Genomic DNA, 110,229 nt, shown 5'->3' on the forward strand with positions numbered 1-110,229 from the left:
GCGTCGATCATGATCGTCTTGTGCTCAGTCCCCTCGGCAGCCAGGCCTGTCAGGATGCGGGCGAAGATGCCGTTATCGCTCCAACGCTTCCAGCGGTTGTAGAGCGTCTTCGCCGGGCCATATTCCCTCGGCGCATCGCACCATCGCAAGCCATTGCGATTGATGAAAATTATTCCACTCAGAACGCGCCGATCATCAACACGAGGCTTCCCGTGCGACTTCGGGAAGAAGGGCTTCAGACGCTCCATCTGCGCCTCGCTCAGCCAAAAAAGGTTGCTCATCATTCAGGTCTCCTTGCGAGCCCTGAATCACGGCAGATGACCAAAATCAATGGGTCTGGAGCCTAAGACGAGCAGCTTCAGCTGTCCATTTTGAGTGCAGAAATAAACGCCTCCTGCGGGATATCCACCTTCCCGAACTGGCGCATCTTCTTCTTGCCCGCCTTCTGCTTGTCGAGCAACTTGCGCTTCCGGGTCGCATCGCCGCCGTAACACTTCGCGGTCACGTCCTTGCGCAGCGCCGAGAGGGTCTCTCGTGCGATGACCTTGCCCCCGATGGCCGCCTGGATCGGGATCTTGAACATGTGGCGGGGGATCAGGTCCTTGAGCTTTTCACACATGGCCCGCCCGCGCGCCTCGGCCCGGTCGCGATGCACCATGGTCGACAGCGCGTCCACCGGCTCGTCATTCACCAGGATCGACATTTTCACCAGGCTGTCCTCGCGATAGCCGGTCAGCTGGTAGTCGAAGCTGGCATAGCCCTTGGTCACCGATTTGAGCCGGTCGTAGAAGTCGAACACGACCTCGTTCAGCGGCAGGTCATAGACCACCATGGCGCGGGACCCCGCATAGCTCAGATCCTGTTGGATGCCGCGCCGGTCCTGGCAGAGTTTCAGCACATCGCCCAGGTATTCATCGGGCACCAGGATGGTGGCCTTGATCCGCGGCTCCTCGATATGGTCGACCTTGCTGAGGTCGGGCATGTCGGCGGGGTTGTGCAGCTCGCGCATCTCGCCGTCTTTCATGAAGACGTGATAGACCACGCTGGGGGCGGTGGTGATCAGCTCGATATCGTATTCGCGTTCCAGCCGGTCGCGGATGACCTCGAGATGCAACAGGCCAAGGAAGCCGCAGCGGAAGCCAAAGCCAAGCGCGGCCGAGGTTTCCATTTCGTAAGAGAAGGAGGCGTCGTTCAGCGCCAGTTTCTCGATCGCGTCGCGCAGGTCCTCGAACTCGGCGCTGTCGACCGGGAAGAGGCCGCAGAACACCACCGGCTGGGCGGGCTTGAAGCCCGGCAGCGCGACCTCGGTGCCGTTGCGGTCATTGGTGATGGTGTCGCCGACGCGGGTGTCGCGCACCTGCTTGATGGACGCGGTGAGAAAGCCGATCTCGCCCGGGCCGAGGCTGTCGATCATCTGCATGGCGGGGCGGAACACGCCGATGCGGTCGACATGGTGCAGGGTGCCGTTCGACATGAACTTGACCCGCATGCCCTTTTTCAGCACGCCGTCCATGATGCGGACCAGCACGATGACGCCCAGATAGCTGTCATACCAGCTGTCCACCAGCATCGCCTTCAATGGCGCGTCGCGGGTGCCCTTGGGCGCGGGCAGGTGATGCACGATGGCCTCGAGCGTTTCGTGGATGCCGACGCCGGTCTTGGCACTGACCCGGATTGCGCCGGATGCGTCGATGCCGATCACGTCCTCGATCTGCTCGGCCACCCGGTCGCATTCGCTGGCGGGCAGGTCGATCTTGTTGAGGATCGGCACGATCTCGTGGTCGGCGTCGATGGCCTGATAGACATTGGCCAGCGTCTGCGCCTCGACCCCCTGGGTGCTGTCCACAACCAAGAGCGAGCCCTCGACCGCGCGCATCGAGCGGCTGACCTCATAGGCAAAGTCGACATGGCCGGGCGTGTCGATCAGGTTCAGCACATAGGTCTCGCCATTGTCGGCGGTATAGTCGATGCGGACGGTGTTGGCCTTGATGGTGATGCCCCGCTCGCGCTCGATATCCATCGCGTCGAGCAGCTGCTCCTTCATGTCACGATCCTGCACCGTCCCGGTCTCTTGGATGAGCCGGTCGGCAAGGGTGGATTTGCCATGGTCGATATGGGCGACGATGGAGAAATTGCGGATGTGGGCGAGGTCTGTCATGGATTGGGCATATGATGAGGAATCTTGGTTTGGTCAAGGTGGATCGAACGACCACAACCGCCGCATTTTGGCAGAAACGTCCAAGGGCAATCGCACCGCGACACCCAACGGCCACGGTAACGACCGGAATGAACCACTAAAGCAGCTCCCAAATCCGATGGGCTCTGAGAATTAACAGGGCTTGGATATTGGCGCAGGAACTCTCTGGGCGCGAGTCAACGCCTGTTTGAAGGCAGCGCGTGCATCTCGCCGATCACATTCCCGCCACCCTCACATTCCATTTACCGCAGCCGATTGATCCCTGCCGACTCTTTTGCCATAGTGTCGCCCGACAGGCGGGGCGGCAGACCCCGTGGCAGAGCAAGAGGCCAGGACGTGAAACGGATTTTGACGGGGGCGCTGGGTGCTGCCCTTTTGGTAACCATGATGCCGGTGCAGGCCATTGCCGCGCCGGGTGTGATCAATCAGGCCTGCCGGCAGAGCGGCCGCGACGCTGCCACCATCGAGCGCTGTGGCTGTATCCAGGAAGCGGCCAACAAGGCGCTGAACCGCAGCGAGCGGCGCAAGGTCGCCAAATGGTTCAGCGACCCGCATCAGGCCCAGGTGGTGCGGATGTCGGACAAGAGCAGCGACGAGGCGCTGTGGAAGCGCTACAAGGCCTTTGGCGAGCTGGCGCAGGCGATCTGCCAGTAACCTCCCGTAAATGGCGGTGGCGGGTCGAAGCCCGCCCCCTAAGCCCATTTAGCCCGCGTTCACCTGCCTGAGCGCGGGGCGCAGCTTTTCGAGCCGGATATCGGCGGTGCGGGCATGCCCCTCCATCCCTTCGGCGCGCGAGATGGTGGCGGTGGCGCGGGCCAGATCGGGCAGCGCCTGCGGCTCCACTTGTTGCCAGGTCACGGTTTTCAGGAATTTGTGTACGCTGAGCCCGCCGGTATAGCGCGCCGCGCCCGAAGTGGGCAGCACATGGTTGGGGCCGCTGGCCTTGTCGCCAAAGGCCACGGTGGTGAGTTCCCCCAGGAACAGCGAACCATAGGCCATGAGGCGTCCGCGCCACCAGTCCAGATCGGCGGCCTGCACATGCAGGTGCTCGGGCGCATAACGGTCGGCGGTGGCGGCCATCTCCTCACGATCCTCACACAGAATCACCTCGCCCAAGGCATCCCAGGCCGCCTGCGCGCTGGAGCGGTTGGGTTCGGGCAGATCGGCGATGCAGGCGGGGATATGGGCCAGAACCGCCTCGGCCAGCACCCGGTCGTCGGTGACCAGCCAGACCGGCGAGTTGTAGCCATGCTCGGCCTGTCCGACCAGGTCCCAGGCGACGGTGATCGGATCGGCGGTGGCGTCGGCGATCACCAGGCTGTCGGTGGGGCCAGCGAACATGTCGATGCCCACGGGGCCGAACAGCTGGCGCTTGGCCTCGGCCACGAACTGGTTGCCCGGACCCACCAGGATATCGGCGGGCGGCGCGCCAAAGAGACCGAAGGCCAGCGCCGCCACCCCCTGCACCCCACCCAGCGCCAGGATGCGGTCGGCCCCCGCCAGCGACATGGCGTAGAGGATCGCCGGATGAACCCCGCGCCCCGGCTGCGGCGGCGAAACGGCGGTAATCTGCGGCACGCCAGCGGCGCGCGCCGTGGTGATCGTCATCAGCGCTGAGGCGATATGGGCATAGCGCCCACCCGGCACATAGGCCCCGGCCGCCGACAGCGGGATCTGTTTCTGCCCGGCGATCAGGCCCGGGCGCAGCTCGGTCTGGAAATCCAGCGCCGAGGCGCGCTGTGCCTCGGCAAAGCGGCGGATATTGTCATGGGCATAGCGGATCTGGGCCTTGAGGTCCTCGGGCACCTGTTCGCTGGCGCGCGCGACCTGATCGGGGCTCACCACGATCTCGCCGGTCCAGCCATCGAGCCGCGCGGCATAGTCGCGTGCGGCGGCCTCGCCCTCGGACCGAAGCCGCGCCAGCATCACCTGCACCACGTCCGCCGCATCGCCCTGTGGTGCGGGCGGCAGACCGGGGGCGGATTTCAAAACCGTGATCGTCATGGTGTGTTCCTGTTTTCCTCACTTGACCCAAGGTCAGGATAGTTTAAGAAAATGCAAAACTGATCGGAGCGATCGAAATGCTGATGAAAGGCGTGACCCTGCGCGGTCTGGAAGTGTTCGAGGCGCTGTCGCGCACCGGATCGGTGGCCCAGGCTTCGGCGCAGACGGGGTTGAGCCAACCCGCCGTCAGCCAGCAACTGCGCAACCTGGAGCAGGCGCTTGGCACCGATCTGGTCGACCATGGGCGCCGCCCGATGGTGCTGACACCCGCCGGACGCGCGTTCTTGCCCCGCGCGGAAACGGTACTGAGCGAGCTGCGTCTGGCGCAGAGCGAACTGACGGTGATGGACCTGACCCATCTGAGCACGCTCAGCATGGGTCTGATCGACGATTTCGACAACGACCTGACACCGCGGCTGGCGACCCTGCTGGCCGATAGTCTGACCAAGTGCCGGTTCAAGTTGATCACCGCACCCAGCCACGAGATAAGCGAAGCGATGAAGGCGCGACGGCTGCATATCGCGGTGGCCGCGACCTCGGGCGAGGTACATGACGGAATCGTCGAATACCCGCTGGTGCGCGATCCCTTCATCCTGGTGGCGCCGCGTGGCGTGGTGCCCAAGGGTGGCGACATGCTTGCATCCCTGCAGGGGTTGCCACTGCTGCGCTATGCGCGGGAACAGCTGATCGGACGCCAGATCGAGGCGCATCTGGCTCGTCAGAAACTCGACTTTGAAGAGCGTTTCGAGATCGGCTCGCACCTGGCGCTGATGGCGATGGTGGCGCGGCGGCTGGGCTGGGCGGTGACGACGCCGCTGGGCTTTATGCGGGCAGAGCGATTTCATGACGATGTCGAGGCCTTTGCCCTGCCCTTTGCCGCCTTCTCGCGCCGTATCTCGTTGTTTGCGGGCGCCGATTGGGCCGACCGCGTGCCGCGCGACGTGGCCGAGACCATGCGGCGGCTGGTGCAGAGCCAGATCATCGACCCCGCGGTGGCGCGGCTTCCGTGGCTGGGCGGCGAATTGCGCGTGATCGAAAGCTGAGCGCACCACCGTCCCGCTTGCGGGCGCTCTTGCAGAATGAGGGCGTGTCGGGACATCGGGCGCACCGGTTCGAAGAAGCAGGACGACGGGATCAAGCCCTGTCTTGCCCCCACCGGGCAAGAGGGCGCCGTCGAGTTTGCGCAAGATAAGCGGGCAGTTTCCGGTTTTCTAAAAGTGTGCTGGGACTTGCATCGTGAAGAGCCTCGGACGCTCGAACCGCGAAACGCCCCCCGAACGGGTGGCAGTTCCCAGGCTCAGGCGCTCAGCTTCCGCCGCAACGGCTTCTCAACCCGGCAGCAGCGCCCCCGCAACCAGTCGTTTGCGCAATCCGTGCGCCGCCATCTCGATCAGATCCAGCGCCCCGTCGAAGTCGCGGGTATAATAGGGGTCGGGAACATGGGTGGCGCCACTCTCGGGCGCATAGTCGGTGAACAGCCGTACCGGCGTTGCGCTGCCCGGCGGGCGTTGCGCCTCGATATCGGCCAGGTTCTGGGCATCCATCGCGAGGATCAGATCAAACAGATCGAAATCACCCGCCACGAACCGTCGCGCCCGCAGATCCGACAGATCGATCCCCCGTGCCGCAGCTGCCGCCCGCATCGGGCCATAGGGCGGTTCACCTACATGCCAGCCACCGGTTCCGGCACTGTCGGTCCCGGCTTCGGGCATCAGGGCGCGGAACACACCCTCGGCTGCGGGCGAGCGGCAGATATTGCCTAGACAGACAAAGAGGATACGGTGGGTCATGCGGGGCTCCTGTTTCCGCAGAACCTATAGGCGAGCGGAGTGATATGAGAAAGATCGTCATTCTGACAGGTGCCGGGATCTCGGCGGAAAGCGGGCTGGGAACCTTTCGCGACGCAGGCGGTATCTGGACGAAATATCCGTTGGAGGATGTGGCAACGCCCGAGGGCTTTGCCCGCGATCCGGTGCTGGTCCACGAATTCTACAATGCCCGCCGGGTTCAGGCGGCTGCCGCCCAGCCCAATGCCGCCCATCACGCACTGGCCCGGCTGCAACGCGACTGGCCCGGCGAAGTGGTAATCGTTACCCAGAACGTGGACGGGCTGCACGAGGCCGGCGGCGCCCGCGGCGTGATCCACATGCATGGCACGCTGGCAGGCGCGCTTTGCGCCGGGTGCGGCCACCGCTGGGTGGCACCCGAGACGATGGACACCACCACCCCCTGCCCCGCCTGCACCCGCCCATCGGCCCGGCCCGATGTGGTGTGGTTCGGCGAGATGCCCTATTTCATGGATACGATCTTTGACCACCTCGCCAGCGCTGACCTGTTTGCCGCCATCGGCACTTCGGGGCAGGTTTATCCGGCGGCAGGCTTCGTGCAGGAAGCCACGGCCAGTGGCGCCCGGACGATCGAGTTGAACCTCGAACCTTCGGCCGTCGCCTCGAACTTCGATGAGACGCGGTTCGGCCCGGCCAGTCGGGTCGTGCCCGACTGGGTGTCGGACATGCTGGGCCTGCGGGGATGAGCGATTTCCTGATCCTCTCCGATCGCAACCTCGGGGGGCTTGGCGTAACACCCGCCGAGGTTCAGATGGCACTTGAGGACGCGATCCGGGCACAGCTTCGCGGGGCAGTGCATGTGGCACCGAAATCGGCGCTGCTGCCCGGCGACGGGCGCTATGTGATGACGACGCTTGCGACCGGCGACGCCCCCTCCCTGACCGTGGTGAAATCGGTGATGGTCAGCCCCGACAACCCGGTACGCGGCTTGCCCGGGACCGAGGGCGTCTTGCTGGTTCAGGACAGTGAAACCGGCCAGTTGCTGGCCCTGATGCAGGCGGGCTGGATCACCCGGATGCGCACCGCCGGCCTCAGCGCGCTGGTGGCGCGGCGGCTGGCTGATCCGGCGGCACGCGTGGTGGCCTTTGTCGGCGCCGGCGCCCAGGCGCGCGCGCATCTCGCTGCGTTCTGCGATCTCTTTCCGTTGCAAAGGGCAGTCGTTTTCGGGCGCGGGGCCGAGAATATCGCCCGGCTGGGCGCGGCCGCCCGCGCGCGGGGGCTGGAGGTCGAGATCGCAGACACCCCGCACCACGCCATCGCCGACGCCGATCTGGTGGTTTCCTCGGTCACCCTTGATCACCAGATGATACCGTTCCTGGATGCCCGCTGGCTGAAGCCCGGCGCCTTTGCCAGCCTGACCGATACGGGCCTGCCCTGGCTGCCCGAGGGACTGGCCGCGCTCGACCCGCTCTATATCGACGACCGGGCGCAAGAGGCCGCCAATCCAAGGCCGATGATCGACCCCGCGCAGGTTCGCGGCGATCTGGCGGCTTTGCTCGGAGAAGACGGACACAAGACAAGCGTCAACCGGCACGATTCGACCCGCCGCGCCGGATTCCTGTTTCGGGGTCCGGCAATCGCCGATTTCGCCATCGCCGCCCTCGCGCTGCAGCGCGCGCAGGCGACGGGCGCTGGCCGCGCAACTGTTTGGCCAGACGCAACCAGGCCGGGCCAAAGCCCGGCCTGACGCTTGGATGAGGGCTGCCGCGCAGCCTGAAGACAGGCGTAGCCCCCTGGCCCTAGTTCGATTTCTTCTTCATGTGGCCATGACCGCCATCCTGACGCTCCAGGTCGACGGGGATCTCCACTTCGATCTCTCCCGCCTTTTCAAACACCAGCGTCACCGGCACCAAGGCTCCCTGCTCAAACGGCGCCTTGATCCCCATGAACATCACATGATCGCCTCCACGCGCAAGCGCGTGCATGCCACCGGCAGGGATATCGAAGCCCTCGGGAACGTGCATCATCTGCGCGACGCCCTGATCGTTGATCTTGTGGGTATGCAGTTCGACCTTGGCGGCCACGTCCGAACGGGCCTCAACCAGGCGATCATCTTCGGCGCCGGTATTACGGATCATCATGAAGGCAGCGCCGGCCTTGGCATTGGCACCCGACGCGCGCGCATAAGCGTCGTCGACCACGATGATCTCACCGGCCCAGGCTGCAGTTGCAAGGGTAAGGGTCGCGGCCGCAGCCAGCACCTTGTATTTCAACGACATGGTCTCTCTCCTTTGTCATGTCTTGATCTGTCTGAGTGAACGTTCTCAGATCAAGGCGGGCGGAGCTCGCGCCGGAACGGCAGAGAGAATACGGGCAATCAGGCTGGGTTGTGTCCGGTCCGGCACAGGCAGGGCCTGTTGCGGTGGGACGGGCGCGGCAGCGGCATCGGGCAACAGCGCCCCCAGCAGCATCAGCGCGAAGTCCGGACAGTAATGCGGCGGGGCAGTCGGCTGCCCTTTGGCATCCATGTAGAGAATGACGGGCCCGGTGCCGGTACAGATCTCCATCTGAGCGACGGCGGCGCTCATCCCGCGCGAATTGGCCAGCCCCTGACCGGTCAGCCCGACAAGCAGCGAGAGCGCAAGCGCAATGGATATCCGCACCGGGGCTGTCATTCTGTTAACCGATATCTGCTCCAGACTCCCGTTCCGCAAGGGCAAAAAACCTCCTGCGACAGCAGGACGCCGGTCTGTCAGGAGACCGATTTCCAAAGGAAATCGGGCCGGAAAACGTACCGTTTTCCGGTTTCGTCCCAAAAAGAGAAACCCCGTACGCGAAGCGCACGGGGTTCCCGAAATCAGCGGATCGGCAGGATCAGGCCGCGGCTTGCGCCTTGGCGATCTCTTTCTTGACCTTCAGAGCATTGTCGGACAGATCCTCGTCCTTGGCCTTGGCCAGAAACGCGTCCAGACCGCCCCGGTGATCGACCGAGCGCAGGGCCGACGCCGAGATACGCAGCTTGACACCACGGCCCAGGGTTTCGGACTGCAGGGTCACATCGTTCAGGTTGGGCAGAAAACGACGGCGGGTCTTGTTGTTTGCATGGCTGACATTGTTGCCAGTCATCGGGCCTTTTCCGGTCAGTTCGCAGCGGCGCGACATGGTCTCTTCCTTCGTATCTGGTGACGGGGGCGAACCATCCGTCTAATCACAAGGGGCGCAACCCGAAGTCGCGCCCGAAAACTGGTTGGATGCGTGTAGTGGGAATCGCGGCGAGGGTCAAGACGGCTGGATGGGATTCTTTGCGTTGTCTCGTGGCCCCCTGGCGGGTCGGCATGGTTGAGTACGACAAGAGGAAAGCCTCATTCCTCGTTCAGAAAGCCCAGCATCTGCTCGGCGGCGCTGGCGGGCGTCAACTGCCCCTGAGCGGCGGCAGTGGAAAGCCGGTCCATCTCGGCCCGTGCACGTGGCGTTTCCAGCCGGGCAAGCAGAGCATGACGCACCTCCTGTCCGAACCAGTAGCGCGCCTGTTCGGCCCGGTTGGCTGTCCAATGCCCGTTTTCCCTCCGCCAGTCCGACAACGCGCGCATCTCGGCCCATGCGGAATCCAGCCCCGCCTCCTCGACCGCCGAGACGGTCAGCGCCTTGGGAAAGCCCGGCGGGTCCTGCACGCGCTTGCGCAACAGGCGCAGCGCGCCGGCATAGTCGGCGCAGGTCCGGGTCGCGGTGGATTTCAGTTCGCCATCCGCCTTGTTGACCAGAATCAGATCGGCCATTTCCATGATGCCACGCTTGACGCCCTGCAACTCGTCACCACCGGCGGGCGCCAGCAGCAACAGGAACAGGTCCGACAATTCGGCCACCACCGTTTCGGACTGTCCGACACCGACCGTCTCGATCAGCACCACGTCAAACCCTGCTGCTTCGCACAGGCTGACCGCCTCACGTGTGCGGCGCGCGACACCGCCCAGATGGCTTTGACTGGGCGAGGGGCGGATAAAGGCATTGGGCTCGCGTGACAGGCGCTCCATCCGGGTCTTGTCACCCAGGATCGAGCCGCCGGAGCGGGCCGAACTGGGATCGACCGCCAGCACCGCGACGCGCAGCCCCTGCCCCACCAGCATCATGCCGAAGCTTTCGATGAAGGTGGACTTGCCGACGCCCGGCGTGCCCGAAAGCCCGATCCTGAGCGCCTGCCGCTCGGAGCGGGCCAGCCGATCGAGCAATACCGTTGCCTCGGCCCGGTGGTCGGCGCGGCGGCTTTCCACCAGCGTGATCGCCCGCGCCAGCGCCCGGCGGTCGCCCGAAAGTATCCTGTCACCAAGCTGTGTGATATCCATGCCGGTCCTCGCGAATTTTGCCCTGAATGGCGGAGCGGGACCCGGTTTGTCCAGAGCCGACCCACGGGATGCGCCGGATTGTCCCTGTGCCGCGTGCCCGAATACCTGCGCTGCCGGTGCAGCTTCTTTCTGGTCTCAAATACTCAATGTCGCCACCGCGCGTCACCCGGAGCCGCCGAATGGCTCTGGACCTGCCCCCTCCGCTCTGGCGATAAGGCGACATGACACGCCTGCCCATCGACGACGCCCTGCCCGACCTGATCGCTGCCCTGCAAAAGCAGGGCCGGGCGGTGTTGCAGGCCCCACCGGGCGCTGGCAAGACCACGCGGGTGCCGCTGGCCATGCTCGAGGCCGGGCTGACGCGCGGGCGGATCGTGATGCTGGAACCGCGCCGCCTAGCCGCACGGGCGGCAGCCGAGCGCATGGCCGAGACGCTGGGCGAAACCGTGGGGCAGACGGTGGGCTATCGCATCCGGGGCGAGGCCAAGGTCTCCAAGGCGACCCGGATCGAAGTTGTGACCGAAGGTATCCTGACCCGTATGTTGCAGTCCGAACCCGACCTCCCCGGAATCGGCGCGGTGATCTTCGATGAGTTTCACGAACGCTCGCTCAATGCCGATCTGGGGCTGGCGCTGTGTCTCGAAGTGGCCGCGGCGCTACGCGACGACCTGATCCTTCTCGCGATGTCGGCCACACTTGATGCCAGCCCGGTGGCCGCGCTGATGGACGCGCCGATGGTCACCTCCGAGGGTCGCGCCTATCCGGTCGAGATCCGCTGGCTCGACCGTCCGCTGGGGCCGAGGGCCCGACGGGTCGAGGCGCTGGCTGATCTCGTCGCGCGGGCCGAGGCCGAGACCCGGCATATGGGCGGCGGCCTTCTGGTCTTTCTGCCCGGCGAGGGCGAGATCCGACGGGCAGAGGCACTGCTATCCTCCCGCCTGCCCGACGGTTGCGCCCTGCGACCCCTGTTCGGTGCCATGCCCTTTGCCGCGCAGCGGGCGGCGCTGGCCCCTGCCGCTGAAGGGCGCAAGGTGGTGCTCGCGACCTCGATCGCCGAAACCTCGCTGACCATTCCCGATATCCGGGTAGTGGTGGACATGGGACAGGCGCGCCGGGCACGTTTCGATCCTGGCTCCGGCATGACGCGGCTGGTCACGGATCGGGTAACGCGAGCCGAGGCGACGCAACGGGCGGGGCGCGCAGGCCGCGTGGCCGAGGGCATCTGCTACCGGCTCTGGACCCGCGGCGAAGAAGGAGCATTGACCGCCTTTCCACCCGCCGAGATCGAAGCGGCGGACCTGACCGGGCTGGCACTGGAACTGGCGCTTTGGGGGGCCGAGCCCGAGGTACTTGGCTTCGTCACCCAACCGCCCGAAGGAGCGTTGACCGAAGCACGGGCGCTGCTCGCTTTCCTCGGCGCGCTCGATGCGCAGGGGAGGATCACCGATCACGGGCGGGCATTGGCTACGCTTCCCCTGCATCCACGGCTGGGGCACATGCTGGCGCTTGCCGGGCGTGACGCCGCCCCGCTGGCTGCGCTGATGGCCGAACGCGATCCGTTGCGCGGCGCGCCCGCCGATCTGGACCTTCGGGTCGCGGCCCTGCGCGATCCGTCCCGGTTCCGTCGCGAGCGTCCTTACGAGGTCAATATGGGCGTGCTCGACCGGATCAGGGCCGAGGCGCGGCGGCTGGAAAAACAGGCAAAGGCACCCGCAGGGGGCAGAAGCCCTGCCGCGATGGCCGCACTCGCCTACCCCGATCGGATCGGCCAGCGCCGCAAGGGAGAGGCACCCCGTTTCGTCCTGTCGGGCGGCAAGGGCGCCGCATTGGACCCCGGTGAGGGGCTGGCCAGCGCCCCCTATCTGGTGGCCATCGACACCGATGGCGACCCGCGCGAGGCCCGCATCCGGATGGCGGCGCGGATCGGCGAGGCCGAGTTGCGTGATCTTTTTGCCAACCAGATCACTCGGATCGACATCTGCGAATGGTCCCGCCGTGAACGCCGGGTGATTGCGCGGCAACAAGAGAGGTTGGGCGCGATTAGCCTGAGCGACCGGGTCTGGAAGGATGTGCCCGAGGATGCGGTCGCGCGGGCCATGCTTGACGGAGTGCGCGATCTGGGTCTGCGCCTCGACGGAGCCGCTGCGCGGCTGGCTCGGCGGGTCGAACTGCTGCGGACCGAAGGCGCCGATCTTCCGGATTTCTCCGAGGCCGGACTGACCGACACGGTCGACGACTGGCTGTTGCCGATGCTGTCAGGGGTACGAAGCGCCGAGGACTGGAAACGCTTCGACCTGCTGCCCGCGCTCAAAGCGCGCCTCGACTGGAGCCAGAGTCAGGAACTGGATACCCGCGCGCCTGGCGCCTTTGTCACCCCCCTGGGGCGCAGGGTGCCCATCGATTACGAGCACGAAGTCCCGGAGATCTCGGTGCGCCTGCAAGAAATGTTCGGCGTCGCGCAGCATCCGATGGTGGCGGGCGTACCGCTCAAGATCACACTGCTCTCGCCCGCCCAGCGCCCGATCCAGATCACCCGCGACCTGCCGGGTTTCTGGGACGGCTCCTATGCCGATGTGCGCAAGGACATGCGGGCGCAATACCCCAAGCACCCGTGGCCCGAAGACCCGCGCGCGGCCGATCCGACGCTGAGGGCCAAGCCGCGCAAAGGGTGAGGTGGAGCCAGAGATTTTTCGTCGAAAAATCTCAGTTGTCTCAGCCGTTTCGGATCATGTCGGCGGCTTTTTCGGCGATCATGATAACCGGGGAGGCGGTGTTGCCGCTGACGAGTTTGGGCATGATCGAGGCGTCGATCACCCGCAGGCCCGACAGCCCGTGCACACGCAGGTCGGGGGCGACCACCGCCATCGGGTCGTTGCCCATCTTGCAGGTGCCCACCGGGTGAAAGATCGTGGTGGCGATGTTACCGGCCTCACGCAGAAGGTCGGCATCGCTGGCGATCTGTGGGCCGGGAAGGAATTCCTCTGGAGCGTAGCGCGCGAGCGCCTTGGCCGTCATGATCCGGCGAGCCTGTTTGACGGCGGCGACCGCGACCTGCTGATCGCGCGGGGCGCTGAGGTAATTCAGCCGGATATGCGGCTGAGGGTCGGGTTCGGCGCTGGTGATGTGGCAATCGCCCACGCTTTCTGGTCGCAGGTTGCACACCGAAACCGTGATCGCCGGGAAGGCATGCAGCGGGTCACCCAGCCGGTCGGTGGAAAGCGGTTGCACGTGATACTCCAGGTCCGGCGTCTCCAGCGCGGGGTCGGATTTGGTGAACATGCCGAACTGGCTGGGCGCCATGCTGAGCGGGCCCGAGCGGGTCAGTGCATATTTCAGCGCGATGCCGATGCGACCGGTCAGCGAATTGGCCGTCTCGTTCAGGGTCGGCGTGTTCGAGACCTTGAACACGGTGCGGATCTGCAAGTGATCCTGCAGGTTCTCGCCCACGCCCGGCAGGTCGTGCACCGGGGCGATGCCCAGCGCCGAAAGGCGGTCGGGCTGGCCGATCCCGGAAAGCTCCATCAGCTTGGGCGAGTTGATGGCGCCAGCGGCCAGCAGCACCTCGGCCTGCGCCGTGACCCTGTGCTCTGCCCCCTTGTGGCGGAAGACAACGCCGGTGACGCGCTTGCCGTCGAGGATCAGCCGCTGCGTCTCTGCCCGGGTCAGGACGCGCAGGTTGGGGCGGTTCATTGCCGGGCGCAGGAATGCCTTGGTGGTGTTCCAGCGCACGCCGTTTCTCTGATTGACCTCGAAAAAGCCCGAGCCCTCGTTGGTGCCGCTGTTGAAATCCTCGGTCGGCTCGTATCCGAACTCGCGCGCGCCCTCCTGAAAGGCGCGCAGGATCTCCCAACTCAGGCGCTGGGTGGTGACCTTCCACTCGCCCCCGGCGCCATGCAGGTCGCTCTCGCCCTTGTGGTGATCCTCGGAGCGGCGGAAATAGGGCAGTACGTCGTCCCAGCCCCAGCCGGTATTTCCCATCTGCCGCCAGCCGTCATAGTCGGCCGCCTGCCCGCGCATGTAGATCATGCCGTTGATCGAGGTGCAGCCGCCGAGCACCTTGCCGCGCGGATAGACCAGGCTTCGGCCATTAAGGCCGGGTTCGGCGGCGGTCTTTATCATCCAGTCGACGCGCGGATTGCCGATGCAATAAAGGTAACCCACCGGGATATGGACCCAGTGATAATGGCCCTTTCCGCCCGCTTCGAGCAACAGCACCCGTATCTTTGGGTCGGTGCTGAGCCGGTTGGCCAGCACGCATCCGGCGGTGCCTCCACCCACGATGATATAGTCGTAATCGCCTGTCAGGTTTTCGCTCATGTCTCTCCCCTGCCCGCCAGCTTGCCGATTGGCGGCAGCGATGCAATCAAGATATGCAATCGGCCCGAGTTCTCGTGGAGAGAGATTTTCCAGACCAGCCCCGCACGAGAGCAGTTTCATCCTGCGGGCGCCCGAATACATGGCCCAGATATGCCAAAATCTCGGGCTTTGGGCACTGAAACTCCATGTTTTCAAAGTTCTTTGTTGATTTTTCGCAGAAAACACACAAATATCGGTCAGATTTCCACAAGCGCCGAAAACTCGCAGAACAGGTGCCGAGGGTGAGCAGATGAAGTCACGAGTCCACACCGCCTGGACCGAGTTGGTCCGTCCCATGTTTCTCCGTCCGAAACGGACGCAAGTCGCGGCATTGTGCCTGCGCCCCACCATTGGCGGGCCCGAGGTCTTGCTGATCACCAGTCTGGATACCGGACGCTGGATCGTGCCCAAGGGCTGGCCTATCGAAGGGCTCAGCGGTCCCGAAACCGCGCTTCAGGAAGCCTGGGAAGAGGCTGGCGTACGTCGCGCCCGGGTCGAGGACGAACCGATCGGGACCTTCGGTTATGGCAAGCGCCGCAAGAACGGCACCGTGGAACCGGTGGAAACCTATGTCTATCGGATGCTGGTAGACGAGCTTTCGGATATCTATCCCGAGGCCGGGCGCCGGCAATTGCGCTGGGTCGCACCTTCAGAGGCCGCCAACATGGTGCAGGAACCGCAATTGCAGGACCTGCTGCGGCAATTGTAACAGCGTTACGACAAATTTATGATGCACCTGTTGCGCCAAGGGGCTGCGCGGTCTAAGCCGCGCGCGACCCGCATGGAGCCGAACAGGATATCATGAGCGACCGCAAGACCAAGCCCCAGTGGGGTCGGCTGGATGCCGACCTGAACCGGATCAGCCGGATCGAGACCGCGACCGCTTATGCCGCGCGCCCCTTGGTGGGGACCGGCATCGCACTGGCCTTTATCGTCCTGGCGGCCTTGGCCGCGATGGTTGCACTGGGTGGTACACCGGGTGGGATCGTTGTGGTCGCCGCTGCGGCCTTCGGCGCCTATATGGCGATCAATATCGGCGCCAATGACGTGGCAAACAACATGGGCCCGGCGGTGGGCGCCAATGCCCTGTCCATGGGTGCGGCGATTGCCATCGCGGCGGTGGCGGAAAGCGCCGGCGCCCTGCTTGCGGGCGGCGATGTGGTCTCGACCATCTCCAAGGGGATCATCGACCCCAATTCGGTGGCCGATACCCAGGTCTTCATCTGGGCGATGATGGCGGCGCTGATCTCGTCTGCGCTGTGGGTCAACCTGGCGACCTGGGTGGGGGCTCCGGTCTCGACCACACATTCGGTCGTGGGTGGCGTGATGGGCGCGGGCATCGCCGCCGCCGGCCTGTCGGCGGTGGACTGGTCGACCATGAGCGCCATCGTGGCCAGTTGGGTGATCTCTCCGGTTCTGGGCGGGGTGATCGCGGCGCTGTTTCTGGCCCTGATCAAGCACCGCATTCAGTATCAGCCCGACAAGATTGCCGCCGCGCGCCGCTGGGTGCCGATCCTTGTGGCGGTGATGGCGGGCACATTTGCCACATATCTGTCGGTCAAGGGCATCAAGAAGATCGTCAAGATCGATTTGCAGACCGCCCTGATGATCGGGCTGGCAACCGCCCTGCTGGTCTGGGCGGTGACGATCCCCTGGATCAAGCGCAAGTCGGAAGGCATGGAAAACCGCACCAAATCCATCAAGGCGCTGTTCGGCCTGCCGCTGGTGCTGTCGGCGGCGCTGTTGAGCTTTGCCCATGGCGCCAATGACGTGGCCAATGCGGTGGGTCCGCTGGCGGCCATCGTGCATGTCAGCCAGGCGGGCAGTTTTGCCGCCAAGGTGGCCATTCCCTTCTGGGTCATGGTGATCGGTGCCTTTGGCATCTCGTTCGGCCTGTTCCTGTTCGGGCCCAAGCTGATCCGCATGGTGGGCAGCCAGATCACCAAGCTGAACCCGATGCGGGCCTATTGCGTGGCTCTGTCGGCGGCGATCACGGTGATCGTGGCCAGTTGGCTGGGCCTGCCGGTCAGTTCGACCCATATCGCCGTTGGCGGGGTGTTCGGCGTCGGATTCTACCGCGAATGGCATTCCGAGCGCCGGTTGCGTCAGAACCGCAACAACCGGCCCCCGGCCAAGCGCCTGCCACTGGAAGAGCGGCGCCGGCGCAAGCTGGTGCGGCGGTCGCATTTCATGACCATCGTGGCGGCCTGGGTGATCACGGTCCCGGCGGCGGCACTGATGTCGGGCGTGATCTTTGCGATCCTGAACAGCTTTGTCTGACCCTTTGCGTACGCGGTGAGGACAGGATTGCGAGGCCCTGCCTCGCGCTCCGAGGTATTTTTCAACAGAAGAACAGGCGGGAGCGTCAGTCCGGTGGGGCGATCTGAGCAACACTCAGACGGGGTGCGGTCGTGCCGCTGGCCGTCGCGGAGTCTATCAGGGCGGCGACGCGGGAACAGATCGGGGTAGCGACACCATGGGCGCGGCCCAGCCGGGTGATCTCTCCCTGAAGGCTGGCGATTTCGGTCGCGCGACCGGCATCCAGATCATAGGCCATCGAACTGCGGGCGCTGGGGTCGACCGTCAGCATGCGGGCGGCGATGCGGGTGAACAGCCCGTTCGGCAATCTCAGGATATGCGGAGAGACCCAGGCCGGCAGCGGCGTGGTCGCCGCAACCGGAATGCCGGCGGCGCGCAAAACGCCCAGTGCCTCGGCCATCTGATCGGCCATCAACCGGCGCCAGGCGCGATCCGAGAGTTGTTCGACCAGTGTCAGCCCGGACAGCGCGTTGAGCGCATTGTTGAGGTTGATCACCAGCTTGCCCCATTGCACCGCCTCAATCCGCAGACTCTCGCTGACCGGCAGGCCGGGTACCGAGAGTGCCGCGCCAAGCCCGTCCGGCCCCGCCGCGATCACGATATCGCCGGAGGACGCCCGGTGCCATGTCGCCTCGCCCATCGGCACCACGTTGAAGGGGACCATACCGGCACGAATGTCGCGCCCGGGCAGACGGGTGCGCAGCAGGCGGGCGTTTTCCAATCCGTTCTGCCAGGACAGGACCGGCGCGGAAACCGGGGCATGGGTGGCGATGGCGCTGGCCATGTCGGCGGTGGCCGGGGTCTTGACCGTGACGATCACCAGTTCCGCCTGCGCAAGGCAGGCGGGATCTGTGGCCAGCGTCAGCCGGTCGGCGCCCAGGCGCAGGTCGAGCCCGCCATAATCAGTCAGACGCAGGCCATGCGCTGCGATCCGCGCCAGCAAAGGCGCGCGACCCAGCAGGGTAACGTCATGCCCGCCGAGCGCCAGCAAGCCGCCGCAAAAACAGCCGATGCTGCCCGCGCCCGCTATGGTTATGTGCATGCCCCCGGGCCCCCTTTCCCCGGCGCTATCATTGGGTGAATCCGGCGCCAAGGCAACGGCGCTATTGCGCACGGCGCTGGCGGCGGTCTTTCAGGCGGGCGTGCGCTTCGGGTGTGCCGTCATGGAAAGTGCCGAACCAGAGGTCCCATGGCATTTCCAGATTGCCATAGTTCACCTCGAAGTAGCGGTGGTGCATCTGGTGGTGGAAGGTGCCCAGCGCCAAAGTCTTGCGATCGCGCACCAGCAGGCTTTCGAAACCGGTATGCGAACTGGCCGCCGTCAGGCCCTGATGGAACAGGTGGAACAGGATGTGCAGGGGGTGTGACGGCACGATCAGGTGGATCACGACGGAGGAGAAAAAGAAAAATGCCTCGACAGGGTGCATGGACAGACCGGACCACGGACCGACATTGACGTTGCGATGATGCAGGGCATGCGCCAGCCGATAGAGCGGCCCCCAATGCAACGCCCGATGAATCCAATAGAAATGAAACGAAATCCAGACCGGAGTCAGCAGCAGGATCAAGACGAAAAAGACAGGATGTTCGGACGGGATCAGCATCGGCAGCCAGCCGCGCGCCATGCCATGCAGGATTGCCACCTCCCAGAGCGTCCAGCAGCCGACACCGCTGGTCAGGCTCCAGAACATGTTGTCATGTATCTGGTTTGAGAAGCTGAACTGCCGCCCCTTGTCCGATAGCGGGCGCGGGTCGAATTTCAGGCGGTCGCCCTGCAGTTTGCGACGGAAGAAGAACAGGTGGAGCCCGCCCGCAACCAGCAGCATCAGCCCGATGTTGCGCAACCAGATGAGCGCAATCCAATCCGGCGACAGGGTGGCCATACGGTCAAGCGACGGCGTCAGCCAGGTCCAACTGATCACGGCCAGGGCCAGCACGATCACGTTCTCGGCGATGCCAAGCCACCGCGCGGCAACCCAGCGCACCATGCGGCGCGGGTCAGGTGGCCATGAAAAGAAAGGAGAAACCAGAATTGGTGTTTCCGGAATGTGCGCCCATCCGGGCAACTGCGGTTTGGTCATCGGAAGCTCCCCAAGGATGCAACAAACCGTGACAGCTTTGACTTCCCATGAAAAACAGAAAATATTGTAAAATAAGAACAGAAAATTTGATTTGGGGCCTGGATATGGATGAATTGCGCCTGTCGTTGCGCATGCTGCGGTCTTTCATGGTTGCGGTCGAAACCGGATCGATCACCGGCGCGGCAGAGGCCTTGAACCTGGCACCATCGGCAGTGGCCGCTGCGCTGGACCGGGTTGAGGCAGAGTTCGGCACAACGCTGGTCCGGCGTGCGCGGGCCCGGGGCATAGCGCCAACCCCGGCCGGTCAGGCACTGGCTGCGCGGGTGCGGGGGCTGATCGATAACTATGGCGACGTCATGCACGAAGGCTACGCGCTGGGTCATGCGCTGCAGGGCAAATTGCATATCGGCTATTACGCCCCCACCGCGCCCGCGTTTCTGCCAGCCATTCTGACCCCCCTGCTGGCAAGGCACCCGAAGATCACGCTGGATCTGCGCGAATGCGACAACATCACCGCGCAGACCGGTTTGCTGGAAGGCAGGCTGGATATCAGCATCTTTGCCGGGGACGAGTTGCTGGCCGGTGTGGAAACGCGTCCGCTGCTGGATTTGCCACCCTATGTGCTGCTGCCCGAAGGCCATGCCCTGACCGCAGACGCAGAGATCGATCCGCAAGCCTTGACGGGACAGCCGATGGTGGTGCTGGATCTGCCGCTTGCAGGCCCATATGTGCGTGGTTTGCTACGACGGGCCGGGATAGAGCCGCACATCGTAGCCACGGCCAGCACGCTGGAAATGGTGCGGGCGCTGGTCGGGGCCGGGTTGGGTATCGCCGTGCTGAACATGCGGCCCAAAACGATGCTGAGCTATGCAGGAGACTCGCTGGTTGCGCGACCTCTGGGTGGCGGACTGCCCTGTCTGCACCTGGTCTCGGGGCGGGCTGAAGGCCCCCCACGCAAGGTGGTTCAGGTGGTGGAGACGGCGCTGCACGACTGGTTCGCAGGGCCGGAGGCGCAGGCATTGGTGATGCCCGGCACGATGGCCGGGCAATCCCCGATCACTGCTCCAGGCACCAGCGCATGATCGCCTTTTGCGCGTGCAGGCGGTTCTCGGCCTCATCGAAGATGACCGAGTTCGGGCCATCCATCACCTCGGAGGTCGCCTCTTCCTCGCGGTGGGCGGGCAGGCAATGCATGAACAGCGCATCCGGCTTGGCATGGCGCATCAGCTCTGCATTGACCTGATAGGGCCGCAGCAGGTTGTGGCGGCGTTCCTTGGCCGATTGCGCGTCATGCATCGACACCCAGGTGTCTGCGACCACCAGGTCGGCCCCCTCGACCGCCTTGAACGGATCACGCTCGATCACGACCTTGGAGCCCTTCTGGCGGGCATAGCCCATATACTCTTCCTCGGGGTCGAACTGGGCCGGGCCGGTGAAGGTCAGGTCAAAGCCGAACTGTCCGGCAGCATGCAGGAAAGACGAGCAGACATTGTTGCCATCCCCGGTCCAGACCACCTTCTTGCCGGCGATCGGGCCGCGATGTTCTTCGAATGTCAGCACATCGGCCATGATCTGGCAGGGATGACTGCGGTCGGTCAGCCCGTTGATCACCGGCACGTCGGCATATTCGGCCATCTCGGTCAGCACGGTTTCGTCGAAGGTCCGGATCATGATCATGTCCACGTAACGCGACAGCACGCGGGCGGTGTCGGCGATGGTCTCGCCATGGCCAAGCTGCATGTCGTTGCCCGACAGCACCATGGTCTGACCACCCATCTGCCGTACGCCCACGTCAAAGGACACGCGCGTCCGGGTCGAGGGTTTTTCGAAGATCAGCGCCACCATCCGGTCCTTGAGCGGCTGCTCGTCATCGGGCGCGGCCTTGGGCCGGCCAAGGCGGGCCTGTTTCATGGCGCCCGCCTGGTCGATCATGGTCCGCAGGTCGGCGGCGTCGGTCTTGTGGATATCGAGAAAGTGATTCATGTCTTTAGGCTTTCTTCTGGCCGGGGCGGGGGCGCTGCCCCCTTCGCCTGACGGCGACTCCCCCGGAGTATTTTTGGCGAAATGAAGATCAGGCGGCTTCGACCTGGCTTGCGGCGGCATCCAGGCGGGTGAAGGCCTCGGCGATGTCGTCCTCGGTCAGGGTGAGCGGTGGCAGCAGGCGGATCACATTATCGGCGGCGGGGACGGTGATGACCAGGTTGTCATAACCCGCCTTGACCACGTCGAGATTGGACGCCTTGCATTTCAGCCCCAGCATCAGGCCGGACCCGCGCACCTCTTCGAACACCTCCGGGTGGGCGGCGACCAGCCCTTCGAGCCGCTGGCGCAGCAATGCGGCCTTGCGGTTGACCTCGGCCAGAAAGGCCGGATCGGCCACGTGATCCATCACCGCGCAGCCCACGGCGCAGCCCAGCGGATTGCCACCATAGGTGGAGCCATGGGTGCCCGCGGTCATACCGCTTGCGGCCTCTTCGGTGGCCAGCACCGCGCCCAGAGGGAAGCCCCCGCCGATGCCCTTGGCCACCATCATGATATCGGGCGTGATACCGGCCCATTCATGGGCAAAGAGCCGCCCCGTCCGGCCCACGCCGCACTGTACCTCGTCGAGGATCAGCAAGAGACCATGATCGTCGCAGATCTGGCGCAGCGCCTTCAACTCGGCATCGGGAACCGGACGAATACCCCCCTCGCCCTGCACCGGCTCGATCATGATCGCGGCGGTTTTTTCCGTGATCGCGTTGGTGACACCATCAAGATCGCCGAAGGTCAGGTGCACGAAACCGGGCAGAAGCGGGCCGAACCCTTTGACCATCTTTTCCGACCCCGCGGCGGCGATGCCTGCCGAGGAGCGGCCATGGAAGGAGCCGTCGAAGGTAATGATCTCGACCCGCTCGGGCTGGCCCTTGTCGTAAAAGTACTTGCGCGCCATCTTGACAGCCAGTTCGCAGGCCTCGGTGCCCGAATTGGTGAAGAACACCGTATCGGCAAATGTGTGCTCGACCAGCTTGTCGGCCAGCGCCTGCTGTTGCGGGATCTGGTAGAGGTTCGACACGTGCCACAGGTTCTGCGCCTGATCGGTCAATGCCTTGACCAGCGCGGGATGGGCATGGCCCAGCGCATTCACCGCGATGCCCGAGCCAAGATCGAGGAAGCGTCGGCCATCCGCCTCGGTCAGCCAGGCGCCTTCGCCCTTCACGAAGTGAAGCGGCGCGCGGTTATAGGTCGGCAGGACGGACGGAATCATGGGATCATCCTTGTCTGAGGGTTGTCCCCGATGCAGGGCATAGCGGGGCGTTCAGGTCAATGTCTGGAAAGCAGGGTGCGCGTAGCAAAACTGGCACGCATGGATCAAACGACCGCTCAGGCGGTAGCGCGTCGGCGTCGGAGAGACGGGATATGAGCGTGTTTGATCATGTCGCGTTTCATAACGGAGGAAACGCCCGAAGAAAACCCCTTTTGAAGGGGGAGATGCAACAAAATGGAAACCCCGTCTCCACCTGCACTCTCATCGAAATTAAGAATGCCTGCCCGGTGAAAAGGGCTTCGGGCAAGTCGCCCGCCGGTGGATGATGCAGGATCGCTGCGGCGGCATCTTGCCAATCTCAACGAGATAGCGCACCGCTTGGCCATGTTCGAACCCAAACCGCAGAATCCCGCCCTTGCCGCCGCGCTGATCTTCGCGGCCACGGGTTTCATCGCCGGCACGACGCTCTTGGCCAAGGCGTTGGGGACCAGCGCGCTGGGCCCTGCCCTGCCAGCGTTTCAGATCAGCCACGGGCGATTTCTATTTGCCTTCGCGGTGATCCTGTCGATCGTGGCCACGACCCGGCCCCGGTTGGGGCGCCCCCATTGGGGGCTGCACCTGGGCCGCACAAGCTTTGGCTGGGCGGGTGTGACCCTTATGTTCGCGGCTGTCGCCCATATCCCCATGGCTGACGCGACGGCGATCGCTTTCCTGAATCCGGTCTTCGCCATGTTGCTGGCGATCCCGCTGCTGGGCGAGCGGGTCGGGCCTTGGCGCTGGGGTGCGGCGGTCGTTGCCCTTCTGGGCGCGCTCATACTGCTGCGGCCAGCGACTGGCAGCTTCCAGCCCGCCGCCCTGTTGGCACTGGGTGCCGCGGTAGTGATGGGCATGGAGCTTATCTTCATCAAGAAGCTTTCGGGCCGCGAGCGTCCGATCCAGATCCTGCTTGTCAACAACGCGATGGGGCTGGTCATCGCCAGCGTCGCGGTCTGGCCGGTCTGGCAAACACCCTTGCCCGCGCAATGGGCGGCGCTGGCAGGGATCGGTCTGCTGATGGCCTGTGCGCAGATCTGTTTCGTCAACGGGATGGCCCGGGCCGATGCCTCGTTTGTCGCGCCTTTCAGCTATGCCACCCTTGTTTTTGCCACACTCTACGATCTGGCCGCATTTCAGGTCTGGCCCGACGCGGTGAGCCTTACCGGCGCTGCCATCATCCTCGCCGGAGCCCTGACCCTGGCCTGGCGCGAAGGTCGCGCTCGCAAGACCTGATCCGCCTTTCATTTCGCCAGAAATACTCCGGGGGAGGCGCCCTTCGGGTGCCGGGGGCAGAGCCCCCTGGCGTCGTAACACCTTCGCGATAATCTGTCGAACTTGCCTCGAGGCGACGGATGCGTCGCAAATCGCCAAGACCCGCCCCGCTTTCCCACCGATCCTGAGCCTACGCACTCTCCGGATGGTCCGCTATGCATGAACGCCGAATTCCTGAATGGGTCCGCCATTCCCCCGCTCCTTCGGTACGGGATTTCGGCTTGCTCGCCGGGCTCGAGGCGGTGGTTCGCGGCATTCTGATCTCGGTCTTTCCGCTGATCATGTACCGGGCGCTGGGTGACGCCGAACGCGTGTCGATGGCCTATTTCCTGATCGGTTTCCTCTCGCTGGGCGCGGGACTGATGGTGCCCAGCCTGATCCGGTATGTCCCACGACGTTGGGCCTATTCGGGAGGGGCGCTGTTGTTCGTGGCCGGGGCGATGCTGGCGGTGCAGGGAACGCCCCTGACCACGATCGCCGCGTTGGCCTGCAACACCGTCGCCGCGGTGGTTTGCTTCATCTGTTTCAACGCCTATGTACTCGATTACATCGAGCGGGTGGAGCTGGGCAGGTGCGAAACCAGCCGGATGTTCTACAGCGCGCTCGGCTGGACCGCCGGGCCGATGGCCGGGGTGTTGTTGATGGAGGTCTGGCCGCCAGCACCTTTCGTGATCAGCGGCGTCGCCGCGTTGGCGATGCTGGCGCTCTTCTGGGCGCTCAGGCTTGGCAATGGCAAGATGATCGCCCGCGCCCGCCGCCCGGCACGCAATCCGTTGGCCTTTCTGCCCCGCTTCTTTGCCCAGCCCCGGCTGGTCGCGGGCTATCTCTTTGCGATGATCCGATCCTGTGGCTGGTGGGTCTACGTGGTCTATCTGCCGATCTTCGCGATCGAGGCCGGGCTTGGAGACCAGCTGGGCGGCATCCTTCTGTCTATCACCAACGGTATGCTGTTCGCGGCACCGCTGATCCTGAGATGGGTGCAGGCGCGCTCATTGAAAAGCGCGGTACGGATCGGCTTCGCGGGGGCCGGGTTCTGTTTTGCGACCGCGGGTCTCCTGTCGGGCTGGGCGCCGGTCGCCGCCGGATTGCTGATGCTGGGATCGTTCTGGCTGATCGTGCTAGATATCTGCGCTGGCCTGCCCTTCCTGATGGCGGTGAAACCGTCAGAACGCACCGAGATGTCTGCGATCTATTCCAGTTACCGCGACGTATCGGGCATCCTGACACCGGGCGTGGCCTGGCTTGTGCTGCTGGCCGCGCCGGTGGCGGGCATCTTCGTTGCCGGCGGTGCGGGCCTGTTTGGCGCTTTCACCATCGCCGCCCGGATGCACCCGCGCCTGGGTCGCCCCCGGGTTCGCTTCGAACCCGGCTCGCTCGCCGATGCCTGAAGCGGGCGCCGTTTTCCGGCACGGAAAACGGGCCGGAATTCTTGCAGAATTCCGGCTGCCTCATGCCTTCAGCCGATACCCCCGATTGAGCAGGACCCAGGCCAGCAGACAGACCGCCAACGTGGCCCCCAGACAAACCGCCAGGCCCAACGCGGGCGAACTATCCGAGACACCGATCATCGCAAACCGCAGCCCATCGATCAGGTAGAAGACCGGATTGGCGTGGGTCAGCCCCCCCAAAAGCGGCGGCAAGGCCTCGACCGAATAGAAAGTGCCCGACAGAAACGCCAAAGGCGTCACGATGAAATTGGTGATCGCGGCCATCTGGTCGAACTTGTTGGCATAGATCCCCGCCACCAGCCCGAGCGCGCCCATGAACCCGGCCCCCAGCACCACAAATCCCAGCGCCAGCAGCGGGTGCACCGGCACGATCCCCAGCACCAGCACCAGCGCCACCCCGATCGCAAGCGCCACCAGCAACCCACGCACCACGGCGCCCGCCAGATAACCCAGGAGCAACTCCAGCGCCGACAGCGGCGGCATCAGCGTATCCACGATATTGCCCTGCACCTTGGAGATCACCACCGAGGAGGAGGTATTCGCAAACGCGTTCTGGATCACCGTCATCATCAGGATCCCCGGCGCCAGAAAGGTCAGGAACGGCACCCCCATCACCGCGCCCCGGCCAGCGCCAACCGCCAGCGAGAAGATCATCATGAACAGACCCGCCGTCACCAGCGGCGCCAGCAGGGTCTGGGTCCAGACCACGAGAAACCGCATCACCTCGCGCGCGGCAAGCGTATAAAGCCCCAGCCAGTTCACCTGTCCGAACCGCCGCACACCCAGTTCCATCGCCTTCTCTCCCACTTGCCGCCGCCCTGGCCTTTTCCCGATTCGAAATGCCTTGTAACCCGGCCCGCAGTGACTAGAATAGGGCGCTGAGACAATTTCCGAAGGCGGCCGCAGCTCTGGGGCCGCTTTCCCGCTTTTGAGAGGCAAACCATGTCCTGGACCGACGAGCGCGTCGAACTGCTCAAGAAAATGTGGGGCGAGGGCCAGTCGGCCAGCCAGATCGCCAAGGAACTGGGCGGCGTCACCCGCAACGCGGTCATCGGCAAGGTGCACCGTCTGGGCCTGTCCAATCGCAGCTCGGGCGCGGCACCAGCCTCGACCAAGGCCGAGGCAAAAGAAAAGCCCGCCGCCACACCCAGGCCAGAGGCCAAGCCCAAACCCGCGCCGCGCCCCGAACCGGTTCGCGCGGCCCCCGAGCCTGCACCGGCACCGCAACCGGCCGAGGCCAAGCCGATCCCGGCGCGCAAACAGATCATCCCGGCCGGTCAACCGCTGCCGCCACAGCCTTCGGCGAACGAAATCAGCCCCGAGGCACTGGCCAAGGTCAACGAGGTCGAGAAAAAGGCCAAGAAGCTGAGCCTGATGGAACTGACCGAGCGCACCTGCAAATGGCCCGTTGGCGACCCCGCGACCGAGGATTTCTGGTTCTGCGGCCTGCCGGTCCAGCAGGGTAAACCCTATTGCGAGGCGCATGTCGGCGTGGCGTTCCAGCCGATGAGTTCGCGCCGCGATCGTCGCCGCTGACACAGGCCCGCGCAGAAAAAAGTCCGGGACAGATGTCCCGGACCGTTACTCACTACCCAAAAACAGACGTGGTTCAGCTCAGTTCTTGACCGGTGCCGCCGATGTGAAATCGGGGATTACGTTGGTGGAAGCCGCTTTATCCTCGATCCCCGGCCAGTTCCCCTGGGCCTTGTTGATGTTTCCGGCAATGTCTTCCTCCCAGAAACCTACAACGTTCTTCGTGATGTTCAGGTAGAGCTTGTCATCGACGATGCGCCACAGGTTCGGGTTGCCCGGCACCTTTCCACCCTTGGATACACCATAGGCGCAATGGCCGTCATATTGCGGCGCGTAATAGGCCGGGTTGGCCAGAAACCTGTCGCGGTTCTCGGCGCTGGCAAAGGCCCAGGTCGAGCCGTTCCACTCGGCGGTGATGTCGGCGCGGCCCTTGATCGCCTCTGGCTGGGCCTGGCCGACCGGTGCCTGGGCCAACCCGCGATAGGCGACCGCATCATAGCCCGAAACCGCATAACCGGTACCGTCAAGATATTGCGGACCAGCCAGAACCGGCGCGGCCAGTGCGGTCATGGCTGCGGTGGCAAGGGCAAGAGCGAGACGTTTCATGAAGAGGTTCCTCCGTTTGATGTTGACCCGAGATTATCCTTGTTGCCCATCCTTGGCAGCGGACCTCGCGCGGCTGTGACCCCACATCGACGATTTGTGAGTGGGACCGGCCTATTGTTTCAGTTGCATTCCCTGCCCCGGCATTGGACTTTGCCCTTCCGGCCCCTAGCTCTCCCTAACCGGGTGCCGCCGCCCGTTGATGTAACATTCGAGACGAAAGCCATGACCGAACAGACACCCTATACCCCGCCCCGCGTCTGGACCTGGGACAAGGAAAACGGCGGCCAGTTCGCCAATATCAACCGTCCCATTGCGGGTGCCACCCATGACAAGGACCTGCCGGTGGGCAAGCACCCGTTCCAGCTCTATTCGCTGGGCACGCCCAATGGGGTCAAGGTGACGGTAATGTTCGAGGAACTGCTGGCCGCAGGCCACGCAGACGCCGAATACGATGCCTGGCTGATCAATATCAGTCAGGGTGATCAGTTCGGATCGGGCTTTGTCGATGTGAACCCCAACTCCAAGATCCCTGCCCTGCTCGACCGCTCCGGCCCGGAACCGGTCCGGGTGTTCGAAAGCGCCTCGATCCTGTTCCATCTGGCCGAGAAATTCGGCGCCTTCCTGCCCGCATCGGGCCCGGCCCGGACCGAGGTGATGAACTGGCTGTTCTGGCAGATGGGCAGCGCGCCCTATCTGGGCGGCGGCTTTGGCCATTTCTACGCCTATGCGCCCGAGAAGTTCGAATACCCGATCAACCGCTTCGCGATGGAGGTCAAGCGCCAGCTGGACGTGCTGGACCGCGAACTGGCGCATCGCCCCTTTATCGCGGGTGACGATTATTCCATCGCCGATATGGCGATCTGGCCGTGGTATGGGCAGCTGGTTCTGGGCCGGGCCTATGACGCCGCCGAATTCCTGGATGCCGAAAGCTATACCCATGTGATGCGCTGGGCGCGCGAGCTGGATGCCCGTCCGGGCGTCAGCCGTGGCCGCATGGTCAACCGTGTATCGGGGGAGCCGAAATACCAGCTGCGCGAGCGCCACGACGCCAGCGATTTCGACACCCGCACCCAGGACAAGCTGGAACCGGACGCCAGCTAATCGCACGCGACCGAAGATGCGTGGCATTTTCCTAAAATGCCGCGCAGAATCAGCGTTTTTCCCCTCGGCTGCTCGACCCTTTGAACGCCCGCCGTGTGTCAGATCACAAGACCGGACCGTGCCCCGTCACGGTCCGGTCTTTTCGTTTCGAAATCGGCGAAAATGCCAGACAGCCCGGCGTTGAGCGGCGGCGCGGATCCGGTCATCCCTGTGGCACGGCGCAACGATGCGTCGTTGGTCAAGAGTTTCAGGAGATACCATATGAACATGGCGATGACGCAGGACCTGCCCTGCATGCTGCTCGATGCGGGCGCGGATTTTTCCTATTCGGTCTTTGGCTGGACCGTGACGACCCCGCCCCCCAGCCCGAGCGGCGATGGCATCTTTGCCCAGAGCCCGACCACACCTGCGCTGCTCCAGAACGCCAGTTCGCGGCTGGTGCCGCCGCAATCCATCGCCTTCAACACCGCCAACCCCTCGCGTACCGCGCTGTTCAGCATGCCGCTCTACAACGGGTTCGCGCCCTCGACCGGGTTCTGGAACCTGCAATCGGGCGGCAGCGCCAATTTCGCGCTGCAACTGGCCCAGGCGACCAATGTCACCCTGACCGTCACCTGCGCCGGGGTGGCGAACCCGAACACCACCGGCAGCCAGAGCTATATCAGCGTCTCGGTCAACGGGCAGCAGGTGGCATCCAACCAGTTCGTCGCCAACCAGAACTGGCATGACGAGACCTTTGTGCTGGATGCCGCCAAGATGGTGCAGGGCGAAAACACCATCGTGATCTCGGACAGCGGCCAGCAGGGGCTGTGGATCACCGCCGTGGGCGTCAGCACCGCCGATGTGCCGATCAGCGCCAGCTATTTCTGGCAGCAGATCGGCGCCGGAGAGTTGAACCCCGGCAATACCTATAACCGCTCGATCGCGGTAACCTCGGGCAATACCAGCACCGATACCGAGACCGACAGCTTTGCCGAGACGCTGGGCCTGACCGTGGGCATCGGCGGCGGCGGCATCGACAAGGCGCTGTTCGGGATCAGCGCGCAGCTCTCGACCTCGTTCACCCATACATCGACCACGGCGCACAGTCTGGCGATCAGCCAGCAGACCACGTCAAGCTATGGCGTCAACATCACGCCGCCGGGGGCGGACAAGGTGACGTTCCAGATCTGGCAGCTCTGCCTGCAATACGAGGCCAACGGCACCCTGCTGACGCAGGCGCTGGGACCCAATGACGGTCCGATCGTGATCACGCAATACCCGGCCTGACCGCACCGCGCCGCCCTATTTCAAACGGGGCGGCGCATCCGGGTCCATGCCCGGCGCCGAAGGACCGCGCGGCGGCGCGGGCGGTGCGGGCAAGTCGAAGCGCAGCCCCACCCGGCCCAGGGTGGCTGCCATCGCATCCGAGGCCGCGAAGAACCCAACATCCATCGCGCCCGCTTCGACCCCGGAAAAGGTCAGCGCCTCGGACGCGGCCTTGGCCAGCGCGGGTTCCGCGCCCTCGCGTGCATCGACAAAGCCCAGAAGATGCCCGCGCCCGCCATCCTGATAAACGACACCGGCCAGATAGGCCCCCTGCGCCAGTCCGGCGGCGGTGACCAGCTTGGCATCGAGCGCAGACAGCAGCGCCTCGGGCAGGCCGCTCGGCGCGGTCACCTCGGTGATCCGCGCCTCGATCTGGTCGGGACCGTGGCCCAGCGTCTCGCTCAGCCAGCCCAGCGCCTCGGCCGGGATCAGCATGGCCGAGGGCGCCACATCGAGGTTCAAACCCAACCCGACCCCCTGCCCCGCCAGCATCGCCGCCAGCACCCGGCCCGACAGCGCCGCATAGGGGGCGGGACGGCCGGTAAAGGCGGCCAGCCGCTCCTCGCGGTCAAAGACCAGCACGAAGCGGCCATCGGCCAGGTCGAAGAGTTCGGGCGACAGGTTCTCGCCGCGCGCCTCTTCGGTCAGAAGCAGGAACAGTTCGGCATCGCCCAGCCGTTCAAAGAAACGCAGCCGCGCGGCATCATCGTCTGCGTCGGCCTCCATCGCGGCATGGGCGCGGTCAAGCGGGGTTTGCGCTCCGGTCTGGCTCATTCAGCACCTCTCTGACCCGCGCGCGCAGAACCGGAAGCAGCTCGGTCTCGAACCACGGGTTTTTCCTGAGCCATCCCGTATTGCGCCAGGACGGATGAGGCAAGGCAAAGACGCGCGGCGCATGGTCCCGCCAGGCGGCCACTGTCTCGGTCACCGGGCTGCGCGCGCCCAGGTGATACTTGTGCGCATGGCCGCCCACCAGCACGGTCAGCGGCATCTCTCCCAATTCAGCCATCACCCGACTGTGCCAGGTCTTTCCACAAACCGGCGGCGGCGGCAGGTCCGCGCCCTGACTGTTGTAGCCCGGGAAACAAAACGCCATCGGCACCACGGCGACCCGCGACAGGTCATAGAAGGTTTCCTCGCCGATCCCCAGCCAGTCGCGCAGCCGGTCGCCTGACGGGTCGGTGAAGGGCCGGCCCGAGGCATGCACCCGCGCGCCCGGCGCCTGCCCCGCGATCAGCAGGCGCGCGCCGGGCCGAAACCAGACGACCGGTCGCGGTTCATGTGCCGTATGCGTGGCGGCAAAACGGTCAGCGCACAAGCGGCAGGCGCGAATCCGCTCGGCCAGAGGCGCTGCGACGGGGTCGGTCATCAGGTCGGCTCCTGTCAGGTGACGGGTCAGAGGATAGCCGGTTCCGCCCGCCATTCCAGCCCCGCGCCGGGTCACGCCCACGTGATCGCCATCCCTGCTTGACAGGTTCCGGCCGCGATTGAGTTTTTGTTTCACATTTGGACATAATGTAGCCAAATTCCCCCTGTAGGCCGGTGGACAACTCCCGCCCCGACGGGGGATGAACGGGCATGGCCATGGGGTCATGCGACACAGACGACATTGGGCCGCAGCAGATAGCAAATGCTTGAATTCGAGAATGTCAGCAAATCCTTCTGGACGGGATCACAGCGCAAGGTGATCCTTGACCGTGTCTCGTTCCGGGTGGAACTGGGCAAGTCGATGGGTATTCTGGCACCGAACGGCACCGGCAAGACGACCCTGATCAACATGATGGCCGGTCTCGAAAAACCCGACGAGGGCGTGATCCGCCGCGGCTGTAACATCTCGTTCCCGCTGGGGTTCATGGGCGGTGTGGTGGGCCGCCTCTCGGCAATGGAAAACGCGCGCTATATCGCCCGGCTTTATGGCATGGATCCCGACTATATCGAGGCCTATTGCCGGTGGCTTTGCGGCCTCGGCGAGTATTTCGACCAGCCGCTGGGCACCTATTCGTCGGGCATGCGGGCGCGGTTCTCGTTTGCCTTGATGCTGGCGCTGGATTTCGACATGTATCTCATCGACGAAGGCATGCCCGCCTCGACCGATGTCGAGTTCAACAAGAAGGCCGGCGCCATTCTCGAAGAACGGCTGCGCACGACCACCATCGTCATCGTCTCGCACCAGCCCGGGACATTGGAAAAATTCGCCCGGCAGGCCGCTGTTCTGATGAATGGCCAACTGCATGTATTCGACTCCTTGGAAGAAGCGAAACAGCTCTATGACTACCAAACCCAAGGCTAAGAAATTCCGCATCCGTCGGACCGGCGCCCCCACGGGGACCGAAGGCTCGGCCTCGGTGTCACCCCGCCCCCAGCCGGTGGCCAATGTTTCGCCGTTGCGCCCGCAAGCTGCAACCGCGCACCCAGAGGCTGCGCCGCAGCCCGGCAATACGCCCGCCCGCCCGCAACGCCCCGCACCCGAAGCGGCGCCCGCTGCCCCTGCGGCGATGGAGGGACAGGTGTCCTCGGCCGCCGAAACCGGTGCCGAGGCCGAGATCGACGCCATCAAGCGCGAGGGCCTGACCGGACGGCAATTGCGGATGGCCCGACGGCTGGCCCAGAAACACAACCTGCCGGTGACCTCGGACTATGACGCGGTGCGCCAGCTGCGCGCCCGAGGCATCGACCCGCTGGAACGCGGCAACATGCTGGACCTGGTGGTTCAGCGTGGCGGAGACACTGCCGAGTTGGCCAATGTCGAAGACGCCGGCGCGCAACCGAAGGTTCAACTGCCGCAGACGGTGCAACCGCGCCAGATGCTGCCCTCGACCGAGTTGAGCCCGACTCAGCGCCGCGAGATGGAAATCGGCCGCATCCAGCAGGACATCATGCGCCGTCGCCGCCGCAAGATGATGCAGCTGCTGACCCGGCTGGCCTTCTTCGTGTTCCTGCCCACGCTGATCGCAGGCTATTACTTCTACGTGGTCGCCACGCCGATGTATGCTAGCAAGTCGGAATTCGTGATCCTTCAGGCCGACGGCTCGCTTGGCGGGGTCGGCGGTTTCTTTGCCGGTACGCAATTCGCCACCAGCCAGGATTCGATCTCGGTCCAGTCGTTCCTGGAGTCGAAAGAGGCGATGCTGCTGCTGGACCGCGACCAGAGCTTCAAGGCGCATTTCCAGAGGGAAGAGATCGACCCGATCCAGCGGCTGTCCCCCGACGCCACCAACGAAGAGGCCTACAAGGTCTATTCCCGGATCGTCACGATCGGATATGATCCGACCGAGGGCGTGATCCGGATGGAGGTTGCGGCCCCCGATCCGCAGGTCGCCACCGACTTCTCGAACAGCCTGCTGTCCTATGCTGAAAGCCGGGTGAACAACCTGTCCGGCCAGAAGCGCGAGGACCAGATGCGCGAGGCGCGCAAGAGCTTCGAAGATGCCCAGAAAGAGCGGCGCAAGGCGCAGGAGGCGCTGGTCGAGCTGCAACAGCAGGGCGCGCTGCTGGACCCCGAAAGCGTGATCGCCAGCCTGCGCGGCCGCATCGACCAGGTCGAGGTGCAGTTGCAGGAGAAGGAGCTGCAATTGGCCGCCCTGCTCGACAACGCGCGCCCCAGCAAGGCCAAGGTGGATGGTGCCCGCGCCGATATCGCGCGGCTCAACGATGTGCTGGACGATCTGAATGCCCGGATGCTGGACACGTCCAGTGGAGAAAACTCGCTGGCCCGTCTGAGCGTTCGCATCCAGATGGCCCAGGCCGATCTGGCCAGCCGGGACATGATGCTTCAGGGCGCCTTGCAACAGATGGAAACCACCCGGATGGAGGCCAACCGCCAGGTGCGCTATCTGACCGTTTCGGTCAACCCGGTCCCCAGCGACGAGCCGAGCTATCCGCGCAGCTTCGAAAATACGATTTTGGCATTCCTGCTGTTTGCTGGTATCTACCTGATGATCTCGCTCACCGCGTCGATCCTCAGAGAACAGGTATCCTCGTAAGCCCATGAAACATGTCCGAATCGCCGACCTGACGGTCGGCAACGACCTCCCGCTCACCATCATCGCGGGCCCCTGCCAGCTGGAAAGCGCCGATCATGCCCAGATGATCGCCGGCACGATGAAAGAGGCCTGCGACGCCGTCGGCGCGCAATATGTCTTCAAGGGGTCGTTCGACAAGGCCAACAGAACCTCGGTCAATGCCGCGCCCGCGCTCGGGCTCGACAAGGGGCTGGCGGTTCTGCAATCGGTCAAGGACACGATCGGCGTGCCGGTTCTGACCGATGTGCATGAAAAGGAGCAATGCGCCCCGGTTGCCGAGGTCTGCGATGTCTTGCAGATCCCCGCCTTTCTGTGCCGCCAGACCGCGCTGTTGAAAGCGGCCGGTGCGACCGGTGCGGTCGTCAATGTCAAGAAAGGCCAGTTCCTGGCCCCCTGGGACATGCCCAACGTGGCGGCCAAGATCGAGAGCACCGGCAACGGTAATATCCTGCTGACCGAGCGCGGGGTCAGCTTTGGCTACAACCGGCTTGTGGTCGACATGCAGGCGCTGCCGGAAATGGCGCGCACCGGTTATCCGGTGATCATGGACGCCACCCATACGGTGGCCCAGCCCGGCGGGCTGGGCGGGGCATCCGGCGGGCAGCGCGAATTCGCGCCGGTCATGGCGCGTGCCGCAGTGGCGGTGGGCGTGGCGGGCGTGTTCATGGAGACGCACCAGGACCCCGATAACGCCCCCTGTGACGGCCCCAACATGATCTATCTCGATCAGATGCCGGGCCTTATCGACATGCTGATGCGACTCGACACGCTCGCCAAGGCAAATCCGATCCAGATCTGAAAAAGGCTCGAGTGTTCGACATGACCAGACCCCTGCCCGAGGTGACCCCCAACACGTGGAGTTTTCTGCGCGACGCGATGATCCGGCCCACCGGGTTTCGCGAATACGACGCGCGCTGGAAATATCCCGAGGAAATCAATCTGCCCGGCATGACCGCCCTGGGTCTGGGCCTGGGCACCCAGATGCACCGCCGCGGCATCGCCCCGGTGATCGCGGTGGGCAACGACTATCGCGACTATTCTCTGTCCATCAAGAATGCGCTGATCCTGGGCCTGATGCAGGCCGGGCTCCAGGTCAAGGACATTGGCCCGGCCCTGTCACCGATGGCCTATTTTGCCCAGTTCCATCTGGATGTGCCCGCCGTCGCGATGGTGACCGCCAGCCACAACCCCAATGGCTGGACCGGGGTCAAGATGGGCTTTGACCGGCCGCTGACCCATGGCCCCGACGAGATGGCGGAACTGCGCGACATCGTGCTGAACGGCGAAGGCGTCGCGCGCCCGGGCGGGTCTTACGAATTCGTCGATGGAGTCAAAGAGGCCTATATCGACGATCTGGTCGGCGATTTCCGCATCTCGCGCCCGCTCAAGGTGGTCTGCGCCACGGGCAATGGCACCGCCTCGGCCTTTGCGCCAGAAATCTTTGCCCGCATGGGGGTCGAGATCGTGCCGAGCCACAACGAGCTCGACTATACCTTTCCCAACTACAACCCCAACCCCGAAGCCATGGAAATGCTGCATGACATGGCCGACACGGTCAAAGCCAGCGGCGCCGATTTTGCTCTGGGCTTTGACGGCGACGGCGACCGCTGCGGCGTGGTCGATGACGAGGGCGAGGAGATCTTTGCCGACAAGGTGGGCGTGATCATGGCGCGCGACCTGTCCAAGCTTTATCCGGGTTCGACCTTTGTGGCCGATGTGAAATCCACCGGCCTGTTTGCCGCCGACCCGGAGTTGCGCAAGCATGGCGCCAAGGCCGATTACTGGAAGACCGGCCACAGCCACATGAAGCGCCGGGTCAAGGAGATTGGCGCGCTGGCAGGGTTCGAGAAATCCGGCCATTACTTTCTGGCCGAACCTGTCGGGCGCGGCTATGACTGCGGCATGCGGGTGGCGGTCGAGATCTGCAAGCTGATGGATCGCAACCCCGAGATGTCGATGTCGGACCTGCGCAAGGCCCTGCCACGCACATGGTCGACGCCCACCATGTCGCCCTATGCCGCCGATACCGAGAAATACGCGATCCTGGAGCGGCTGGTGGGAAAGCTGGTGGCCAAGCATGCCGCCGGAGACAGCTTTGCCGGACGCGCCATCAAGGAGGTGGTCACCGTGAACGGCGCCCGGGTCATCCTTGACAACGGTTCGTGGGGGCTGGTCCGCGCGTCGTCGAACACGCCGAACCTGGTGGTGGTCTGTGAAAGCAGCGAAAGCGAAGCCGAGATGCGCGCCATCTTTGCCGAAATCGACGCGGTGATCCGCACCGAGCCGGCTGTGGGCGATTACGACCAGACCATCTGACCCAGGCAGAGGCGCTCCCTCCCCGTCGCGCCTCTCTGACGAGAGGCCCGAGGCGTTGGGCCGGGCCGCGCGTTCCGCGCGGGGTGTTTTGCGAGGCTCCGCCTCGCGCTCCGGAGTATTTGGAGCGGAATGAAGGAGCAGGAGCCTCTTCTTTCCTCTTGCCCCAAATATCCCGGGGGAGTCACCGAAGGTGACGGGGGCAGCGCCCCCCTAACTCTTTCCGCCAAAGTCAGTCGGCGCCGAGAAGCTTGAGCAGGCCCTTGGTGGCCTCTTGTTCCAGCCGGTCCTTGATCAACTCCTCAACATCTTGATCGGGTGTGATCTCGGTATCCAGCTCCTCTCCCAGTTTTCGGCGCAACTCGTCCTTGGCCTTGGTCTCGACCGCCTCCTTGTCGAGGCCGGTCGCCGCTTCGATCACCTGGCTCAGATCGGGGCGGATTGCCGGGTCGGCCCAGGGGCCGACGATGCGAACCGGCACAGCAATTCCCTGCCCCGCATTGGCCCGCAGCGCGACGGGTGTGAACAGGTAATCGATATCCCGCGCCCCCAGACCGACGCGCCCGGTGCCATTGGCCTTGAAATTGTCGAGCAGCATCAGCAGGTCCTCGTTGAAGAGGTTGCCCTTGTCCATCCGGTAGCTGGCGGTGAGGCTGTTGAACACGGTGGTGCCGCCACCCTTGGCCCCGCGCCCCATCAGGTTGTCGAGGTCGAAGCCCGAGATCACTCCGCGCCCCATCGCAAGCCGGCCCTCGCCCGAGAGCGAGCGCATGATCTGCGCCTCGCTCTGGCCAACCCCCAGGAATTTCAGCTCGCCCGAGGCCGCGCCCGACAGCCGCTCGATCCCGCCCAGCGTTGCCAGGGCCTCGCGCATTTCGACCCCTTCGGCCCGCAGATCGCCGCCAACCGACAAGCCGTTGCGATTGTTGGCCACCAGTTGACCGGTCAACTGTCCCGAAAACAGCGAGACCGGCGCCATCTCGACAACCGCACGGCTGTTGTCCAGCGACAGACCAAGCGCGCTTTGACCAAGCTCCAGTCCCGGCAAAGCGATAGAGCGCGCGGTCAGATGCAGGCTCCCGTTGGCCAGCGCCAGCGCCGATGCGTCGATGGCGGTCTCGGACCATCCCGAGCCCGCGTCGCCGCCGCCGGAACCTGTCCCGCTGGAAGCGGCACCTAGACCGGTCAGGTCCAGCGCATCCGCCGTCAGACGCGCAGTCACCTGCGGCGGGTCGGCCACTGTCACATCCGCCGCTCCGTTCAGCCGGTTGCCGTCGAGATCGGCCGCCAGATCGCGCAGAGCCAGTCGCCCGTCGGCAGTATAGGTAACCTGAGCCTTGAGATCGGCCCGCTGCCCCAGCCCGCGCGGCAGGCTGATACCGGACTGGCCAAAGGCCGCCAGCATCGCGGCACTGTCGCTGGTATCAAGCGTGGCGGTTCCGGCCAGCGCGCCATCGATACTGGCACGCCCGTCAAAGGTGATGCTGGTGCTGGGCGCCGCCATCGTCATCTGCATCGCGCTGACCTGCCCGTTCGAAAAGGCGCCCAGATCGGCCAGCGTCAGATCGACCGAGATCGGGCCTGCACCCGGCTCCAGCCGCGCCGCCATCTTGAGCGGTGCGTCGGTCGCGGGCCAACTGGCCGACAGATCGACACCACCGAAATCGAAGCTGGTCTTGCCCTCTTCGACATAGATCAGCCGGGCGTTCTTCAACTCCAGCCCGTCAAGCGTCACCAATTGCCCGCCCGCCCCGGATGTCGCAGGCGCCGCCGCGCCACCGGTCACACCCGAGGGCGAGAATTCCCAGTTCACCCGGCCCTTGGCGGTTTCCAGCCGCAGCACCGGATCCTGGGCCAGAATACGGGTGATCCGCACCTCGCCGCCCAACAGGGCGGGTGCCGCAACCCCGATGGCCAGCCCCTGTGCCTGCAACATCGGTGCGCTGCCCGCCCAATCGGCATTGGCCACCGTCACCGGCCCGGTCTCGACCCCGAGCACCGGCCAGAAGCTGAGCTTGACCTCGCCCGCGACAGTCACTTCGCGCCCGGTCTGTTTGCGGATCTGTTCGATGGCCAGTCGCGCCAGCCGGTCACCGGGCAACAGCAGCAGCGCCGCCACCAGAACCACCGCCGCCAGTACCAGAGTGATCCCGATTCGCACGATCCACCGCATTTGTGCGCTCCCTGCCTGTTTGCCTCTTGCGATATGGTCAGCCCACTCCGGTTGCGCAACATTTGCAAGGGGAAGCTTTCCCCTCTATATGCGCGCCATGAGCACGAACCCTCCGAACCTGCGCCCCGACCTGGCCCCCGCCGCCCGCCTGGGCACCGCCGCCACCCGCCCCGGCCAGCCGACCATCGGCATGGTCTCGCTGGGCTGTCCCAAGGCGCTGGTCGACAGCGAGCGCATCCTGACCCGGCTCAGGGCCGAGGGCTATGGCATCTCGCCCGACTATGCGGGCGCCGATGCGGTGATCGTCAACACCTGCGGGTTCCTTGACAGTGCCAAGGCCGAGAGCCTGGAGGCGATCGGAGAAGCACTCAAGGAAAACGGCAAGGTGATCGTGACGGGCTGCCTGGGCGCCGAGCCCGAATATATCCGCGAGCATCATCCGCGCATTCTGGCCGTCACCGGCCCGCATCAATACGAGCAGGTTCTCGATGCCGTGCATGGCGCGGTCCCGCCCGATCCGGACCCGTTTGTCGACCTGCTGCCCGCCTCGGGCGTCAAGCTGACACCGCGCCATTACAGCTATCTCAAGATTTCAGAGGGCTGTAACCACAAGTGCAAGTTCTGCATCATCCCCGACATGCGCGGCAAGCTGGCCAGCCGCCCGGCCCATGCGGTGCTGCGCGAGGCGGAAAAGCTTGTGGATAACGGTGTGAAGGAACTCCTGATCATCTCTCAAGATACAAGCGCTTACGGGCTGGACCGCAAGTATGACACCAACCTGTGGAAAAACCGCGAGGTCCGCAGCCATATCACCGATCTGGCGCGCGAGTTGGGGCAGCTCGACGCCTGGGTACGGCTGCACTACGTCTACCCCTATCCGCATGTGCGCGAGTTGATCCCGCTGATGGCAGATGCGGGGTGCAACCTATTGCCCTATCTCGATATTCCGTTCCAGCACGCACATCCCGACACGCTGAAACGTATGGCCCGCCCGGCGGCGGCGGCGCGCACCCTGGACGAGATCGCCGCCTGGCGCGCGATCTGTCCCGAGATCACCCTGCGCTCGACCTTCATCGTGGGCTACCCGGGCGAGACCGAGGCCGAGTTCCAGACCCTGCTCGACTGGCTGGACGAGGCGAAGCTGGATCGCGTGGGCTGTTTTCAATACGAAAACGTGGCGGGTGCCCGATCCAACGATCTGCCCGATCATGTTCCGGCAGAGGTCAAGCAAGAGCGCTGGGACCGGTTCATGGAAAAGGCACAGGCCATTTCCGAGGCGAAACTGGCCGCGCGGGTGGGACAGGTGATCGAGGTGATCGTCGACGAGGTCGACGACGAGGCCGCCACCTGCCGCACCAAATCGGACGCCCCCGAGATCGACGGCAACCTGTTCATCGACGAGGGATTCGAGGGCTTGCAGCCCGGTGATATCGTGACAGTCGAAGTGGACGAGGCCGGGGAATATGACTTGTGGGGACGTCTAAGATAGAAAAAGATTTTCAGTTTTTCCAAAAGGCCAACAACTACAGGCTGGCACTCGGAACGTTGCAATCGGACATTCCTGATTGGCGTTCAGAGTTGCCAGACTTGGCCTTTGCGAACGACTGCGTTCTTTCAGCAGTGATCTCAGTCTTCGAGCGGTCGCAATCTATCTGCCCTCTCAGTGTTGACGAGGATTCACTACGTCGCGCTGCTGTCTCAGCCGCCATGTTTCAAAATATCTCACTCGTAGAGACAGCGGTTTCGAAGGCGCAATACGTCGGCGCATCTGCCTTAGTCAGGCAGGAAATTGAAGGCGTTGAGGTCCTTCGCGGAATCCTTGCTGGAAAACAAAAAGATGGTGCTACACCACGCTTGAAGGCACTCAAGTTCCTTGGGAGAGTTTATAGCCAACTGACTGGCGTCAGTCACTTGTCTCTAAACGAAGGAATTACCTACCTAAACGGTGGAAGCCCGTTCTCTTACGACCCTCGTTATGACAAGACGTATGCGGAGCTGTTAATGAGTTGCCATGTGCTGGCGGTGCATGGGCTAGCCACGGTCACAGCTTTCGACATCAGAGGATTCGAAGAAGACCATCTGACGGTTTCTGAGGAAAATCACCTTACTCTTGCCCTAGCAGTGCTGGGAAAGAGTGGTTTCCTCCGGCTAAAAGATCCACAATCGAATTCCTAGCCATAGTTGCTTGCCTTCAAACAAGCGGGATGAAATCTACGCAAAGCTGACTGACCCAGGACGCATGATGGGTCCCCATTTATCCTCACCCTTTCCCTGCGTCCGATCCGCGCTATCGTGCAGTCGACAGACATCAGCCACTCAAAGGAACAGCCACATGTCCGACAGCCCCGATATCGCCCAGAAAGCCCCCTTTGCGGTCGAGGTGACCGAAGGCAAATCCTATTTCTGGTGCGCCTGCGGCAAATCGCAGAAACAGCCCTTTTGCGACGGCTCGCACAAGGGGACCGCGTTTTCGCCGGTGAAATACACCGCCGAGGCGGACAAGAAGGTGTTCTTTTGCGGCTGCAAGCATTCGGGCAAGCAGCCGCTCTGCGATGGCAGCCACAGCAAGCTGTGATCAGCGCAGGCTGTTCAGCATCTCGGCATTGGTGCAGAACTCGGGCGCGGCCTCGGCCCGGCCCTGCTGGCAGGCCAGCCAGAGCTGGCAGGGTTCCGTGCATTCCGCGGCACGGCATCGCGTGACGAGTTCGGCGTAATCTTCCTCGGTCAGGCGTTTCTCGGCCAGTGCCTCGGTAAAGGACACGCCGATGGTGCGGGCCACCGACCGGGTCAGCCAGAAATGCCGTTCGATATCGCCCAGGGGGATCTGAGCCATGGAAATCTCCTTGAACCTGTGCGGGCCGTCTAGGGGTGCAGACGGTCGAGCAATGCGCGGTTGCGGCAGTATTGCGGCGCCTGGAGCGCGGTGTCGCGGGTGCCGAGCCATTCGGAGCAGTGCGCGGGATTGCTGCATCCGGTGCAGGCCAGAACCGCATCGCTGATCTCGTCGATGCGCAACTGACCCTTCAGGGCCGATTCCTCCAGATCGTGGCCCAACGTGGTGGCCATGCGGTCGAACAGGTCGGCGTGTTTTTTCAGCGTGTCTCGGTCGGCCATGTTGTCCTCTGCTGTCGCGGCGGCGATAGCATCAGATTAGCGCAGAGCGCGCGCCCTGCCCTTGACGCAGGTCAAGCGCCCAGGCCGAGGTGATCGAGATAGGCGCGGGTGGCATCCCCCACCCGGCGGAACCGGTCGCCGCCCAGTTTTTTGCCGCCATACCAGCGGGTGACCACGATGACGTGATCGGCCAGTTCGGCGCGCTCCATCATCCGCAGAATCACCATGGCGGCGCCGGATTCGCCGTCATCGGCCTTGAGCGCGCCGCTGGGCAGCAGCGCCGCCCAGGTGTTGTGGGTCGCCTTGGCATAGGCGCGGTCCGCTTTCAGTTCGGCAAGAACCGCGTCCACCTCCTCCCGGCTGCGGGCGGGGGCGCCGCTGACCGCGTATTTCGACCCGCGATCTGTCAGCACCACGCCCAGCCGGGTCAGCCCGGTCACTGGGTCAGGCCCAGGCTGCTGGCGGTTCTCTGCACCGTCTGGATGCGGGCGGCATTGGGCGGGTGCGATCCCAGGAACCGGTCGCCCGGATCGGGAATGCGCGAGAAGAAATGCGCCCCCACCAGCGGGTTGTAACCGGCCTTGTGGGTGATCACCGTACCCAGCTCATCGGCCTCCAGCTCATATTCCTTGGAATAGGTGAGCGCACCCACGCTGGCGCCGATCTGTGTGGCGGCGTCGATGGTCGAGGACCCGCCTCCCGCCAGCCCCGCCAGACTGCCGAGGATAATGGCACCGGCGACGGCGCTGGCATTCTGACGCGCCAGATGGCCGCGAATGTGATGCGCCGCCTCATGCCCCATGACAAAGGCAAGCTCGTCGGCATTGCGCGCGGTGGCAATCATGGACCGGGTAAAGATGATCAGCGGCCGGCCGTTCTTGTCCACGGTCTGATAGGCATTGACCGGCGCCTTGGGGTTGGGGTCGACCTCGATCTTGAAATCGCAATTGGCGCCCTGGGTGCGCTGCTGGCATTCGCGCACCGCCACCGGGCGCACCCGTGCCGAGACGCTGGCAAAGGCCGATTGCGCTGCGCTTGCGCTCAACGGCGGGCTGTCCGGGACCGACGGCAGCGGTGTGACGGGTCCGGGATCGGACACCTCGCACGCAGACAACAAGCCAAGCGCAACCGTCAGAAACAGAAACCGCCGCATGGGAAACCTTTATCGTTTTTCGACATTCAGGTCAGAGTTTAGCCTGCGCGCCGGGCGGCTTCCAGCCCCAGCCGCGCGCGCGGGCTTGCATTGGCCGGACGCCGCCGTCACTGTGACGATATGTTTACCATCGAACATGAATTCGACTCGACCGTGATCACGCTTGTCGACGAGGGAGAGACCCCCTTGCAAGAGGATGTGGTCATCAATTCCTTTGCCGAATGCGTGACGGTCGAGCAATACGACCCGCGCACCGAAACCATGCAAAAGATCACCCTTTCGCCCGAACAGCTGCGCGATCTGGCGGCGGCGCTGGATCTGCCCGAGGGGGTGTATCAGCTGCGCGAGGTGCCGGGCTGACCCTCAGCCCCCCAGATAGACAAAGGTCTTGTCACGCGCGGTCTGGCCGCGTCTGAGGTCCAGTCGGCTGGGTGCCACGCCCATGGCGCGGGCCAAGAGTTTTCGTACTGCCTCATTGGCCTTGCCGTCCTCGGGCGGGGCGGTGACGGTGATCCGCAACACCTCTCCCGCCAGGGTCACGCTGTCGCGCGCGGCCTTTGGTGTGACACGCAGGAAAATCTCTTGCCCCGGCCGGGCCAGGTACGACAGATCGGGAAGGGTTTTGACCTTGGGCTTCGCCATGCCCCCGTTCTACAGGGTTCCGCGCAAAAGCCCAGCCTGGTGCTCAGTACCACTCTTCTCCGCGCGGCCCCAGGTAATAGGCGGTTGCCGCAGCACGCGCGTCGCTGTCGCGCTGCGCCGTGGGTGGTGGCAGGCTGCCGGGATACTGGGTCACCGGCTGCGGTTCAGTCGCAGCGCAAGCGCCCAGCGCCAGAAGCGCCACCAGCGGAATTGCATGCGGGATCATAAGGGGTTCTCCTTCGGGTGCCGCATGCTAACACGTCCGTGCGCTATCCCGGCGTGGCAAATGCCGGTCCTCACGCAGGATTTACCCTTGAAACTCGGCGCCCTCTCACCGAGATAGCGAAGAAGGATTTATGTGAAAAGGATTTACATATGCCGCCGCGCAACGATGCCGCCCTGGAGTTCCTGTTGACCCGCCGGTCGCGCCCCGCCAAGACGCTGAGTGCCCCGGCGCCCAGCCGCGAGGCGTTGCGACCGATCCTGACCGCAGCCGCGCGCAGTCCCGACCACGGCAAGCTGGAACCTTGGCGCTTTGTCGTGCTGGAACAGGGCGCGATGGCGCGGCTGGCCGATCTGGCCGAGGCGCGCGGGCGCGCCCTTGGCAAACCTGACGAGGATATCGCCAAGGGCCGGTCGCAGTTCGATCAGGGCATTCTGGCGGTGGCGGTGATCGAGGTGCAGAAGGACAGCCCCAAGATCCCCGCGATCGAACAGACCTATTCGGCTGGCGCGGTCTGCCTGGCGTTGCTGAACGCGGCGCTGGCGGCAGGCTGGGGCGCCAACTGGCTGAGCGGCTGGCCCTCGCATGACCGCGTATTCTGTGCCGAGGGGCTTGGGCTTGAAGCCCATGAACGGGTGGCCGGCCTGATCCATATCGCCACCGAATCCAGCGCCCCGCCCGACAGGCCCCGACCGGATCTGGAGGCCATCACCACCTGGGTCTCGGCATGATCATCGTCAACGCTTTCCTCGCCGCGCTGGGCCAGATCGGCGATCCGCGCTTTCGCAAGGTGCTGGGTCTGGGTGTGGGCCTGACGCTGGCGCTGCTGGTGGCGGTCTATGCGCTGTTCCTGTGGCTGATCCAATGGCTGGTCGGCCCCGAAGTCACCCTTCCGGTGCTGGGCGAGGTAACCTGGGTCGGGGGGTTGCTCAGCGTGTCGTCGCTGATCTTCATGCTGGTGTTGTCGGTGTTCCTGATGGTGCCGGTGGCCTCGGCCATCACCTCCATGTTCCTGGACGAGGTGGCGCAGGCGGTCGAGGACCGGCATTACCCGAACCTCCCCCCTGCAACCACGGTTCCGTTTGGAGAGGCGCTCAAGGACACGGTCAACTTTCTGGGTGTGCTGATCGCGGCCAACCTGGCGGCCTTTGTCCTCTATGCGATGTTCGCGCCTTTTGCGCTGTTCATCTTCTGGGGGCTGAACGGGTTCCTGCTGGGCCGCGAGTATTTCACCCTGGCCGCCATGCGCCGGGTCGGCCGGCCCGAGGCACGCCGCTTGCGCTCGAAACACCTGATGACGATCTGGCTTGCCGGTGCCCTGATGGCGATCCCGCTGTCGGTGCCGCTGGTGAACCTGCTGATCCCGATCCTGGGTGCGGCCACTTTCACCCATATCTTTCATGCGGTGAACGGCACGCGTTGAACGCTGTGGAGGGGCACCGGGATGCCCCGCCCTCACTCCAGCGGCGGCATCACCTTGAGCAGGTTGATGTCGTCGACGCTGATCCACCCGGACAGGATGATGCCCCCGATGATCGCCCAGAGCACCACAGTAAGACCGGTGGTGATCCAGGCTTTGGTTTTCAGATGGTGATGCTCGGGGGCGCCCGCATGGGTGCCGGGCACAATGTCACCCAGATCGCCCTGCGTGCGCACGCGGATCGGCAACACGATCAGGAAGGTCATGAACCAGATGACCGAGAACAGCACCAATGCGGATGTGATCGACATGTTCGCCCCCTTTGGGTTTCACCCTGATATGGGTCAGACCTGCTCCAGTTCCACCAGGCAGCCGTTGAAATCCTTCGGATGCAGGAACAGCACCGGCTTGCCATGGGCGCCGATCTTGGGTTCGCCCGTGCCCAGCACCCGGGCGCCGGTCGATTTCAGGTGGTCGCGCGCGGCGATGATATCCTCGACCTCGTAGCAGACATGGTGGATGCCGCCCGAGGGGTTTTTGTCCAGAAACCCCTGGATCGGGCTGTTCTCGCCCAGCGGATAGAGCAGTTCGATCTTGGTATTGGGCAATTCGATGAACACCACGGTCACACCATGGTCGGGTTCGTCCTGCGGCGCACCGACCTTGGCGCCCAGCGCGCTGCGGTATTGCGCGGACGCGGCCTCGAGATCCGGTACGGCAATGGCGACATGGTTCAAACGGCCGATCATGATCATCCTCCAATGGTTCATCGGGTTGGGCGTCTTATGCGGCCTGCCGCCGGTCGGGGCAAGTGCGCCAAATCGCCCATTAACGTCCTGTTAGCCAGCGTGACCTAGCGTTGAGGGGTCTGCTGAAGGAGCCAGCCATGGATGATTCTGATCCCTTTGCCGCCCCGCACCGGCTGCCGACGGTTACCCGCCCGCTGCTGGGGCTGACCATTCTCGTGGTCGAGGACAGCCGCTTCGCCTGCGAGGCGATGCGCCTGTTGTGCCTGCGCAGCGGCGCCCGTATCAGGCGCGCGGATTGCCTGAAATCGGCACGCAGGCATTTGCAGATCTACCGCCCCTCGGTGATCATCGTCGATATGGGGCTGCCCGACGGCTCGGGCGCCGACCTGATCGAGGAGATGGCTCATACCGCGCCCCGGATCGGAGTGATCCTGGGTACTTCGGGCGACGATGGCGCCGAAGAAATGGCGCTGGAGGCCGGCGCCGACGGGTTCCTGGCCAAACCGGTGACCTCGCTCGCGACCTTTCAGGCCGAAATCCTGTCGCGCCTGCCCGCCGACCGGCAACCGACCGGACCGCGCATCCTGCATGACGAACATGTTCACCCAGACCCCATCGCCTATCAGGATGACATGGCCCATGTGGCAGATGTGCTGAGCGAAAAGTCCGACCCCCAGACGCTGGACTATGTTGCGCAATTCCTACTGGGATTGGCGCGCAGCGCCGAGGATCACGCGCTGGCCTCGGCCGCGCAGGCGCTGGCCCGCACCCGCGCCTGCGGTGCCCCCGTTACCTCGGATACGGCGCGGATCGCGGGGCTGGTGCAGGAGCGTCTGAACCACAGAAAGGCGATCTGAGATGACCGGGGTGCTGCCCATCGCCATCGTGACCGCCGGTGTGCTGATCTATGCCCTGCGCTGGCGCCAGACGCCCGCGCTGCGGCGAAGGCGGGTGGAAACCCGCTGACCCGCCGACCATCCCGTATGCGCGGCACTGGCGCCCTCCGGAACGCAAGGCCATGTCTGCGCCCCCCCGGCCCGGCCTGTTTCGACACGCCCCCCGGGAACATAAACGTGTTTACCTTTCGTTCTCACCCACCTAGAGTGGACATCCCCGCAAAAGGGGCGTGACAATCGGGGGGGAAGACCGCAATATGTTGGACATGTCTCAATCAGCCTCTCAAGATCTGTCGGATTTCCTGGGTGACGACCGCTTCGCCACCGTGATGGCCGACCCGCCCTGGCGGTTCACCAACCGCACCGGCAAGGTTGCGCCCGAACACAAGCGGCTGGCACGCTATCCGACCATGACGCTGGAGGATATCTGCGCCCTGCCGGTGGCCGATTATCTCGAGGATCGGGCGCATTGCTATCTCTGGGTGCCCAACGCCCTGCTGCCCGAAGGCTTGCAGGTGCTCAGCGCCTGGGGGTTCGAATACAAGTCCAACATCGTCTGGCACAAGGTGCGCAAGGATGGCGGCTCGGACGGGCGCGGCGTGGGCTTTTACTTCCGCAACGTGACCGAGCTGCTGCTGTTCGGCACCAAGGGCAAGAATGCCCGCACGCTGGCGCCGGGCCGGAGGCAGGTCAACATGATGCAGACCCGCAAGCGCGAACATTCGCGCAAGCCCGACGAGCAATACGAACTGATCGAGGGCTGTTCCTGGGGTCCCTATCTGGAGATGTTCGGGCGCGGCGTCCGCGACGGCTGGACCGTCTGGGGCAATCAGGCCGATGCCGATTACAAACCCAGCTGGAAGACCTATTCCTATAATTCCGGCGTCGCGGCCGAGTAACATGGCCCGCAGTATCGACGATGCGGTGTTCGATCCGGGCGGCGCGGTCGAGGCGCAGCTGGGCTGGACACTCGGTGCGCGCTACTCGGTGGCCAGCTATCGAAGTGCCGCCGCCGTGATCGCCCAGCGCGCGCCTGCCGAACTGGCCGCGATCCTGCGCATCCTCGACGCCTTTACCATCAGCCGCACCGAAATCCGCTCGCCCGGCGGCAACCGGATGTCGGCCACCACCCGCTTTGCCGATCTGGCGGCGGCCGAGGGGTTTCACCAAGAGGTGCGGATCGAGGCCGATCTGACCGTCCGCCTGCGCGAGGGCAAGGGCGAGAACGCACCCGAGATCGACCGCATCCTGCGCGCCGATTACATCCATAACCACCTGGTCGATTTCTGGCGTGGCCGGGTGGCGTTCGATTACGAGTGGAACAGCAAGGACCAGACCTATGACCGCGATCTCTACGCCTTTCGCAGCTTCTTCGAAGCAGGCGTGATCGATGTCGGCGTCATCGTGACCCGGGCGCTGCCGCCCGAGTTCTTTCAGTCGCTGGGCTATTGCCTGGACAAGGATGGCAACGAAACCGCCAGCACCGTGGCGGCCAAGTTCGGAGCCAGCACCACCGGCACCCACAAGCTGCTCAGCCGCATCGCGGCGGGGCGCAGCGGCGGCTGTCCGGTGCTGGTCTTCGGGATACGCCCCGGCAACATCACACCGGATTGAACCGCGCTCAGTCCTGCGGGATCACCCGCAGGCCCAGTTCCATCAGCTGGTCCGAACTGGGCTCGGACGGCGCCTGCATCATCAGATCCTCGGCGCGCTGGTTCATCGGGAACATCATCACTTCGCGAATGTTGGCCTCGTCCGCCAGCAGCATCACGATACGGTCGATCCCGGCGGCACAGCCCCCGTGCGGCGGCGCGCCGTAATGGAAGGCGTTGAAGAGCGCGCCAAAACGGGCCTTGACCTCGTCGGCGCCGTATCCGGCCAGCTCGAACGCCTTGAGCATGATCTCGGGCTTGTGGTTGCGGATCGCGCCCGACACCAGTTCATAGCCGTTGCAGGCCAAGTCGTACTGATAGCCGCGCACCGCCATCGGGTCGCCGTTCAGCGCCTCCATCCCGCCTTGCGGCATCGAGAAGGGGTTGTGTTCAAAGTCGATCTCGCCGGTTTCCTCGTCGCGTTCGTAGATCGGGAAATCGACGATCCAGGCAAAGGCAAAGCGGTCGGTCTCGGTCAGGCCCAGTTCGGCGCCGATCACGTCGCGCGCCTTGCCCGCGACCTTTTCAAACGACTTGGGCTTGCCGCCGAGGAAGAAGGCGGCATCGCCCACGCCCAGGCCCAGTTGCCGACGGATCGCCTCGGTGCGCTCGGGCCCGATATTCTTGGCGAGCGGTCCGGCGGCTTCCATCCCATCACCCTGATCGCGCCAGAAGATGTACCCCATGCCCGGCAGGCCCTCTTTCTGAGCGAAGGCGTTCATCCGGTCACAGAACTTGCGGCTGCCGCCGGTAGGGGCGGGAATGGCGCGGATCTCGGTACCCTCCTGCTCCAGGAGCTTGGCGAAGATGGCAAAGCCCGAACCGCGGAAATGCTCGGAACAATCCTGCATCCTGATCGGGTTGCGCAGGTCGGGCTTGTCGGTGCCGTACCATTTGGCGGCATCGGCATAGGCGATCTGCGGCCAGTCCTGCGGCGCGTCCACCTTGCGACCACCGCCGAATTCCTGAAACACGCCCGCCAGCACCGGCGCGATGGTGTCGAACACGTCCTGCTGGGTGACAAAGCTCATTTCCAGGTCGAGCTGGTAGAAATCGGTGGGCGAGCGGTCGGCGCGCGGGTCCTCGTCGCGGAAACAGGGCGCGATCTGGAAATACTTGTCAAAGCCCGAGACCATGATCAGCTGCTTGAACTGCTGCGGCGCCTGCGGCAGCGCGTAGAAGCGGCCCGGATGCAGGCGCGAGGGCACCAGGAAGTCGCGCGCGCCCTCGGGGCTGGAGGCGGTGATGATCGGGGTCTGGTATTCGCGGAACCCCTTGTCCCACATGCGCCGCCGCATCGAGGCGACCACGTCCGAGCGCAGGGTCATGTTGGCCTGCATCGCCTCGCGGCGCAGGTCAAGATAGCGATAGCGCAGCCGGGTTTCCTCGGGGTATTCCTGATCGCCGAACACCATCAGCGGCAGTTCCTCGGCCCGGCCCAGCACCTCAAGCTCGCGGACATAGACCTCGATCTCGCCGGTGGGCAGCTTGGGGTTGACCAGGTCCGCGTCGCGCGCCTTGACCGTGCCGTCGATGCGGATGCACCATTCCGAGCGGACCTTTTCCAGCTCGGCGAAGGCGGCGCTGTCGCCGTCGCACAGCACCTGGGTCACGCCATAATGGTCGCGCAGGTCGATGAACAGCACCCCGCCATGGTCGCGCACCCGGTGGACCCAGCCGGACAGGCGAACGGTTTCGCCGACATTGGCGGCGGTCAGGGCGGCGCAGGTATGGCTGCGATAGGCGTGCATCGGTGATATCCCTTCGGGCGGAGAAAGCGTCGCGCCGATACAGCGCGATAGGCCGGGGAAGTCAAGGCCGCGCCGCGCGCATCCGGGGTTTGTGGCCAAATCACCCGGATTTCTTTGATTTCGGGTGGCAGGGGGCGCTGCCCCCTCTTGGCCTGCGGCCAATTCACCCCCGGGATATTTGGAGCAAGAGGAAAGAGGCGGTCATGCCGCTGCAACAAGCGCGGCCGGGATCAGCCCGCGCAGGGAGTTGCCGCAATAGAGAACCCGGGCATTGTGCAGGTCTTCCGGGCGCAAAACCGTTTCACGCGCCTGACCGCTGGCCAGAAGCTGGGCGCGCAGGATACCGGGCAATAGTCCCGAGGCGAGCGGCGGCGTCAAAAGGCCGTCATCTGTGGCCATGAAGACATTGGTGATCGTCCCTTCGCAGACTTGCCCGGCACGGTTGAGGAACAGCCATTCGTCGCTGCCTGCGGGCAGTACGGCGCGGGCGCGATCGTAAAGCGCGCGCCTTGTGGTCTTGTGGCGCAGCCAGGGATCATCCGCATCCAGCCGCTCGGGATGGATCACCACGCGCCAGTGCGGCAGGTTTGCGGCAAGCGGGGCGGTTGCCAGTGCCAACACGCCTTTGGGATCGAGGGTCAGGCGACAGCGGAGCGGCGCCGGGCCGGTGATCTGGTCCAGCAGGTGCTGCGCCCTGGTCTGGTCAAACGGCATCCCGAGGGCGGTGGCGGACCGGGCCATGCGCGCCAGATGCAGCGCGGCACGGCGCGGCCCCGCGCCCGGGTACCAGCCCAGCGTCTCGATCAGGCGAAAGCCGGGATCATCTGGCGGGCAAAGCGGGCTTTCCATAACGCCTCCTCGTATTCCGATGTGGCGGTGCTGTCCCAGACCACGCCGCCGCCGACATTGAGTGTGGCGCGCGCGCCATCGGCCAGCAGCGTGCGGATCGCCACGTTGAATTCGGATCGCCTGTCGGGCGCGGCCCAGCCGATCGTGCCGCAATAGATGTCACGCGGCCAGGGTTCGAGGCGGGCCAAAGTCTCCATCGCGCGGATCTTGGGGGCTCCGGTGATCGAGCCGCAGGGGAACAATGCCCGCAGGATATCCGAAAGAGTGACATCCGCTCGCAGTCGCGCGGCGACGCGCGACACCATCTGATGCACCGTGGCATAGGTCTCGATCTGGAAAAGCTCGGGCACATGAACCGATCCTGGCAGTGCCACCCGGCTGATATCGTTGCGCAACAGATCGACGATCATAAGGTTCTCGGCGCGGTTCTTGGCATCGCGCGCCAGCCAGGCGCGGCGGCGTGCGTCCTCTGCCGGATCGTCGCTGCGCGGCTGGGTGCCCTTCATCGGGCGGGTCTCGATCCGGCCCTCGGGATCGGTGCGAAAGAACAGTTCGGGCGAGCGGCTGAGGATATCGGGCAACCCGGATTGGGTGACCAGCACGCCATGGCCCACCGGTTGGCGCGCGGCAAGCGCGGCATAAAGCGCGGGCGCGGCGCCCTGAAGGCGCAGATCGACCGGAAAGGTCAGGTTGGCCTGATAGAACTCTCCCACACCGATGGCCCGGTGTACCTGTTCAAAGGCTGCGCCATAGCGGGCCGCATCCCAGCGGGGGGCGACATCGTCGATTCCGCCGCCGGGGGTCGGCAGCGGCAGCACTTTTGGGCCGTCATAGACACCAAAACACAGGAGCGGCAGCCGGCGCCCTTGAGGCATCAGCCCGGCCAGACGCGGTTCCAGCGCATAGCCCAGCTCGTAACTGGCATAGCCCGCCAGCCAGGCGCCATCCGCCCGCGCCACATCCAGATCGGCCAGCGCCGCCGGCACCTGCGCGGCGGTATCGGCCCGGATCACCCTTACCGGGCGGTCGAAGCCGGTTCCGGCCCCGGCAGGCCCCTGATCGAAACGAAGCTGCATTTGGGTCCGCTCCCCCTGCCAATTGGCGTGCCGCTGGGGTATAGAGATTTCATGTCCGGACGAAAGAGCAGAAAGCGGCAAATTCGCGCCGCTTTCCGATCCCTCTTGCACCTTTCCCCGAGGTGCCTATAACGCACGACAATTTGGGCGCTGGGCGGGCGCTCGTGACTCGCAAAACACAAAGGGGCCAGCCATGCCGAAGAGAACCGACATCCAGTCGATCATGATCATCGGGGCCGGGCCCATCGTCATCGGGCAAGCCTGTGAATTCGACTATTCCGGCGCACAGGCCTGCAAGGCGCTTCGCGAAGAGGGGTATCGGGTCATCCTGGTGAACTCGAACCCGGCGACGATCATGACCGATCCGGGTCTGGCCGATGCCACCTATATCGAGCCGATCACGCCCGAGGTGGTCGCCAAGATCATCGAGAAAGAGCGCCCCGACGCATTGCTGCCCACCATGGGCGGGCAGACCGGCCTCAACACCTCGCTGGCGCTCGAAGAAATGGGCGTGCTCGAGAAATTCGGCGTCGAGATGATCGGCGCCAAGCGCCATGCCATCGAAATGGCCGAGGATCGCAAGCTGTTCCGCGAGGCGATGGACCGGATCGGGCTGGAAAACCCCAAGGCGACCATCGTGTCGGCCCCCAAGACTGACAAGGGTAAATACGACATTCGCGCGGGCCTGGCCCAGGCGATGGATGCGCTCGAGGAAATCGGCCTGCCCGCGATCATCCGCCCGGCCTTTACCCTCGGCGGCACCGGCGGCGGCGTGGCCTATAACCGCGACGATTACGAACATTTCTGCCGCTCGGGACTGGAAGCGTCACCCGTGGCGCAGATCCTGATCGACGAGAGCCTCTTGGGCTGGAAGGAATACGAGATGGAGGTTGTCCGCGACAAGGCGGACAACGCGATTATCGTCTGTTCCATCGAAAACGTCGACCCGATGGGCGTGCATACCGGCGACTCGATCACCGTGGCCCCGGCGCTGACGCTGACCGACAAGGAATACCAGATCATGCGCAACGGCTCGATCGCCGTGCTGCGCGAGATCGGGGTAGAAACCGGCGGCTCGAACGTGCAATGGGCGGTGAACCCGGATGATGGCCGCATGGTGGTGATCGAGATGAACCCGCGGGTATCGCGTTCGTCTGCGCTGGCCTCCAAGGCGACCGGCTTCCCGATTGCCAAGATCGCGGCCAAGCTGGCGGTGGGCTATACGCTCGACGAGCTCGACAATGACATCACCAAGGTGACACCGGCCAGCTTTGAGCCGACCATCGACTATGTCGTCACCAAGATCCCGAAATTCGCCTTCGAGAAATTCCCCGGCTCCGAGCCTTACCTCACCACCGCGATGAAATCGGTGGGCGAGGCGATGTCGATCGGCCGCACCATCCACGAATCGATGCAAAAGGCGCTGGCCTCGATGGAATCGGGCCTGACCGGCTTTGACGAGGTTGCCATTCCCGGCCTCTCCGTCGGCCTCTGGGACGCGGTCGAGGGCGCCGATGACAAGGCGCATGTGATCAAGGCGATCAGCCAGCAAACCCCTGACCGGCTGCGCACCATCGCCCAGGCGATGCGACACGGGTTGTCGGATGACGAGATCTTTGGTGTCACCAAGTTCGACCCCTGGTTCCTGGCCCGGATCCGCGAGATCGTCGAAGAGGAACGCGCCCTGCGCAAGACCGGCCTGCCCACCAACGAGGAAGGCCTGCGCGCGCTCAAGATGCTGGGCTTCACCGATGCGCGCCTCGGCCAGCTGACCGGCCGCGACGAGGACAACGTGCGCCGCGCCCGCCACAACCTGGGCGTCACCGCCGTGTTCAAGCGGATCGACACCTGCGCCGCCGAGTTCGAGGCCCAGACCCCCTATATGTACTCCACATACGAGGCCCCGATGATGGGCGAAGTGGAATGCGAAGCGCGCCCCAGTGACCGCAAGAAGGTGGTCATTCTGGGCGGCGGTCCCAACCGGATCGGCCAGGGGATCGAGTTCGACTATTGCTGCTGCCACGCCTGTTTCGCGCTAACCGATGCGGGCTATGAAACCATCATGGTCAACTGTAACCCCGAAACCGTGTCGACCGACTATGACACTTCGGACCGGCTCTATTTCGAACCGCTGACCTTTGAACATGTGATGGAAATCCTGCGGGTCGAGCAGCAGAACGGCACCCTGCACGGCGTCATCGTGCAGTTCGGCGGCCAGACCCCACTGAAACTCGCCAATGCGCTGGAACAGGCGGGTATCCCGATCCTGGGCACAACCCCCGACGCCATCGACCTGGCCGAGGACCGCGAGCGGTTCCAGGATCTGGTCAACCGGCTGGGCCTGAAGCAGCCCAAGAACGGCATTGCCTCGACCGATGCCCAGGCCCTGGCCATCGCCGAGGATATCGGCTTCCCGCTGGTGATCCGCCCCTCCTACGTGCTGGGTGGCCGCGCCATGGAAATCGTGCGCGACATGGACCAGCTGCGCCGCTACATCGCCGAGGCGGTGGTGGTCTCGGGCGACAGCCCGGTTCTGCTCGACAGCTATCTCTCGGGCGCCGTCGAACTGGACGTGGACGCGCTCTGCGACGGCGAGGCGGTGCATGTGGCAGGCATCATGCAGCATATCGAAGAGGCGGGCGTGCACTCCGGCGACAGCGCCTGTTCGCTGCCGCCCTATTCGCTCTCGCCCGAGATCATCGAGCTGATCAAGGAGCAGACCAACAAGCTGGCCCGCGCCCTGAACGTGGTCGGCCTGATGAACGTGCAATTCGCGATCAAGGATGACGAGATCTACCTGATCGAGGTCAACCCACGTGCCAGCCGCACCGTGCCCTTTGTGGCCAAGGCCACGGACTCTGCGATCGCTTCCATCGCCGCGCGTGTCATGGCGGGTGAGAAACTCAGCGCCTTCCCGATGCGCCCCCCCTACAAGGAAGGCGACGATACCAAGATTGCCGACCAGATGACGCTGGCCGATCCCAACATGCCCTGGTTCTCGGTCAAGGAGGCGGTGCTGCCCTTCGCCCGTTTCCCCGGCGTCGACACCATCCTCGGCCCGGAGATGCGCTCCACCGGCGAGGTGATGGGTTGGGACCGCTCCTTTGCGCGCGCCTTCCTCAAGGCGCAGATGGGCGCGGGCATGGTGCTGCCCAGCGAAGGCCGTGCCTTCATCTCGATCAAGGATGCCGACAAGGGCGCCGCCATGCTCGAGGCCGCGCAGGTGCTGGTGGATCAGGGCTTTACCCTGGTCGCAACCCGCGGCACCCAAAGCTGGCTCGCCGGTCATGGCGTGCCCTGCGAGGTGGTGAACAAGGTCTATGAGGGCCGCCCCGACGTGGTCGACATGCTGAAGGACGGACAGGTGCATCTGGTGATGAACACCACCGAAGGCGCCCAGGCGGTGAGCGACAGCAAGGCCATCCGCTCCATCGCGCTCTATGACAAGATCCCCTATTTCACCACCGCCGCCGGCAGCCACGCCGCCGCCCTGGCAATCAAGGCGCAGGCCGAAGGCGATATCGAGGTGCGCAGCCTTCAGGGCTGACACCCAATAACCGGGAGGAACCGGTGAAAACCCGGTCTCTCCTGCTTCTTTCTGGTCCAAAATACTCCCAGGGGGTCCGGGGGACGGCGTCCCCCGGCTTTGCGATCTCAGGTACGACCTAAGTCTTTCTGGCTTTCGCCCGGGCCAGAGACCACGCATGATCGCGCAACCGATCCCTGCGAGGCACCCCATGAATATCTACACCACCTTCGGTACCAATGACCTGACCCGCGCGGTCCGGTTCTATGACGCGGTCTTTGCCGTGCTGGATCAGCCCCGCCTGCCCGACTGGCCCGAGGGCTGGGCCGGTTGGGGCCAGGATTATGACAATGGCACCGGCTTCTGGGTCTGCGCGCCGTTCGATGGCTCACCCGCCAGCACCGGCAATGGCACCATGGTGGGTTTCCCCGCCCGCAACGCGGCGCAGGTGCGCGCCTTTCATGCCGCCGGTCTGGCCCATGGCGGCACCGATGCGGGCGTGCCGGGCACCCGGTCCTATTATGGGCCGGATTTCTATGTCGCCTATCTGCGCGACCCGGATGGCAACAAGATCTCCTGCTTTCACTATCACTATGACCCGGCGACGGACGCGGGCGATTGACGCCCGCGCCTGCATCTCTCAGGCCCGCGCCTCGCGACTGAAGAACAGGTCATAGAACACTGGCGCCGCGATCAGGGTCAACACGGTGGCAAAGGCCAGCCCGCCCATGATCGTCACCGCCATCGAGACAAAGAACGCATCCCACAACAGCGGCGCCATGCCCAGAATGGTGGTAACGGCCGCCAGCATCACCGGCCGGATCCGCGACACCGACGCCTCGACAATCGCCTCGCGCAGCGGTTTGCCCTCGGCCCGGACCAGGTCGATTTCCTCGACCAGCACGATGCCGTTCTTGATCAACATACCCGAGAGGCTCAAGAGCCCCAGAAGCGCGGTAAAGGTGAACGGCAACCCGGTCCCCAACAGGCCGATCACCACCCCGTTCACCGACATTGGCACCAAAAGCCAGATGATCACCGGCTGGCGGATCGCGTTGAACAAGAGGATCGAGATCAGCACCATGATCAACAGGCTCAGCGGCAATTGCTTGCCCAGGCTCGCCTGCGCCTCGGCGGAATCCTCGAACTCGCCGCCCCATTCCATCCGGTAACCCGGCGGCAGCGGGATGGCCTCGATGACCGGGCGCACCTCGGCATGCACCTGCGCGGCGGTCAGATCGGCGGGAATGTCGGCGCCCACGGTCACCGTCAGCAGCCTGTCGCGGCGATGCACCAGCGTGTTGACCGCCTCATACCCGAACCCGTCCACCATCTGTTCGACCGGCACGAATTTCTCGGACAGCGGTGAATAGACCACCTGATCGACGATGGAATAAGGCCCATCGGCAGGGCGTCGGACGATGATCGGGATCAGCCGGTCCCGCTCGCGCAGCACCCCGCTGGTGATGCCATCGGTGGAAAACCGCAGCATGTCGGCGATATCGTCCCGGCTGACGCCCGCGATCTGTGCCCGCTCGGTGGCATAGATGGGGCGCAGCGCCAGTTCCTGCTCGTGCCAGTTCGACCGCACGCCGGTGATATTGTCCGAGGCCGCGCGCATCTCATCCATCGCCGTATCGGCCAGCTGCCGCAGCACCGCCGGATCGGGCCCCGAGAACCGCACCTGGATCGGGTCGCCGCCGCCGGGGCCAAAGACCAGCCGCCTGGTGCGGAACTCGCCCTCGGGGAAGGCCGCGGTGCCAAACGCCTCCAGATCGGCCTGAAGCGCGGGAATATCCTCGATGCTCGCCGTCCGCACGATCATATGCCCGTAAGAGGGGTTCGGCTTTTCCGCCGAATAGGTCAGCATGAACCGCGTCGCGCCTTGCCCGGCAAATGTGGTGTAAGCCAGCACGTCCGAACGCTTGTCCAGCCAGGCCTCGACCGCGGCCAGATCATCGGCGGTGGACTCGATGGGCGTACCCTGCGGCAGCTTGTAATGCACGAAAAACAACGGCGTGTTCGAATTGGGAAAGAACTGCTGTTTCATCAGGCCAAAACCCGCGAAACAGGCCGCCGTCACCGCGACCAGCCCCAGCACCACCAGCCAGCGCAACCGCAGCGCGGCTCGCAAAGTGGCGGCATAGGCGCGAAACAGCGGCCCGCCATAGGCGTCGGCGGCATCCACATGCCCCTGCTTGAAGAAGTAATGCCCCAACAGCGGCGTCACCGTCAGCGCCAGCACCCAACTCAAGAGCAACGAAATGCCGATCACGGCAAAGAGCGAGAACAGGAATTCCCCCGTCGCATCGGGGCTGAGGCCGATCCCGGCAAAGGCCATGATCCCGATCACGGTGGCCCCCAACAGCGGGATCTGCGTCTTGCCCGCCGCCTCGTCGGCGGCCGCGCGCGAGGGCTTGCCGCGCAGCATGGCGATCTGCATCCCCTCGGCCACGACGATGGCATTGTCCACCAGCATCCCCATGGCGATGATCAGCGCGCCCAGCGAGATCCGTTCCATCTCGATGGAAAACAGCGCCATGAAGAGAAGCGTGCCGACCACGGTCAAGAGCAGGGTCGCCCCCACCACAACCGCCGCGCGCCAGCCCATGAAGAGCGCCAGCACCGCCACCACGATGGCCACCGACATGGCCAGATTGACGAGGAAGGCGTTGCTCGCCTCTTCGACCACCACATGCTGCTGATAGATCGGTTCCAGCGTCACGCCGGCGGGGATATCGCCGTCCAGCTCGGCCAGCCGCGCATCCACCCGCTGGCCGACCTCGACAATGTTCTCGGTCGCCAGCCCCGCGATGCCCAGCGTGAACGCCTCACCCCCGTTATGGCGGATGATCAGGTCGGGGTCAGCCTGACGCCCGCGATGCACCTGCGCCATGTCGAACAGGTTGATCACCTTGCCTTGCGTGCCGACCGACAGCCCGGCGATGGCGTCCACACTGTCCGAGCCTTCGGGCCGCAGGATCGCGGTCTTGCCGTCCCCGTTGCGCAGGGTGCCCGCGTCGCGCACGGAATCGGCGGTAGCGATGGCATTGGCAATCGCCTGCACCGGTACGTTCTGGTTCACCGACAGCGCCAGATCGGGCTCGACGAATATCGCCTCGTCCGGCAGGCCCGCCACCTCGACCCCGGCCACACCGGGCACCGCCAGCAGCTCACGCCGCAGCCATGTGGCCAGTTCGTGCTGTTCCGCATCGGTGTATCCCGGCGCGGTCACCGCATAGAACAGGCCATAGACATCGCCGAAACTGTCATCGACAAAAGGCGCGCTGACCCCGTCAGGCAGGGCGCGCGCGGCATCGCCCACCCGGGCGCGCAGCTTGGTCCAGATCGCGGGCAGCTCATCCCCGTCATAGGTCGACTTGATCTCGACCTCGATCAGCGACTGCCCCGGCTGGTTGACCGAGGTGATTGTCTCCACCTCGTCCATCTTCTGGATCGCCGATTCCAGCGGCTCGGAGACCTCCAGCGCCACCTGTTCCGCGGTCGCCCCGGGATACTGCGTGGCGATGACCGCCTGTTTGATGGTAAAGGCCGGGTCTTCCAGTCGGCCCAGCGTGGCAAAACCCCAGATGCCCCCGACCAGCGAAATCAGGATGATGAGCCAGGTATAAAGCGGCTTTTCGATCGACAGGCGCGCGATGTTCATGACTCGGCCCTTCAGTTGCCGAAACCGGTGAAGCGGCGCACCGCTTGCCCGTCGTTCAGGCTGGCACCGCCGACACTGACGATCTCGTCGCCCTCGGACAGGCCCGACAGCACCCGCACCAACCCATTCGGCAAGGGCGCGATCTGGACCGCCTGCCGCCGCACCGTACCTGTATCGGCGCCTGTGGGCTCAAATACCATCACGCCAGGACCGCCGCCCGCATCCGCAATGATCGCCGAGGGCGGCACCGCGATGCCCGGTTCGCCATCCCGCACCCGGACGTTGACGGTCACCGACGAGCCGGGAAACACGTTCAGATCGGGCGGCGGGGCAAAGCCGAAATTGATGCGGAAGGTCTGGCCCACGCTCGATGTCTCGGCATCGAACTCGCGGATCTGCAACGGAAATTCCTGCTCCGAGGCTGGAAAGGTCGCGGTGATGGTCACATCCTCGGGTTCGCCCGCGCGCTGGAACAGGATCTCGGGCACGTCCACTTCGATCCGCAGTTCCGACATGTCATGGATCCGCGCCACCGGCGTCCCCGCCGCCACCGTGGTAAAGGCCGCCACGTTGCGGCGCGAGATCAGCGCGTCAAACGGCGCCGTCAGCGTCGCATGTTCCAGCGCATATTCCGCATCGCGCAGCGCGATGGCCGCCAGTTGCGCATTGGTTTCCGCATCGTCCAGCGAGACCTGACTGACCGTTGTTCCCTTGAGCCGGCTCAGCCGCGCCACAGTCCGGTCGGCCTGCTCCTTTTGCAGCCGGGCGCGATCCAGTTGCAACTCGAACGGCTCCAGATCCAGCCGCGCGATCAAATTGCCCTTGGGCAGCAACACGCCTTCGTTCACCGGAAATTCCACGATCTGCCCCGCCACCTGAAAGGCCAGATCAACCGTCCGCCGCGCCGCCACCTGGCCAAAGAACTGGCGCGAAAACCCGGGCGCGGCCTCGCTCACCAGCATCAGCTTGACGGGCTTGGCGGGCGTATCCGCGGCCAAGGGGGCCGCGGCAAGGCCCAGCACAGCCCCCAGCACAAAAAGAAATCTCATGTCTTGAACCCTTCGGATAGTCCGGTTTCCAGGATGGTCAGGCGGATCTTGCGCGCCAGCCGCGCAAATTCTTCGGTCTCGCAGGCATCCAGCCCCGACACCTCGTGAAACAGCGCACCGGCATCGGCGACAAACTCGGCGCGCAGCGCCCGGCCCTCGGGCGTCAGTTCCAACAGCCAGGCGCGGCGGTCATCGGGGTCGCGGCTGCGGGTCAGATAGCCCGCGCGCTCCAGCGAATCCGCCGTGGCGGTGATGGTCGAGGGCAGTGCCAGCATCTCACGTGCCAGCACCCCCATGCGCATCGGCGTGCCAAGCTTGATCAGCATATGCGCCTCGGGACGGCTGAGACCGGTCTCGGCCACCTCGGCGGCAATCACCTCTTCCAGCTTCCAGTACAGCGCATAGACCCCCATCATCGCCTCGATCTCGGGCGGAAAGGTCTTTGGCGGCAAAGAATCGCGGTCGGTCATCGGGCAACCCCCTGTTTCGCTCCGCGATATACTTCAAAATATGAACCATTCAAGATGTGAAGGTTGATTTCACTCGATTGTCCGCTTTCCCTCGGGTCATCCACTCTTGATCGGTCGCGCTATCGCCTGCATTTTGAGCAAATCCCAGATTTCAAGGAATCCGCCATGTTCAGACCCGCCATCACCGGCACCGGAGTCTTTACGCCGCCAAACGTCATCACCAATGCCGAACTGGTCACGGCCTTCAACGCCTATGCCGACCGGATGAATGCCGAAAATGCCCCAGCCATCGCCGCCGGCGAGATGGAACCGATGCAGCATTCCTCGGAAGAGTTCATCGTCAAGGCCAGCGGCATCGAGAACCGCTATGTGATGGACAAGACCGGCGTTCTGGATCCGGCGGTGATGCATCCCCTGCTGCGCCAGCGCGACGATGACGAGCCGGGCATCATGACCGAAATGGCAGTGGATGCGGCGAAAAAGGCGCTGGCGCAGGCGGGCAAGACGGCTGTCGATGTCGACGCGGTGATCTGCGCCGCCTCGAACCTGGAACGCGCCTATCCGGCGGTCGCGATCGAGATCCAACAGGCGCTGGGGATCGAAGGGTTCGCCTTCGACATGAACGTGGCCTGTTCCTCGGCCACTTTCGGCATCCAGGCCGCCGCCGACATGATCCGCTCGGGCTCGATCCGCTCGGCGCTGGTGGTCAACCCCGAGATCTGCTCGGCCCATCTGGAATGGCGCGACCGCGATTGCCATTTCATCTTTGGCGATGTGGCCACCGCCACCCTGATCGAACGGATCGAGGACGCCAAGGGCCCGCATTTCGAGATCCTCTCGACCCGCTGCGCCACCCAGTTTTCCAACAACATCCGCAACAACAACGGGTTCCTGCGCCGCTCGCGCCCGGACGGGCTGAAAGACCGCCGCGACATGCAGTTCATGCAGAACGGCCGCAAGGTGTTCAAGGAAGTGCTGCCGATGGTCAGCCAGCATATCGCCGACCACATGGCGGTCGAGGGCGTGGCCAACACCGATCTGAAACGGCTGTGGCTGCATCAGGCCAACAAGACAATGAACGATTTCATCGGCAAAAAGGTGCTGGGCCGCGAGCCGGAGCCGGGCGAACAGCCCAACATCCTGCAAGATTATGCCAACACCTCGTCCGCGGGTTCGATCATCGCCTTTTCGCAGAACTCCGACGATCTGGCCGAAGGCGATCTGGGCCTGATCTGCTCCTTCGGCGCGGGCTATTCCGTGGGTTCGGTGATCGTGCGGCGGCATATGTCGTGAAGAAGGGCGCCAGCCCTTGTCCGGGAGAGCCCCCTTCGCGGGGCGGGGCTGGCCGGTTTCTATTCGCCAAATCCCTTGTCGGACCTGAGCGCACAGCGATTACCATCTGGATCGACAAATTCCGCGGTGGTTCCCCAAGTATGTTCGGTAACCTTCACATCGACTTCTCTTTTCAAGAGCAGATCGGCTGTCGCCCGAACGTCCTGAACGTTGAAGCGAAACTTCACTGGAGATTGCTCAAGCGTCTTGGGCTCCTTCGAGGCCACTCCACCGGATTCGACCATCAAATATGTATCGCCCAACAAAAACGTGGTCAGGGTTTCACCCGGTCGATCAATCTGGTGCAAGACCTCCAGTTCCAGGATCGAGCCATAGAAATCGACACATTCCCGATAGTTTTCTGTGAACAGGATCATCCCCGCCATCGAATAGTTCATTGTCGCCCCATTCATTGGATCGCGCGCCGCAAATAAGTTGAAACGGCAGGATGCAAGCTCAAGCAAGGTTGAGGTCAAGACCAAAACACGGCCAAGCGAATGGTCAATGCCCCCCGGCGGCCTTGGTCGTTGGCGATGATCTGCCCCCCGTTCGACAGCGAAACGCTATAGCCAATCCAGGCTTTGCCCATGCGGGCCGGTCCAGGCGATGGGGTGCCCGTCCAGCGCCATCACGAACTTGCCCGCGGGCGGGGTCAGCCCCTTCGCGTGGTCGGGAAAGACGCCGGGCGCCTCGTTGCTGATCCAGTGCAGATCGCGCGACCGCATGAGCCGGGCAAAACCCGCCCGAGCGTCAGGGTCACTGACATAGGTCAGCACCGCCGAATGCATCACCACCAGCTGCGCATCGGCGGGCGCCTGTGTCAACAGCGCCTCCAGATCGCGGGTCAGGTCGCCTGCCACTACCGGTGGCGGCGCCTGCCGGGCCACTGCAACGGCCTGACGCAACCGTGCCAGCCGGTCGGTCTGTTCCGGCCAGACCAGCGCCTCGAGCCAGGCCACATCCCCGGCATCCTCCAGATCGGGCGGCGCCAGGTCGAGCCCCGCCCGCCAGACGATCTCAGGATGGTGCACCGGCAGGGGCGCAAGATCATTCACCCGGCATGGGAAAACCGGCCCCCCGGCGCCACCCGGTGGGTCAAGCCGGGCACGGCCCCAATCATAACCATAAAGATCTGGCAGCAGGCAAAGCCCGGCCGAGGCGCCGACCTCGATCAGGGCCAGCGGCCCGTCAACCCGCGCCAAGAGCGGCAGCAGACAGGCGCAGCGCCCCGGCTCGTTGGTCTGGGTCCGGCGCGTCCGCATCACCGCAGCGATAGCATCGGCCTTGCAGGTCAGAACATCGTCAAACGCGGCCTCTGTCCGGGGCAATCCGCCCACCAGGCGCAGAGCCGCAAAGAAGAGGTTGGGTTGACGCCGGTCGGGCGGCAGGTCTCCGAGAAAGGCAAGCGCGCGCGCCGAACCCGCCACATGGCGCGCCCAGTCCGTGTAAAGCGGCGAATGCCCCTCTGCCTCGATTTGGGCAAACCGCAGATAGCGCTCGGCAAGCGCCGCTTGGGTTTCGGGTGTGGCCCCCGGCCTCAGCTCGTGCTTTCCTCTTCCAGATGCAGCTTCATGTCGATCAGGACCTGCTGCAACTGCACCGTTTCCTTCAGCAGCCGCTTGGCCTCGTTCACGGTGATGATCCCATCCTCGATCGCGGTCTGGTATTCGGTCATCAGCATCGCAAATCTCTGGCTCAGCGCGATCACATCGGCATTGACGCCGCCGCTGCGCGTCTCGCTGTCGCTGTTGCGCCCGTCATAGCTGAGCGTGATGTTCTTGAGTTCCGCGAGCGCAGAGGTGACATGCGGATAGCTGGACGCACCTTCAAGCCGCGCGACCGCATCCACCGGGATGAACCGGTCGGCATGCTCGGCATTATCCGAATAATACCGGCCTAAGGTCGCCTTGGACTTTCCAGTCAGCGCACAAGCCGCCTCGATGCCCACATCCTTGACCAAAGCCTCGGTATGTTTTTTCAGATATGCCCCAATGTCGGCCATATTCACCCTTTCCTGAACCGCTTTTTCCGCCCCATTGTTTTTGTCGGGGAAACGGATCGAGTTTTTCCCATGAATCCGTTCTAAGTCAAATGTCATACCTTGGCTATCCCTCAGGTTTTCAGGGATTTAAACGAGTTGCCGGTAATAGATCTGCCGGTTTTACCAGGTTTCGGAGTGTATTATTCGCGATCTCCGACCAGTCTGCCACAAACGTGGCAAGGGGCACCGCAACCGGAACGATCCACGTCCATCCCCAGAGGTTCGCCTCGGACAGATCGGACCGGGGGCGGTGCAACCAAAGTCCCGCATCGGCGGAAATGACCGCTCGGGCCTGCTTGCCGTGCCATCGCCAAGTGATTAGACCGACCTCATGGCCAAGCTCTACTTCAACTACTCCACCATGAATGCCGGCAAGTCGACCGTCCTGTTGCAGGCGTCGCACAACTATCGCGAAAGGGGCATGCAGACCTATCTGCTGACCGCCGCCATCGACGGGCGCGCGGGATCCGGGCGGATCGCCAGCCGGATCGGTATCGCGGCAGAGGCAGATGTCTTTACCCCCCGGGACGACGTGTTCGCGATGATCCGCGACAGGCTTGCCGCTGGTCCGGTGGCCTGTGTCTTTGTGGACGAGGCACAGTTTCTCGAAGCCGATCAGGTGTGGCAACTGGCGCGGGCGGTGGACGATCTGGACGTGCCGGTGCTGGCCTATGGCTTGCGGGTCGATTTCCAGGGCAAGCTGTTTCCGGGCTCGGCCGCGCTGCTGGCGCTGGCCGACGAGATGCGCGAGGTGCGCACGATCTGTAAATGCGGCCGCAAGGCGACAATGGTGATCCGTCAGGACGCTTCGGGCCAGGCGATCACCGAAGGCGCGCAGGTGCAGATCGGCGGAAACGAGACCTATGTCTCGCTCTGCCGCAAGCATTGGCGCGAGGCCACCGGAGACCACGGCCACACCACCAACTGATCGAGACAGGGGGCGCTCCCGCCCGCCTCGGTGCATCCTGCGGATGCCCCTGCGGCCGTTGGGCCCGGCGCGCCCTGCGCGGGCAAGGCCCGCACCGGGCGCGCCTGCCGTGACCGCAGCGCAGCCCGCGGCTGCGCTGCCCGGCCCAACCAGAGGCGGCCCGTCCGCAAGGACGGGTCAACGGCGGGCGGGAGGAGCCCGCTCCTCGAAAACTCAGTCCACCGGGTTGGGCAGGTCGCGCCCAGCGGCAAACGCCGCCACATTGTCCAGCGCCATATGGCCCATGCTGCTGCGCACCTCTTCGGTGGCGGTGCCCAGATGCGGCAACAGCGTCACCTGCTCCATCGCGCGCAGCACTTCGGGTACCTGCGGTTCGAACTCGTAGACGTCGAGCCCTGCCCCCGCGATCTGGCGCCCCGAGAGCGCAGCAATCAGCGCCGCCTCGTCCACCACCTCGCCCCGGGCGATGTTGACCAGAATGCCCGAAGGTTTCATCGCAGCCAGAACCTGCGCGTCGATCAGGTGCCGGGTCTCGGCGCCGCCCGGCACCGCCACCACCAGGAAATCGACCGCCCCGGCCAGCGCCGCGAGGCTGTCCAACCGCGTTGCCGGGAAATCCACGTCCTTGTCGCTGCGTGCCACATAGGACACCTGCATGCCGAACCCGAAATGACAGCGCCGGGCGATGGCCTGGCCGATCCGGCCCAGACCAACAATGCCCACATGTTTGCCGGTCACGTGTTGGCCCAGCATCTGGGTCGGGTGCCAGCCCTCCCAGTGGCCCGAGCGGACCAGCCGCTCGCCCTCTCCCGCGCGGCGCGCGGTCGTCAGCAGCAGCGTCATCGCGATATCCGCCGTGGCATCGGTCACCGCGCCGGGCGTATTGCTCACCGCCACCCCTGCGCCGCGCGCCGCCGCCACGTCGATGTGATTGTACCCCACGCCGAAATTGGCCAGCAGCCCGCATCGAGGTTTGGGCACCTGGGCAAAGACGCCTGCGCTGAACATGTCGCCCAAAGTGGGCATGACGATGTCGAACTCGCGCAGGGCGCGCAGCATCTCATCCTCGGTCATGGGCGCAGTGCTGGTCCGTATCTCGGTGTCGAATTCGGCGCACGCGCGGGCTTCGACTGCGGCGGTCATCGGCCGTGCGATCAAGAGTTTCATCAATGCATCCGCCCGCCCAGCGGCACCTTGCCATCGGGGCCGATCAACACGATTTCGCCGTTCTCGTCAGGCAGGCCCAGCACCAGCACCTCGGACATGAACTTGCCGATCTGGCGTGGCGGGAAGTTGACCACCGCCATCACCTGTTTGCCCACCAATGCCGCCGGATCGTAATGCGCGGTAATCTGAGCCGAGGTCTTGCGCTCGCCAATCTCGGGGCCAAAGTCGATCCACATCTTGATCGCGGGCTTGCGCGCCTCGGGGAAGGCTTCGGCGCGGATCACCTCGCCCACGCGGATATCGACCTTGAGGAAGTCATCAAAGGAAATCTCAGCCACGCGACAGCTCCCTGGATCGGTTGGTGGCAGCGGCAACGGCGCGGGTCAGCAGACCGGGAAAGCCGGTCTGAGGTTCCATCAGCACCTCAAGCGCCGCCTGGGTGGTGCCATTGGGCGAGGTCACGTTGATGCGCAATTGGGCGGGATCCTCGTCGGCCGCCTCGGCCAGGGCGCCCGCGCCTGCGACGGTGGCCTTGGCCAGCTGCATCGCCAGATCGGCGGGCAGGCCCTGCGCCGTGCCGGCGGCGGCCAAAGTCTCGATCAGGTGGAACACATAGGCCGGGCCCGAGCCGCTGACGCCGGTGACCGCATCCATCTGATCCTCGCGCTCCAGCCGCACGGTCTGACCCACCGCCTTGAGCAGCGCCTCGGCCAGGTCAAGATCGGTAGCAGAGGCACGGGCGTTGCCGATCAGCGCGGTAATGCCGCGCCCGATGGCGGCGGGCGTGTTGGGCATGGCGCGCACGATGGGCGTGTCGCCCCCGAGGATATCTTCGTAGGTGGCGATCGAGGTTCCGGCTGCGACCGAGACAAAGAGCGTGGTGCCGTTGCCCATCGCCTGCATCTGCGGCAGCGCATCGCCCATCATCTGCGGTTTGACCGCAATCAGGACAATGGCCGGATCACCGGGCAGCTCGGCGTTCACATGCACGCCCTGCGCCTTGACCCAATCCGACGGATAGGGGTCGATCACCCAGACCGAGCCCGCGGGCAGCCCGCCGTCGAGCCAGCCGGCGAGCATCGCCGATCCCATCTTGCCACAGCCCAGCAATACCAGCCCGCGGCGCGCGATATCAGACATGTCCACGATATGCCCCTCTCCTGTCATCCGGTTCGGGGCACAGGTTTAAGCCCGGCCATAAGCCTCTGCAATGGCGACCTGCATCGCGTCGGCGGGGCTGCGGTTGCCCCAGACCATCAGCTGAATTGCCGGGTAATAGCGCTCGGCGCTCAGGACGGCGGCACCGATCATGGTGTCGATCTGCTCGGCACTGGCCACCTGACCGCCCGCCAGCACCAGACCATAACGATAAACCATCAGGTTCTGCGCCGCCCAATAGGTGAAGGTCCCGGCCCAGCACTGATCGTTCATCGCGTTGATCAATTCGTAAAGCTGCGGCAGCTTTTCGGCCGGCGGCTCCATCTCGAAGGTGCAGATCAGGCGCAGCGTCTCGTCATAGCCCGACCAGGCCAGCGTCAGCGAATAGGTCCGCCACTGCCCTTCGACCGCCATGGCGATCTGGTCATCGCCAATCCGGTCGAAATCCCAATCATGGTGTTCGGCCAGATGTTCGACAATGTCTATAGGATGGATGTCTTCTTCCAGGAACTGCTCGGAAAGGGCCATGCTGCCACCTCACTGATGTCTAGCTGCAAGGGGCTGTCAGCGCCCCAGCGCTAGTCGCCTTTTCTACAGACCGGGTGATTTCCCTGTGTCCATACTAGATATGGTGGAGGCTAACGGCCGATCTGGCAACCGGAAATGTGGGGATAAACCCACATTATTTGGGGACAGCTCCGATAAGTTGTGGGAAACGCGGTACGCAGCGCAAAATATTGGCAACCCCTGACAGGTTCCGCTTGCGATCCGATCGGCCCTGCTCAAAATACGCCAAGCCGCCCGCGTGGTCTCCACGCCGGCGGCCTTTTCTCTCCCCGGAACAGGGCGTCAGTCCTTCAGGCGCGCCTCGAGCGCCGCGACACGCGCGGCCATCGCCTCGTTCTCCTCGCGCGCCTTTTGCGCCATGGCGCGGACGGCGTCGAATTCCTCGCGCGTGACAAAGTCGCGATCGGCCAGCCAACGGTCGATCAGCGATTTCATCGCGGTCTCGGCCTCGTCCCGCGCGCCCTGGGCCACGCCCATCGCGTTGGTCATCAGCTGGGAAATGTCGTCCAGTATCTTGTTGCGGGTCTGCATCTGTCTTCTCCGTGTCGAAGTTGCCCCCTATATGGGCAACAAAGGGGCAAGGCTCAAGGTTGACTTCTGCCGCAGGCCCCGGGCATTGAGGCGCATATGCAGGCAGTACTGAATTTTCCCGACCTTTCACCCGAACTGTTCTCGATCTCGCTGTTCGGGATGGAACTCGCGCTGCGCTGGTATGCACTTGCCTATATCGCCGGGATCATCATCGCCTGGCGGCTGGCGGTGTTGGCGACCCGGCGCGCGACGCTCTGGCCCGCAAACACCCCGCCGATGGCGCCCGCACAGATCGAGGATCTGCTGACCTGGATCATCCTCGGCGTCATCCTGGGGGGGCGGCTGGGTTTTGTCCTGTTCTATCAACCCGCCTATTACCTGGCCAATCCGGCCGAGATACTGATGGTCTGGCAAGGCGGCATGGCTTTTCATGGCGGCCTTCTGGGTGTGGTGATCGCGGCATGGCTCTATTCGTTGCGCCACAACATCCCGAAACTGAGCCTGGCCGACCTGATCACCCATACGGTGCCGCCGGGCCTGCTGCTGGGGCGGCTGGCAAACTTCATCAATGCCGAGCTGTGGGGACGTCCCTCGAACTTGCCTTGGGCGGTGATCTTTCCGGGTCAGGCGGCGCAAGACTGTCCGGGCATCGTAGATCTCTGCGCCCGTCACCCTTCGCAGCTTTACGAGGCTGCGCTCGAAGGGTTGCTGCTGGGCGTGCTGCTGTTGTGGCTGGTCTGGCGGCGCGGGGCGCTGAAACGGCCAGGCCTCATCACCGGTGTGTTTCTGGCGGGCTATGGCCTGTCGCGCTTCGTGGTCGAGTTCTTTCGGCAGCCCGACGCGCAATTCGTCACCCCCGGCAACCCGCTGGGCCTGGCCTGGCAGTTGGGCGACTACGGCCTGACCATGGGCCAGCTGCTGTCGCTGCCGATGATCGCGCTGGGGCTGTGGTTCGCATTTCGCGCCCGCGCGGTACCGTCATGACTCTGACCGACCTATTGCTGGAACGGATTACCCAGCAGGGGCCGATCAGCCTTGCCGACTACATGGCCGAGTGCCTGCTGCAACCTGAATACGGCTATTACACCACCCGCGACCCGCTGGGCGCGACGGGCGATTTCACCACCGCCCCCGAGATCAGCCAGATGTTCGGCGAACTGATCGGACTGGCGCTGGCACAGGCCTGGATCGATCAGGGGCGGCCCGCGCCGTTTACCCTGGCCGAGCTTGGGCCGGGACGCGGCACGCTGATGAGCGATGCGCTGCGCGCCACCCGCGCTGTGCCCGGATTGCACGCCGCCGCCCGGCTCTGGCTGGTCGAGGCCTCGCCGGTGCTGCGCGCCACACAGACTCAGACGCTGGCAGGGTATGCCCCGCAGTGGTGCGACACGGTCGGCGCCCTGCCCGCACAACCTCTGTTTCTGATTGCCAACGAGTTTTTCGATGCGCTCCCCGTGCGCCAGTTCCTGCGCGCGGGCGGGGGCTGGCGCGAACGTCTGGTCGGTGCGCGTGAAGGCGTCTTGCATTGGGGGCTGGGCGCCGAGGCGCCGCAACCGGCACTGGCGCATCGGCTGGAGGATACCCGCGAGGGCGATCTGGTCGAGCTTTGCCCCGCCGCCGCGCCTATCATCACGGAACTGGCCAGCCGCATCGCCGCCCATGGCGGAGGCGCGCTGATCGTCGATTACGGTGACTGGCGCTCTCTGGGCGATACGGTTCAGGCGCTGCGGGGCCATGCCTCTGCCGATCCGCTGGCCGATCCCGGTCAGGCCGATCTGACCGCGCATGTGGATTTTGAACAACTGGCCGTGGCCGCCCGCGCCGCCGGATGCGCCCATAGCCGCCTGACGGCGCAGGGCGTCTTTCTGGAGCGCCTGGGAATCGCACAAAGGGCCCAGGCGCTGGCTCGCACCGCTGATGAAACTATGTTGAACCAACTGGTCGCCGCACATCGCCGGTTGACGCATCCCGAGGAAATGGGAAACCTGTTCAAGGTGCTGGGCCTCTATCCCGCCGACGCCACCCCGCCACCCGGATTGGAATCATGACGCTGGAAATCCTGACCGCCGACAGCCTGTCCTTTGTACGCCACGGCTTCTTTACCCGTAGGGGCGGTGCGTCCTCTGGCGTGTTCGCCGGGTTGAACTGTGGCAGCGGGTCGAGTGATCAGACCGAAATCGTGGCGCTCAACCGTGCCCGTGTGGCACAAGCGATGGAGGTCGACACCGACGCGCTGCTTGGCGTGCATCAGGTCCATTCCCCCGATGTCGTCACCGTCGAAGGGCCGCTGGAGGTCAAGCCGCGTGCCGATGCGATCGTCACCGCGACGCCCGGTCTGGCGCTGTCGGTCCTGACCGCCGATTGCCAGCCGGTGCTGTTTGCCGACCCCGACGCCGGGGTGATCGGTGCCGCCCATGCCGGCTGGCGCGGCGCCCGCGACGGGGTGCTTGAGGCAACCCTCGACGCAATGGAGGCACTGGGGGCCACCCGTGCCGGAACGATCGCCGTCATCGGCCCCTCGATTTCGCAGCGCGCCTATGAAGTCGGCCCGGAGTTTCTGGACGATTTCCTGGCCGAAGACATGGGCAACAGTCGGTTCTTCGCCAATGGCGCCGACGACCGGATGCTGTTCGACCTGCCCGCCTACGGACTGCACAGGTTGCGCGCGGCGGGCTGCGGCCACGCGGAATGGACCCGCCATTGCACCTATTCGGATCCAGATCGATTCTATTCCTATCGGCGAGCGACCCACGCCGGCGAAGCCGATTACGGGCGGCTGATCTCTGTCATCCGGCTTTGAGACCGGTCGCGAGCCGAACGACGGCCCGGTTCTGCCACATTCTGGCCGCACCCTGCGCAGCCTCTGGTTGCACCCGAAACTTGCCCGATTTTTTCCCGATATTTGTGAGCCGCTTACGCGATTTCCCGGCGCAATTTACCCTTGGTTAAGCAATGTCGGAATGTCGCTCATTTTCCAAGGAACCGCCGCAGACCTGCCCCAAACGGCTGGCAATTTGAACAGTAACAGGAACGTGACGCCGTCAAGCCGGCACCCAGGCAGGAGATGAACCATGACCCAGACCCGCTTTGTGAAATCGGTGATCGCAACCGCAGCGAAGACCGAAGTTCAAATGCCCTGGGCGCGTGGTGCGCGCCGCACGGCGATGATCGCCCGCCGCAATGCCGCACAGATCAAGGTGAAATCGGCCTGACGGTTTTTGATTAGTCGCGGAGGGCCGCTCGCTGCCTCTCCGGGGACCCGGGTCCGGATGCTGCCCCTGACGGACCCGGCACAAGAGCCCGCCCCGCCTGATCGCGGGGCGGGACTTGGGGGCAAAGTAACGAGTGTGGGCGTTTGAGCGCCCATTTGGAAACAGTTCTGAGGGGAACGCTGCATTAGCCACGGAAACCAGGTTTTCCTGTCGCTTTTTTTGACAATTTGAACCGTTTCCCAGCATGTTTCTACCGATTCAGATAAGGACATCTTGTCCGTCTGACGTCGTCGGTGGGGGCCGACGCAGATGCGACCCGAAGTAGGAAAGGGCCGATATCGCCATGTCTATCCCCCATTCGCTCGCCCGGGCGGCGCGAAACGCTGTCCATACCAGCCCGCTTTTACAGGATCCGGCTGCACTGCGCGGTCCCCAGCCGCGCCCACAGATGCGCCGCTACGAGGTCAGTACCCTTCTTGAAAACGGCAATGTCGTGCAGACGCGCCATATCGCCCCGGCGCTGCCGCTGTTCGAGGATGCATTCTGCGCCTTTTCGCGCGGTTCTCTCATCGACACCGATTGCGGCCCGATGGCGATCGAGGATCTGTTGCCCGGTGACCGGGTGATCATTCAGGACGGATCGGCCCAGGAAGTGGTCTGGAAAGGCTCGACCGTGATCGTGCCTGGCCGCGTTTCGGCCACCGGTCGCGACTATCGGCTGACCCGGATCATGGCCGATGCGTTTGGCATGCAGCGCCCGATGTCCGGCGTCATCGCCGGCCCGTCGGCCCGTCTGCTGGCGACACCGGGCCACCTGCGGGCATTGGCGGGTGATCAGCCGATGCTGACCCCGGCCCAGCATTTCGTCGATGGCATGGGGATCATCGAAACCGCCCCCCCGACCCCGGTCGAGGTGTTCCATATCTGCCTGCGACGCCATGCGGTCATCAATGTCGACGGCTTGCAATTCGAAACCTATCATCCCGGCGTTCAGGCCGTGCGCGTGCTTAGCCAGGCGATCCGCTCTCTCTATTTGAACCTGTTCCACCATATTGACCAACTGACCGATTTCGGCCCGCAGGCATTTCCGCGCGCGGGTGAGGGAGAAATCGACGCGATCCCAGCCTGAGGAAAGGACAATGGGCTTATTGATTTTCTGGAGTTTATGCTGTCTGGCAGCAATTATGCTGCCGCCGATGTCCCGGCTGAACCACCCCCCCGATGGGATCAGGCTGTCCGGCTCAACCGTTCTTCGAGCACGTCGAAGGGAACGCCCGGCTCGTCCTTCGCCCCGCGAATAACCAGCGAGGTCTTGACGCTGGCCACGTTTGGCGTGGTCAGCAGCTGACCGGTCAGAAAGCTCTGGAAACTGCTCAGATCGGGGGCCACGCATTTCAGCATGAAATCGACCTCGCCGTTCAGCATGTGGCATTCGCGCACAAGCGGCCATTCGCGGCAGCGCGCCTCGAATGCGCTCAGCTCTACCTCGGCCTGACTTTCCAGCCCCACCATGGCAAAGACCTGCACCTCGAACCCCAGTTCGCGGGCATTGACCTCGGCGTGATAACCCCGGATCAGCCCGGCATCCTCAAGCGCGCGAACACGTCGCAGGCAGGGCGGCGCCGAAATTCCAACCCGTTTGGCCAGCTCGACATTGGTCATGCGGCCATCCGCCTGAAGCTCCGCCAGAATCTTGCGGTCTATCTCGTCCAGCCGGTGCGCGACCATGAACAACTCCCGTATTTTTTGCGGTTCTTATAACAGCCCCGGTCGGCTGCGCAATAATCTTTCGTACATGCGCAATTTTCTTCCCGAGCCTTGCCTGATCACACCTCGATGCCCGGCGGTACACGCGAATGTGCAAAGGGGTTTAAGAGCACGCGCCAGGCGGTTATATCCCCTCTTCGACAGGCGGTGCGCCGCCAGCCATCTGCATTGGGGATATCATGGCCGAGACACGTCACACCAAGGTTCTGATCATCGGGTCCGGGCCTGCGGGCTATACCGCCGGCGTCTATGCCAGCCGAGCCATGCTGGAGCCGATCCTGGTTCAGGGGATCGAACCGGGCGGCCAGCTGACCACCACCACCGAAGTCGAGAACTGGCCCGGCGATACCGAGGTGCAGGGCCCCGACCTGATGGTGCGGATGGAGGCCCACGCCAAGGCGATGGGCTGCGAGATCATCGGCGATATCATCACCTCGCTCGATACCTCGGCCCGCCCCTTTGTCGCCAAGGGCGACAGCGGCACCACCTATACCGCCGACGCGGTGATCCTGGCCACTGGCGCCCGCGCCAAATGGTTGGGGATGGAGAGTGAGGAGAAATTCAAGGGCTTTGGCGTCTCTGCCTGCGCCACCTGCGACGGGTTCTTTTATCGCGGGCAGGAAATCGTGGTGATCGGCGGCGGCAATACGGCGGTCGAAGAGGCGCTGTTTCTGACCAATTTCGCCTCCAAGGTGACGCTGATCCACCGCCGCGACGAGCTGCGCGCCGAGAAGATCCTGCAGGATCGCCTGTTCAAGAACGAAAAGATCGTGCCGCTCTGGTTCCACCAACTGGAAGAGGTCTATGGCACCGACAGCCCGCTGGGCGTCGAAGGGGTCAAGGCGCGCAACGTCCAGACCGGCGAGATCACCGACATCCCCTGCAAGGGCGTGTTCGTGGCCATCGGCCATGCGCCCGCCAACGAGCTGGTCAAGGATGTGCTGGAATTGCACAATGGCGGCTATGTCAGCGTCAAGCCCGGAACCACCGAAACCTCGATCCCCGGCATCTTTGCCGCCGGTGACCTGACCGACCACAAATACCGCCAGGCGGTGACCAGCGCCGGCATGGGCTGCATGGCCGCGCTGGATGCGGAACGGTTCCTGGCGGAGCAGGAGTGATCCGGTGATCCCCTTCTCCGGCACCGTCTGGAGAATTCTGTTCGCCGATCAGGCCGGGGCGCCCACCGCCCCGGCCCGTGCGCCCGAAGGGCGGTTTCACCATTCTGGCCAATGGGCGCTTTATGCCTCGCTGACGCCCGAGGGCGCAGGCGTGGCGATCCGGCGCTATGTGGGGCCGCAGGACCCACCCCGTGTGATCGTGCCGCTTTTGGTGACTGATGCCCGGCTGGCCGATCTGCGCGGCCGCCCCGAGGTTTCGGTGGTCTGGCAGGATATCCGCGCCTCCGGCGCCCCCGCGCCCAGTTGGGCCTATTCCGACGCGGCCCGGGCCGAAGGGGCGCAGGGCCTGCTCTATTCCTCGCGCTCGCGTCCCGAGCTGAGCCATATCGTTCTGTTCGACCAAGGTATGGTCAGGGCAGAAGGCGCGCCGCCCCTGCCCTGGCCCGGCCCAGAACTCACCACCAGCTGACTTGACCGCCCGGCCCCGGCCCCACACACTCGGGTTTGGGACCACAAGAGACGGGCGGCATGGGCACAAGCGCACTCTGGCGGGGCAGTCGGACGACACGTCTCAGGATCGCGACCGGGCTGATCCTGTTCGCCTATGCCTTCTTTCACTTCGTCAATATCGGGTTGGGCCTGATCAGCCCCGTCTGGATGGCCGCGTTTCAGGATGCCCGCCAGGTCATCACCCGCAGCCTGCCGGGTTCGATCCTTCTTTACGGCGCGCTGCTGATCCATGCCGGGCTGGCACTGACGGGGCTGGCGCGGCGGCGTTCTTTGCGCATGCGGCCGGCCGAGGCGATCCAGCTTGGGCTGGGCCTGCTGATCCCGCTGCAACTGATCGCACATCTGGTCCACACCCGATATGCCCACGAGGTTCACGGCGTAAATGACGAGATGAGCTATCTCATCATCCTGATGTGGCCCAATATCTCGATCTGGCAGCAAAGCGGGCTGTTGCTGGTGGTCTGGATTCACGGCTGTATCGGTTTGCATTTCTGGTTGCGGCTGACCAGCTGGTGGCGCGCCTGGGTGCCCTGGATGATCGGGATGGCGGTGCTGGTGCCCGCCTTCGCGCTGGCCGGACTGCTGACCGAGGGGCGGCGGATGTTCGCGATATTTACGGACGATGCGCAACGGCCCGGTTACATGGAGGCGTTCAACTGGCCCGATACCGAGACCTTTGTCGCGCTCTTTGCGGTCAAGGATCGGGGGCTGGCCCTGTTCTGGGGGTTGCTGGCGCTGGCGGCGGCAATCCATCTTGGGCACAAGCTGATGCGTCGGCGCAACGCGGTCCGCATCCGCTATGTGGACGGGCCGGAGATCGTGTCCGAGCGGGGCCTGACCCTGCTTCAGATGTCGCGCAGCCACGGGGTGCCCCACACCGCGCTTTGCGGCGGCAAGGGGCGCTGCACCACCTGCCGGGTGGTGATCGAGGAGGGCGCCGATCTGCTGCACCCGCCCTCGGAGGTCGAGCTGCGCTCGTTGCGGGCTGTCGGGGCGCCGCCCAATACCCGGCTCGCCTGCCAGATACGACCCACCGATCCGGCCACCGTCTTTCGCGTGTTCCGCCCCGAAGGCGGCCGGAGCCGCGCCCATGCCAGTCAGGGGCAGGAACGGCAACTGGCGGTGCTGTTTCTCGACATGCGCGGATTTACCGCCCGCACCACCGGACAGTTGCCCTATGACGTGGTGTTCCTGCTCAACCGCTTCTTCGATGCGATCGTCCCCTCGGTCGTTGGCGCGGGCGGTACGGTGGACAAGTATCTGGGCGATGGCTTCCTGGCAGTGTTCGAGGCCCGCGACGCCCAGACCTCGGCCCGCGCCGGGATCGAGGCGGCGCGCAGCATCGGCGCCGCGCTTCATGTGTTCAACCGCACGCTTGCCGCCGAAGGCACACCGCCGGTGCGCATCGGCATGGGCCTGCATCTGGGCAATCTTGTGCTGGGCGAGATCGGAGCCGCGGGCCATGCCCCCCGCACCATCATCGGCGACACCGTGAACGCCGCCAGCCGGCTGGAGGCCGAGACCAAGGCGCTGGGAGTTGAACTGCTGATTTCCCATGCGGTCCTGGAGGCGGCCGGGGCCGAAACAGACGGGCTGGAGCTCCGTGAATTCACTTTGCGCGGGGTGCCGCAACCGGTGAGCGCCCTGCCCGTTACCGCTGCCGCAACGCTGTCTTTGGGCAAGCCCAGCGACGAACAGCGTTCCGATTAACCCGGCAAACCGGGGAATGAGCCGAAAAAGTTTCACCTTTTTCGGTCAAATCCGGCAAAAACCTTTTGATTTGTCACGGAATGGCACAATTCGTCCTTTGTTGCGCCGCAGTCCTAGACAATCTGCGGCCCACGGGTCTATTGCACCGCCAGCACAGACCCCTCAACACAGTGACCTTACAGATCAAGAGTATCGACATGACCATGCTGAGCAACCTCGCTCCGATCCCGGAACTCTATGTCTCCTACGACTCGGCGCAGAAACTGAAGATGGAGGCGGCCGAGTTGAAAAGCCACGACCTGACGCCCCGCCAGATCTGCGACCTCGAACTCTTGATGAATGGCGGCTTCTCGCCCCTCAAGGGATTTCTGAGCGAGGCCGATTATGACAATGTCGTCGAGAACATGCGGCTGGCCGACGGCACCCTCTGGCCCATGCCCATCACGCTGGACGTCAAGGAAGAATTCGCCGACGGGATCGAACTGGGCCAGGACATCGCGCTGCGCGACCAGGAGGGCGTGATCCTGGGCACCATGACCGTGACCGACAAATGGGTGCCCAACAAGGCGCGCGAGGCCGAGATGGTCTTTGGCGCCGACGATCAGGCGCACCCTGCGGTCAACTACCTGCACAACGTTGCGGGCAAGGTCTATCTGGGTGGCCCGGTGACCGGCATCCAACAGCCTGTGCATTACGATTTCCGCGCCCGCCGCGACACGCCCAACGAGTTGCGCGCCTATTTCCGCAAGGTGGGCTGGCGCCGCATCGTCGCCTTTCAGACCCGCAACCCGCTGCACCGGGCGCATCAGGAACTGACCTTTCGTGCCGCGCGCGAGGCCCAGGCCAACCTGCTGATCCATCCGGTTGTCGGCATGACCAAACCGGGCGACGTCGATCACTTCACCCGCGTGCGCTGCTACGAGGCGGTGCTGGACAAATATCCCGCCGCCACCACCTCGATGAGCCTGCTGAACCTGGCCATGCGTATGGCTGGCCCGCGCGAGGCGGTCTGGCACGGGCTGATCCGCAAGAACCACGGCTGCACCCATTTCATCGTCGGCCGCGACCATGCCGGCCCCGGCAAGAACAGCCAGGGCCAGGACTTCTATGGCCCCTATGACGCGCAGGAGCTGTTCAAGAAGCATCAGGACGAGATCGGCCTGGAAATGGTGGACTTCAAGCACATGGTCTATGTGCAGGAGAAGGCCCAGTATTACCCCGTCTCCGAGGTCCCCGAGGGCGACACGGTGCTGGATATCTCGGGCACCGAACTGCGCCGCCGCCTGCGCGAGGGGCTGGAGATCCCCGAATGGTTCTCCTTCCCCGAAGTGGTCAAGGAACTGCGCCGCACCTCGCCGCCGCGCTCGAAACAGGGCTTTACCGTGTTCTTCACCGGCTTCTCGGGCTCGGGCAAATCGACCATCGCCAACGCGCTGATGGTCAAGCTGATGGAGATGGGCGGTCGCCCGGTCACCCTGCTGGACGGCGATATCGTGCGCAAGAATCTCAGTTCCGAACTGGGCTTTTCGAAAGAGCACCGTGACCTCAACATCCGCCGTATCGGCTATGTTGCCAGCGAGATCACCAAGAATGGCGGCATCGCCATCTGTGCCCCGATCGCACCCTATGCCACCACCCGCCGGGCGGTACGCGAGGAGATCGAACAGTTCGGCGCTTTTGTCGAGGTGCATGTCGCCACCTCGATCGAGGAATGCGAACGCCGCGACCGCAAGGGCCTGTACAAGCTGGCCCGTGAGGGCAAGATCAAGGAGTTCACCGGCATCTCGGACCCCTATGACGTGCCTGAGGCCCCTGAACTGCGCGTCGAGACCGAGAATGTCGAGGTCGACAACTGCGCCCATCAGGTGCTTCTGAAGCTGGAAAACATGGGGTTGATCGCAGGCTGATCGCCTATCCCAGAACGCAAGAAGGCCCGGGATCGCTCCCGGGCCTTTGTCATTCTTGCCTAAAGCTCGTCCAGGATCATCTGCGCCGCCCGTGCCTCATGCGCGGCATAGGGGGCAACCTGGTCCTTGAGCACGCGCAGGGCAGGTAGCCGGGCGGCGTAATCCTCGGCACTCATCACCATGACCGCGCGGCGAATATCCTCTTCGCCCTGACACAGGATCATCGCGCGGGTGTCGACGAAATCAGCGATATTCGGGCAGCCCCAATAGATCGGCACCGTCTCGCAGAGCACCGCATCCAGCAGTTTCTCCGAGAAATAGTTCCGCTCCTGCACATTCTCGATCACCACGGAATAGCGATAGGGCGCCAGCCCGTCGGCCTTGCTGTCAAAGGGCTGATAGCCCCGCCCCAGCACTGCTACGTCCTGACCGCTGGCGCGCACCCAATCCACCACCGCATGGCGCAGCTTGTGGCCGGTGCTGTCCCGCTTGGCCGAGGCAATGAGCGAGCATTGCGCCACCTTTTCGGGTGTCAGGCCGCGCCACTCGGGCACCCAGGTCGAGCCAAAGAGCAAGAGCCGCGCATTGGGAAGGCGGTCCACCGCCTCTTGGTTAAAGGTCAGGACCCGGTGAAAGCGCCGCCAGGTGACGCGCAAGAGTGCGTAATGCTTGGCATGGATCACCGCCGGTTCCGCCATGATCAGCGAGATACGCGCGCGCGTCCCCCGGTTCAGCCGGAAATGGGTTCCGGTGCGGGGATAGACAAGCAGGTGATCCCCCGGCCCCAGATCGCCCACGGTTTTCCCTGCCAGGCGTTCGGGGCATCCCAGCGGCCAGTTCAACCGGTCGAGCGGTGTCCCGGACAGGGACGGCCCAAGTTTCATGCCATAGGGCAGAACGGCAATGGCAGGATCGGACATGCGCTTATCCCGGCAGGTGGACCTGGCCGCGCATCAGGACATAGCCCTGCCCGGCGACCTTGATCCCCGTCATCGCCTCGGGTGGTCCCAGACGCGTGACGCGCGCCTGACCGGGGCGGCCCATGCCATGCCCCTGCTCTGCGATGAACGTGTCTTTTGCCATCAATCCGTGATGCCACAGATAGGCGGCCATGGCGCCGGTCGCCGATCCCGTAAAAGGATCCTCGGGCGGGCTGGGCGGCGCCAGCAGCAGCCGGGCAAAGGTATCGCCCGCCTCGGTCGCGCCTTCGAGCGTGACCAGAAACGGCTCCAGCATATCCGACCCGTCATAGCCAAGCCCCGCCGCCATCGCGGTCAGCGCCGCCACATCCAGCCGCGCGGCCTCGAGCGCGGCGCGGTCGCGCAGTACGGTGATGCAAAACGGCAGCCCGGTCGACACCATCTGCGGCGGCGACACGATGGCCTCGGGTGGCAGGCCGATGACCCGCGCCACCTGCTCGGCGGGCACCAGCGCGCCGAATTGGGGCGCCACCTGGGTCATCTCGATCTCGTCCCCCGAGATGCGGATCGGCACCAGCCCGGCGCCGGTTTCCAGCACCAGATCGGTCTTGTCGATGAAGCCGCGCGCGGCAAGCGCGGCGACGGTTGCGATGGTGGGATGGCCGGCAAAGGGGATCTCGCGGCTGGCAAGGAAATAGCGCACCTTCAGATCGGCCACATCCGACGGCCCGGTAAAGGTGCATTCGACCAGCGAGGTTTCCCGCACAAAGCTCATGCAGGACTCGGCTGGCAGACCCGCGCCACCATGGACCACGGCGCAGCCGTTGCCGCCAAAGGGGCGGTCGGTGAACGCGTCCACCCAGTCAAAATCGTACCAGTTCATCCGCGACCCTTTCGCCATCTGCCCGCAGAACCGCATGTTTCGGCGGTTCCGCCGCAAATGTCACGCGGGAAATCCGGCCCCGTCGCGGGCCCGGATCAATGCACCGCGACGGGCGACAGATCGTTCTGGCGTGCCAGCACGAAGGCCATCCGCCGGTCGGCCACCAGCGCCAGCTGCTCTCCGGCGGCATTATGCACCGCGTAAAGGTGATCACGCCCGCCCGCCTGTTGGCGAACCTCGTCAGGCAGATCAGCAACATCGACCGTCTTGACATAGACGATCCGGTCGCCGTCATCCTTGAAATCGAACGGAGTATGCATCGCTTACCCTTTCCTGATATTGATCGTCTGAACCACCGATTGCGGCACCGCGCGGCTGAGATCGACATGCAACAGACCGTTTTCCATCACGGCCTCGCCCACCTCGACCCCTTCGGCCAGCACGAACATGCGCTGGAACTGGCGCGCGGCGATGCCCCGGTGCAGGAACACCCGCCCCTCGCTGTCGTCGCTCTGACGGCCACGGATCACCAGCTGGCGATCCTCGACCGTGATCGACAGATCCGCCTCGGCAAAACCGGCCACCGCAAGGGTGATCCGATAAGAGGTGTCGGAGGTCTGCTCGATATTGTAGGGAGGATAGCCCTCGTTCCCGGATTTGGCCGAACGCTCCAGCAGCCGTTCCAGCTGCTCGAAGCCCAGCATATGGGGGTAAGAGCCCAGAGTAAGTTTCGACACGTTTCTCTCGTCCTTGTGGTCAAAGCGACGTTCACGCGCGGCCCCGAAACCGGCAACCGCTTGACACAGAATATGGGAAGAAATCGGACACACCACAAGGTCTGGCCGAAATCAGAGTAAAAGCGTATTCTTTGCAGCACCTTGGAAACAGACCTGCGAGTCGCCCGAATGAACGCACCCAGTGATATGTCGATGAAAACGGATGAGGTTCTGCGGGTCGAACTGGAAGTGTTCCGGCGCCAGCACCGCGACCTGGACGAGGCCATCGCCGCGCTGGAGGAAAAGGGCACCGCCGATCAGTTGACGGTGAAACGGCTGAAGAAGCAGAAACTGCGCCTCAAGGACATCATCGCGATGATCGAGGACCGCCTGACCCCCGATATCATCGCCTGATCCGGCCTGTCCCGGCACGCCGCCATACCGCATTGCCAGTTGGCCGGTTTTGGCTATAGTGCGCGCTCTTTCCACAGAGGGCGGGGCACATGGCCGGGGTCAAGGTAGGGATCATCATGGGCAGCCAGTCGGACTGGCCGACCATGAAGGGTGCAGCGGAAATTCTGGATGAACTGGGCGTGGCCTACGAGGCGCGGATCGTCTCGGCACATCGTACCCCGGACCGGCTGTGGGACTATGGCCGTGCCGCCGTGGGGCGCGGTTTGCAGGTCATCATCGCCGGTGCCGGCGGGGCCGCGCATCTGCCGGGCATGATGGCGTCCAAGACGCGGGTGCCGGTCATTGGCGTGCCGGTGCAGACGCGCGCCCTGTCGGGGGTCGATTCGCTTTACTCCATCGTGCAGATGCCCAAGGGCTATCCGGTTGCCACCATGGCGATCGGCGCGGCGGGGGCGGCCAATGCGGGGCTGATGGCCGCCGGCATCCTCGCCTTGCAGGATGCGGACCTTGCCGAACGGCTGGATGCCTGGCGCACGGCGCTGTCGGCCTCGATCCCCGAGGAGCCGGTCGATGAGTGAGGCGCTGAAACCGGGGGCGCGGATCGGTATCCTGGGTGGCGGCCAACTGGGCCGGATGCTGTCGGTTGCCGCCGCGCGGCTGGGCTTTGTCACCCATATCTATGAACCCGGCGCCAACCCGCCTGCCGGTCAGGTGGCTGATCAGGTGACCACCGCAGGCTATGACGACGCCGCGGCCCTGGCGGCATTTGCCGCCTCGGTCGATGTCATCACCTATGAGTTCGAGAACATCCCGACCGAGGCGCTTGATATCCTCGAGGCGCACCGCCCGATCCGCCCCGGGCGCGAGGCGCTGCGGGTGAGCCAGGACCGGCTGACCGAGAAGAGCTTTCTGCGCGATCTGGGCCTGATGACGGCGCCCTTTGCCGATGTCACCGATCTCGCGAGCCTGGAGGCCGCGATTGCCGAGATCGGCACACCCGCGATCCTCAAGACCCGCCGCTTTGGCTATGACGGCAAGGGGCAGGCACGGCTGAAATCGCCGGGGGATGCCGCGGCGGCGCTGGCCGATATGGCAGGCGCGCCCGCGATCCTCGAAGGGTTCGTGCAGTTCACTCACGAGGTCTCGGTCATCGCCGCGCGTGGACTGGATGGGCAGGTCGCCTGTTTCGATCCCGGTGAGAACGTGCATCGCGACGGTATCCTGCACACCACCACCGTGCCTGCGCGGCTGAGCGCGGCGCAGCGCACCGACGCGGTGCTGCTGGCGGCGCGGATCCTGAATGCGCTCGACTATGTGGGCGTGATGGGGGTCGAGCTCTTCGTGACGCCGGCCGGGCTGATCGTGAACGAGATCGCGCCCCGGGTGCATAACTCGGGCCACTGGACCCAGAACGGCTGCTCCGTGGACCAGTTCGAACAGCATATCCGCGCGGTGGCGGGTTGGCCGCTGGGCGACGGGCAGCGGCATGTGGATGTGGTGATGGAGAACCTGATCGGCGCCGATATGGAGCGGGTGCCGGAACTGGCGACCGAACGCGATCTGGCACTGCATCTCTATGGCAAGGCCGAGGTGAAGCCCGGTCGCAAGATGGGACATGTCAACCGGATCAAGCGAGGCGGTTGAGGCAGGCGGCGAAATCCGGCACGGATTTCGCGCGCCCCGCCGACGGCCCGTTGGGCCTGAGACGGGGCGCAGCCCCTATCGCGCTGCGCGCGATGCCTCCGGCGGGAGTATTTGCCTGCAAAGTGAATGAGTTCAGGTCAGGAAACGTGTGGCCGCATCCCCGGACATGTAGCTGACCCGGCCCGCGGCAAACGTCGCGGCGACCCGGTGGCTTTGCGCATCGAGGATCACCAGATCGGCGCGCTTGCCGGGCGCCAGTTCCCCCCGGTCGGTCAACCCTAGCACCCGGGCCGGGCTGCTGCTGACCAGCGCCCAGGCAGCGCCCAGGTCGAGAAGCCCCGTACGTACCAACATCAGTGCCGCGCGGCGCGGGCTGGGATAGTGGTAGTCCGAGGCCAGCGCGTCGCAGAGCCCCATGGCAATCAGGTCGAGCGCGCTGACATTGCCCTTGTGCGAGCCGCCACGCACAACGTTGGGTGAGCCGAGGATGATATGGCCGCCACCCTCGCGTGCGGCCTCAGCGGCCTCGAGCGTCTCGGGAAACTCCGAGATCGTCAACCCGCGCCGCTGCCAGGTGGCGCAATCGGCGGCGCTGTGGTCGTCATGACTGCCCATGCGGACCCCCCGCCGGTGCAGGTCGGCGCAGAGTTCATCCAGAGCTTTCGGCACCTGCGGGCCATTTGCATGCAGCGCCTTCAGCAGTTCCAGATGTGCCTCGGGGCTGCGGCCCGCCTTGAGCGCCTGCCCCGCAAGCCTGGGCGGTTTGCGTCCCTCGGCCAGCCGGTCGTGCGGCAAATGATCGTTGAATACAACGTAAGGAACCTGCCATTCCACGAGCCGCTCGGGCAGTGTCGCGTAATCCGCGAGCAGATGGGTTTCGAAACGCAATTGCGGGATCAGATCCGTAACCACCCCGTCCCGGACCTGTCGGATCGCCTGAAACACACCTGCGGCGAAATCCGGGCCACGCAGACCGCCCTCCCAGCTCCAGAATTGAGCCAGTACAGCGGTGGTGATCCCGTTGGCCGCCAGTTCCGCCTCGGCGGCCACAACGCCTTCGGTCATTTCCTTCATCGCGCCCCTGCGCGGCGCCATGTGCCTCTCGAACCCGTCGCCATGCAGATCGACAATGCCGGGCAAGACCAGGTAACCGCTCAGATCGACGCGGCGCCCGGCGGGGGCGTCAACCACCTGCCCACCCGACAGGAACAGGTCGCAGCGCGTGGGGCCATCGGGCAAAAGCACCTCTGCGCCGGTCAGGGTCACCTCAACGCCGGTCATCGATCTCCCTCCCCCGGTGCTTCCCAGCACTCGCTGCGCAGGCAGACGCGATCTATCGTTTCGAAAACAGCGTCGAGCCAGGTCAGATCCGCATCGAAATGCCCATTCTCGATGAAATGCAGGGTCTGTGCGATGACACGCGGGTTGTTCATCATGAAGGTGTGGGTGACCGGCAACACCAGATGGTCGGTCATGCCCGCCACCCGGGTCGAGGCAACCGAGACCTTGCCGTCATCGGGACCGGGGATGATCGACGAGAAGATCGGGTTCAGCGACTGATCGCCCGCGATCACGCCAACCGGGTAATCCACCGGTGGCAAGCTGCGTGGGACACTGTCCGGACCAGTACCCAGCGCCAGACCCGCCGGACCGTTCAGACGGCCGAACACCTCCCAGGCGCCCAGTTCGTCGACCAGTTCGCTGCCCTGGTTTGGCGGCGCCAACAACACCACCCGGCCCAGATGAGCGGGCCGGTTGCTGAGCAGCCAGTAGCGGATCAGGATACCCCCCATGGAATGGGCGACCAGATGCACTGTCTGATCGCCACAAGCGGATATCGCTGGCGGCAGGGTCTCACGCGCCAGTTCCGGGATGGGCATGTCGGTCGAGGGATAGCCGGGACGCACCACCTGCAGACCGCGCGCCTCGAACACCTGGTCCATCACCGTCAGCGACGCCTCAGTCCGCGCCAACCCGTGCAGCAGCACGACACAGTCGGCCCAGAGGGCACTGGGCAACAGACAGAGGAAGAGAACAGGCAGGCACCGCATGGGCGCGGCATACTGCGAATTGCAGCGCAACGAAAGGCTCAAGCAGCCGGTGCGCGGCGGATCGACAGCGCGATCCCGCCCAACAGGACTGCGCCACCAAGAAGCAGGCGCAGCGGGGCCGTCTCGCCCAGCAGCAGCACGCCCCCCAGCACCGCGATGACAGGCGCGCTCAGCTGTACCGTCGCGGCGCGGACCGGCCCCAGGGCGGGCACCAACCGATACCAGAGCGCATAGCCGAGACCCGAGGTTGCAGCCCCGGAGACCAGCGCCAGCAACACGCCCTGCCAGGTCATGGCAGGCAGCCCCGCTAACGGCAGGATCGCACCGGCGGTCAACGGCAGGGCCATCACGAAATTGGCCCCCGTCGCGGCCAGCGCATCCGCTTCGCCCCGCCCCGCCAGCGTATAGGCGGCCCAGCCGATCCCGGCGAGCGCCATGAGACCGGCCCCGCCCGTATCGACGCGAAAGGTGCCCGCCGGCCAGAGCACCCAGACCAGCCCGGCAAAGGCAATCATCGCGCCAGCCAACTGCCGATGCGTCGGCGGCGCACCCGTGGCGGCACTCCAGCCGAACATGGCGATCTGCACGACACCGAACAGGATGAGTGCGCCCAACCCGGCATCCAGCGTCAGATAGGCCAGTGAAAAGCCCACCATATACAAGGTAAGAGCGCCTGCCCCCAGAATCCGGCGCCGATGCCAGAGGGGCAACCGCTGGCGCTGCGCGAGAACGAGCAGGGCCAGCATCATCGCCCCGGCCAGCACCCGAACGATGGCAAAGCCACCCGGATCCGCCCAGCCGCCAGCCACCGCCAGACGGTTCAGAACCGAATTGGCGGCAAAGGCGGTCATGGTCAGGGCGGTAAGCAGGAACAGACGCATGTCACCGGACTACAGGATTGCGGGCCGGTGCAACAGACACATACGCGTCAGCGCGGCTCCAACGCGAGCGGATAGACCAGCCGCGCCTCGGGCGCATTGCCGCCCGGTCCGGCCAGCATCAGATGGTCGTTGGGATAGGGTGCGTGCAACGCCGATGCGCGGGCACTCGAAAAACCGCGCGGCTCGTAATAGGCGGGATCGCCCAGCACCACTATGGTCAGGTCGCGCTCTGCCGCCCATTTCAGGGTCAGTTGCAGCACTTTCGAGCCGATTCCACGCCCCTGCGCCTTGGGCGCAACCGCCAGCGGGGCCAGACACAGCCAGCCGTCAGGCGCGCGCATCCACGACAGAGCGGAATAGCCCAGCAACTCGCCAAATTCCTGAAAGGTGATCTCGGTGGCGATGTCCCGGTCGGCGCGCAATTCGCGCACCAAATCCGCCTCGGCCCCGGTATCGAAGGCTGAACGCAGCAAGGCATCGACCAGATCGGGGAATACGGCGGGCGGAAATGGTCTCATGCAAAGCTCAACTTTCGCTAGACTGAGGGCGGTTCAGTTCGCCCCGATCGGCGGGTTCGGCATACACCGCATGGCCCGCAAGGTCACGGTCACCCAAGTGTTTTCTTTCCCCGTAAACGAAACCGGCGAGACTCTGCCTGCTGCGGCGGTTGGAAAAACAAAGGGGCCGCCCAAGGGCGGCCCCGGTATTCTACTGCGAAGGGTGGGTATCACATAGGCCCAGAGGCCTATGAACACGCACCTTTGACAGATGATGTTCAGGCGAAATCGCCTCTTACATCATGCCGCCCATGCCGCCCATGTCGGGCATGCCGCCGCCTGCGGGGGCGTCTTTCTGCGGCTTGTCGGCAACCATCGCTTCGGTGGTGATCAACAGGCCTGCAACCGAGGCCGCGTCTTCCAGAGCAGTGCGGACAACCTTGGCCGGGTCGATCACGCCGAACTTGAACATGTCGCCATATTCTTCGGTCTGCGCGTTGAAGCCGAACGAGGCATCGCCCGATTCACGCACCTTGCCGGCAACCACGGCACCGTCGACGCCTGCGTTCTCGGCGATCTGGCGCAGCGGCGCTTCGATGGCCTTGCGCACGATGTTGATGCCGGCGGTCTGGTCGGCATTTGCGCCTTCCAGGCCTTCGAGGCCTTTGCCGGCCTGAACCAGAGCAACACCGCCGCCCACAACGACACCTTCCTGCACGGCAGCGCGGGTGGCGTTCAGGGCGTCATCGACGCGGTCCTTGCGCTCTTTCACTTCAACCTCGGTCATGCCGCCAACGCGGATCACGGCAACGCCGCCTGCCAGTTTGGCAACACGCTCTTGCAGCTTCTCACGGTCATAGTCGCTGGTGGTCTCTTCGATCTGGGTGCGGATCTGGGCCACGCGGGCTTCGATCTCGGCCTTCTCGCCTGCGCCATCAACGATGGTGGTCTCGTCCTTGGTGATCGAGATTTTCTTGGCGGTGCCCAGCATGTCCATGGTCACGGACTCGAGCTTCATGCCCAGGTCTTCGCTGATCACCTGACCGCCGGTCAGGATGGCGATGTCCTGCAGCATGGCCTTGCGGCGATCGCCGAAGCCCGGTGCCTTGACGGCCGCGATCTTCAGACCGCCGCGCAGCTTGTTGACCACCAAGGTTGCCAGCGCTTCGCCTTCGACATCCTCGGCGATGATCAGCAGCGGCTTTTGCGACTGGATCACCTGCTCGAGCAGCGGAACCATCGGCTGCAGCGAGGAGAGTTTCTTTTCGTGCAGCAGGATCATGCAGTCTTCGAGTTCTGCGATCATCTTGTCTGCGTTGGTGACGAAATAGGGCGACAGGTAGCCGCGGTCGAACTGCATGCCCTCGACCACGTCGGTCTCGGTTTCCAGGCCCTTGTTCTCTTCGACGGTGATGACACCCTCGTTACCGACCTTCTGCATGGCTTCGGCGATCTGGCGACCGATTTCGGTTTCGCCGTTGGCCGAGATGGTGCCGACCTGCGCCACTTCGGCGCTGTCGTTCACGGGGCGGGCGGCGGCCTTGATGGCCTCGACAACCTTGGCGGTGGCCAGGTCGATGCCGCGCTTCAGATCCATCGGGTTCATGCCAGCGGCAACCGATTTCATGCCTTCCTTGACGATGGCTTGGGCCAGAACCGTCGCGGTGGTGGTGCCGTCGCCGGCCTCGTCATTGGTGCGGCTGGCGACTTCTTTCACCATCTGCGCGCCCATGTTCTCGAACTTGTCTTCCAGTTCGATTTCCTTGGCGACCGACACACCGTCCTTGGTGATGCGGGGGGCACCGAACGATTTGTCCAGAACCACGTTGCGGCCTTTGGGGCCCAGGGTCACCTTGACCGCGTCGGCCAGGATGTTGACGCCCTTGAGCATCTTGTTGCGGGCTTCGGTGTTGAACTTGACGTCCTTAGCAGCCATGTTCTTTCTCCTTGAGAAATTTGATTGGAATGATGCGACCAGAGATCAGAGAAGCGCGTGGCTTACTCGATGATCCCCATGATGTCGCTTTCCTTCATCATCAGCAGTTCTTCGCCGTCGACGGTGACTTCGGTGCCCGACCATTTGCCGAACAGAACCCGGTCGCCCGACTTGACTGCCATCGCGATCAGCTCGCCGCTATCCTTGCGGGCGCCTTCGCCACAGGCGACAACAACGCCTTCGCTGGGCTTTTCCTTGGCGCTATCGGGGATGATCAGGCCGCCTGCGGTTTTCTCTTCGCTTTCCGTACGGCGAACCAGCACGCGGTCATGAAGCGGTTTCAATGCCATCTTTGCAGCTCCTTGAGGCTCAAAGTTTGTTTCCCTCCCCCTGCTCTTTTACAGAGGCATTAGCACTCAGGTCTAGCGAGTGCTAACGGCGCATAGCTAGGGGGTCGAAAGAACCGAGTCAACATCGGAGATACGAAAAGTTGCGACTGTCGTGTCCAAGGTCGAACCTGGTTTACAACCGCCATTCACATGCGCAGATTTGCCCGATCGATATGAGGGGCCGGGAAGATGCGGATCGAAGCGAACGGAATCTATCTTGAGGTTGAAGAAAGCGGACCGGTTGACGGCGTGCCGCTGATCCTGATCCGGGGACAGGGCAGCCAGCTGGTGCATTGGCCCGAGGAGTTGAACGCGGGCTTCGCCGCCGCCGGGTTCCGAACGATTGCCTTTGACAACCGCGATGTAGGCCTGTCGCAGCGTTGCCCGGCACCAGACGTGCCCGACAGCGCCGACGAAATTCTGGCGGCACTTGGCGCGGGCGCGGACCTGCCCAAACCCTATGGAATCGAGGATATGGTCGGCGATGTCACCGGCCTGATGGATGCGCTGGGGATCGAACGCGCGCATTTCTTTGGCATCTCGATGGGGGGCGCGGTGCTGCAACAGCTCTGCATCGACCAGCCTGACCGGGTGCTGTCGGCAACCATCGTGATGACCGCCTGCCGCCCCTTTACCGAACGCGCTGCCGAGGGGCGCGAGGCATTGCTGGCGCTGACCTCAAGCCTGCTCGTGCGCGACGTGACACAGCCGGACTATCTGGAGGCGCAGGTTGCCGAACACGGGCTGTGGGGCAGCCCCGGCTATCCGATGCCCGAGGCCGATATCCGCGCCATGGCCGAACGCGCCTGGGCGCGTGGCGTCGATGCGGCAGGCAAGAACCGGCAGGTCCTGGCCATCCTGCACGCGCCCGACCGGCGCCCCGGCCTGCGCAAGCTCGGCCTGCCCTGCCTGGTGATCCATGGCGAGCAAGACACGCTGATCCCGCTGGAGATGGGAGAAGAGATCGCCGCCCATATTCCGGGTTCGGAGTTTCAGCCTATCGAGGGCATGGGTCACATCATCACCCCGAAACTGGCCCCGGTGATGGTCGATCTGGTGCGCGATTTCATTACCCGCCGCACCTAAGCGCCGGCCCGGCGGCGACTAGATCGCTCTCAGGAACAACCCGCCGGCAAGGGTCGCAACGACCAGACCGGCGGCCAGTTCCACAATCGGCAGGGCAACCCCCGCGAACCGCCAGGCCGAGGCCGCGCCCAGCACCCCGCCACGCAGCCCCGCTGAAGCGAGCCCCACCCCGACGGTCACACTGGCCGTGCCCAGCGCCATGGCTAGTGTTCCAGCGATTCCGGCCAATGCGATGCCCATCTGCCAGGTCAGGATCAGAACGAACAGCGCGCCCGTGCAGGGGCGGATGGCGATGCTGGCGATCAGCGCCAGCGCCTCGCGCAGGGTGCCGATCTGTTCGACCTCGCTCAGGCTGGGGCCGTGCTTGTGCCCGCAGTGGGAACAGGTCTCGCCGTCGTGATGGTGATGCTCATGCGTGGTCTGTCGCGCAGCCAGCAGCCGCCGGGCACCCCGCCAGACCAGCCAGCAGCCGATCAACGCGATGGCGGCATAGCTAGCAGGCGCCATCACACGCTCGGTCACGCCGACCAGATGCTGACGCCCCAGATCCAGCACCATTACCCCGGTATAAACCAGCGCGATCGCGGTGACTGCCTGACCCAGACTCGATGCCAGCCCGATTGCCGCCAGCCGCAGCACCGGCACCCGCCGGCCCAGCCCATAGCCGCCGATCAGCACCTTGCCATGGCCCGGCCCCACGGCGTGGAAGAACCCATAGGCGAAACAGACCGACAACAGCAGCAACAGCGCCCCGCCCTGCCCGCTGCGCAAGCCGCGCAGCGCCTGGGCGATCTGGTTCTGAAAATCCCGTTGCTCGCCCGCCGCCCACATCGCCAGCTGGTCGAAACCGCCGCTCACCCAGAACCAGCCCAAGAGGGCCAGCACCAGCGCGACCGGCACGATCACGAGCCGGGACATGTAACCCGGATCTCGGTGGCGAATTCAGCGCCAATCAGGGGGATATCCATCTCCTCCAGATCGGCATCGGCGTCGATGCGCAACAGCATCTCCTGCATCTCGGCCAGTTGCCCGTCGATATCGGGCTCCAACCGCTCCAGCAGGCAATCGTCGCGCCCATTGAGGGTGACCGGGCGCGCAACCTCGTAGGCGGTGTAATAGGTCTCGTCATAGGGGCGCAGCGACAGGGATGCCCCCGACCCCATTCTGCCATCGGAAACCGCGCGCAGATGGGTCGACACGATCCGCCCCGCCTCGGTGGTGGCGGTGGGCTCCAGCGGGCCGGACAGCGCCAGCGGCTGATCGCCCAAGCGCAAATCGAGATCGCCGTTATAGCCGTCGATCCATTGCGCGTCGAACCCGGCCAGTTGCGCCTCTTCCTCGGGTGTCAGACTGCCATCGCCATCGGGGTCCATTCCCAGTTCCTCAAGGATGACCAGCGAATAGAAATCATCATAGGCCCAGGTGACCCGAACATGGGTCAGCGCCCCGTCAGGGGCAAAGATCAGCTCGAACCCGGTGTCGATGAAGACATGCGGATGCGCCATCAATGGCGCGGGGAGCAACAGAGAAAGGGCAAGGGCAATCCGGCGCATGGGCCGGACGATAGGGCGCGGACGCGGGGCTGACAATCCGGGCCTGCGCGGCGGCGGCGTTATTTCGCCATCGGATGCAGGACCAGCGTCTGCAAGGCCATCCCCACCGGCCCGGCCGTGTCATAGAGAACCGCCTGCGACATGCCGATCCCGTTTGGCTGCCAATGCGATACGGCCTCGGCCGCAAACCAGTCGCCCTGCGGTTCACGGTGGATTTGCAGGGTCAGATCGGTGTTCATGAAACCAAACCGCACCGGCGGTTCGTTCCAGGAAATGCCGTTGCCGCAATCGGCCAGAGGACAGATCGCCTGAATCGGCGACGGCGCCTCGGTGGCCAGCAAATGCGGCGCCTTCATCCAGACGGTTTTCGGCCCCGGCCCCAGATCCTCGCCTTCGGGATAGGCCATCTCGATAAACTGCCCAAAGGCGGGCTGGTCATGCAGCTTGCCCACCAGCAACGCCGGACCGGGTCGCGCGCGGTCAAAATCAGGGGTCGGCACCGTTGCGGTGGGCACCTCTCCCAGTTCCTTGCGCACCAGATGCATCGAGGTTCCGGTGAGGCAAAGCGTACCCTCGTCATCGTGCAGGGCCAGCCGGGTTGTGGTGAGCGTACGGCTGTTGCGCGTTATCTCGGTGGTGATCCGCAGCCCCGCCAGCGGCAGCGGTTTCAGCACGTCGAGCGTCAGCCGGGTCAGCATCTTGTGCGGCCCGGCGGCCGCCTCGGCCGCGCGTGCCACCAGGCCGGTGACCGGCCCGGCATGACAGTGATCGGGCGACCAGGGGCCACGCGCGGGATCGTTGCCGACAAACAGCCCCGGTTCGGTTTCGGTGAAATAGACCGGGGCCGTCACGGATGTCAGACCTTTTCCTGCGTGTATTTCTTCAGCTCGGTCCGGGCGATCTGGCGGCGATGCACCGCGTCGGGACCATCTGCAAAGCGCAGGGTGCGCTGGCCGGTCCAGGCGGCGGCCAGCGGCGTGTCCTGGCTGATCCCCTGCCCACCATGCATCTGCATCGCCTCGTCGATCACCTTTAGCGACACTCGCGGCGCCACCACCTTGATCTGGCTGATCCAGGGTGCCGCGGCGCGCGCATCGCCCTGATCCATCATCCAGGCGGCCTTGAGGCACAACAGGCGCGCCATCTCGATCTCCATCCGGCATTCGGCGATGATGTCGTAATTGGCACCCAGATGCGCCAGCTTCTTGCCGAAGGCTTCCTTGTCGAGCGCGCGTTTGCACATGCGTTCCAGCGCGATCTCGGCCTGACCGATCGAGCGCATGCAATGATGGATGCGGCCGGGCCCCAGACGCCCCTGCGCGATCTCGAAGCCCCGCCCCTCGCCCACCAGGATGTTCTCGGCCGGCACGCGGACATTGGTGAACCGAAGATGCATGTGGCCATGCGGCGCGTCATCGTGGCCGAATACCAGCATCGGGCGCAGGATCTCGATCCCCTCGGTCCCGGCGGGCACCACGATCATCGAATGGCGCTGGTGCTTGGGCGCGTCCTCGCCCCCCGTCTTCACCATCACGATATAGACCTTGCAGCGCGGGTCACCGGCGCCCGAGGCCCAGTATTTCTCGCCGTTCAGCACGTAATCATCGCCATCACGGACACAAGACATCGATATGTTGGTGGCATCCGAACTGGCCACATCCGGTTCGGTCATCAGATAGGCCGAGCGGATCTGACCCTCCAGAAGCGGCGCCAGCCAGTCCTGCTTCATCTTCTCGCTGCCGTAGCGCTCGAACACTTCCATGTTACCGGTATCGGGGGCGGAACAGTTGAACACCTCGGCCGCCAGCGGTGTCTTGCCCATCTCCTCGGCGAAATAGGCGTATTCGACGGTGGTGAGACCAAAACCGCGGTCGCTGTCGGTCAGCCAGAAGTTCCACAGACCGGCGGCCTTGGCCTTGGTCTTGAGCCCTTCGAGGATCTCGGTCTGGCGGTCAGTGTATTGCCAGCGGTCGCCCTTGGCGATTTCGGCGTGGTACTCATCCTCCAGCGGCATGATCTCGTCACGGATCATCGCCGCGACCCGGTCGAGAAGCTTGCGGTTCTCGTCGCGCATCGCAAACGTCATGTTCATGGCTTGGCCTCCCCTGCCCCCGGACAACGGGGGGAATGTCTGGATCGAGGATGACTTGGCCCGCGCGGGAATGTCCAGCCGCGTGACGAAACGTCACCGGCCCGAATGTGATCGGGCCGGTGAGGTGCCACGCGTGCGGTGCCGGAAAACAGGGTTTTCCGGGCCGTTTTCCGGCGCGGAAAACGGCCGCCTGCCGCGCGCGAAGGCCCCAGATCAGCTGATGAAGTCGGTATAGGCCGCTTCGTCCATGTAATCGTCCATCGGCGACAGGTCCGAGGGCCGCATCTTGAAGAACCAGGCCTCGCCCATCGGATCCTCGTTGACCATGCCGGGATTGTCGGCCAGGGCTCCGTTCACCTCGACGATCTCACCATCCAGCGGCGCCAGGATATCCGAGGCTGCCTTGACCGACTCGATCACCACGATCTCGTCATCCTTGCTGACCTCGGTGCCGGGTTCGGGCAGCTCCACGAACACCACATCGCCCAACTGCTCGGCCGCATGGGCGGTAATACCAACTACGATCAAGTCGTCCTCAGCCAGCAGCCATTCATGCTCTTCGGTATATTTCATCCGGTGTCTTTCCCTGTGAAAAACGCTTGCTGCCGGCGAGCCTAGCCCCGGTCTCGATTTGCGGCAATAGAGCAAATGGCCAAAGGCATCGACACGCTTGAAGGCACGTTCCAATCGCCTCGGGATCGCGCGGCACAGAGCGCCGTTGGGCAGGTGGCGCGGAAGCCGTTGGTTGCCGCTGCCCGGCTCCGAGGCCCCGGTAACGGGGCAAAGCGGTCCTTGGCTGCGGCCGGACCCAAGTCAGCTCAATCCGAGAACCACCATGCGGATACCTATTTGAAGCCAATCGCGACGTGCACGGCGTCCGGGTAGACCAGCCGGTTGCCCTGGGCATAATCCGCCAGGGAGTCCCCAACATCGTTTATGAGTGCTTGCTGAGCATCTTCTGAGAGCTCGGTGAACGCACGTGCTATGGGCATCGAACGCAAATGCAATGGCACAAATTCGCGCGCAAGCGGCACGTCGATCATCAGTTCCTGACGATAAACGACGACATCGGAGAACCCTTGGGCGCTCACTTGGTCCTTCAGCTCGTCTGCGGACGGTGTTTCCCGTTGCGACCGCTGTTTTCTCGCAATCTCTGGGGAAATGTGCTGCTCAACCGCAGCACAAATAGCGCTTGTATACGGGCTGTGCCCATCCCAGATCGAGAAACCCAGACGACCGCCCGGAACAAGAAGCCGCAAGAACTCTCGGAGCGCCTGCGGCTTGTCAGGGAAGTAGTGATATCCATGCTGCGACAGGATGACATCGTAGGACTCCGAGGGCAGACCGATGTCGCAAACATCGCTTTCGATCCAGGCGATATCGAGATCACCGGCCAGTTCCTTCGCTTGCGCGAGCATCGGAGCATTGATGTCGAGGCCGTCTACCTTGCCGCCTGACCCTACCTTTGTCTTGGTCAATCGGGTTGTCACCCCCGTGCCGCAGGCAACATCCAAGACACGTTCCGAACTGCGAAGTGAGAGCTGGTCGATCAGAGCCTCGGCCCATCGGCCGAACCAAAGGGGCACCATGACTTTTTCGTAAATCTTGGGCCCGTCACCCGCCAATTGAAATGTCATTGAGTGTTTCCCCGTCTCCCTGCGCTCCTTGGACAGCGCTACCATCACCGTCAGTTCGGTTCAAACTGGGTGCTTTTCATCGGGAGGACTCGAACTTCCCTTCCAGCGAACTCCGATCATGTCGTGACAGCACCTTGTCACGAAACAGGGGGTCGCGCCACGGCACAGGTTGCCCAGGCCTGGAACGACCATGCGCCAAAAACGGCGCGAGCGGCGCCAAAGGGTCAGGAGCCGGACAACCCCGAATAGCGCTGACGTGACCGATACGCCGTCTTATGGCGTCAGCACCCAAGCACCATCGGCGCCCTTGCACATCCGGGTGCCGATCACCCGCGCATTTGCCGCGCCCTTTGGTCGGATCACATGGTGCAGCACCGCGCAATCACCCTGCACCGCGTCGACCCGAACGGTTCCCAGCGAGTCGGTCGTTGCGTTCTCCCAGCCGCTTTCGCGCCCGACCACGGGCTTTCCATCGACAATCAACTGCCGCGAAGCCGCGCCCATCAACTGGAAATCCTCGGGCTCCAGCCCCAGCTCGGCGATGATGCGCGAGATTGGCTTGGCCTCGGCCGCCCCCCCGCACAGTCCAACAGCCAGCAGAAACGCCACAACCAGTTTCATCGCTCACTCCTCAATTCCGGCGGATTTGCCGGATGATTACACGGCCTCGACCCGAACGCCAACGCGTCCGGATGCCCCGGCCCCGGCAATCTTCAAATAAACACGAAGGTTCCTATCTGACCATCCGCACTTGGACTGCCGTCGTCCCCGTCCCAGATTGGCGCAGAGAACACGACGAGGCACCCATGGCATCTCCCACCTATTACGCCCCGCAAGGCGGCCATCCCGGACAAGAGCAGTTGCTGACAGACCGGGCCATGTTCACCGAGGCCTACGCGGTCATCCCAAGGGGCACGATGCGCGACATCGTTACCAGCAAGCTTCCTTTCTGGGAGGAAACGCGGGCCTGGATTCTTGCCCGGCCGCTAAGTGGTTTCGCCGAAACTTTCTCGCATTACATCATGGAGGTTAAACCCGGCGGCGGCAGCGACCGCCCCGAGACCGATGCAGGCGCGCAGGCGGTGCTGTTCGTGGTCGAGGGGGCGGTGACATTGACCCTCGACGGGGCCGATCATGTGCTGGAACCCGGCGGCTATGCCTATATCCCGGCGGGTTACCCATGGCGGCTGCGCAATCATGCAGGCCCCGCTGCCCGGTTCCACTGGATCCGCAAAGCCTATGAGGCGGTCGAGGGCCTTGAGACCCCGACACCTTTCGTGACCCGCGAACAGGATATCGCCCCGAACGAGATGCCGGGCACCGAGGGGCGCTGGTCGACGACGCGTTTCGTCGATCCCGACGACCTGCGCCACGACATGCATGTCACCATCGTGAACTTCCTGCCCGGGGGCGTCATTCCCTTTGCCGAAACCCATGTGATGGAACACGGGCTCTATGTGCTGGAGGGCAAAGCAGTCTATCGGCTGAACCAGGACTGGGTCGAGGTCGAGGCGGGCGATTACATGTGGCTGCGCGCCTTCTGCCCGCAGGCCTGTTACGCAGGCGGACCGGGGCCGTTCCGTTATCTGCTCTACAAGGATGTGAACCGGCACATGGCGCTGCCGCGGCGCTAATACCCGCAGGATGCCGGGTATCCGGCATCTGCCATTCGTCCTCAGTTGACCGCGGCGGGCTGCGACACGAACGCCGTTGACCGATCCGAGTCCGGCTCTCGTGCCCTGTTGCGGTCTTCTCGCGGTGGGCATCCGAACTTGCGGGCGTAATCGCGGCTGAACTGCGCGGGGCTTTCATAGCCGACGTCGAACGCAACCGAAGACACCGCCGCATCGCTGTCCAGGATCAGGCGCCGCGCTTCGAGCAGGCGGATATCCTTCTGGTATTGTCCGGGGGTCAAACCGGTCACCGCCTTGAAATGCGCATGAAACGACGACGTGCTCATGCCGGCATGCTCGGCCAACGCCGACACTTTCATCGGCGCCTCGATCGAGGCGCGGATCGAGGCAATCGCGCGCGCGACGTGATTTGACGGGTCCTCTCGGTTCAGGAAACGCCTGAGGATAGCGCCCTGCGGCGACAACAATAGCCGGGCGTGGATCTCGCGCAGCAGGATCGGACCAAGCAGCGGTGCCGCGATCTCTTGCCGGGCGAGCGTGAGGAGCCGAACGATAGCATCCAACAATTCACCATCCGCCGGACAAGACAGAAGCGCCGCCGCATTGTCCTCACCCCCAGCAATGTCCGGCATCCGATCGAAGAAGCTGCGCAGGATGCCAAGATCCAGTCGCAGCACCACGGCGATGTAAGGCTCGGCCAGAGAAGCCCGGGTGATCCGCGACAGAACCGGCAGATCGTGGCTGACGATAATGACATTCCCCGCCGGGCAATGCACCGACAGAGTTCCGGCGGAAACATCCTTGGCACCCTGCAAAATCACGCAGAGCAAAGGCCGGTACAGTGTACCCTCGATAGCCGAGGGCTGGGTGCGCCGCAGCAGCACAGCCCCACCCAAGCCAAGCTGGGTAACGCCCCCTGCCGCCTCGGGCGCAGCCAGTTCACCCGCCAACCTAACAAGTCCCGAGTGCATCGGACCTCCATAAACGTCTCGCAAGGCAGGTTTACCACAGACCGGCACACGACATTATTTTTACGAGTAGTTAGAGAATATGACAATACTTTGAGAGAAATTGTCAAAAACAGCAGCCTGTTTTCACTATTACTTCTCTAATAGAGCAATTTTTCAAACCCCCGAACGACTTCTTGGAGAACAGGGATGACCAACTCACTTAACGAGACCCCCATGACAGCAAACGGCCTCCCGCTGGTCGGTTTCGGTACCTACCTCATTGCCGACGAGAACGCCGCAGCAGCAGTCGCGACCGCTATCGGGGCCGGGTATCGCCATATCGACACCGCGGCGGGGTACCACAACGAGGCCGGCGTGGGCCAAGGCATCCGCGACGGCCTTGCCGCAACCGGGCTTGACCGCGCGGACCTGTTCGTGACGACGAAACTTTGGCCCGGCAACCCGGCCTGGGGAGACACGCCAAAGGGGTATGACGAAACCATTGCCGCGTTCGAGGCGTCGCGCGCGGCACTGGGGCTCGACCATGTCGACCTGTACCTGATCCACGCCCCGTCAGGCGGCGCCGAACGCTTGAACGAATGGCGGGCGCTGGTCGATCTCAAGGCTCAGGGCAAGGCCCGCGCCATCGGGGTAAGCAACTATACCGAAGCCCATATCGAAGAGATCCGGGCGGCGGGTCTGCCGATGCCAGAATACAACCAGATCGAGCTGCATCCCTGGAGTCAGAAGCGCGAACTTCTGGCTTTCATGGCCGAAAACGGCATTGCTCCGATCGCCTACAGCTCACTCGTTCCCCTCTCCACCTGGCGTGCGGAACCAGGGCAAGCCAGCGGCAAGACTGCCGAGATGCAGGCAGACGGAACCGATAAACATTCTCCCTTCAAGGCGATGGCCATGAAACACGGTGTGAGCGAAGCACAGGTCCTGTTGCGCTGGGGCGTGCAAAGGGGGTTCGCGGTCCTGCCCAAAAGCCTGAACCCCCGGCGGGTGCAACAGAACATTGATCTGTTCGGCTTTGCCCTTGATGACGATGATATGGCCTTGATCGAAACGATGGATCGGGGCGATGGTGTTGCCTGGGCAACAGGCGACCCACGTTTCATGGGGTGAGACCGATCGTGCCCGCCCGACCGGGATCAGCGCGCAGTTTTTGAAAGTCAGGGGCATGCCAGCGTCCCTTTTCCTGTGTTCTTTTCCCCGGCGCGCGCCGGCTGGGGCTTTTCAGACCCTGTGCAATCTGCTCGGAACATCACAGGGTTTCGGGCTGCACCGGAGGTTTCACCAAGAAGCGGCATCGCGTCTTGTCCACCCTTCTCGCCCTGTCCATCTTTGGCCCGGCGGTCGCGGTTGCGTAGCAGGAGACCCGTTGAATGGTGGACCGCAAGACGCTGTACCAGAAATTTCGGGCGAGTTCTTTGCCAGGGTCAACTGTCTGTGAGGCAAGCCGTGTCTGGGCATTGAGATCGGTCAAAGCTCCTGCCATAGCTTGCCCATGAGACTCGCGATCAACGGATTCGGCCGCATCGGCCGCACCATCCTGCGGCAGCTGCTGGCTGCGCCGCGGGCCACCGATATCGACCTGGTGCTGATCAACGATATCGCACCGCTCGAAACCTGCGCCTATCTCTTCGAATATGACAGCACCTTCGGCCCCTGGCGCGGCAGCGTTGCCACCGGCGCCGACAGCCTCATCGTCGATGGCCTGACCATTCCGGTCACCCACAGCGCCGACCTCGCACGGGTCGACCTGTCGGACGTGGACGTTCTGCTCGATTGCACCGGCATTGCCCGCACATCGGACGTCGCCGCCCGGGGCCTCGGTGCCGGAGCTGGCAAGGTGCTGATCTCGGGCCCCTCGCCCGCCGCCGAAATCACCGTGGTGCTGGGCGCGAACGAGGCGCTTCTGGGCAATGCCCGTATCGTCTCGAACGCCTCGTGTACCACCAACGGGCTGGCACCGCTGGCGCGGGTGATCGATGACATCGCGGGCATCGTCAGCGCGCATATGACGACGATCCACTGCTACACCAACAGCCAGCCGATGGTCGACGCGCCCCGGGGCGATCTGGCCCGCTCCCGGGCCGGGGCGCTATCGATGGTGCCCACCACCTCCAGCGCCACCCATCTGATCGACGAGGTGCTGCCGCATCTGGCCGGCCGTATCTCGGGTGCGGCGGTCCGGGTTCCGACCGCCAGCGTCTCGGCTGTTGATCTGGTCGTGCAACTTGCCAGCACAATGAAGCCCGAGCAGTTCGAGACCGCCCTGCGCGAAGCAGTCAACGCCTCGCCTGTGCTCGGCTGGACCGACAAACCGCTGGTCTCCTCCGACCTGCGCGCGCGCCCTGAATCGCTGGTCATCGCCGGTCCCGAAACCCGCATGGTAGGGGACCGGCAAGTCCGGGTGTTCGGCTGGTACGACAATGAATGGGGCTTCTCGGCACGGATGCTGGATATCGCCCGTCTGATGGCCGGATAACCCTGCCCATATCCACCCGCAGCTTTCTTCTGTTCGAAAATACCTCCGCCGGAGGCATCGCGCCTTGGCGCGATCGACGCGCGGGGCAGGCCCCGCGCGCCCGGCCCAACCGGGGCCAACGCATCTTCGATGCGGCGGAACCGGGCGGGAGTGGCCCGCCCGATGAAACCCCTTACTTGCGCCCGTGTCCGGCCATGCCGCCCGAAACCTCCTCGGTCGCCTCCTCGCCCAGTTCCTGCGGCAGGACCAGGTTCAGCACGATGGCAATCACGGCGGCGGGCAACAACCCGCTGGTCATCAGGATACGCGCGGTATCGGGCAGATGCTGCACCGCACCGGGCTCCAGTTGCAAACCCAGCCCGACCGACAGCGCGATGGCAAAGATCACCATGTTGCGCCGGTTCCAGTGCACGTCCGACAGCATCGAGACGCCTGCGGCGACCACCATGCCGAACATGACGATGACCCCGCCGCCCAGAACCTCGATCGGCACGGTGCGGATGATCGCGCCCACCTTGGGCACCAACCCGCAGAGGATCAGGAACAGCGCCCCGATCGTGACCACATGGCGGCTCATCACCCCGGTCATCGCGATCAGGCCCACGTTCTGGCTGAACGAGGTGTTGGGGAACGCGCCGAAGAGGCCCGCAACAGCGGTGCCCAGACCGTCGGCATAGGTGGCGCCGGCGATTTCCTTGTCGGTTGCCTCGCGCCCCGCGCCGCCCTTGGTGATGCCCGAAACATCGCCCACCGTCTCGATGGCCGAAACCACTGCCATCATGGCAAAGCCGATGACGGCGGCCAGCGAGAATTCGAACCCGTATTTGAACGGCACCGGCAGCGCAAAGCCCGCCGCCCGGCTCCAGCTGGTGCCAATCGCCTCGAATGTCACCATGCCCACCATCAGCGCATAGACATAGCCGACGATCAGCCCCAACAGCACCGCCGAGACCGACAGCATGCCCCGGGCAAAGAACTTCAACCCCAGCGTCACCAGGATCACCACCAGCGCCGCCGACCAGTTGAGAAGCGAGCCGTATTCCGGCGTGCCGATGGCGGGCACGCCGCCCGCCGCATACTGGATGCCGACCTTGACCAGCGCCAGACCGATCATCGTCACCACCAGACCGGTCACCAGCGGTGGCAGGGCAAAACGGATGCGCCCGATGAAGAAGCCGAGACAGAAATGAAACAGGCCGCCGATGATCGCGCCGCCGAACAGCGCCGCCAGCGCATCCAGCCCCTTGCCCGCGACCAGCGGGATCATGATCGGCAGAAAGGCAAAGCTGGTCCCCTGCACGATCGGCAGGCCCGCGCCGACCCGACCGATGGTCACCGTCTGCAACAGCGTCGCCACGCCGGCAAACAGCATCGACATCTGGATGAGATAAAGGAGCTGCGGGAAATCGGGCGAGTTCGAGCCAAAGCCGAAACCCGCCGCCCCTGCCACAATGATCGCGGGCGTGACGTTCGAGACGAACATCGCCAGCACATGCTGGATACCCAGCGGCACCGCCTTTGCCAGCGGCGGGGTGTAATTCGGATCGCGGAGCTGATCCGCAGTCCCTATCGAAGTGTCGGCCATGATATCACTGTCCTCCCTGTGTGGATCATGGGGGTCTTGCCGCCTCTTCTTTCGCGGGCGGCTTCGATTATCCGGCGACCACCTCCCATGGGTCGTCGAACCAGAATTCTTCCAGATTGGCGCCAGCGCCGATGCGGTCGACCACCGCAAAGAGGCCGGGTGCCGTAAGCGGCGTCAGCACTCCGTGCCAGGTGCCGCGATGATAGTTCACCGCCTGCCCTGCTTCGGTGACAAAGGCGCGTGGCGTACCGGGGCGGCCGTCCTCGTCCGGGGCCACGATCACCAGAAAGGGCTGATGGCTCATCGGGATGAAGGCCTGGCTGCCGTCCGGGTGCCGCTCGACCATGTCGAGCGTATAGGGCAGCGCACGCGGATTGGCGTCGAACAGACTGATACCCGCGCGTCCGTCGTTGAAATCAAGCAACGCCCGGTCGTGATAGCGCCCGCACTGGCCCTGATTGATGATCTTGTCCGGAGCGCCTGAGACCGACATCAGGTCACCAAAAGGCGCAAACCCCGCCACGGTGATCGGTTCCGTCTTGATGCGGCGGCTCATGACGGCAGCACGTCCCGCAGGCGGAACTCGGCGATCCGTTCGACCTGGCGGCAGGCCTCGGCAAATTCGGTCTCGCGGTCATTTCCGATGCGGCGCTGAAAGGCGGCGAGGATCGAGGCCTTGTCATGGTCGCGCACCGCGATGATGAAGGGAAAACCGAAGCGCGCCACATATTCGGTATTGAGCCGGGTAAAGGTGGCGCGTTCCTCGTCGGTCAGCGCATCCAGCCCGGCCGAGGCCTGTTCCGAGGTGCTTTCCGCCGTCAGCCTTTTCGCCTGTGCCAGCTTGCCCGCCAGGTCCGGGTGCGCGGTTAGAACGCCCAGCCTTTCCTCGGCACTGGCCGAGCGGAACATGCGGCAGAGCGAATTGTGCAACCCGCCCGCCGTGTCATGGGCGGGGCCAAGCTCCAGCCCATGGGCGCGCTCGGCAATCCAGGGAGAATGTTCGAAAATGCCGCCATAGGCCGCCACGAAATCGGCCCTGGGCATCTCGGAGGGACGGGTGCGCGCCACCGGCGGATGTTCGCGCGCCCAGTGTTCGGCGATTTGCAGGCGGGTGGCAAACCAGACATCCGCATGCCCCTGCGCATAGTCGAGGAAGCGTTTCAGCGCCATCACCCGACCGGGGCGGCCAATCAGGCGGCAATGCAGGCCGATGGACATCATCTTGGGCGCGCCCTCGACCCCTTCGGCATAGAGCGCGTCGAAGCTGTCCTTGAGATAGGCAAAGAACTGATCACCAGAGTTGAAGCCCTGCGGCGTGGCAAAGCGCATATCGTTACAGTCGAGCGTGTAGGGCACGATCAACTGGTCACGCCCACCCAGCCGTTTCCAATAGGGCAGATCGTCGTCATAGGTGTCGGAAATGTAATCCATCCCGGCCTCAGCGGCGAGGCGCACGGTGTTCATCGAGCATCGTCCGGTGTACCAGCCGCGCGGACGGCTGCCCGTCACCTCGGTATGCAGGCGGATCGCCTCGGCGATCTGGGCGCGCTCCTGCGGCTCGGGCATGTCCTTGTGTTCGACCCATTTCAGCCCGTGGCTGGCAATCTCCCAACCCGCGGCTTTCATCGCCGCTACCTGATCCGGCGAGCGGGCCAGCGCGGTGGCGACGCCGTAGACCGTGACCGGCAGGTCCTGCATCAGCCGGTACAGGCGCCAGAACCCGGCCCGCGCGCCATACTCATAGATGGTCTCCATGTTCCAGTGGCGTTGACCCGGCCATTGCGCGGCGCCCACCACCTCGGACAAGAAAGCCTCGGAGGCGGCATCGCCATGCAGGATGTTGTTCTCGCCCCCCTCCTCGTAATTCAGCACGATCTGCACAGCGATCCGGGCACCGCCGGGCCAATTGGCATGCGGGGGCGTCGCGCCGTAACCGATCATGTCGCGCGGATAGCGGGGAGATGTCATGGCTGGGTCCTGCCTGATTGAGAATGAGGTCCGCTTTTGTCCATATCCCAGAACGCGGGTTCCGTTTATCAAATGCGATTTGACGCAGCTTTCGGAAATTGGAAAGAGCGCACTGGACCGGCCAGGGGCATGATGAGCTGCGGGGTGCCCGGTTCAAGGTGCCGTGAGCCGGTCCTCGGGACAAGCGGCCATCTTCAAATCAAGACAGAAACTCTCTCGTGATTTCCGGGTTTGCCCCGGGCAATATGGATATGCGAGGCAAGGGAACGCACAAGGAGGCCGCCATGACCGGATATCTCACCACACATGTTCTGGACACCGCCCGTGGGTGCCCCGCCGCGGGGCTGCGGATCAGCCTGTACAGCATCTCGGGAACAACGCGCAGCGAGATTACCCGGATGGTCACCAATGCGGACGGACGGACCGACGCGCCAATCCTGCCTCAAGAGACCTTTGCCACCGGGACTTACGAGCTGGAGTTTGCCGCTGGCGATTATCTGCGCGCAACCGGCCAGGCCGGGGCGGAACCGCTGTTCCTGGACATTGTGCCGATCCGGTTCGGAATGTCGGACCCCGAGGCGCATTACCATGTGCCGCTGCTGCTGTCGCCCTTTGGCTATTCCACCTATCGCGGCAGCTAGGCACGGTCGTTGAAGAAGCGGGGCCCTCCCGCCCGTCGGTCAGGCATCAAAGATGCCCTCCTCCCGTTGGGCCAGGCGCCGCGCCCCTGGCGCGGCGCTGTTGCGACGGGTATGACCGTTCGCCACTGACCGACCGCGCCGGACCGCAGGTCCGGCGCCGGGCCCAACGCCGGGAGTTGCCCGTCAGGGCAGCGATCCGGGGGCGGGAGCGCCCCGGTCTCAGGCGGCGACCTTCTCGGCCGTTTTCACCGCCCGTCCGATCCGTTCTATCATGAACTCCATAAACAGCCGGGTCTTGGGGTCCTGATGTCGCCGGTGCGTATAGAGACAGGCCATCTGTACGGGCACCGGAGGTGTGTCCATCGCCACCGGCACCAGCCGACCGGCCTTGAGATGCTCGGCCACCTCGAAAACCGGCTTCATCGCGATCCCCTGCCCCGTCAGCGCCCAGTCTGTCAGCACATCGCCATCGTCGCATTCATGCCGCCCCGATACCGCAAAACGGCGCGGCCCCTCGGCGGTCTGCAAAAGCCACTGGAATTCGGTCGCACCCGGAAAACGCAGGTTGAGGCATTCGTGCCGCCCCGTGATCAGGTCTTGCCCGGCGGCGGGCAGGCCCCGCCGCTTGACATAGTCCGGTGCGGCACACAGAACCCGGCGGCAATCGGCGATCTTGCGAATGCGCAGATTGCTGTCCTCGGGTTGGCCAAGGAAAAAGGCCAGGTCCAGACCCTCGGTGGTCAGGTCGATGGTCCGGTCGGTCAGCCGCAGGCGAATGTCGATCTCGGGATACTCGGCCAGGAATTCCGGCACGTTCGGCGCCAGCAACCGCCGCCCCAACCCCAGCGGCGCCGCAACAAACAGCGAACCGCGCGGTGCTTCGGTCAGGTGCATCACCTGCGCCTCGGCCTCGTTCACCGCATCCAGCACCGCCACCGCGCCGGGGTAAAAGGCGCGTCCCTGTTCGGTGGGCGTCAGATTGCGGGTGGTGCGCTGGAACAGCCGCACGTTCAGATGCTCTTCAAGCTGTGAAATCCGGGCCGAGGTCACCGCCGGCGAGATCCGCAGGTCGCGGCCCGCAGCGGACATGCTGCCCAGTTCATAGACCCGCACGAAGGTTCGGATATTATCGAGATAGGACATTGTTCCGGAAATTTTGATACAGTTTGGCAATATGCTGGAATACCGGAAAAAACGCGCTTTGCCTAGTCTGACGCAAACGGATCGGAGACCACCCTTATGTATGATCTAGCCGTGTTCTGGGATTGGCTGGCCTTTGGCGTGCGCTGGCTGCATGTGATCACCGCGATTGCCTGGATCGGATCGTCCTTCTATTTCATCGCGCTCGACCTCGGTCTGCGCAAGGCGCCCGACCTGCCGCCCGGAGCGCATGGCGAGGAATGGCAGGTGCATGGCGGCGGGTTCTACCACATCCGCAAGTTCCTGGTCGCGCCCGAACGCATGCCCGAACACCTGACCTGGTTCAAATGGGAGAGCTATGCGACCTGGCTCAGCGGCTTTGCCCTGCTGATGATCGTCTATTGGGCGGGGGGAGAGCTGTATCTGATCGACCAGTCAAAGGCGGAGCTGGCGCTGTGGCAGGGCATCGCGATCTCGGCGGCAACGCTGTCGATTGGCTGGCTGGTCTATGACCGGCTGTGCAAATCCGGGCTGGCCGAGCGCCCGACCCTGCTGATGGTGCTGCTCTTTGGCCTCTTGGTGGTGATGGGCTGGGCGCTGAACCAGGTGTTCACCGGCCGTGCCATGATGCTGCATCTGGGCGCCTTCACTGCCACGATCATGAGCGCCAACGTCTTCTTCATCATCATCCCCAACCAGAAGATCGTGGTGGCCGACCTGATGGCCGGACGCGCGCCCGATCCGAAATACGGCAAGATCGCCAAGCTGCGCTCGACCCATAACAACTATCTGACGCTGCCGGTCCTGTTCCTGATGCTGTCGAACCACTATCCGCTGGCCTTTGCCACCCAGTACAACTGGATCATCGCGGCGCTGGTTTTCCTGATGGGGGTGACGATCCGGCACTATTTCAACTCGCTGCATGCCCGCACCGGCAACCCGACCTGGACCTGGCTGGTGACCGCCCTTTTGTTCCTTGCCATCATCTGGCTCTCGACCGCACCGATGCACCAGCCGCTGGAAGAGGCCGAGGCGCAGCCTCTGACCGCCACGGAACAGCGGCTGGCCGCCGCGCCCGGCTTTGCCGAGGCGCATGACGTGGTGCTGGGGCGCTGTTCCATGTGCCATGCCCGCGAACCGGTGTGGGAGGGCATTCTCTGGGCGCCCAAGGGTGTGCTGCTGGAAACCGAAGGCGATATCGCCCGCAATGCGCGGGCGATCTATCTGCAATCCGGGGTCAGCCATGCCATGCCCCCCGCCAATGTCACCTATATGGAACCCGAGGATCGCGCCGCGATCATCGCCTGGTACCGCGCCGCCACCCGCTGACGCGCCCTTGCCGCCCGGAAATGAAGCGCCTGCGCAGGGCGCCTGCCTGCCCGTTCCCTCCCGGCGCGGCAGTTCCGCCGATGCCGGATTATGCCGTTCCGCTCCCCTCGCTCGCTGTGCTACACAGACAGCAACCGGCGAGTCATCCTTGGGGGGAGGCCCGTAATCCGTAAGGCCGAGCAGTCTGGAGCCGTGGCATGAAACTGACAGGCCCCTTGGGTGTGCTTTTGCGCGGTCTCGCCACCGCGGCCATTGCCCTTTTGCCCACAACCACACTCGCCCTCGAAGCGGTGCTGACCGCACCCGGCGCCTCGGAAGAGTTGCAGGATCGTCTGCGCCAAAGCTCGTCTGCCCTTTCGGCGCCGGCACGTGGCCAGGACAGCCCCCTGGAACTGCTGTCAGCGGCACTCTCGGATTACCGTACCCTGGTTCAGGTTCTGTATGACGCGGGCCATTTCAGCCCGGTGATCCATATCCGTCTGGACGGGCGCGAGGCCGCCGGGATCGACCCGTTCTTCACACCTGAAAAGATCGGGCGGATCGAGATCGCGGTCGATCCCGGCCCCGCCTTCCGCTTTGGCACAGCGCGGGTGGAACCGCTAAGTGCCGGAACCCGCCTGCCCGAAGGCTTTGCCTCCGGTCAGCTTGCCACCACCGGCGCCATCCGCGCCGCGGCGCAGACAGGTATCACCGGTTGGCGCGAGGCCGGTTACGCCAAGGTCCGGATCGGCGACCAGCGGATTCGGGTGCGCCATGCCCCCGCCGAACTGGACGCCGACATTCGCCTGTTGCCTGGTCCCAAACTGCGCTTTGGCCAGATGTATGTGCAGGGCGGCAGCGACGTGACGCCCAAGGCCATCGCGCGCATCGCGGGCTTTCCCAGCGGCGAGGTCTATTCGCCGGACCAGGTGCAACGGGTCGGAACGCGGCTGCGCCGTACCGGCGCCTTTGCGCTGGTCTCGGTCACCGAACACGAGACCCCCAATCCCGACGGCACGCTCGATTTCGACGCCACGTTCGAGGACCTGCCCAAGCGACGCATCACATTCGGCGCCGAACTGTCCTCGCGCGACGGGCTCGACCTGTCGGCGATCTGGATCCACCGCAACCTGTTTGGCGCCGCCGAACGTCTGCGGCTTGAGGCGACCGTGCGCAACATCGGCGGCACCGAGGATATCGACGGACGCATCGGTTTCCGCCTCGACCGACCCGACCGGCTGGGGCCGGATGACAGCATCTTCTATATCGGCGAGGCGGAACGGCGAAACCGCACCCATTACCAGATTACCCGCGCGGTGCTGGGCATCGGCGCGCGCCGCACCTTTTCGGACACGCTCTATGCCGAGGCCGGGATCGGCCTGAGCTATGGCGATGCGGACGACGCCTATGGCACCGGGCGCAAGTTCCGGTATCTGGGGCTGCGCACGGCCCTGGAATGGGACGAGCGCGACAACAAGGTCAGCGCCACGCGGGGCTTTTACATCAATGCCGGGCTGGACCCGTTCATCGGGTTGTCAGGCACAAAGTCGGGGGCCCGGCTGACCGCCGATGGCCGCGCCTATTGGGACTTCAACACCGAAGGCCGTTTCGTGCTGGCCGGGCGGTTGCAACTCGGTTCGGTCTTTGGTCCGTCGCAATCCGATATCTCGCCAGAGCTGCTGTTCTTCTCGGGCGGCGCCGGCACCGTGCGCGGCCAACCCTACGAGAGCCTGGGCCTCCCGGTCGGTGGCAATACCGCGGGCGGCAAGTCCTTTGTCGGCCTGTCGACCGAGATCCGGGGCAAGGTGACCGAAAAGATCTCACTGGTGGGCTTTTACGACTTCGGATCGGTGGGGGCCTCGTCCTTCATCACGTCGGGCTCGGACAGCCATGCGGGTGCCGGGCTGGGTATCCGCTATGATCTGGGCGGGCTGGGGCCGCTGCGGCTGGACCTCGCTTATCCCACCAGCGGCAAGACCGATGGCGGGCTGCAATTCTATCTGGGGATCGGGCAGGCATTCTGATGAAACCGGTTGTATATCCGCTGGCCTTCGCGCTCACCCTGTCTACGGCCGTGGCCGAAACCCAGAGCCTGGAAGAAAGCGGCGGCCTGCTTGTCGATTTTCTCGAAGACACGCTGTCGGGCGAGGGGCGCAACATCCGGGTGCGTGGTCTCTCGGGCGCGCTGAGTGCGCGCGCCACCATCGAAGAGATCACCGTCGCCGACGCCGACGGGGTCTGGTTGACCATCCGCGCGGCGGAACTGGACTGGAACCGGCTGGCGTTGCTGCGCGGACGCTTCTCGGTCAACACGCTCACCGCCGCCGAGATCGACATTGCCCGCCCGCCCCTGCCCGCGCCCGCCGAGGTCGAACTGCCCGATGCCGCCGCCACCCCGTTCCAGGTGCCCGAACTGCCGGTCGCGGTGGAACTTGGAGAGCTTGGGGTTGAGACTTTGACACTGGGCGCACCGCTGCTGGGCGTGGCCGCGACGCTGTCGATCGGGGGTAATCTGACCCTGGCCGACGGAGCACTGGATACCGCGCTGAGTGTAACCCGGCTGGACCGGCCCGGCGACAAGATCGATCTGTTGGCGGGCTTTGCCAACGAGACCCGGCAGATCACACTGGATCTGACCCTGACCGAGGCGGCGGGTGGCTTGATCGCAACCACTCTGGGGATCCCCGATGCCCCCGCGCTGCTTTTCAACGCCAAGGGCGCGGGGCCGATCGACGATTTCACCGCCGATATCGGTTTAAGCAGCGACGCGGTCGAACGGGTAACAGGACAGGTGCGGCTGCGCGGCACCGGAGATGAGACCGCCCCCGGCATTCTTTTTGCCGCCGAACTGGGCGGCGATGTCACGCCGCTGCTGGATCCCGCCTTTGACCCGTTCTTCGGCACCGACACCCGGTTCGCCGTCGATGGTAGTTCGCTCGCAGATGGGGCGATGCGGATCGACCGGTTCGACCTGCGCTCGGACGCGCTCGACCTGAGCGGCGCGCTGGCTCTGGCCCCTGGCGGCACGCTGGACCGCGTGGCGCTTGACGGGCGCATCACCCCGCCCGACGGGTCCAGTGTCACCCTGCCCGTGCCCGACCAGCGGATCACACTGGGCGCAGCGCAGCTGAGCGGTCGCTATGACCGAAGCGAGGGAGATGGCTGGGTTCTGGACCTGAGCGCCGAGGCGCTCGACACGCCCGATCTGCGGCTCGACCGCGCCCGGATCGGTGCCAGCGGCACCCTGACCCCGGCGGCGGGCGGCCCCACGCTGGCCGGGCAGATCGAGGCCGCGCTGGACGGGATGGCGTTTGCCGACCCGGCGCTGAACAGCGCTCTGGGTGAGGCCGTCACGCTGACGGGTGGTTTCGAACTGCCACCCGAACGGGCGCTTTCGCTGACCGGTCTTGTCCTGCGTGGAGCCGATTTCACCGCCACTGCCGATGCGGTGATCGACGGGCTGACCTCCGGCTTTG

At 64.4% G+C, this 110,229-nt stretch carries 114 protein-coding genes (1 of these 114 only partly in view); 51 read left to right on the forward strand and 63 right to left on the reverse strand.

Features of this window, described 5'->3' with window-relative positions; translation table 11 throughout:
• Positions 1–281: transposase (locus AC2FLM_RS18620; RefSeq protein ID WP_496859450.1), on the reverse strand; the 281-nt coding region annotated here is incomplete at its 3' end.
• Positions 282–358: 77 nt separating this feature from the next.
• On the reverse strand, positions 359–2,158 hold the full coding sequence (gene lepA, locus AC2FLM_RS18625; RefSeq protein WP_234218611.1) for a translation elongation factor 4: 1,800 nt from the start codon (positions 2,156–2,158) through the stop codon (positions 359–361).
• 375 nt (positions 2,159–2,533) lie between these two features.
• Between lepA and AC2FLM_RS18630 the strand changes: the two genes are divergently transcribed.
• The gene (locus AC2FLM_RS18630; protein WP_234139405.1) at positions 2,534–2,851 is read left to right on the forward strand and encodes a hypothetical protein; all 318 of its coding nucleotides are present in this window, start codon (positions 2,534–2,536) and stop codon (positions 2,849–2,851) included.
• A gap of 48 nt (positions 2,852–2,899) precedes the next feature.
• Here the strand turns inward: AC2FLM_RS18630 and hisD are convergent, their stop codons facing one another.
• Positions 2,900–4,201 (reverse strand): histidinol dehydrogenase, encoded by a 1,302-nt coding sequence (hisD, locus tag AC2FLM_RS18635; protein WP_496859451.1) that lies wholly within the window; start codon positions 4,199–4,201, stop codon positions 2,900–2,902.
• Between the two features lie 77 nt (positions 4,202–4,278).
• Between hisD and AC2FLM_RS18640 the strand changes: the two genes are divergently transcribed.
• Positions 4,279–5,244 (forward strand): LysR family transcriptional regulator, encoded by a 966-nt coding sequence (locus tag AC2FLM_RS18640; protein ID WP_234139403.1) that lies wholly within the window; start codon positions 4,279–4,281, stop codon positions 5,242–5,244.
• Positions 5,245–5,529: 285 nt separating this feature from the next.
• Here AC2FLM_RS18640 and AC2FLM_RS18645 read toward each other — a convergent pair whose 3' ends face one another.
• Positions 5,530–5,991: a low molecular weight protein-tyrosine-phosphatase gene (locus AC2FLM_RS18645; protein WP_496859452.1), complete on the reverse strand. Its 462-nt coding sequence runs from the start codon at positions 5,989–5,991 to the stop codon at positions 5,530–5,532.
• Positions 5,992–6,035: 44 nt separating this feature from the next.
• Here AC2FLM_RS18645 and AC2FLM_RS18650 point away from each other — a divergent pair, with 44 nt between their 5' ends.
• A complete protein-coding gene (locus AC2FLM_RS18650) occupies positions 6,036–6,734 on the forward strand; it encodes an NAD-dependent deacylase (RefSeq protein WP_234170235.1) in 699 nt (232 codons plus the stop codon).
• Positions 6,731–7,735, forward strand: a complete 1,005-nt coding sequence (locus AC2FLM_RS18655; protein ID WP_496859453.1) for an ornithine cyclodeaminase family protein — start codon at positions 6,731–6,733, stop codon at positions 7,733–7,735. Before AC2FLM_RS18650 ends, AC2FLM_RS18655 begins: the two co-directional genes overlap by 4 nt.
• Before the next feature lie 52 nt (positions 7,736–7,787).
• Here the strand turns inward: AC2FLM_RS18655 and AC2FLM_RS18660 are convergent, their stop codons facing one another.
• From AC2FLM_RS18660 to meaB, 4 genes are all read right to left on the reverse strand, one after another.
• Complete coding sequence (locus AC2FLM_RS18660) at positions 7,788–8,267, reverse strand: copper chaperone PCu(A)C (RefSeq protein ID WP_496859454.1); 480 nt, start codon at positions 8,265–8,267, stop codon at positions 7,788–7,790.
• A 45-nt stretch (positions 8,268–8,312) separates the two neighbouring features.
• Positions 8,313–8,663 carry a hypothetical protein gene (locus AC2FLM_RS18665; RefSeq protein WP_234218605.1) on the reverse strand — a complete coding sequence of 117 codons (351 nt, stop codon included), beginning with the start codon at positions 8,661–8,663 and terminating at the stop codon, positions 8,313–8,315.
• Between the two features lie 199 nt (positions 8,664–8,862).
• On the reverse strand, positions 8,863–9,150 hold the full coding sequence (gene rpmB / locus AC2FLM_RS18670; protein ID WP_234139397.1) for a 50S ribosomal protein L28: 288 nt from the start codon (positions 9,148–9,150) through the stop codon (positions 8,863–8,865).
• A 200-nt stretch (positions 9,151–9,350) separates the two neighbouring features.
• A complete protein-coding gene (gene meaB, locus AC2FLM_RS18675; protein WP_234182976.1) occupies positions 9,351–10,328 on the reverse strand; it encodes a methylmalonyl Co-A mutase-associated GTPase MeaB in 978 nt (325 codons plus the stop codon).
• 221 nt (positions 10,329–10,549) lie between these two features.
• On the opposite strand from meaB, the gene hrpB reads away from it, so the two are divergent.
• Positions 10,550–13,000 (forward strand): ATP-dependent helicase HrpB, encoded by a 2,451-nt coding sequence (hrpB, locus tag AC2FLM_RS18680; RefSeq protein WP_496859455.1) that lies wholly within the window; start codon positions 10,550–10,552, stop codon positions 12,998–13,000.
• Between the two features lie 40 nt (positions 13,001–13,040).
• On the opposite strand, the gene AC2FLM_RS18685 is transcribed toward hrpB, so the two are convergent.
• A complete protein-coding gene (locus tag AC2FLM_RS18685; protein ID WP_496859456.1) occupies positions 13,041–14,645 on the reverse strand; it encodes a GMC family oxidoreductase in 1,605 nt (534 codons plus the stop codon).
• Between the two features lie 289 nt (positions 14,646–14,934).
• Between AC2FLM_RS18685 and AC2FLM_RS18690 the strand changes: the two genes are divergently transcribed.
• Both AC2FLM_RS18690 and AC2FLM_RS18695 read left to right on the forward strand, forming a co-directional pair.
• The gene (locus tag AC2FLM_RS18690) at positions 14,935–15,393 is read left to right on the forward strand and encodes an NUDIX hydrolase (RefSeq protein WP_234139393.1); all 459 of its coding nucleotides are present in this window, start codon (positions 14,935–14,937) and stop codon (positions 15,391–15,393) included.
• Positions 15,394–15,485: 92 nt separating this feature from the next.
• On the forward strand, positions 15,486–16,964 hold the full coding sequence (locus AC2FLM_RS18695; RefSeq protein WP_234216495.1) for an inorganic phosphate transporter: 1,479 nt from the start codon (positions 15,486–15,488) through the stop codon (positions 16,962–16,964).
• Positions 16,965–17,049: 85 nt separating this feature from the next.
• Here AC2FLM_RS18695 and AC2FLM_RS18700 read toward each other — a convergent pair whose 3' ends face one another.
• Complete coding sequence (locus AC2FLM_RS18700) at positions 17,050–18,045, reverse strand: 2-dehydropantoate 2-reductase (protein WP_496859457.1); 996 nt, start codon at positions 18,043–18,045, stop codon at positions 17,050–17,052.
• A gap of 61 nt (positions 18,046–18,106) precedes the next feature.
• Entirely contained in the window at positions 18,107–19,084 is a 978-nt protein-coding gene (locus AC2FLM_RS18705) for a sterol desaturase family protein (protein ID WP_234218601.1), read from the reverse strand.
• Between the two features lie 104 nt (positions 19,085–19,188).
• On the opposite strand from AC2FLM_RS18705, the gene AC2FLM_RS18710 reads away from it, so the two are divergent.
• Positions 19,189–20,166, forward strand: coding sequence for a LysR family transcriptional regulator (locus AC2FLM_RS18710; protein ID WP_496859458.1), 978 nt, complete (start codon positions 19,189–19,191; stop codon positions 20,164–20,166).
• Here the strand turns inward: AC2FLM_RS18710 and argF are convergent.
• Positions 20,141–21,067 carry an ornithine carbamoyltransferase gene (gene argF, locus AC2FLM_RS18715; RefSeq protein ID WP_234218599.1) on the reverse strand — a complete coding sequence of 309 codons (927 nt, stop codon included), beginning with the start codon at positions 21,065–21,067 and terminating at the stop codon, positions 20,141–20,143. The genes AC2FLM_RS18710 and argF overlap by 26 nt on opposite strands.
• Before the next feature lie 88 nt (positions 21,068–21,155).
• Entirely contained in the window at positions 21,156–22,331 is a 1,176-nt protein-coding gene (locus AC2FLM_RS18720; protein ID WP_496859459.1) for an aspartate aminotransferase family protein, read from the reverse strand.
• A 152-nt stretch (positions 22,332–22,483) separates the two neighbouring features.
• Here AC2FLM_RS18720 and AC2FLM_RS18725 point away from each other — a divergent pair, with 152 nt between their 5' ends.
• The 3 genes from AC2FLM_RS18725 (at position 22,484) to AC2FLM_RS18735 (ending at position 25,027) form a co-directional block, all read left to right on the forward strand.
• Positions 22,484–22,657, forward strand: coding sequence for a hypothetical protein (locus AC2FLM_RS18725; RefSeq protein WP_496859460.1), 174 nt, complete (start codon positions 22,484–22,486; stop codon positions 22,655–22,657).
• Between the two features lie 58 nt (positions 22,658–22,715).
• Positions 22,716–23,600, forward strand: coding sequence for a DMT family transporter (locus AC2FLM_RS18730; RefSeq protein ID WP_496859461.1), 885 nt, complete (start codon positions 22,716–22,718; stop codon positions 23,598–23,600).
• Between the two features lie 194 nt (positions 23,601–23,794).
• Entirely contained in the window at positions 23,795–25,027 is a 1,233-nt protein-coding gene (locus AC2FLM_RS18735; protein WP_234143204.1) for an MFS transporter, read from the forward strand.
• A 60-nt stretch (positions 25,028–25,087) separates the two neighbouring features.
• On the opposite strand, the gene AC2FLM_RS18740 is transcribed toward AC2FLM_RS18735, so the two are convergent.
• A complete protein-coding gene (locus AC2FLM_RS18740) occupies positions 25,088–25,879 on the reverse strand; it encodes an ABC transporter permease (RefSeq protein ID WP_234167151.1) in 792 nt (263 codons plus the stop codon).
• Between the two features lie 150 nt (positions 25,880–26,029).
• Between AC2FLM_RS18740 and AC2FLM_RS18745 the strand changes: the two genes are divergently transcribed.
• Positions 26,030–26,623 (forward strand): GcrA family cell cycle regulator, encoded by a 594-nt coding sequence (locus AC2FLM_RS18745; protein ID WP_496859462.1) that lies wholly within the window; start codon positions 26,030–26,032, stop codon positions 26,621–26,623.
• Positions 26,624–26,701: 78 nt separating this feature from the next.
• Here the strand turns inward: AC2FLM_RS18745 and AC2FLM_RS18750 are convergent, their stop codons facing one another.
• Positions 26,702–27,226 (reverse strand): YHS domain-containing (seleno)protein, encoded by a 525-nt coding sequence (locus AC2FLM_RS18750; protein WP_496859463.1) that lies wholly within the window; start codon positions 27,224–27,226, stop codon positions 26,702–26,704.
• Between the two features lie 222 nt (positions 27,227–27,448).
• Between AC2FLM_RS18750 and yghU the strand changes: the two genes are divergently transcribed.
• Positions 27,449–28,327: a glutathione-dependent disulfide-bond oxidoreductase gene (gene yghU, locus AC2FLM_RS18755; protein ID WP_234182967.1), complete on the forward strand. Its 879-nt coding sequence runs from the start codon at positions 27,449–27,451 to the stop codon at positions 28,325–28,327.
• Between the two features lie 261 nt (positions 28,328–28,588).
• Entirely contained in the window at positions 28,589–29,596 is a 1,008-nt protein-coding gene (locus tag AC2FLM_RS18760; protein ID WP_496859464.1) for a hypothetical protein, read from the forward strand.
• Between the two features lie 15 nt (positions 29,597–29,611).
• Here the strand turns inward: AC2FLM_RS18760 and AC2FLM_RS18765 are convergent, their stop codons facing one another.
• On the reverse strand, positions 29,612–30,409 hold the full coding sequence (locus AC2FLM_RS18765) for an SseB family protein (protein ID WP_496859465.1): 798 nt from the start codon (positions 30,407–30,409) through the stop codon (positions 29,612–29,614).
• Positions 30,378–31,004, reverse strand: a complete 627-nt coding sequence (locus AC2FLM_RS18770; RefSeq protein ID WP_496859466.1) for a uracil-DNA glycosylase family protein — start codon at positions 31,002–31,004, stop codon at positions 30,378–30,380. The genes AC2FLM_RS18765 and AC2FLM_RS18770 overlap by 32 nt, the downstream gene beginning before the upstream one ends.
• A 261-nt stretch (positions 31,005–31,265) precedes the next feature.
• On the opposite strand from AC2FLM_RS18770, the gene AC2FLM_RS18775 reads away from it, so the two are divergent.
• The 4 genes from AC2FLM_RS18775 to AC2FLM_RS18790 are packed head-to-tail and all read left to right on the forward strand — an operon-like array spanning position 31,266 to position 35,973.
• Positions 31,266–31,925 carry an ABC transporter ATP-binding protein gene (locus AC2FLM_RS18775; RefSeq protein WP_234143197.1) on the forward strand — a complete coding sequence of 220 codons (660 nt, stop codon included), beginning with the start codon at positions 31,266–31,268 and terminating at the stop codon, positions 31,923–31,925.
• Positions 31,903–33,618, forward strand: coding sequence for a KpsE/RkpR family capsule polysaccharide export protein (locus tag AC2FLM_RS18780; protein ID WP_496859467.1), 1,716 nt, complete (start codon positions 31,903–31,905; stop codon positions 33,616–33,618). Before AC2FLM_RS18775 ends, AC2FLM_RS18780 begins: the two co-directional genes overlap by 23 nt.
• 4 nt (positions 33,619–33,622) lie before the next feature.
• Positions 33,623–34,456, forward strand: a complete 834-nt coding sequence (gene kdsA / locus AC2FLM_RS18785) for a 3-deoxy-8-phosphooctulonate synthase (protein WP_234218585.1) — start codon at positions 33,623–33,625, stop codon at positions 34,454–34,456.
• A gap of 20 nt (positions 34,457–34,476) precedes the next feature.
• On the forward strand, positions 34,477–35,973 hold the full coding sequence (locus AC2FLM_RS18790) for a phosphomannomutase/phosphoglucomutase (protein ID WP_496859468.1): 1,497 nt from the start codon (positions 34,477–34,479) through the stop codon (positions 35,971–35,973).
• A gap of 229 nt (positions 35,974–36,202) precedes the next feature.
• Here the strand turns inward: AC2FLM_RS18790 and AC2FLM_RS18795 are convergent, their stop codons facing one another.
• A complete protein-coding gene (locus tag AC2FLM_RS18795) occupies positions 36,203–38,143 on the reverse strand; it encodes an AsmA family protein (RefSeq protein ID WP_496859469.1) in 1,941 nt (646 codons plus the stop codon).
• Between the two features lie 97 nt (positions 38,144–38,240).
• On the opposite strand from AC2FLM_RS18795, the gene rimO reads away from it, so the two are divergent.
• The 3 genes from rimO to AC2FLM_RS18810 all read left to right on the forward strand — a co-directional run bounded on the left by rimO (position 38,241) and on the right by AC2FLM_RS18810 (position 40,718).
• Positions 38,241–39,632: a 30S ribosomal protein S12 methylthiotransferase RimO gene (gene rimO, locus AC2FLM_RS18800; RefSeq protein ID WP_496859470.1), complete on the forward strand. Its 1,392-nt coding sequence runs from the start codon at positions 38,241–38,243 to the stop codon at positions 39,630–39,632.
• Positions 39,614–40,318, forward strand: a complete 705-nt coding sequence (locus tag AC2FLM_RS18805; RefSeq protein ID WP_496859471.1) for a hypothetical protein — start codon at positions 39,614–39,616, stop codon at positions 40,316–40,318. Before rimO ends, AC2FLM_RS18805 begins: the two co-directional genes overlap by 19 nt.
• Positions 40,319–40,475: 157 nt before the next feature.
• Positions 40,476–40,718 (forward strand): CDGSH iron-sulfur domain-containing protein, encoded by a 243-nt coding sequence (locus tag AC2FLM_RS18810; protein WP_234139371.1) that lies wholly within the window; start codon positions 40,476–40,478, stop codon positions 40,716–40,718.
• Here the strand turns inward: AC2FLM_RS18810 and AC2FLM_RS18815 are convergent, their stop codons facing one another.
• From AC2FLM_RS18815 to AC2FLM_RS18830, 4 genes are all read right to left on the reverse strand, one after another.
• Entirely contained in the window at positions 40,719–40,976 is a 258-nt protein-coding gene (locus tag AC2FLM_RS18815) for a DUF6455 family protein (protein WP_234139370.1), read from the reverse strand.
• Positions 40,977–41,005: 29 nt separating this feature from the next.
• Entirely contained in the window at positions 41,006–41,257 is a 252-nt protein-coding gene (locus AC2FLM_RS18820; protein WP_234139369.1) for a DUF6455 family protein, read from the reverse strand.
• Between the two features lie 71 nt (positions 41,258–41,328).
• Positions 41,329–41,697 carry a YigZ family protein gene (locus AC2FLM_RS18825; RefSeq protein WP_234182959.1) on the reverse strand — a complete coding sequence of 123 codons (369 nt, stop codon included), beginning with the start codon at positions 41,695–41,697 and terminating at the stop codon, positions 41,329–41,331.
• A complete protein-coding gene (locus AC2FLM_RS18830; protein WP_496859472.1) occupies positions 41,694–42,410 on the reverse strand; it encodes a M48 family metalloprotease in 717 nt (238 codons plus the stop codon). The genes AC2FLM_RS18825 and AC2FLM_RS18830 overlap by 4 nt, the downstream gene beginning before the upstream one ends.
• A 120-nt stretch (positions 42,411–42,530) precedes the next feature.
• Here AC2FLM_RS18830 and AC2FLM_RS18835 point away from each other — a divergent pair, with 120 nt between their 5' ends.
• Entirely contained in the window at positions 42,531–42,770 is a 240-nt protein-coding gene (locus AC2FLM_RS18835; RefSeq protein ID WP_234139366.1) for a DUF8831 family protein, read from the forward strand.
• 3 nt (positions 42,771–42,773) lie between these two features.
• On the opposite strand, the gene AC2FLM_RS18840 is transcribed toward AC2FLM_RS18835, so the two are convergent.
• Both AC2FLM_RS18840 and AC2FLM_RS18845 read right to left on the reverse strand, forming a co-directional pair.
• The gene (locus tag AC2FLM_RS18840) at positions 42,774–43,052 is read right to left on the reverse strand and encodes a DUF167 domain-containing protein (protein WP_496859473.1); all 279 of its coding nucleotides are present in this window, start codon (positions 43,050–43,052) and stop codon (positions 42,774–42,776) included.
• Positions 43,053–43,095: 43 nt separating this feature from the next.
• A complete protein-coding gene (locus AC2FLM_RS18845) occupies positions 43,096–43,278 on the reverse strand; it encodes a hypothetical protein (RefSeq protein WP_496859474.1) in 183 nt (60 codons plus the stop codon).
• 149 nt (positions 43,279–43,427) lie between these two features.
• On the opposite strand from AC2FLM_RS18845, the gene AC2FLM_RS18850 reads away from it, so the two are divergent.
• Together AC2FLM_RS18850 and AC2FLM_RS18855 are read left to right on the forward strand one after the other, a co-directional pair.
• Positions 43,428–44,006 (forward strand): nitroreductase family protein, encoded by a 579-nt coding sequence (locus AC2FLM_RS18850; RefSeq protein ID WP_496859475.1) that lies wholly within the window; start codon positions 43,428–43,430, stop codon positions 44,004–44,006.
• Complete coding sequence (locus AC2FLM_RS18855) at positions 44,003–44,698, forward strand: EI24 domain-containing protein (protein WP_496859476.1); 696 nt, start codon at positions 44,003–44,005, stop codon at positions 44,696–44,698. Before AC2FLM_RS18850 ends, AC2FLM_RS18855 begins: the two co-directional genes overlap by 4 nt.
• Positions 44,699–44,730: 32 nt before the next feature.
• Here the strand turns inward: AC2FLM_RS18855 and AC2FLM_RS18860 are convergent, their stop codons facing one another.
• Positions 44,731–45,006 (reverse strand): DUF1467 family protein, encoded by a 276-nt coding sequence (locus AC2FLM_RS18860; RefSeq protein ID WP_234139361.1) that lies wholly within the window; start codon positions 45,004–45,006, stop codon positions 44,731–44,733.
• A gap of 33 nt (positions 45,007–45,039) precedes the next feature.
• The gene (gene mce / locus AC2FLM_RS18865; protein WP_044029028.1) at positions 45,040–45,444 is read right to left on the reverse strand and encodes a methylmalonyl-CoA epimerase; all 405 of its coding nucleotides are present in this window, start codon (positions 45,442–45,444) and stop codon (positions 45,040–45,042) included.
• Between the two features lie 137 nt (positions 45,445–45,581).
• On the opposite strand from mce, the gene AC2FLM_RS18870 reads away from it, so the two are divergent.
• From AC2FLM_RS18870 to AC2FLM_RS18880, 3 genes are all read left to right on the forward strand, one after another.
• On the forward strand, positions 45,582–46,301 hold the full coding sequence (locus AC2FLM_RS18870) for a response regulator (protein WP_496859477.1): 720 nt from the start codon (positions 45,582–45,584) through the stop codon (positions 46,299–46,301).
• A 305-nt stretch (positions 46,302–46,606) separates the two neighbouring features.
• Positions 46,607–47,239 carry an MT-A70 family methyltransferase gene (locus tag AC2FLM_RS18875; protein WP_234139358.1) on the forward strand — a complete coding sequence of 211 codons (633 nt, stop codon included), beginning with the start codon at positions 46,607–46,609 and terminating at the stop codon, positions 47,237–47,239.
• Position 47,240: 1 nt separating this feature from the next.
• Positions 47,241–47,954 (forward strand): BglII/BstYI family type II restriction endonuclease, encoded by a 714-nt coding sequence (locus AC2FLM_RS18880; protein ID WP_234139357.1) that lies wholly within the window; start codon positions 47,241–47,243, stop codon positions 47,952–47,954.
• A 7-nt stretch (positions 47,955–47,961) separates the two neighbouring features.
• Here the strand turns inward: AC2FLM_RS18880 and aspS are convergent, their stop codons facing one another.
• The 3 genes from aspS to AC2FLM_RS18895 form a co-directional block, all read right to left on the reverse strand.
• Positions 47,962–49,743: an aspartate--tRNA ligase gene (gene aspS / locus AC2FLM_RS18885; protein ID WP_496859478.1), complete on the reverse strand. Its 1,782-nt coding sequence runs from the start codon at positions 49,741–49,743 to the stop codon at positions 47,962–47,964.
• Positions 49,744–49,944: 201 nt separating this feature from the next.
• Complete coding sequence (locus AC2FLM_RS18890; protein WP_496859479.1) at positions 49,945–50,592, reverse strand: aminotransferase class IV family protein; 648 nt, start codon at positions 50,590–50,592, stop codon at positions 49,945–49,947.
• A complete protein-coding gene (locus AC2FLM_RS18895) occupies positions 50,547–51,668 on the reverse strand; it encodes an aminodeoxychorismate synthase component I (RefSeq protein ID WP_496859480.1) in 1,122 nt (373 codons plus the stop codon). The genes AC2FLM_RS18890 and AC2FLM_RS18895 overlap by 46 nt, the downstream gene beginning before the upstream one ends.
• A gap of 193 nt (positions 51,669–51,861) precedes the next feature.
• Between AC2FLM_RS18895 and carB the strand changes: the two genes are divergently transcribed.
• Both carB and AC2FLM_RS18905 read left to right on the forward strand, forming a co-directional pair.
• Positions 51,862–55,215, forward strand: a complete 3,354-nt coding sequence (gene carB / locus AC2FLM_RS18900) for a carbamoyl-phosphate synthase large subunit (RefSeq protein ID WP_496859481.1) — start codon at positions 51,862–51,864, stop codon at positions 55,213–55,215.
• A gap of 190 nt (positions 55,216–55,405) precedes the next feature.
• The gene (locus AC2FLM_RS18905; RefSeq protein WP_496859482.1) at positions 55,406–55,816 is read left to right on the forward strand and encodes a VOC family protein; all 411 of its coding nucleotides are present in this window, start codon (positions 55,406–55,408) and stop codon (positions 55,814–55,816) included.
• An 18-nt stretch (positions 55,817–55,834) separates the two neighbouring features.
• Here the strand turns inward: AC2FLM_RS18905 and AC2FLM_RS18910 are convergent, their stop codons facing one another.
• Genes AC2FLM_RS18910 through AC2FLM_RS18920 form a run of 3 tightly spaced genes read right to left on the reverse strand, consistent with a single transcriptional unit; the run spans position 55,835 to position 60,380 of the window.
• The gene (locus tag AC2FLM_RS18910) at positions 55,835–58,861 is read right to left on the reverse strand and encodes an efflux RND transporter permease subunit (RefSeq protein WP_496859483.1); all 3,027 of its coding nucleotides are present in this window, start codon (positions 58,859–58,861) and stop codon (positions 55,835–55,837) included.
• 11 nt (positions 58,862–58,872) lie between these two features.
• Positions 58,873–59,910, reverse strand: coding sequence for an efflux RND transporter periplasmic adaptor subunit (locus tag AC2FLM_RS18915; RefSeq protein WP_496859484.1), 1,038 nt, complete (start codon positions 59,908–59,910; stop codon positions 58,873–58,875).
• A complete protein-coding gene (locus tag AC2FLM_RS18920; RefSeq protein ID WP_234143176.1) occupies positions 59,907–60,380 on the reverse strand; it encodes a MarR family winged helix-turn-helix transcriptional regulator in 474 nt (157 codons plus the stop codon). Before AC2FLM_RS18920 ends, AC2FLM_RS18915 begins: the two co-directional genes overlap by 4 nt.
• A 165-nt stretch (positions 60,381–60,545) precedes the next feature.
• Between AC2FLM_RS18920 and AC2FLM_RS18925 the strand changes: the two genes are divergently transcribed.
• Positions 60,546–61,673: a beta-ketoacyl-ACP synthase III gene (locus AC2FLM_RS18925; protein WP_496859485.1), complete on the forward strand. Its 1,128-nt coding sequence runs from the start codon at positions 60,546–60,548 to the stop codon at positions 61,671–61,673.
• A gap of 59 nt (positions 61,674–61,732) precedes the next feature.
• Here AC2FLM_RS18925 and AC2FLM_RS18930 read toward each other — a convergent pair whose 3' ends face one another.
• From AC2FLM_RS18930 to AC2FLM_RS18940, 3 genes are all read right to left on the reverse strand, one after another.
• Positions 61,733–62,110, reverse strand: coding sequence for a VOC family protein (locus AC2FLM_RS18930; RefSeq protein ID WP_496859486.1), 378 nt, complete (start codon positions 62,108–62,110; stop codon positions 61,733–61,735).
• A 165-nt stretch (positions 62,111–62,275) separates the two neighbouring features.
• A complete protein-coding gene (locus tag AC2FLM_RS18935; RefSeq protein ID WP_496859547.1) occupies positions 62,276–63,253 on the reverse strand; it encodes a DUF2332 domain-containing protein in 978 nt (325 codons plus the stop codon).
• Positions 63,250–63,714 (reverse strand): hypothetical protein, encoded by a 465-nt coding sequence (locus tag AC2FLM_RS18940; RefSeq protein ID WP_234139346.1) that lies wholly within the window; start codon positions 63,712–63,714, stop codon positions 63,250–63,252. Before AC2FLM_RS18940 ends, AC2FLM_RS18935 begins: the two co-directional genes overlap by 4 nt.
• Before the next feature lie 370 nt (positions 63,715–64,084).
• Between AC2FLM_RS18940 and AC2FLM_RS18945 the strand changes: the two genes are divergently transcribed.
• Entirely contained in the window at positions 64,085–64,681 is a 597-nt protein-coding gene (locus tag AC2FLM_RS18945) for a thymidine kinase (RefSeq protein WP_496859487.1), read from the forward strand.
• Positions 64,682–64,894: 213 nt separating this feature from the next.
• Here AC2FLM_RS18945 and AC2FLM_RS18950 read toward each other — a convergent pair whose 3' ends face one another.
• The 5 genes from AC2FLM_RS18950 to AC2FLM_RS18970 all read right to left on the reverse strand — a co-directional run bounded on the left by AC2FLM_RS18950 (position 64,895) and on the right by AC2FLM_RS18970 (position 68,104).
• Positions 64,895–65,848: a 2-hydroxyacid dehydrogenase gene (locus AC2FLM_RS18950; protein WP_496859488.1), complete on the reverse strand. Its 954-nt coding sequence runs from the start codon at positions 65,846–65,848 to the stop codon at positions 64,895–64,897.
• A complete protein-coding gene (locus AC2FLM_RS18955; RefSeq protein ID WP_496859489.1) occupies positions 65,848–66,186 on the reverse strand; it encodes a tRNA-binding protein in 339 nt (112 codons plus the stop codon). Before AC2FLM_RS18955 ends, AC2FLM_RS18950 begins: the two co-directional genes overlap by 1 nt.
• Positions 66,179–66,994: a pyrroline-5-carboxylate reductase gene (proC, locus tag AC2FLM_RS18960; RefSeq protein WP_496859490.1), complete on the reverse strand. Its 816-nt coding sequence runs from the start codon at positions 66,992–66,994 to the stop codon at positions 66,179–66,181. The genes AC2FLM_RS18955 and proC overlap by 8 nt, the downstream gene beginning before the upstream one ends.
• Before the next feature lie 39 nt (positions 66,995–67,033).
• Positions 67,034–67,534, reverse strand: coding sequence for a type III secretion system chaperone family protein (locus AC2FLM_RS18965; RefSeq protein WP_234139341.1), 501 nt, complete (start codon positions 67,532–67,534; stop codon positions 67,034–67,036).
• Between the two features lie 321 nt (positions 67,535–67,855).
• Positions 67,856–68,104 carry an accessory factor UbiK family protein gene (locus AC2FLM_RS18970; protein WP_496859491.1) on the reverse strand — a complete coding sequence of 83 codons (249 nt, stop codon included), beginning with the start codon at positions 68,102–68,104 and terminating at the stop codon, positions 67,856–67,858.
• Positions 68,105–68,200: 96 nt separating this feature from the next.
• Here AC2FLM_RS18970 and lgt point away from each other — a divergent pair, with 96 nt between their 5' ends.
• From lgt to AC2FLM_RS18995, 5 genes are all read left to right on the forward strand, one after another.
• A complete protein-coding gene (gene lgt / locus AC2FLM_RS18975; RefSeq protein WP_496859492.1) occupies positions 68,201–69,088 on the forward strand; it encodes a prolipoprotein diacylglyceryl transferase in 888 nt (295 codons plus the stop codon).
• Positions 69,085–70,152 carry a class I SAM-dependent methyltransferase gene (locus AC2FLM_RS18980; RefSeq protein WP_496859493.1) on the forward strand — a complete coding sequence of 356 codons (1,068 nt, stop codon included), beginning with the start codon at positions 69,085–69,087 and terminating at the stop codon, positions 70,150–70,152. Before lgt ends, AC2FLM_RS18980 begins: the two co-directional genes overlap by 4 nt.
• The gene (gene pgeF / locus AC2FLM_RS18985; protein ID WP_496859494.1) at positions 70,149–70,904 is read left to right on the forward strand and encodes a peptidoglycan editing factor PgeF; all 756 of its coding nucleotides are present in this window, start codon (positions 70,149–70,151) and stop codon (positions 70,902–70,904) included. Before AC2FLM_RS18980 ends, pgeF begins: the two co-directional genes overlap by 4 nt.
• Before the next feature lie 271 nt (positions 70,905–71,175).
• Positions 71,176–71,316: a hypothetical protein gene (locus AC2FLM_RS18990; RefSeq protein ID WP_496859495.1), complete on the forward strand. Its 141-nt coding sequence runs from the start codon at positions 71,176–71,178 to the stop codon at positions 71,314–71,316.
• Between the two features lie 343 nt (positions 71,317–71,659).
• Entirely contained in the window at positions 71,660–72,445 is a 786-nt protein-coding gene (locus tag AC2FLM_RS18995) for a Hint domain-containing protein (protein ID WP_234143165.1), read from the forward strand.
• A gap of 98 nt (positions 72,446–72,543) precedes the next feature.
• On the opposite strand, the gene AC2FLM_RS19000 is transcribed toward AC2FLM_RS18995, so the two are convergent.
• Positions 72,544–73,044: an Lrp/AsnC family transcriptional regulator gene (locus AC2FLM_RS19000; protein ID WP_234139334.1), complete on the reverse strand. Its 501-nt coding sequence runs from the start codon at positions 73,042–73,044 to the stop codon at positions 72,544–72,546.
• A 218-nt stretch (positions 73,045–73,262) separates the two neighbouring features.
• Here AC2FLM_RS19000 and trxB point away from each other — a divergent pair, with 218 nt between their 5' ends.
• From trxB to AC2FLM_RS19020, 4 genes are all read left to right on the forward strand, one after another.
• Positions 73,263–74,204, forward strand: a complete 942-nt coding sequence (gene trxB / locus AC2FLM_RS19005; protein ID WP_234143164.1) for a thioredoxin-disulfide reductase — start codon at positions 73,263–73,265, stop codon at positions 74,202–74,204.
• 4 nt (positions 74,205–74,208) lie between these two features.
• Positions 74,209–74,673 carry an RES family NAD+ phosphorylase gene (locus AC2FLM_RS19010; RefSeq protein ID WP_496859496.1) on the forward strand — a complete coding sequence of 155 codons (465 nt, stop codon included), beginning with the start codon at positions 74,209–74,211 and terminating at the stop codon, positions 74,671–74,673.
• A gap of 59 nt (positions 74,674–74,732) precedes the next feature.
• A complete protein-coding gene (locus AC2FLM_RS19015) occupies positions 74,733–76,424 on the forward strand; it encodes an adenylate/guanylate cyclase domain-containing protein (RefSeq protein WP_496859497.1) in 1,692 nt (563 codons plus the stop codon).
• Between the two features lie 197 nt (positions 76,425–76,621).
• Positions 76,622–78,331, forward strand: a complete 1,710-nt coding sequence (locus AC2FLM_RS19020; protein ID WP_496859498.1) for a bifunctional sulfate adenylyltransferase/adenylylsulfate kinase — start codon at positions 76,622–76,624, stop codon at positions 78,329–78,331.
• Positions 78,332–78,390: 59 nt separating this feature from the next.
• Here the strand turns inward: AC2FLM_RS19020 and AC2FLM_RS19025 are convergent, their stop codons facing one another.
• From AC2FLM_RS19025 to AC2FLM_RS19040, 4 genes are all read right to left on the reverse strand, one after another.
• Positions 78,391–79,251 (reverse strand): hypothetical protein, encoded by an 861-nt coding sequence (locus AC2FLM_RS19025; protein ID WP_496859499.1) that lies wholly within the window; start codon positions 79,249–79,251, stop codon positions 78,391–78,393.
• A gap of 4 nt (positions 79,252–79,255) precedes the next feature.
• Positions 79,256–80,134, reverse strand: coding sequence for a PhzF family phenazine biosynthesis protein (locus AC2FLM_RS19030; protein ID WP_496859500.1), 879 nt, complete (start codon positions 80,132–80,134; stop codon positions 79,256–79,258).
• Positions 80,135–80,229: 95 nt separating this feature from the next.
• On the reverse strand, positions 80,230–80,454 hold the full coding sequence (locus tag AC2FLM_RS19035; protein ID WP_011046645.1) for a DUF1150 family protein: 225 nt from the start codon (positions 80,452–80,454) through the stop codon (positions 80,230–80,232).
• Between the two features lie 3 nt (positions 80,455–80,457).
• A complete protein-coding gene (locus tag AC2FLM_RS19040) occupies positions 80,458–80,871 on the reverse strand; it encodes an Hsp20 family protein (protein ID WP_234143159.1) in 414 nt (137 codons plus the stop codon).
• 168 nt (positions 80,872–81,039) lie between these two features.
• On the opposite strand from AC2FLM_RS19040, the gene AC2FLM_RS19045 reads away from it, so the two are divergent.
• The 3 genes from AC2FLM_RS19045 to AC2FLM_RS19055 all read left to right on the forward strand — a co-directional run bounded on the left by AC2FLM_RS19045 (position 81,040) and on the right by AC2FLM_RS19055 (position 82,908).
• The gene (locus tag AC2FLM_RS19045; RefSeq protein WP_234139327.1) at positions 81,040–81,264 is read left to right on the forward strand and encodes a YdcH family protein; all 225 of its coding nucleotides are present in this window, start codon (positions 81,040–81,042) and stop codon (positions 81,262–81,264) included.
• An 89-nt stretch (positions 81,265–81,353) separates the two neighbouring features.
• Entirely contained in the window at positions 81,354–81,842 is a 489-nt protein-coding gene (gene purE, locus AC2FLM_RS19050; RefSeq protein WP_234218551.1) for a 5-(carboxyamino)imidazole ribonucleotide mutase, read from the forward strand.
• The gene (locus AC2FLM_RS19055) at positions 81,835–82,908 is read left to right on the forward strand and encodes a 5-(carboxyamino)imidazole ribonucleotide synthase (RefSeq protein WP_496859501.1); all 1,074 of its coding nucleotides are present in this window, start codon (positions 81,835–81,837) and stop codon (positions 82,906–82,908) included. The genes purE and AC2FLM_RS19055 overlap by 8 nt, the downstream gene beginning before the upstream one ends.
• 132 nt (positions 82,909–83,040) lie before the next feature.
• Here the strand turns inward: AC2FLM_RS19055 and AC2FLM_RS19060 are convergent, their stop codons facing one another.
• From AC2FLM_RS19060 to groES, 6 genes are all read right to left on the reverse strand, one after another.
• Complete coding sequence (locus AC2FLM_RS19060) at positions 83,041–84,189, reverse strand: alpha-D-ribose 1-methylphosphonate 5-triphosphate diphosphatase (RefSeq protein ID WP_496859502.1); 1,149 nt, start codon at positions 84,187–84,189, stop codon at positions 83,041–83,043.
• Positions 84,186–84,959, reverse strand: a complete 774-nt coding sequence (locus tag AC2FLM_RS19065; RefSeq protein ID WP_496859503.1) for an alpha/beta fold hydrolase — start codon at positions 84,957–84,959, stop codon at positions 84,186–84,188. The genes AC2FLM_RS19060 and AC2FLM_RS19065 overlap by 4 nt, the downstream gene beginning before the upstream one ends.
• 38 nt (positions 84,960–84,997) lie before the next feature.
• Positions 84,998–85,840 (reverse strand): DMT family transporter, encoded by an 843-nt coding sequence (locus tag AC2FLM_RS19070; protein ID WP_496859504.1) that lies wholly within the window; start codon positions 85,838–85,840, stop codon positions 84,998–85,000.
• 47 nt (positions 85,841–85,887) lie between these two features.
• Entirely contained in the window at positions 85,888–86,358 is a 471-nt protein-coding gene (locus AC2FLM_RS19075; RefSeq protein WP_496859505.1) for a GNAT family N-acetyltransferase, read from the reverse strand.
• A gap of 274 nt (positions 86,359–86,632) precedes the next feature.
• Entirely contained in the window at positions 86,633–88,273 is a 1,641-nt protein-coding gene (groL, locus tag AC2FLM_RS19080; protein ID WP_234139320.1) for a chaperonin GroEL, read from the reverse strand.
• Positions 88,274–88,335: 62 nt separating this feature from the next.
• Entirely contained in the window at positions 88,336–88,623 is a 288-nt protein-coding gene (gene groES, locus AC2FLM_RS19085) for a co-chaperone GroES (RefSeq protein WP_011046635.1), read from the reverse strand.
• 228 nt (positions 88,624–88,851) lie between these two features.
• On the opposite strand from groES, the gene AC2FLM_RS19090 reads away from it, so the two are divergent.
• A complete protein-coding gene (locus AC2FLM_RS19090; RefSeq protein ID WP_496859506.1) occupies positions 88,852–89,748 on the forward strand; it encodes an alpha/beta fold hydrolase in 897 nt (298 codons plus the stop codon).
• An 18-nt stretch (positions 89,749–89,766) separates the two neighbouring features.
• Here the strand turns inward: AC2FLM_RS19090 and AC2FLM_RS19095 are convergent, their stop codons facing one another.
• The 7 genes from AC2FLM_RS19095 to AC2FLM_RS19125 form a co-directional block, all read right to left on the reverse strand.
• Complete coding sequence (locus tag AC2FLM_RS19095; protein ID WP_496859507.1) at positions 89,767–90,666, reverse strand: nickel/cobalt transporter; 900 nt, start codon at positions 90,664–90,666, stop codon at positions 89,767–89,769.
• Positions 90,651–91,253 (reverse strand): DUF1007 family protein, encoded by a 603-nt coding sequence (locus AC2FLM_RS19100; RefSeq protein WP_234143151.1) that lies wholly within the window; start codon positions 91,251–91,253, stop codon positions 90,651–90,653. The genes AC2FLM_RS19095 and AC2FLM_RS19100 overlap by 16 nt, the downstream gene beginning before the upstream one ends.
• Before the next feature lie 107 nt (positions 91,254–91,360).
• Positions 91,361–92,152 (reverse strand): thioesterase family protein, encoded by a 792-nt coding sequence (locus tag AC2FLM_RS19105; RefSeq protein WP_496859508.1) that lies wholly within the window; start codon positions 92,150–92,152, stop codon positions 91,361–91,363.
• Positions 92,153–92,157: 5 nt separating this feature from the next.
• Positions 92,158–93,393, reverse strand: a complete 1,236-nt coding sequence (locus AC2FLM_RS19110; RefSeq protein WP_496859509.1) for an acyl-CoA dehydrogenase family protein — start codon at positions 93,391–93,393, stop codon at positions 92,158–92,160.
• A 213-nt stretch (positions 93,394–93,606) separates the two neighbouring features.
• Positions 93,607–93,966 carry a glycine cleavage system protein GcvH gene (gene gcvH / locus AC2FLM_RS19115; protein ID WP_496859510.1) on the reverse strand — a complete coding sequence of 120 codons (360 nt, stop codon included), beginning with the start codon at positions 93,964–93,966 and terminating at the stop codon, positions 93,607–93,609.
• A 272-nt stretch (positions 93,967–94,238) separates the two neighbouring features.
• Positions 94,239–95,030, reverse strand: coding sequence for a class I SAM-dependent methyltransferase (locus tag AC2FLM_RS19120; RefSeq protein WP_496859511.1), 792 nt, complete (start codon positions 95,028–95,030; stop codon positions 94,239–94,241).
• 273 nt (positions 95,031–95,303) lie between these two features.
• Positions 95,304–95,651 carry a hypothetical protein gene (locus AC2FLM_RS19125; RefSeq protein ID WP_496859512.1) on the reverse strand — a complete coding sequence of 116 codons (348 nt, stop codon included), beginning with the start codon at positions 95,649–95,651 and terminating at the stop codon, positions 95,304–95,306.
• Between the two features lie 185 nt (positions 95,652–95,836).
• Between AC2FLM_RS19125 and AC2FLM_RS19130 the strand changes: the two genes are divergently transcribed.
• On the forward strand, positions 95,837–96,664 hold the full coding sequence (locus tag AC2FLM_RS19130; protein WP_234139311.1) for a bifunctional allantoicase/(S)-ureidoglycine aminohydrolase: 828 nt from the start codon (positions 95,837–95,839) through the stop codon (positions 96,662–96,664).
• A gap of 41 nt (positions 96,665–96,705) precedes the next feature.
• On the opposite strand, the gene AC2FLM_RS19135 is transcribed toward AC2FLM_RS19130, so the two are convergent.
• Positions 96,706–97,635: an AraC family transcriptional regulator gene (locus AC2FLM_RS19135; RefSeq protein ID WP_496859513.1), complete on the reverse strand. Its 930-nt coding sequence runs from the start codon at positions 97,633–97,635 to the stop codon at positions 96,706–96,708.
• 186 nt (positions 97,636–97,821) lie between these two features.
• Here AC2FLM_RS19135 and AC2FLM_RS19140 point away from each other — a divergent pair, with 186 nt between their 5' ends.
• Positions 97,822–98,745 carry an aldo/keto reductase gene (locus AC2FLM_RS19140; protein ID WP_496859514.1) on the forward strand — a complete coding sequence of 308 codons (924 nt, stop codon included), beginning with the start codon at positions 97,822–97,824 and terminating at the stop codon, positions 98,743–98,745.
• 382 nt (positions 98,746–99,127) lie between these two features.
• A complete protein-coding gene (locus AC2FLM_RS19145; RefSeq protein WP_496859515.1) occupies positions 99,128–100,111 on the forward strand; it encodes a type I glyceraldehyde-3-phosphate dehydrogenase in 984 nt (327 codons plus the stop codon).
• A gap of 172 nt (positions 100,112–100,283) precedes the next feature.
• Here the strand turns inward: AC2FLM_RS19145 and AC2FLM_RS19150 are convergent, their stop codons facing one another.
• From AC2FLM_RS19150 to puuE, 3 genes are all read right to left on the reverse strand, one after another.
• Positions 100,284–101,696, reverse strand: a complete 1,413-nt coding sequence (locus tag AC2FLM_RS19150) for a nucleobase:cation symporter-2 family protein (protein ID WP_496859516.1) — start codon at positions 101,694–101,696, stop codon at positions 100,284–100,286.
• Between the two features lie 67 nt (positions 101,697–101,763).
• Complete coding sequence (locus tag AC2FLM_RS19155; protein WP_234218535.1) at positions 101,764–102,252, reverse strand: ureidoglycolate lyase; 489 nt, start codon at positions 102,250–102,252, stop codon at positions 101,764–101,766.
• Positions 102,249–103,664 carry an allantoinase PuuE gene (puuE, locus tag AC2FLM_RS19160; protein WP_496859517.1) on the reverse strand — a complete coding sequence of 472 codons (1,416 nt, stop codon included), beginning with the start codon at positions 103,662–103,664 and terminating at the stop codon, positions 102,249–102,251. The genes AC2FLM_RS19155 and puuE overlap by 4 nt, the downstream gene beginning before the upstream one ends.
• A 284-nt stretch (positions 103,665–103,948) precedes the next feature.
• On the opposite strand from puuE, the gene uraH reads away from it, so the two are divergent.
• On the forward strand, positions 103,949–104,305 hold the full coding sequence (uraH, locus tag AC2FLM_RS19165) for a hydroxyisourate hydrolase (RefSeq protein ID WP_496859518.1): 357 nt from the start codon (positions 103,949–103,951) through the stop codon (positions 104,303–104,305).
• Positions 104,306–104,524: 219 nt separating this feature from the next.
• Here uraH and AC2FLM_RS19170 read toward each other — a convergent pair whose 3' ends face one another.
• Positions 104,525–105,448: a LysR family transcriptional regulator gene (locus AC2FLM_RS19170; protein WP_496859519.1), complete on the reverse strand. Its 924-nt coding sequence runs from the start codon at positions 105,446–105,448 to the stop codon at positions 104,525–104,527.
• A gap of 96 nt (positions 105,449–105,544) precedes the next feature.
• Here AC2FLM_RS19170 and AC2FLM_RS19175 point away from each other — a divergent pair, with 96 nt between their 5' ends.
• The 3 genes from AC2FLM_RS19175 to AC2FLM_RS19185 all read left to right on the forward strand — a co-directional run.
• Complete coding sequence (locus AC2FLM_RS19175) at positions 105,545–106,774, forward strand: urate hydroxylase PuuD (RefSeq protein WP_496859520.1); 1,230 nt, start codon at positions 105,545–105,547, stop codon at positions 106,772–106,774.
• A gap of 197 nt (positions 106,775–106,971) precedes the next feature.
• Positions 106,972–108,777, forward strand: a complete 1,806-nt coding sequence (locus AC2FLM_RS19180; RefSeq protein WP_496859521.1) for an autotransporter assembly complex protein TamA — start codon at positions 106,972–106,974, stop codon at positions 108,775–108,777.
• Positions 108,777–110,229 carry the 5' end (the start) of a translocation/assembly module TamB domain-containing protein gene (locus AC2FLM_RS19185; RefSeq protein ID WP_496859522.1) on the forward strand. The gene runs 2,630 nt beyond the window's last position, so only the first 1,453 of its 4,083 coding nucleotides appear in the window; the start codon lies at positions 108,777–108,779; its stop codon lies beyond the right edge, outside the window. Before AC2FLM_RS19180 ends, AC2FLM_RS19185 begins: the two co-directional genes overlap by 1 nt.

Source organism: Ruegeria sp. SAZD011, from assembly GCF_059612545.1.

Excerpts from the sequence above, each read along its gene's own strand:
- lepA (WP_234218611.1), bottom strand. The coding sequence starts at position 2,158 with ATGACAGACCTCGCCCACATCCGCAATTTCTCCATCGTCGCCCATATC.
- hisD (WP_496859451.1), bottom strand. The coding sequence starts at position 4,201 with ATGACGATCACGGTTTTGAAATCCGCCCCCGGTCTGCCGCCCGCACCA.
- AC2FLM_RS18640 (WP_234139403.1), top strand. The coding sequence starts at position 4,279 with ATGCTGATGAAAGGCGTGACCCTGCGCGGTCTGGAAGTGTTCGAGGCG.
- AC2FLM_RS18645 (WP_496859452.1), bottom strand. The coding sequence starts at position 5,991 with ATGACCCACCGTATCCTCTTTGTCTGTCTAGGCAATATCTGCCGCTCG.
- AC2FLM_RS18650 (WP_234170235.1), top strand. The coding sequence starts at position 6,036 with ATGAGAAAGATCGTCATTCTGACAGGTGCCGGGATCTCGGCGGAAAGC.
- AC2FLM_RS18655 (WP_496859453.1), top strand. The coding sequence starts at position 6,731 with ATGAGCGATTTCCTGATCCTCTCCGATCGCAACCTCGGGGGGCTTGGC.
- AC2FLM_RS18660 (WP_496859454.1), bottom strand. The coding sequence starts at position 8,267 with ATGTCGTTGAAATACAAGGTGCTGGCTGCGGCCGCGACCCTTACCCTT.
- AC2FLM_RS18665 (WP_234218605.1), bottom strand. The coding sequence starts at position 8,663 with ATGACAGCCCCGGTGCGGATATCCATTGCGCTTGCGCTCTCGCTGCTT.
- rpmB (WP_234139397.1), bottom strand. The coding sequence starts at position 9,150 with ATGTCGCGCCGCTGCGAACTGACCGGAAAAGGCCCGATGACTGGCAAC.
- meaB (WP_234182976.1), bottom strand. The coding sequence starts at position 10,328 with ATGGATATCACACAGCTTGGTGACAGGATACTTTCGGGCGACCGCCGG.
- hrpB (WP_496859455.1), top strand. The coding sequence starts at position 10,550 with ATGACACGCCTGCCCATCGACGACGCCCTGCCCGACCTGATCGCTGCC.
- AC2FLM_RS18685 (WP_496859456.1), bottom strand. The coding sequence starts at position 14,645 with ATGAGCGAAAACCTGACAGGCGATTACGACTATATCATCGTGGGTGGA.
- AC2FLM_RS18690 (WP_234139393.1), top strand. The coding sequence starts at position 14,935 with ATGAAGTCACGAGTCCACACCGCCTGGACCGAGTTGGTCCGTCCCATG.
- AC2FLM_RS18695 (WP_234216495.1), top strand. The coding sequence starts at position 15,486 with ATGAGCGACCGCAAGACCAAGCCCCAGTGGGGTCGGCTGGATGCCGAC.
- AC2FLM_RS18700 (WP_496859457.1), bottom strand. The coding sequence starts at position 18,045 with ATGCACATAACCATAGCGGGCGCGGGCAGCATCGGCTGTTTTTGCGGC.
- AC2FLM_RS18705 (WP_234218601.1), bottom strand. The coding sequence starts at position 19,084 with ATGACCAAACCGCAGTTGCCCGGATGGGCGCACATTCCGGAAACACCA.
- AC2FLM_RS18710 (WP_496859458.1), top strand. The coding sequence starts at position 19,189 with ATGGATGAATTGCGCCTGTCGTTGCGCATGCTGCGGTCTTTCATGGTT.
- argF (WP_234218599.1), bottom strand. The coding sequence starts at position 21,067 with ATGAATCACTTTCTCGATATCCACAAGACCGACGCCGCCGACCTGCGG.
- AC2FLM_RS18720 (WP_496859459.1), bottom strand. The coding sequence starts at position 22,331 with ATGATTCCGTCCGTCCTGCCGACCTATAACCGCGCGCCGCTTCACTTC.
- AC2FLM_RS18725 (WP_496859460.1), top strand. The coding sequence starts at position 22,484 with ATGAGCGTGTTTGATCATGTCGCGTTTCATAACGGAGGAAACGCCCGA.
- AC2FLM_RS18730 (WP_496859461.1), top strand. The coding sequence starts at position 22,716 with ATGTTCGAACCCAAACCGCAGAATCCCGCCCTTGCCGCCGCGCTGATC.
- AC2FLM_RS18735 (WP_234143204.1), top strand. The coding sequence starts at position 23,795 with ATGCATGAACGCCGAATTCCTGAATGGGTCCGCCATTCCCCCGCTCCT.
- AC2FLM_RS18740 (WP_234167151.1), bottom strand. The coding sequence starts at position 25,879 with ATGGAACTGGGTGTGCGGCGGTTCGGACAGGTGAACTGGCTGGGGCTT.
- AC2FLM_RS18745 (WP_496859462.1), top strand. The coding sequence starts at position 26,030 with ATGTCCTGGACCGACGAGCGCGTCGAACTGCTCAAGAAAATGTGGGGC.
- AC2FLM_RS18750 (WP_496859463.1), bottom strand. The coding sequence starts at position 27,226 with ATGAAACGTCTCGCTCTTGCCCTTGCCACCGCAGCCATGACCGCACTG.
- yghU (WP_234182967.1), top strand. The coding sequence starts at position 27,449 with ATGACCGAACAGACACCCTATACCCCGCCCCGCGTCTGGACCTGGGAC.
- AC2FLM_RS18760 (WP_496859464.1), top strand. The coding sequence starts at position 28,589 with ATGAACATGGCGATGACGCAGGACCTGCCCTGCATGCTGCTCGATGCG.
- AC2FLM_RS18765 (WP_496859465.1), bottom strand. The coding sequence starts at position 30,409 with ATGAGCCAGACCGGAGCGCAAACCCCGCTTGACCGCGCCCATGCCGCG.
- AC2FLM_RS18770 (WP_496859466.1), bottom strand. The coding sequence starts at position 31,004 with ATGACCGACCCCGTCGCAGCGCCTCTGGCCGAGCGGATTCGCGCCTGC.
- AC2FLM_RS18775 (WP_234143197.1), top strand. The coding sequence starts at position 31,266 with ATGCTTGAATTCGAGAATGTCAGCAAATCCTTCTGGACGGGATCACAG.
- AC2FLM_RS18780 (WP_496859467.1), top strand. The coding sequence starts at position 31,903 with ATGACTACCAAACCCAAGGCTAAGAAATTCCGCATCCGTCGGACCGGC.
- kdsA (WP_234218585.1), top strand. The coding sequence starts at position 33,623 with ATGAAACATGTCCGAATCGCCGACCTGACGGTCGGCAACGACCTCCCG.
- AC2FLM_RS18790 (WP_496859468.1), top strand. The coding sequence starts at position 34,477 with ATGACCAGACCCCTGCCCGAGGTGACCCCCAACACGTGGAGTTTTCTG.
- AC2FLM_RS18795 (WP_496859469.1), bottom strand. The coding sequence starts at position 38,143 with ATGCGGTGGATCGTGCGAATCGGGATCACTCTGGTACTGGCGGCGGTG.
- rimO (WP_496859470.1), top strand. The coding sequence starts at position 38,241 with ATGAGCACGAACCCTCCGAACCTGCGCCCCGACCTGGCCCCCGCCGCC.
- AC2FLM_RS18810 (WP_234139371.1), top strand. The coding sequence starts at position 40,476 with ATGTCCGACAGCCCCGATATCGCCCAGAAAGCCCCCTTTGCGGTCGAG.
- AC2FLM_RS18815 (WP_234139370.1), bottom strand. The coding sequence starts at position 40,976 with ATGGCTCAGATCCCCCTGGGCGATATCGAACGGCATTTCTGGCTGACC.
- AC2FLM_RS18820 (WP_234139369.1), bottom strand. The coding sequence starts at position 41,257 with ATGGCCGACCGAGACACGCTGAAAAAACACGCCGACCTGTTCGACCGC.
- AC2FLM_RS18830 (WP_496859472.1), bottom strand. The coding sequence starts at position 42,410 with ATGCGGCGGTTTCTGTTTCTGACGGTTGCGCTTGGCTTGTTGTCTGCG.
- AC2FLM_RS18835 (WP_234139366.1), top strand. The coding sequence starts at position 42,531 with ATGTTTACCATCGAACATGAATTCGACTCGACCGTGATCACGCTTGTC.
- AC2FLM_RS18840 (WP_496859473.1), bottom strand. The coding sequence starts at position 43,052 with ATGGCGAAGCCCAAGGTCAAAACCCTTCCCGATCTGTCGTACCTGGCC.
- AC2FLM_RS18845 (WP_496859474.1), bottom strand. The coding sequence starts at position 43,278 with ATGATCCCGCATGCAATTCCGCTGGTGGCGCTTCTGGCGCTGGGCGCT.
- AC2FLM_RS18850 (WP_496859475.1), top strand. The coding sequence starts at position 43,428 with ATGCCGCCGCGCAACGATGCCGCCCTGGAGTTCCTGTTGACCCGCCGG.
- AC2FLM_RS18855 (WP_496859476.1), top strand. The coding sequence starts at position 44,003 with ATGATCATCGTCAACGCTTTCCTCGCCGCGCTGGGCCAGATCGGCGAT.
- AC2FLM_RS18860 (WP_234139361.1), bottom strand. The coding sequence starts at position 45,006 with ATGTCGATCACATCCGCATTGGTGCTGTTCTCGGTCATCTGGTTCATG.
- mce (WP_044029028.1), bottom strand. The coding sequence starts at position 45,444 with ATGATCGGCCGTTTGAACCATGTCGCCATTGCCGTACCGGATCTCGAG.
- AC2FLM_RS18870 (WP_496859477.1), top strand. The coding sequence starts at position 45,582 with ATGGATGATTCTGATCCCTTTGCCGCCCCGCACCGGCTGCCGACGGTT.
- AC2FLM_RS18875 (WP_234139358.1), top strand. The coding sequence starts at position 46,607 with ATGTCTCAATCAGCCTCTCAAGATCTGTCGGATTTCCTGGGTGACGAC.
- AC2FLM_RS18880 (WP_234139357.1), top strand. The coding sequence starts at position 47,241 with ATGGCCCGCAGTATCGACGATGCGGTGTTCGATCCGGGCGGCGCGGTC.
- aspS (WP_496859478.1), bottom strand. The coding sequence starts at position 49,743 with ATGCACGCCTATCGCAGCCATACCTGCGCCGCCCTGACCGCCGCCAAT.
- AC2FLM_RS18890 (WP_496859479.1), bottom strand. The coding sequence starts at position 50,592 with ATGGAAAGCCCGCTTTGCCCGCCAGATGATCCCGGCTTTCGCCTGATC.
- AC2FLM_RS18895 (WP_496859480.1), bottom strand. The coding sequence starts at position 51,668 with ATGCAGCTTCGTTTCGATCAGGGGCCTGCCGGGGCCGGAACCGGCTTC.
- carB (WP_496859481.1), top strand. The coding sequence starts at position 51,862 with ATGCCGAAGAGAACCGACATCCAGTCGATCATGATCATCGGGGCCGGG.
- AC2FLM_RS18905 (WP_496859482.1), top strand. The coding sequence starts at position 55,406 with ATGAATATCTACACCACCTTCGGTACCAATGACCTGACCCGCGCGGTC.
- AC2FLM_RS18910 (WP_496859483.1), bottom strand. The coding sequence starts at position 58,861 with ATGAACATCGCGCGCCTGTCGATCGAAAAGCCGCTTTATACCTGGCTC.
- AC2FLM_RS18915 (WP_496859484.1), bottom strand. The coding sequence starts at position 59,910 with ATGAGATTTCTTTTTGTGCTGGGGGCTGTGCTGGGCCTTGCCGCGGCC.
- AC2FLM_RS18920 (WP_234143176.1), bottom strand. The coding sequence starts at position 60,380 with ATGACCGACCGCGATTCTTTGCCGCCAAAGACCTTTCCGCCCGAGATC.
- AC2FLM_RS18925 (WP_496859485.1), top strand. The coding sequence starts at position 60,546 with ATGTTCAGACCCGCCATCACCGGCACCGGAGTCTTTACGCCGCCAAAC.
- AC2FLM_RS18930 (WP_496859486.1), bottom strand. The coding sequence starts at position 62,110 with ATGAACTATTCGATGGCGGGGATGATCCTGTTCACAGAAAACTATCGG.
- AC2FLM_RS18940 (WP_234139346.1), bottom strand. The coding sequence starts at position 63,714 with ATGGCCGACATTGGGGCATATCTGAAAAAACATACCGAGGCTTTGGTC.
- AC2FLM_RS18945 (WP_496859487.1), top strand. The coding sequence starts at position 64,085 with ATGGCCAAGCTCTACTTCAACTACTCCACCATGAATGCCGGCAAGTCG.
- AC2FLM_RS18950 (WP_496859488.1), bottom strand. The coding sequence starts at position 65,848 with ATGAAACTCTTGATCGCACGGCCGATGACCGCCGCAGTCGAAGCCCGC.
- AC2FLM_RS18965 (WP_234139341.1), bottom strand. The coding sequence starts at position 67,534 with ATGGCCCTTTCCGAGCAGTTCCTGGAAGAAGACATCCATCCTATAGAC.
- AC2FLM_RS18970 (WP_496859491.1), bottom strand. The coding sequence starts at position 68,104 with ATGCAGACCCGCAACAAGATACTGGACGACATTTCCCAGCTGATGACC.
- lgt (WP_496859492.1), top strand. The coding sequence starts at position 68,201 with ATGCAGGCAGTACTGAATTTTCCCGACCTTTCACCCGAACTGTTCTCG.
- AC2FLM_RS18980 (WP_496859493.1), top strand. The coding sequence starts at position 69,085 with ATGACTCTGACCGACCTATTGCTGGAACGGATTACCCAGCAGGGGCCG.
- pgeF (WP_496859494.1), top strand. The coding sequence starts at position 70,149 with ATGACGCTGGAAATCCTGACCGCCGACAGCCTGTCCTTTGTACGCCAC.
- AC2FLM_RS18990 (WP_496859495.1), top strand. The coding sequence starts at position 71,176 with ATGACCCAGACCCGCTTTGTGAAATCGGTGATCGCAACCGCAGCGAAG.
- AC2FLM_RS18995 (WP_234143165.1), top strand. The coding sequence starts at position 71,660 with ATGTCTATCCCCCATTCGCTCGCCCGGGCGGCGCGAAACGCTGTCCAT.
- AC2FLM_RS19000 (WP_234139334.1), bottom strand. The coding sequence starts at position 73,044 with ATGGTCGCGCACCGGCTGGACGAGATAGACCGCAAGATTCTGGCGGAG.
- trxB (WP_234143164.1), top strand. The coding sequence starts at position 73,263 with ATGGCCGAGACACGTCACACCAAGGTTCTGATCATCGGGTCCGGGCCT.
- AC2FLM_RS19015 (WP_496859497.1), top strand. The coding sequence starts at position 74,733 with ATGGGCACAAGCGCACTCTGGCGGGGCAGTCGGACGACACGTCTCAGG.
- AC2FLM_RS19020 (WP_496859498.1), top strand. The coding sequence starts at position 76,622 with ATGACCATGCTGAGCAACCTCGCTCCGATCCCGGAACTCTATGTCTCC.
- AC2FLM_RS19025 (WP_496859499.1), bottom strand. The coding sequence starts at position 79,251 with ATGTCCGATCCTGCCATTGCCGTTCTGCCCTATGGCATGAAACTTGGG.
- AC2FLM_RS19030 (WP_496859500.1), bottom strand. The coding sequence starts at position 80,134 with ATGAACTGGTACGATTTTGACTGGGTGGACGCGTTCACCGACCGCCCC.
- AC2FLM_RS19035 (WP_011046645.1), bottom strand. The coding sequence starts at position 80,454 with ATGCATACTCCGTTCGATTTCAAGGATGACGGCGACCGGATCGTCTAT.
- AC2FLM_RS19045 (WP_234139327.1), top strand. The coding sequence starts at position 81,040 with ATGAACGCACCCAGTGATATGTCGATGAAAACGGATGAGGTTCTGCGG.
- purE (WP_234218551.1), top strand. The coding sequence starts at position 81,354 with ATGGCCGGGGTCAAGGTAGGGATCATCATGGGCAGCCAGTCGGACTGG.
- AC2FLM_RS19055 (WP_496859501.1), top strand. The coding sequence starts at position 81,835 with ATGAGTGAGGCGCTGAAACCGGGGGCGCGGATCGGTATCCTGGGTGGC.
- AC2FLM_RS19060 (WP_496859502.1), bottom strand. The coding sequence starts at position 84,189 with ATGACCGGCGTTGAGGTGACCCTGACCGGCGCAGAGGTGCTTTTGCCC.
- AC2FLM_RS19065 (WP_496859503.1), bottom strand. The coding sequence starts at position 84,959 with ATGCGGTGCCTGCCTGTTCTCTTCCTCTGTCTGTTGCCCAGTGCCCTC.
- AC2FLM_RS19070 (WP_496859504.1), bottom strand. The coding sequence starts at position 85,840 with ATGCGTCTGTTCCTGCTTACCGCCCTGACCATGACCGCCTTTGCCGCC.
- AC2FLM_RS19075 (WP_496859505.1), bottom strand. The coding sequence starts at position 86,358 with ATGAGACCATTTCCGCCCGCCGTATTCCCCGATCTGGTCGATGCCTTG.
- groL (WP_234139320.1), bottom strand. The coding sequence starts at position 88,273 with ATGGCTGCTAAGGACGTCAAGTTCAACACCGAAGCCCGCAACAAGATG.
- groES (WP_011046635.1), bottom strand. The coding sequence starts at position 88,623 with ATGGCATTGAAACCGCTTCATGACCGCGTGCTGGTTCGCCGTACGGAA.
- AC2FLM_RS19090 (WP_496859506.1), top strand. The coding sequence starts at position 88,852 with ATGCGGATCGAAGCGAACGGAATCTATCTTGAGGTTGAAGAAAGCGGA.
- AC2FLM_RS19095 (WP_496859507.1), bottom strand. The coding sequence starts at position 90,666 with ATGTCCCGGCTCGTGATCGTGCCGGTCGCGCTGGTGCTGGCCCTCTTG.
- AC2FLM_RS19100 (WP_234143151.1), bottom strand. The coding sequence starts at position 91,253 with ATGGCGCATCCGCATGTCTTCATCGACACCGGGTTCGAGCTGATCTTT.
- AC2FLM_RS19110 (WP_496859509.1), bottom strand. The coding sequence starts at position 93,393 with ATGAACATGACGTTTGCGATGCGCGACGAGAACCGCAAGCTTCTCGAC.
- gcvH (WP_496859510.1), bottom strand. The coding sequence starts at position 93,966 with ATGAAATATACCGAAGAGCATGAATGGCTGCTGGCTGAGGACGACTTG.
- AC2FLM_RS19120 (WP_496859511.1), bottom strand. The coding sequence starts at position 95,030 with ATGACATTTCAATTGGCGGGTGACGGGCCCAAGATTTACGAAAAAGTC.
- AC2FLM_RS19125 (WP_496859512.1), bottom strand. The coding sequence starts at position 95,651 with ATGAAACTGGTTGTGGCGTTTCTGCTGGCTGTTGGACTGTGCGGGGGG.
- AC2FLM_RS19130 (WP_234139311.1), top strand. The coding sequence starts at position 95,837 with ATGGCATCTCCCACCTATTACGCCCCGCAAGGCGGCCATCCCGGACAA.
- AC2FLM_RS19135 (WP_496859513.1), bottom strand. The coding sequence starts at position 97,635 with ATGCACTCGGGACTTGTTAGGTTGGCGGGTGAACTGGCTGCGCCCGAG.
- AC2FLM_RS19140 (WP_496859514.1), top strand. The coding sequence starts at position 97,822 with ATGACCAACTCACTTAACGAGACCCCCATGACAGCAAACGGCCTCCCG.
- AC2FLM_RS19145 (WP_496859515.1), top strand. The coding sequence starts at position 99,128 with ATGAGACTCGCGATCAACGGATTCGGCCGCATCGGCCGCACCATCCTG.
- AC2FLM_RS19150 (WP_496859516.1), bottom strand. The coding sequence starts at position 101,696 with ATGGCCGACACTTCGATAGGGACTGCGGATCAGCTCCGCGATCCGAAT.
- AC2FLM_RS19155 (WP_234218535.1), bottom strand. The coding sequence starts at position 102,252 with ATGAGCCGCCGCATCAAGACGGAACCGATCACCGTGGCGGGGTTTGCG.
- puuE (WP_496859517.1), bottom strand. The coding sequence starts at position 103,664 with ATGACATCTCCCCGCTATCCGCGCGACATGATCGGTTACGGCGCGACG.
- uraH (WP_496859518.1), top strand. The coding sequence starts at position 103,949 with ATGACCGGATATCTCACCACACATGTTCTGGACACCGCCCGTGGGTGC.
- AC2FLM_RS19170 (WP_496859519.1), bottom strand. The coding sequence starts at position 105,448 with ATGTCCTATCTCGATAATATCCGAACCTTCGTGCGGGTCTATGAACTG.
- AC2FLM_RS19175 (WP_496859520.1), top strand. The coding sequence starts at position 105,545 with ATGTATGATCTAGCCGTGTTCTGGGATTGGCTGGCCTTTGGCGTGCGC.
- AC2FLM_RS19180 (WP_496859521.1), top strand. The coding sequence starts at position 106,972 with ATGAAACTGACAGGCCCCTTGGGTGTGCTTTTGCGCGGTCTCGCCACC.